This window comes from Mycobacterium hubeiense (assembly GCF_002838065.1).
Taxonomy (GTDB): domain Bacteria; phylum Actinomycetota; class Actinomycetes; order Mycobacteriales; family Mycobacteriaceae; genus Mycobacterium; species Mycobacterium hubeiense.
The window spans coordinates 171990-286005 of record NZ_PIZU01000002.1; the positions used below are offsets into that span (position 1 = coordinate 171990).

Genomic DNA, 114016 nt, shown 5'->3' on the forward strand with positions numbered 1-114016 from the left:
GCTCCTCTTCGGAACGCTCGACGAGGTTGCGGACGAACCGGCCGTTGCCCGCGATGTCGAGGCTGCGCCGCGCCACCCCGTTGGCGTCCGGACTCGTCGATTCGGCGAGGTGGGCGAATAACCTCTCCATTTCGTGGATGGCCGCGGATTCGAAGATGCTGTCCCGTTTCTGGGCCATCAGCGTGGCGATCTCGACGAGCTCGTGTGGCGAGTACGACGGGAAGTCGATGCTGCGGGTGAACCGCGACCGCAGGCCCTCGTTGGTGTCGAGGAACATGTCGAGGTCCTTGCGATAGCCCGCCACGATGACCACCAGGCGATCGCGGTCGTTTTCCATCCGGGCCAGCAGCGTGTCGATGGCCACCAGGCCGAAGTCGTTCTTGGCGCCGGTGGACACCAACGCGTATGCCTCGTCGAGGAACAGCACGCCGTCGAGCGCGCTGTCGATGATCGCGTTGGTCTTGGCTTCGGTTTCGCCGATGTGTTGGCCGATCAGGTCGGCGCGGTGCACTTCGCGCACCGTCTCCTTACGTAAAAGCCCTAGGCCGCAATAGATCTTGGCCACCACGCGGGCGATGGTGGTTTTACCGGTGCCCGGGGGGCCGGCGAACACCAGGTGGTTGGTGCGGTTGGCGACGGTCAGGCCGCGCTCCTGGCGGCGCAATGCCATTGCCACCGAGCTCTTCAGTCGGGCCACCTGATATTTGACCTCTTCGAGCCCGATGAACTCGGCGAGCTCGGCCTCGGCCTCGATCAGCAAGTGCGCCTTGCGTTCTTTGGCGTCCGGGTCGACGAATTCGGCTTCGGTGGGTTCGGTTTCGGGATCCCACGGATCGGTTCGGGCGTCGATGCGGGCGGCCGTCGTGGTGACCAGCCCGTAGGTCGGATCGGTCAGCGCGTGCTCGATGTCGGGGTTCTCCGGATTGGCCGCGTAGAGGTCCTGCAGCACCTCGTTGGCATCTTCGTCCTCCCCCTGAGCCCGCAGCGCCAGCGCCTTGGCCAGCGCGCCGTCGACGGCGGCCACCGCCACCGGACCGGCCGGGTCCTCCAGATACGACAGCGCCGGGGCGAACATCCCGAGCCGGGCCAACGCGATGCCCAATGCAATACGCGCCGCGTGCGAGAACACCTCGTCCAGCGACGTGTCGGTGACGATCGGGGTGAGCAGCCGCACCACGTCGGACCACCGTGCGGTGCGGTAACACATCGCCACCCGAACCCAGCGGGCCTGCAGCCAGCCCGGCCGCCGGTCGATCAGCGCACCGACCAGCCGGTCGGCTTCGGCGTACTCACCTTTGTCGCAAAGCATTGCGGCGTAAGCCAATTGAAAGTCATCGGGTTCAGTCGCCCGGAACTGCAGATACAGGCCGGTGTCATAGGTGAAGCCCAGCGCGCCGGCGTCGAGGTCGATGTGGCGCTGCAGCACTCCGGCGCTGGCCACCGTCTGCCAGATTGCCTCGACGACGCGCGGGGACACGTCGCCCGCGGCGGCCAAACCGGTCCAGGCATCGCATTGGTCGTGCGCGACACGCGTCAGCGCGGTGAAACCGGACCGCGCGGTGGCCAGATCGGCGGGGCGTTTGCGGTCATGGACCGACAGGCCCAAAGCGCGACAGCACGTCGCGAACCGGCTGACGACATCGGGGTCGACGCGGTCTTGCGCAGGAGCCGCGAGGGTGTCACTACCTGTGTCCATGATTCTTCACGGAAGCGTGTCGCCCCCGTCGTCTCCCCTTAACTATGGCTAAGCTAACTTTCGGCTGAAGTTAGCATTGCATAAGCTAAGTGTCGAGACGCACGGTCTACCGCCGGAAGGTGACCCTGGTCACCTCTTCGTCGCGCTGACCAGGCTCATGGAGGCCAACATGGGGCCGGCGTCGGTGTCCATCCCCGCGACCGGGCGGCCGACCCGGCGCAGATAGTCGGGCAGCCGAGTGGCCTCGGCCGTCCAGCCGCGGGTGCTAAACCACTGGTCAGCGGGGGCATGCTGCTCGTTGTAGACCAGAGTGAAGAAGGTGCCTTCCTCACCGGCGGCGCGCTCCTCTTCCCGCTTGGCCTCGAAGACGTCGCGGGGCATCGGTGCCGCCTCCTCCACCGCCGCTCGGCTGCCCCGGCTCGCGAGGGCGTCAATTCCGGTGAACAAGCTCTCCTGGGCGGTTGCGGGCAAATACAGCAGCAGCCCCTCGGCGAGCCACGCCGACGGCTTGGCGGGATCGAAGCCGGCGTCGCGTAGCGCGGCGGGCCAGTCCTCGCGCAGATCCACCGGAACCTCGCGACGCTCGGCGCGGGGCGTGTCTCCGCGGTCCGCCAACACCTCTCGCTTGAAATCGAGCACCCGCGGCTGGTCGAGTTCGAAGACCAGCGTGCCGGCCGGCCACCCGAGCCGGTATGCGCGCGAGTCCAGGCCTGCGGCCAGGATGACGATCTGGCGCACACCGGCATCGGCGGCGTCGGCGAAATAGGCGTCGAAGTATTTGGTCCGCGCGCCTTGGAAATTCACGAAGTGCTCGCCGAACTCCGATTTGAGGTCGTGGTCGGGCGCGGCGCCGTCGAGCAGGGCGGACCACTGGCCCCCGACCGCCCGGCAGAACACCTCCGCGTACGGGTCGACGGCGAGCGGGTCGGGCTTGCACGCCTCCAATGCGCGGGAGGCGGCGACGAACAACGCCGTCGACCCGACGCTGGTCGTGATGTCCCAGGTGTCGTTGTCGGTACGCATGATCGCGAGGCTACAGCAGTCCGACGAGCTGCAGGTTGGTGATGTATTTCACGATGATCTGCGGTGAGACGTGCGGAATGTCTTTGTCCGGGCCGATTTTCGCGTCCTGCACGGCGGTGCGGAACCGGTCGGTGGGCGCGACGGATCCGCGGATCGGACGCTCCGGCCGTTGATAGTTGTGCAGCAGCGGAAGCAGCGTGTACTGCCGCTGACGTTCGGGCAGCGCGCGCATCGCGGTCTCGAAACGCGCCAACCAGTCGGCGTAGTCGTCGACCCGGTGAATCGGGTATCCGGCGTCGATCAGCCAGTCGACGAACTCGTCGAGGCCGATGCCGTCGTCGTACGGGTTCATCACGTGGAACGTCTCGAAGCCGTCCAGCGGGCTCAGCGCCGAGATCGCCTCGGCGATGAATTCCACTGGCAGACCGTCGTAATGGGCGCGCTGGCGGTGGCCGTCGGCGTCGAGCTCGTAGAACGACGCGGGCGCGATGCCGGTGGCCACCAGGCTCAGCATCAACCGCGTGAACATGTCGGGCAGATTGAGCTGGCCGTCATAGGTGACGTCGGCCAGGATCATGTCGCAGCGGAACACCGACACCGGCAGCCCGCACAGATCGTGCGCCTCGCGCAGCAGCACCTCGCCGGCCCACTTGCTGGTGCCGTAGCCGTTGGCGTAGGTGTCGTCGATTGTGCGGGTGGGGCTGATCAGCCGGATGTCGGCGTCCTCGATGAATTCGCCGGGCTTGATGCCCCAGCCGACGCCGATCGTCGAAACATAGCTGTAGGGCTTGAGTTTCGTGGTCAGCGCGATGCGGATCAGTTCAGCGGTGCCCAGCGCGTTGGGCCCGAACAACTCGCTGTAGGGCAGCACATGATTGACTAGGGCGGCCGGGTCGACGATGAGGTCGACGGTGTCGGCGAGCCGCTGCCAGGTCTGCGGCGCCAGGCCGAGGTTGGCTTCGCCCTTGTCTCCTGCGATGACGTCCAGATGCTCGGCGGCCAGTTCGCGATAGTGCTGTAACAGCTTGGGGTCGCCGCTGTCGAACGTCTTGTCCAGGCGGGCTTTTGCGGCGGCGTCGTCCTTGCCGCGCACCAGGCAGATCACCTTCCCACCGACGAGCGACATCCGTTCCAGCCATTCCAGCGCCAGATAGCGGCCGAGGAATCCGGTCGCGCCGGTGAGCAGCACGGTGCGAACCTCCGCGCTGGGACCCGGCAATGATGGTGCGGCAGCCAGTGTTTGGGGATCGATGAACTTGTCCAGTGTCAGGTCCTTGGCGTGCACCGCGGTCGCGTCCCGGCCGTGGACGCTGGCGAATGTGGGCCGCTTGCTGCCTTGTCGCTTGGCCTCGATGTAGCGCGCGATACCGGCCAGGTCGGTGGCCGGGCTGACGATGACGCCGACGGGCACGTCGACGTCGAAAGTCTCGCGAAGCAGGTTGGCGAACGTCAATGCGGACAATGAATCTCCACCCAGATCGGTGAAGTGCGCGTCGGGCTTGACGTCACCTGCGGCCGCGCCAAGGAGTGCGCCGGCGGCCCGGCTGACGGTGTCTGACACCGGCCCGTCCGCGCCTGTCTGACGCAGCGCCCGCAGCTCGTTGGCCTGGCTGTCGGCCAGCTCGGCGTACAGCTGCTCGAGCCGCTCGCCGTAGTGCTCCTTGAGTTTCGGCCGCGCCAGCTTGCGGATGCCGGTCAGCAACCCGTTCTCCAGCGTGAAAGGCGTTGTGTCGATGATGAAGTCGCGGGGGATCTCATAGGACTGCAGGCCGGCAGCCTTCGCGACCTCCTGCAGCGATTCGCTGATCTGCGACTTGGTCGCGCCGTCGACGGGTACCACGACTGCCAGCAGATAGGAGCGAGAGCTGTTGCCGTAGATGTAGATCTGGCGCACCAGCGGGCTGTTGGCGAACACCGCCTCGAGCTTGGAGACCGTGACGAACTCGCCCTGCGACAGCTTGAGCACATTGTTGCGGCGGTCCAGGTACTCCAGTTGATCCGGGCCGATCTCGGCGACGATGTCGCCGGTGCGGTAGTAGCCGTCTTCGTCGAACATCTGCGCGGTGATCGCCGGGCGCTTGTAGTAGCCGGGGAACATCTGCTCGGATTTGACCAGCAGCTCGCCGCGCGGATGCGGCCGGTCGGTGTGGAAGTAGCCGAGCTCGGGGACGTCAACCAGCTTGTAGTCGATCACCGGCGGACGCTGGATGCGCCCGTCGACGAAGACGGAGCCGGCTTCGGTCGAGCCGTACCCCTCCAGCAGGTGCATCTCGAGCAGGCTCTCGACCCACGCTTTCATTTCCGGTGAGATCGGCGCGGATCCAGTCAAAGCGCTGACGAACCGGCCGCCCAGCACGTTGCGCCGGAACTCGGCCAGCACCGCGGCCTCGGAGCCTGGGCCGCGTCGGTCGACCTCGCTCTGATACTCCTGGAAGATTATGTCCCAGATGCGCGGCACGAAGTTCAGCTGCGTGGGCCGCACCAGTGCGAGGTCTTCCAAGAACGTCGACAGGTCGCTGCGCGCTGCGAAATAGGCTGTGCCGCCGGAGCTTATCGACGCGTAGAGGATGCCGCGGCCCATCACGTGGCTCATCGGCATGAAGTTCAACGTGATCGAGGGCAGCGTGGCCTGCCGGTCGTCCCAGCCCATTTTCGCCGCGGCCCGCCAGATGTTGGCGACCTTGCTCTGAAGGTACATGGCGCCTTTCGGTGCGCCGGTGCTGCCGGAGGTGTAGATGAGCAGGGTCAGCGGATCGTCCTGACCGGAGATGTGCGGCGGCGCGTCGGCGAGAGATCGCCCGCGGTCCAGTACGTCGGCCAGCGTTTCGACGATCACGCCGGTGCCGGCGAGTGCGGACCTGGCCGCCTCGAACGCCTCACGCTGATCGTCGACCTGGGGGCGGTAGTCGAACACCACCAACCGGGCGGGGGCGGGCCCGTCTTTGATGAGTTCGACGGCGTCGGAAAGGAAGTCGATGCTCGACGCGATCACGGTCGGCTCGGTCTCGGCGATGATGGGTCGCAGCTGCTCGACCGGCGCGCTGGTCTGCAGGGGCACCGACACGGCGCCGAGCTGGATCAGCGCGATGTCGATGGTCGTGTAGTCGACACTGGTGAAGCCGAGGATCGCGACGCGGTGGCCGGGCTTGACGGGATGGTTGTGCCAGGCGTTGGTCACCGCCTGGATGCGGTCGCCGAGCTGGCGGTAGGTGATGGTGTCGAACTGCGGCAACAGTTCGGCGGAGGTGCGGCCGGTTTGCGGGTCCGTGACGAGATTGACAGCGCGCTGCCCGAGCGCGGGCCGATCGGCATACCCCGCCATCACCTCCCGCACGATCTGCGGTAGCCGGAGGTCGGGCCGGTCGATGACCGCGTTGACGGCCGCACTGGGTTGGGCATTGGAAAATTGCTGGTCGGTGGCGTACAACTCGGCAATCCGGGCATCAGTCGACATCACAAGTCCTCTAGGCAAATCACAGGAAGGGGCGGCGCATCGTCGCGCCTAACAACTAGTATGTTAGGCAAACTAATTTTATTCCTGCAAAGCGCGGCCGTGTGCTGTGAATCTCTTGGGAGTCTGCTTGGGAGCCGCTGGAGCGTCTGCCTGAATCGGTGTCGAGTGTGCGATCACCGCGGCGAGTGTGCATCTACCGTCGTCAACATCGACGAATCCCGCAGCCAGCGCACAGTCAAAGCAGCCAGCGCACACTCGCCCGGGGCGCGACCGGAGCGGCCGCTACACCAGCGGGCGGCCCGTCCTGATCCGCCAGTCCAGATCCTTGAGCAGGACATTGAACGGGAACTGGCGGATGAAGCTCGGCATGATGTGGTTGGCCGTGCGCAACACCGCCATCAGCCGGTCGAACCGGCGCTGGCGCGCGGCGTCCCACGGCAACCGCATCTCATCGCGGAACCGTTGCGGCAGAAAGCCGGTCGTGATCAGAAGCGCGATGCTGTCGTTCATGCGCTGCAGCGGCCCGGGCAGCTTCACTCCCTTGACCCGCGACGCGGCGATCGGATACAGAAACTCGCGGACGGTGTCGTCGATGTGGACCTGCTCCAGCGATTCCTGCCAGTACTTGTCGAACGCCGCGCGATCGGCCGGCCACATCTCCGGTGGCACCTGCAACGTGGTGCCCAAGGTGATGCTCTCGCGGTAGTGCTGATCGGCGGTCTCTTCGTCCATCTCACCGACGAAGATCCGGTACACGTCGACCGCACCCTTGTAGAGGCATGCCGCCACCCACAGCTGCAGGTCCTTGTCGAAGGCGTTGTACCTCACCGGGCTTTCGTCGGTCGAATAGACCTGCGCGTGCGCCTTGTTCACGGCGCGGCGGAACGCCGCCTTCTGCTCGTCGCTGCCCTTGGTGGCCACCGCGAGATAGGTGAAGGTGGTGCGCGCCCGCTTGATCGGGTGCCGGTCGACGCGCCCGCTCTCGACCCGGCTCTCGAGGACGCCGTAGCCGACGCCCGGGCGGGCCAGCTGCATGATGACGTTGGCGGGCCCAGCCAGCAGGGCGACGCCCATCAGGCCGTCTTCGATGCCGGCGCCCCGCCGCGGTCGAGGCTGCGGTACCTGCGCGGATTCACTGACCGGCCGCTCGACGATCGTCATCGACACCCCTATCGGCAATGCGCCCAAATGTGAGAACGCTTGTTTCCTAATATTGCCCGCTGCGCTGACAGGTGTCAAGATGGAGCCCATGACACAAGTCCGGCCCTATCGCGGCGTCGAGGCCGCCGAGCGGGTGGCGCAACGGCGGCGTGCGCTGCTGGAGGCTGGGCTCGACTTGCTGGGTGGCGAAGATGCCCCGGCCGAATTGACCGTGCGCGGTATCTGCGGGCGGGCCGGCGTCTCGGTGCGCTACTTCTACGAGAGCTTCGCCGACAAAGACGAGTTCGTCGCCGCGGTGTTCGACTGGGTCGTCGGCGACATCGCGGCCACCACCCAGGCCGCCGTCGCCGCGGCGCCACGCGACGAGCAGAACCGGGCCGGCATCGCCAACCTCGTACGGGTCATCGCCGGGGATCCGCGGGTGGGGCGGCTGCTGTTCAGTTCCAAGCTGTCCAACGCGGTGTTGGTGCGCAAGCGCGGCGAACTCGGCGGTCTGTTCGCGGCGCTGTCAGGCCAGCACGTCACCAACGCGTATCGGGTCGCCGAGAACGAATGGATCAAGGCCACAACGCATTTCGTGGTCGGCGGCGTCGCGCAGGCTATCAGTGCATGGCTCGCGGGTGAGATTGAGCTCGGTGACGACGAGCTCGTCGACCAGTTGGCCGCGCTGCTGAACCAGCTCGCCGACGCGCGGCTGTACCGGTCCGAATAGTGCGGCCGGGCTGCTGCATGATGGGCGGCATGGACAGCGTCGGAGAGGCAGTAGCAGGAACGGGGCCTCTGGTCGCGGCGATCCGCGCGGAGGAATCGCGGCGTAAGGATCCGCTGTTCACCGATCCGTTCGCAGAGAAGCTGGCCGGCGAGACGGGACGGCGGTTACTCGCCAACGCCGTCGCCGAAACCGGCGAACAAAGCACCGCGCAGATCATCGTCCGCACCCGCTTCTGGGACGAGGCGCTGCTGAAGGCCGTCGACGGGGTCAGGCAGGTCGTCATCCTCGCCGCCGGGATGGACGCCCGGGCATACCGGCTGTCCTGGCCCGACGACACCGCGGTCTACGAGCTGGATCAGCCCGCGGTCATCGAGGCCAAGGCGAAACTGCTGGCCGACGACCAGCCGCGCTGCCGGCGGGTCGCCATCGGCGTCGACCTCGTCGACGACTGGCCGAAAGCGCTACGGGCGCAGGGCTTTGACGCTACGGCGCCGACGGTGTGGTTGATCGAGGGACTGCTGCAATACCTCGAAGAGCGCGCCGTTCGCACACTGTTCGCACGCATCGACACGCTGTCGGCGCCGGGTTCTGTGCTGCTGTACGACGTCGTCGGCAAGACCCTGCTCGAGGCGGCCATGCTCACGCCCGTGCGCCAGTCCATGGCCAAACAGGGCGCTCCATGGTTGTTCGGCACCGACGAGCCTGGGGAATTGGCGGAGCGCCATGGCTGGTCGGCCCGCGTGACCGACGTGGCCGAACCCGGCAACCGGTGGGGCCGGTGGTTCGCGCCAGCGGTGCCACTCGACGTGCCCGACGTGCCGCGGGGCTACTTCGTCGAGGCGACGAAGAACTAGGCCGTCACGGGCCGGCGCCGGTCGGCAGCCGTCTTGGGCGCCACCTGAGCATCCTCAGACGTGAATTCCTTGGTCCAGCAGGCGAATTCGAGGGTGATGCCGTCCGGGTCGAAGAAGTAGAACGACCGCACATATACGCCGGGGTGCACCGTCGGCGAAACCTGGGCTTCACTTTCGTCGTGGTTGAGGATGGGGCCCACCCGCACGCCTTTGGCCTTCAACTTCTGCCGGTACTCGTCGAACTTCTCCGGCGGCACGTGGAAGGCCAGGTGGTTCATCGAGCCGGTGGCGCTGACGATCTCGCCGATTCCCGGGATCGCGGCGGGCGCCGATATGCCCGGCACGCCGTCGGGTGCATCCCGGAACCAGAAGAACGCCACGCAGTCGCCGTTGCCGGCGTCGAAGAAGAAGTGTTGCCCGATGCCGCCCGGCAGATCCAGCGACTTGACCAACGGCATGCCCAGCACGTTGCTGTAGAAGTCGACCGTCTTCTCCATGTCCGAACACACCAGTGCCACGTGGTTGATGCCGCCGAGCTCGAACTCAGGATTCGGATTGTTCGGCTTGATCATGCGCAACTCCTCTGGCGAAATCCAGAAACTGAATCTAACATCAGATTCAGTTTCGATCAATGGCCGAAGGAGTGCGGTGACCGCCAGCCCGCGTGAGCAGTTGCCGACGGTGCGCGGCCGGCAGACGCAGGCGGCCATCGACGCGGCCGCACGCGCGGTGATCGCCCGCAAAGGCATTCTGGCCACGACGATTTCGGATATCGCGGCCGAAGCCGGCAAGTCGACCGCGTCGTTCTACAACTACTACGACTCCAAGGAAGCGATGGTCCGCGAGTGGGCGGTGCGCTTCCGCGACGAGGCCCGCGACCGGTCCCGCGCGGCCGCGAACCCCGGGCTGTCCAACTGGGAACGCTCATACGAGGCAGTCGCAGCGCACTGGTACACCTACCGCCACCGCCTCGCCGAGATCATCGGGATCTCCCAACTCGCGATGATCAACGACGACTTCGCCCAGTACTGGGCCGAGATCTGCGAACTGCCGATCTCCTTGATCACGACGACCGTGAAACAGGCTCAGCGCCAAGGCTTCTGCCCCGACGACGACCCACACCTCATCGCAGTCGCGATGGTGTCGATGCTCAACCAGTTCTGCTACACCAAGCTGGCCGGAGGAAACGATGCCGTCGACGACGAAGCGTGCATCAGCATCTTGGCCAATATCTTCTATCGCACCATCTACCACAAGGAGAGCGGGCTGACATGACCAGAACACCGGGGGCAGCAGCACCAGGCGTCACCCGCGAGTTCGTCGGGCTGGACTCTCCGACCGCACGGCGGGCAGGGTCGGGTGGCCACCCATGCCAGGGCCTTTATCACCGCGGCGTGGGCCGCAAGCCGAAGGTGGCGATGATCGCCGTGCACTACCAAATCGACTTCTCGGAGCACTATCTCGCCGATTACATGGCCACCCGCGGCATCGGCTTCCTCGGCTGGAACACCCGCTACCGCGGCTATGAGAGCAGCTTTCTACTCGACCACGCGCTGGTCGACATCGGCGTCGGCGTGCGATGGCTGCGCGAAGTGCAGGGTGTGGAAACGATTGTGCTGCTGGGCAACTCCGGCGGTGGCTCACTGATGGCGGCCTACCAAGCGCAGGCCGTCAAACCGCATGTGACACCTCTGGAAGGTATGCGGCCCGCGGCCGGGCTCAATGATCTGCCCGCCGCCGACGGCTTTGTCACCAGCGCCGCGCATCCCGGCCGCCCCGACGTGCTGACCGCGTGGATGGATGCGTCCGTCGTCGACGAAGCCGACCCCATCGCCACCAATCCGGACCTCGACCTCTTCGATGAACGCAACGGTCCCCCGTTCTCGCCGGAATTCGTCGAGCGCTACCGGGCCGCGCAGGTTGCGCGCAACAACGCGATCACCGATTGGGTTGAGACGGAATACAAACGGGTGCGCGCGGCCGGCTTCTCCGACCGGCCGTTCACCGTCATGCGTACCTGGGCCGATCCGCGCATGGTGGATCCCACGCTCGAGCCCACAAAGCGCCCCGCGAACATGTGCTACGCGGGCCTCCCAGTGAAGGCCAACCGCTCGGCGCACGGCATTGCGGCGGCGTGCACGCTGCGCAGCTGGCTGGGCATGTGGAGCCTGCGCCACGCGCAGACGCGCGCCGAGCCGCATCTGGCCCGCATCACCTGTCCGGCCCTGGTGATCAACGCCGAGCAGGACACCGGCGTCTACCCTTCTGACGCGCAACGCATTTACGACGCGCTGGCCAGCAGGGACAAGACCCAGGTGGCCATCGACAGCGATCACTACTTCACCACCCCGGGGGCTCGCAGCGAGCAGGCCGATACGATCGCCAAATGGATCGCCAAACGGTGGCGGTAAGAGTCCTCGCCCACTTCACACCCGGCGACAAGGTGCTGGAATTCCTTGCGCCCGAAACCGATTGGCTCGACATTCGGTACTGCGCCGAGGACGACGACGACACCTTCTACCGCGAGCTGCCCGACGCCGAGGTAATTTGGCATGTGCTGCGGCCTCTTTCGGGCCCGGACCTGGAGAAGGCCACGCAGTTGAAGCTCGTGCACAAGATGGGTGCGGGCGTCAACACCATCGACGTCGGCACAGCGACCCGTCGCGGCATCGCGGTGGCGAATATGCCCGGCGCCAACGCCCCGTCGGTCGCCGAGGGCACGGTGCTGCTGATGCTGGCCGCGCTACGCCGGCTGCCCGAACTCGACCGCGCCACCCGCGCCGGCAAGGGCTGGCCGTCGGATCCCAGCCTCGGCGAAACGGTGCGCGACATCGGGGGGTGCACCGTCGGGCTGATCGGCTACGGCAATGTCGCCAAGCGCGTCGAACAGATTGTCGCGGCAATGGGCGCGCAAGTGCTGCACACGAATACCCGCGACGACGGCCTGCCCAGTTGGCGGCCGCTGCCGGAGCTGCTGGCCGCCAGCGACATCGTGTCCCTGCATCTACCGCTCACCGAGCAGACGCACCACCTGCTCGACGCGGACGCGTTGGCGCGGCTGAAACCGGATGCGGTGCTGGTCAACACCTCACGCGGCCCGATCATCGACGAGGACGCGCTGGTCGACGCGCTGCGGGAACGCCGCATCGCCGCGGCGGGGCTCGATGTCTTCGCCGTCGAGCCGATACCCGCCGAGCACCCGCTGCTGAGGCTGGACAACGTCGTCGTCACGCCTCATGTCACCTGGTACACCGTCGACACGATGCGGCGATACCTGACCGAGGCCGTCGACAACTGCCGCAGGCTGCGCGACGGGCAGGACCTAGTTAACGTGGTGAACTCCCACGGGTAGGCTCGGCCCCAACCGACCGATTAATAGGGAAGGCAACGAGGCTATGCCCATCGCAGTCACTTCTGAGCACAACGACCTGGCCGATTCGGTGCGGTCCCTGGTGGCGCGGGTAGCGCCGTCCGAGGTTTTGCACGAAGCGCTGGAAACGCCGATCTCCAATCCGCCGCCGTACTGGAAGGCCGCCGCCGAGCAGGGCCTGCAGGGTGTGCACCTCTCCGAATCCGTTGGCGGACAAGGCTTCGGCATCCTGGAGTTGGCTATCGTCGTCGCCGAGTTCGGCTACGGCGCGGTGCCCGGTCCGTTCGTCCCGTCGGCGATCGCCAGCGCGCTGATCGCCGCGCATGACCCCGAGGCCAAGATCCTCAACGACCTGGCGTCGGGCAACGTCATCGCCGCGTACGCCATCGACTCCGGCCTGACCGCCACCCGCCACGGGGACGGCCTGGTCATCCGCGGCGAGGTCCGCGCGGTGCCCGCCGCGGCGCAGGCCTCGGTGCTGGTGCTGCCGGTCGCGATCGAGAGCGGCGAGGAGTGGGTGGTACTGGAAGCCGACCAGCTCGAGATCGAGCCGGTGTCAAGCGTCGACCCGCTGCGCCCGTTGGCCCACGTGCGCGCCAACGCCGTCGAGATCGGCGACGACCGGGTGCTCTCCAACCTCAGCCGGACGCTGGCGCGCGCGCTGATGTCCACGCTGCTCTCGGCGGAGGCCATCGGCGTTGCGCGGTGGGCCACCGACACCGCGGCGGCCTACGCCAAGATCCGCGAGCAGTTCGGCCGCCCGATCGGCCAGTTCCAGGCCATCAAGCACAAGTGCGCCGAGATGATCGCCGACACCGAACGTGCCACCGCCGCGGTGTGGGACGCCGCCCGCGCCATCGACGAGTACGCCGAAACCCACTCGCAGGACAGCCTTTACGAGTTCGCCGCCGCCGTCGCCGCCACGCTGGCGCCTGCGGCCGCGCAGCGCTGTACGCAGGACTGCATCCAGGTGCACGGCGGTATCGGGTTCACCTGGGAGCACGACTGCAACATCTACTATCGCCGGGCGCTGGTGCTGGCGGCGTGCTTCGGGCGCTCCGCTGACTACCCGCAGCAGGTCGTCGACACCGCGACGAGCACCGGCATGCGCAAGGTCGACATCGACCTCGACCCGGAGACCGAGAAGCTACGGGAGCAGATCCGCGCGGAAGTCGCTGCGCTCAAAGCGATTCCACGCGAAGAGCGCAACGTCGCGATCGCCGAGGGCGGTTGGGTGCAGCCGCATCTGCCCAAGCCGTGGGGTCGCGCGTCGAGCCCTGTCGAGCAGATCATCATCGCGCAGGAGTTCACCGCGGGCCGGGTGAAGCGACCGCAGATGGGCATCGCCGCGTGGATCATCCCGTCGATCGTCGCGTTCGGCACCGAAGAGCAGAAGCAGCGCTTCCTGCCGCCCACATTCCGCGGCGAAATGATTTGGTGCCAGCTGTTTTCCGAGCCCGGTGCCGGGTCGGACCTGGCAAGCCTGACCACCAAGGCCACCAAGGTCGACGGCGGCTGGCGGATCACCGGGCAGAAGATCTGGACGACCGGCGCGCAGTTCTCGCAGTGGGGTGCGCTGCTGGCGCGGACGGATCCAAATGCGCCGAAACACAACGGCATCACGTACTTCCTGCTGGATATGCGCAGCAAGGGTGTCGAGGTGAAGCCGCTGCGTGAGCTGACCGGCAACGCGATGTTCAACACCGTCTTCATCGACGACGTGTTCGTCCCAGACGAATTCGTGCTCGGCGAGGTGAATCGCGGCTGGGAAGTCAGCCGCAACACACTGACCAACGAGCGGGTGTCGATCGGCAGCAGCGAGCCGCCGTTCCTGGCGAACCTCGACCAGTTCGTCGACTTCATCCGCGACGGGCATTTCGACCAGATTCAGCAGAACAAGGCCGGACATCTGATCGCCGAGGGCCACGCCGCCAAGGTGCTCAACATGCGCTCGACGCTGCTGACGCTGGCCGGCGGGGACGCGATGCCCGCGGCGGCGATCTCCAAGCTGCTGTCGATGCGCACCGGCCAGGGTTATGCCGAGTTCGCGGTGTCGTCGTTCGGCACCGACGGCGCGATCGGCGACCCGAAGCGGGAGCCCGGCAAGTGGGCGCAGTACCTGCTGGCCAGCCGCGCCACCACGATTTACGGCGGCACCACCGAGGTGCAGCTGAACATCATCGCCGAGCGGCTGCTGGGCCTGCCCCGCGACCCGTAAACCCCTTGCGTTTCGGCGCTTGGCGGCAGGGGAACCCGTCAGGCATGACCCATGACGTTGAGAAGCGCTTCGACCGGCCCGGCACGTTTCACCAAGCGGCCATCTATGTGGGTGTGGTCGTCGCGGTGGCAGGCGTCGCGTTCGCGATCTATGCGGTCACCGCGCGCGGCTCGGTGATCGTGGCGTCCATCGTCCCCGCGATTCTGTTGATCGGCGGCATCGGCGCGTTCGCCAAGACCTATCGCCTGTGGAGGGCGCAGGGCGCGTGGCCGGCCTGGCAGGGCGCCGGCTGGTTCCTGTTGCTGCTGATGCTCGTGTGCCTGTCGATCCCCGGCGCCGCGATGATGTCGACCTAGTTGAGCCGCGAGCAGCGCTACTCGACTTCTATATTGCGCAGCTCGCGCTTGAGGATCTTGCCTGTCGGGTTGCGCGGCAGCTCGTCGAGGAAGATCACCTCCCGCGGCACCTTGTAGCGGGCCAGGTGCTCGCGCACGTACTGCTTGACGTCGTCCTCGGTGAGGTCAGCGCCCTCCTTTTTGACGACGAACGCCCGCAGCCGCGCGCCCCACTCTTTGTCCTCCACACCGAGCGCCGTCGCCTCGACGACATCGGGATGCCCGCTGATCAAGTCCTCGACCTCGGCGGGGAACACATTCTCGCCGCCGGAGACGATCATCTCGTCATCGCGGCCGCTGACGTAGAGCAGACCGTGCTCGTCGAAATAGCCGACATCACCCGAGGACAGCAACCCGTCGATGATCTGTTTGCCACCGCCGCCGGTGTAGCCCTCGAACGGGAAGAAGTTGCCGACGAAGATCCGGCCGACCTGCCCTTGCGGCACCTCATTCCCGTCGTCGTCGAGGATCTTGACCTTGACGCCCTTGACCACAGGCCCGACCGTCGCAGGGTTGATCGACAGGTCCTGCGGTCGCGCGATCGCCGCGAATGCCACCTCCGTCGACCCGTACAGGTTGTAGACGACGGGACCGAGCTCCTTCATCGCGCGGGTGGCCAGTTCGGCGCCCAGCTGCGAGCCGGACACGAACACGATCCGCAGCGACGACAAATCGGGCTTCGGTGTCGTCTTGTCCAGCTGGTCGAGGATGCGCGACAGCATCACCGGCACCACCACAACCGCCGTGACCTTGTGCTTCTCGATATCCTCGAGCACCGTCGCGGGCTTGAACCGTCGATGCAGCACCAGCGTCGACCCCAGCATCATCGCGATCGTGGCGTGCAGGAAGCCCAGCGCGTGGAACATCGGCGCCGGAAGCGCCGTCACCTCGCCGGCCTTGAACGGCACATGCGACAGCACGCCACCAATCGGCGCGAGCGTCGGCGGCGTACTGCGGTTGGCGCCCTTCGGCGTACCGGTGGTGCCGCTGGTCAGGATGATGATCGACGACTGCTTGGTGGCCTTCGGCGCGGGCTGGGTGCCGGTGCGCGCAATGAGGTCGGCCAGCGTTTCGTCCGTGCTGCCCGACGGCTCCGGCTTGTCCGGATTGTTCGACAGCGCCCGCAGCTTGCCCAGCTCCGGATCGGCCTGCGCGACGGCGGGGGTGTATTCGTCGTCGTAGATGATCAGTTTCGCGCCCTCGCGCTCGGAGACCTCCTTGATCTGCGGGCCCGAGAACTCGCTGTTGAGCAGGATGATGCGGGCGCCGACGCGGGCGGCGGCGTACACCGAGATGAGGAACCAGCGGTGGTTGCGGGCCAGGATCGCCACGCCGTCACCGCCCTTGACACCCATTGCCAGCAGACCGTTGGCGACGGCGTGGGCGGCGTCGTCGAGCTCCTTGAACGTCAGGTCGCCTTCGTCGTCGATGATCGCGAGACGGTGCGGGCTGCGGCGGGCGTTGAGCGACGGGATCATGCCGATCTCACCCCACCGCCGTATGTCGGCGACCAGCGCAGCCATGTTTTGCGGCGGTTCGAGCTTGAGCGCGCCGGCCTCGAACATCTTGCGGGCGTAATGCAGTTCCGCCGCGCCGCGCTCGACGTACTTCCCGACGGACTGCTGGACTTTGGCCGCTGCCTGCAACGGAAGATCAGTTAGCTTCGGCATGCGCTCACAATATGTGACCGGTGTGACGCGCAGACCGGTAATTACGATGACGGTATGGCCGGTCCGCTCACGCTGGAGGTGGGCGGTCGCGAGGTCACCGTGACCAACCCCGACAAAGTCGTCTTCGGAGATTTGGGCGTCACCAAGCTCGACCTCGTCAACTACTACCTCGCTGTCGCCGACGGTGCACTGCGCGGTGTCGCCGAACGGCCGATGATCCTCAAGCGGTTTGTCAAAGGCATCTCCGAAGAGGCGGTATTTCAGAAGCGCGCCCCCGAGAAGCGGCCCGACTACGTCGACGTCGCCGAGCTGAAGTACGCGTCGGGCACCTCGGCGAAAGAAGCGGTGATTCACGACGCCGCCGGGCTGGCCTGGGCGGTCAACCTCGGCTGCGTCGACCTCAATCCGCATCCGGTGCGCGCGGACGACCTGGCCCATCCCGACGAGCTGCGCGTCGACCTGGACCCGATGCCAGGTGTCGACTGGCGTCAGATCGTCGGGGTCGCGCTGGTGGCCCGCGAGGTGCTGGAAGATCACGGGCTGACGGCGTGGCCGAAGACGTCGGGCTCACGAGGCTTCCATATCTATGCCCGCATCCAGCCGCGGTGGCCGTTCAAGTTCGTCCGGCTCGCGGCGCAAGCGGTGGCCCGCGAGGTCGAACGCCGGGCGCCGGAACTGGCGACCGCTCGCTGGTGGAAAGAGGAACGCGAAGGCGTCTTCGTCGACTTCAACCAGAACGCCTTCGACCGGACGGTCGCGTCGGCGTATTCGGTGCGGGCAACGCCCGACGCGCGGGTGTCCACGCCCCTGCGCTGGGACGAGGTGCCCGATTGCCGCCCGGAGGCGTTCACTCTGGCGACGGTGCCGCAGCGCTTCGCCGAGATCGGCGACCCCTGGGAGTCGATGGACACCTCGGCGGGCAGCTTGGACGCATTGCTGGACCTGGCGGATCGGCTGGGCCCCGCGGAGAAGGCGCCGCGCGGCGCGAAAAAGGGCACCGGACGACGACAATCGGTGATGCCGCTCATCGAGATTGCCCGCACCAAGACCCGCGACGAGGCGATGGCCGCGCTGGATCAGTGGCGTGACAAGTATCCTGCGGTCGCCGAAAAGCTCCAGCCCGCAGACGTTTTGGTGGACGGCATGCGTGGACCGAGTTCGATCTGGTACCGCATCCGGATCAACCTGCAGCACGTGCCCGAAGATCAGCGCCCGCCGCAGGAACCGTTGCTCGCCGACTACAACCCGTGGGAGAACTACACCGGCGGCCAATTCCGCCGCAGCTAACGCCCGCGTTACCTCGAAGTAACTGACCAGGCTAAATCCGGTTCTTATCGAAGTATTAGTGGTTGCTCCCGACCGCCTTATTTTGGCGGCCTAGCTTTGGTGACAAGGTTCCAGCGATCGAAGGGAGGCGTTATGTACGGCAATCCGACGTTCGACTGTGATGGTGCCCGACTGCGCGCGCAGTGCCGTCAGCTCGCGACCGTGGTGACGGTGACCGGTGATATCGACGACGACAACGTCGACCGCGTCGAAGCGTATGCGCGCCGATTCGTGCTGCCCGAAAAGCCCGTGATCCTCGACCTCAGCGGTGTGAATTCGCTCTCCGGCCACGGTGTTTCGTTGTTCTATGCCGTCGATGAAGAGTGCTTCGACCGCGGCGTGGAGTGGTCGTTGATCCCGAGCCCGCAGGTGCGCGAACTGCTGCGCGCCTGCGGCGCCCTGGATGACTTCCCGATCGCCGGGTCGGTGCCAGAAGCGCTGTACCACTTCGAAGAAGGCATCGTCGCGCGCCGTCGACTGCTGCCGCTGCTCATCAAAAAGACCGCCTAGACCAGAAAGTCGTAACCATGTTGATCGACGCCCGATGGCTGACAGTTCTCCTCAAACACCGCCACCATTCGCGGCGGTTATCGCCGACGCAACGTCGGGTCGCCGAGCACCAGCGCGGCTAGCGCCACGCCGCCGCGGCCAGATCGTGCGGCCCCGCAGCCGGGTAGCCGTGCTCGTCGCGCACCGCCGTGGAGAACCGTCGCAACAGCGTCACGGCATTCTCGAAGCCGTCCGCGAGGCCGTCGACGATCGGTCGGCAGGCCTCGTCGGTGTTGACCTCGATCTGCTCGCACCGCGCGCCCGTGGTCGGTCAGCCCGCCGTCGGCCACCAGCCCGCGTCGTTCCAGCCGGGCGATTCCCTCGTCGAGTTCGGCCTCGGACCAGCCTCGGCTCCTGATGTAGGTCTTCAGCGGCACACCCCAATACAACTCGGTCAGCAGCCCGATCTCGACGGCGTCGAACCCGGCCGATGTCCAGGCCGCGGTGTGGGCGTCTCCGCGGAACTCCCGCAACCGGTCGGCGAAGCGCCACGCCGAACCGAGTGGGCCCTCCGGCCTTGTCCATTGTCTATTCCTACACCCCTCCGAACTCGGGGCGCAGGATAGTGCTCAGCGCGCTCAGCGGTATGACCGCCTGCACGGTGCCGCCGTCCATCGACCAGTGCATCACTCCCGGTGTGAAGTTGATCGGATGGTCGCGCGCGACGGGGTAATCCGGCATGTACAGGATGAGATCGGTGGGCGTCAGCGCCCAGGCTTTGTAGCCGCCCGAATACACCTTGTCGGGCGTCCACCGGTCGACCGTGAACGGGTAGGTGCCCGGATTGTGCGGTGGTGGCGCTGCATTGAGCGCCTTCTCGATATACGGTCGGCCCAGCATCGGAATCTCGGCCAGGGGATCGACTCCGGGCTTGGTCAGATCGGACAGCTGCAGACGTCGCCCGTCGCCCATGTGGAAGGTGAAGGTGCGGTATGCGTTGTTGAAGTCCGGGCCGTCGGCGTGGTAGGTCTCGCGAAACACCACGCTGAGCGCATCACCGTGCTGGAACACCTGAAAGTTGGCCTCGCCGAAGCTGTCCGCGACCATCGTGCCCACGGTGCGCCAGTTGTCGACCAGGGTACTCAGGTAGTTCCGCAGCACCGGGCCGGTGGTGGGGTTATCCACCAGCTCTTCGGGTATCGCTATCTTTATGTCGCGGACCGCCATGCGTTCAGACTCAACTGAGGTGTGGCAATACGGCCCCGTCCAGTTACCGCCGAGCTCACCGCAGAACTGTTGGGCGGACGCCGACGCGGTGGGTGCGGTGGCAAGTGCCACCGCCGCAGCCGCAATCAACAACGCGATACGCATGGCTAGGGCAGTTCGACTTTGGCTGCGCGCCAACGACCGTCGACGTTTTCCATGGTCATCTTGATCCGGCTCCGGTCGATGCGCGGGTCAGGCACATTGGTGTTGGACACGGATTGGTCGACGAACAGCAGCACGACGACCTTGTCCTTAGTCGCGGATTGGACCGCCGACTCCACCACCACGCCATGTGCCGACGCCTTGTTGTCGATCAGCAGTTGCCGCAACTGCACACTGGACTGCGAGTACATGTCCTTGAACTCACCGGTGGCGCCGTCGAGCACCTGCGCGAAGTTCTCGTCGACCTTGTTGGAGTCGATGCTGGTCAGCACCTGCGCATAGTCGACGGCTGTTTGCCGGGCCTGTTCACCGGCACGGGATACTTGGTGTTGCTGCCACTGTTGCCAGCCGAGAAATCCCGAAGCACCCAGTGCGGCAATGAATATCGCCACCACGGCGCCGACCCGGAATCGACGCGGCCATTGGCGGTCGCGGCTTTCGCTTTCGTCGGGCTCCGAGGCGTCGGGTTCAGTCTGCTTGACGTCGTCGAGGTCAACGTCGTCGGTGTCGGGCTTCTTTTCGATGGTCACGGACATCGTCATCTCCTGGCTTTCGGTTCAGCGTGGCGGCTCGAGCGGCAGCGGCGGGCCGCCGTACAGGGTGGGAATCGTGAACCGCCCCTTCGGGGTTGGATCGGTGGTCCTGCCCAGGTCGGCGCCGGGAGGCGGTCCCGCGGTGTCGTCGTCAGCCGGCCGCGGCGCGTTCTTCGCGCCGCGCACCAGCACTCCGGGGTGATCGTCGCGGCAGTAGGTGTACATGTACGGCTCGGGATAGTCGGCCGACGACGGTGGACGCCGCGGCGTGCCGTAATCACAGGCGTAGCGCGGGTAGATGTCGCCTGTTGCCCATATTCCGTTGTGGTGCATGATGCTTCCGATAGCGTCGAGCACCGAGGTGCGGTGCTTCGGGAACAACGCGTTTAGCGCCGGCACCCGCAGGTAGAGCAGCCGCGAGGTGGTGGTCAGATTGCCCAGTAGCTGCACCATGGTGTCGGAGTTGTCGAGGAAAAGGTTGTCGACGTGCTTGAGCGCACCCGGTGCGTTATCGGTGAGTCGGCGGTAGCCGTCGCGCATCGTGGTGATACCGGCGAAGGTCTTGCTGAGGTCATCGGCGGCCACGTCGATGCCGGCGTTCTTGTCGGCGGCCAACTGCAGCACCACCCGACTGGTGCGCAGCACGCTGGCCGTTTCCGGAAGCACCGAATCGAGCGTCGACAACAAGAACGTGCCGCCGTCGATGATGTCGGCAAGCTTCTGCGGTCCCGCGTCGCTCAGGCTCATCTCCTTTCGGATGAGCTCGAGTTTGGCCGTATCGACCTGGGCCAGCGCTCCGTCTGCGTCGGCGAGCAGCTCGGCCAGGCTCACCGGCACCGTCGCCCGGCCCTGGGCGATTACGCTGCCGTCGCGAAGAAACGGTCCCTCATTCGACTGCGCCACGAAGTCGATGTACTGCTCACCGGCCGGTGACAGGCCCGACACTCGCACGTCACTCGAATCCGGGATCTGCACCGTCGATTTGACGTTGACGATGGCATTGACGCCCGACGGCGTGATGTCGAGTCTTTCCACCCGCCCGATCGGCACACCGCGCAAGGTGACGTCCTGATTGGGGAGCAGGCCGGCGGACTCCGGAAGCTCGATGGTGAGCCGGTAGGTCGACGCGAACGGGTTGGCCCGCAGTGCACCGATGAGAAGATAAGCGGCGCCGACGATCAACGTCAGCACCAGAGCGGCCGCCGACAGCCAGGCCCGGCGCCGGTGGCCTACCTGGACGATGCTGACGACGCGGTTGGCGGCTGTCCGGATCATCGGGGCGCCTCCGCCGGCGGTGGCGGTGGCGCGACGGTCACCACTTGGCCCGGTTCGGTCGGGCTCGGCACAACCGGAACCTGCGGCACACCGGGGCCTTTGCCGACGATCTTCTCTTGCAGACGCCACAGCGTGTATTTGATCGAGCCGACGAGCTGATGCCAGTTGTGCCGCTTGGGACCGTGGAAGCCGGGGTCGCCGGCGAAGCCGATATCCGGGATATGGCCCAGCACCAACCGGTCGACACTGGCGTTTACCGCAATTGCGTTGCTGGTACTCGATTTGACCAGCGGCGGCATCAGCCGGTTCAGCGAGAACAAGGTCGCGTCGGGAGTGAGTGCCACGTCATTCCACGCCCTGGCGATCTCGTTGGTGTCAACGATGACGCTGTGTCCGCTGGTGTCCCGACCACCGATGGACGGGAACTTCTCCAACTTCTCGGAGACGTCGCCGACCTGCACGACGAGATCGGCGATCTGGGTGGTGTGCGCAGCCAACGTGTCGGTGGCCGGCCGGGCTTGAGCCATCACCTCGCTGATGGTTTGGTTCTTGGCCTCGATCGCGTCAACGAGCCGTGCCGTCTCGGTCATCGCGGTCGAAATCTGTTCAGAGCGTGCGTTAAGGGTGCCGAGCGTGTGGTTGGTCTTGCGGATCAGATTGCCGAACGCGTGGCCCTGGTCGCCGGTGGCCTTGCCGAGGCCGTTGATGATGTTGGTGAAGTTGCGTACCGCACCCCCGTTGACCAGGATCGCCGCCGAGCTGAGCACCGACTCGACAGTCGCGGCAGCCCTGGTCGATTCGATGCCGATGGTGTCGCCGTCCTTCAGCAGCGGCGCGCCCGGTTCGGGCGGGTACGGCGGTTTGATGGCCACGAACACGTCGCCAAGCGGTGTCGCGGAACGCAATTCGGCGGTGCTGCCCTGCGGCAGCTGCACGCCGTCCATGATGCGCAACGCGGTCACCGCGGTGTAGTTGCGCGCCACCATGGACTCGAGCTGGCCGACATCGGCACCCGCGAGTTTGACCTTGGCGTTGGCCGGCAGGTTGAGCGCATTTGAGAACACCGCCGTCAAAAGGTAGCCGCCGGAGCCGACATCGGGCGCGGGCAGAGGCAGGCTGGCCAAACCCTCGGTGGCGCAGCCGGAAACGGTCAAGCAGGCAGTCATCGCCACGGCGAGGGCCCGGAGTCGTCGTCGCATCGGGAAGGCCGGCATCACTTCTGCCCCATGGCGGCCATCCCGTCGAGCATGTACGTCAGCCCGAAGTCGGGACCAAAGTCCCGCAACGTGCCGGTGCTGCAACCGAGTTGGCGCAGGCCCATCATGTTGCACATCTCTTTGATCGTCTGGGTCTCGAAGAGCACCCGGTCGGTGAGCACCTTCACCCGCACCGCGCCGTTCTTCTGGTCGATGGCGTTGTAGAGGTTATCCAGGGTCATCGGGGCGAGGTCGAGAAACTCCTTGAGATCACGCTCGTGATCGACCGACGTCTTCAACACGGTGTCGCCGTTGGCGACGATGTGCTTGATGGTGTCCCGATGGGTCTCGAGCACCTCACCCGTCTGCCTGATCACTTCTTCGAGCTTCTTCCCGGTGGTACCGCTGCCGAAGTTCTCATCGGCCAGGATCTGGCTGAGTTGTCGCACAGTCGAGCCGAATTCGCGCAGCTTCGCGTCGTTGGTGGCGGCGGCTTCGAGCAGTGAGCTGAGGTTGCGGATGATGGTGGTCAGCTGATCACGGGTTACTGCGCCGCCGTCGGCGCTGAGCCGCAACGCATTCGACAGCTCGCCCAACGCATCCTTCATCTGCTGGCCGTTCCCGTCGGCGATCTCGGCGCTGGCGTTGACGAGGTCGGCGATCGGCCCGTTGCCGTGACCGTCGCCGCGCAGTGAGGTCGACAGTTTGTCCAGAACGTCGAGCACTCGGGCGAACTCGACCGGTGTCTTGGTGCGGGTGAGTCCGATGGTGTCGTTGTTCTCGAGCGTGGGGCCGCCCCGGTAGGGCGGTGTCAGCTCGATCTGGCGGTCGGTGAGAATCGAATTCGAGATCGTCACCGCCTGGGCGTCAGCGGGAACCTTGACGTCCTTGTCGACGGTGAAGTCGACTTCGACGTATTTGCCCTTCGGCGTGATCTTGGTGACCTGGCCCACCGGCATTCCCAGCACCGCGACCTTGTTGCCCTCGTAAAGGCCTGCAGCGCTGTCGAACTGGGCCGTCACGGTGATCGTGTCAAGCTGGTCCGTGACGTACCTCAACGCCATGGCGGTCAGCACGCCCGACAGCAGCACGGCCACGGCGGCCATAGCGATCACGCGCGTTCTGGTGATTCTCATTCGCAATCCTCGAAGTAGGGAATCATGCCGAACTGTTCGGCCCGCCCGCTGATTGCGCACATCCAGGAGTCGACCAGCAGGCCGTTGGGAGCGTTGAAATCGACCGCATTGCCGGTGCCAGTGGCGTTGGCCAAGCCGCGCAACGCAATCGGGCCCGATTGCAGTATGTTGCGCAGCAGATCGTCGTGCTGGCCCAGCATGTCGGAGAGCGTCCGCAGGTTGCCCAACAGCTCTTCGAGCTCAGCCCGGTCGTCGATGACGAAACCGCTCAACGTCTGGACCAGATTGGTGAGCGCACTCATCATCGCCCGGAAACTGGCGTGTCGCGAGACGAATTCACCCACCAGCGAGTTGCCCTGATCGATCAGGTTGCCGATGGTCGACTGCTGGCGTCGCAGGGTGTTGCTGACCAGCGCAGTGGTCTCGAGCAGTTCTCCTAGCTGATCACGCCGATCGGCGATGATGCTCGACAGCACATGGGTGTTCTCCAGCGCCTGCGGGATCACCGGGGGCAGCGTTTCCATCTGCTTGCCGAGAATCGCAAGCGTCTCGGCGAACTGATCGGAGTCGACCTGCTCGTAGGTGGTGGTGACGTCGGCCAACGCCTCCTGCAGGTCGTAGGGGACGTCGGTGTGGTCGAGGCTGAAGGTGTTGTCCGGCAATGCTCCTGGGCCTTCAGGGGTCAGCGCCAGATAGCGCGACCCGAGGATGGTGGTGACCTTGATGGTGGCCCTGGAATGTTCGCCGAGCACCACGTCGTTGCGGACTTTGAGGTCGGCTTCCACGTGGTCGCCGGCGAGGCGCATGCCGGTGACTTCACCCACCGGGATGCCCGCCACGGTGATCGGGTTGCCGGCCTCCAGCGCAGCAGCTTGCAAGAAGTGTGCTTTGTAGTGGCGGTAGCCCACGTCGGCCATCTTGACAATCAGCATCGCCGCGACGAGAACGGTCACCGCCGCGACGGCCATGATTCCGAGCCAGAATCTGCTGTAGCTTTCCAGCGGACGGCGGCTGCGGCGCCGCTTCGACGATTGCTCAACCATGGTCCGTATTCCTGCATTTGGGCGAGTACGCAGTGCCCTCTCCGGGCGACGCGGCGTCGACGATGATCGGTATCACATCGTTGAGTCCCGGGAAGAAGCCCTGGATGTTCAGGTCGCACGCATAGGCGTTGACGTACGCGCCTTCGTTGGTGATACGCGCAAATCCCTTGAGTAGCAATGGCAAATTGGCACCGGTGAAGGCCAGCTGCGGTTCGATGCCCACCATGTGCGCGGCGAAACCGGGCTCGCGCCGGATGAGTTCCTCGAGCGACGGGTACACCTCGTCGCTGATGGTGGACAGTTGGCGCACCACGCGCGCAATCGATCCCGTCGACGAGACCAGTTCGTCGCGGCGCGCGTCGAACGTCGACACCACCTCACGAGCCTGACCGATGACGTGATCGAGATCGTCGTTGTGCCTGGCGAGGTTGGCGACCACCACATTGAGATCGGTGATGACTTCCCCCAGTTCCTCGTCCTGCCCGGCGAATGAGTCGGTGAGCTGCGAGGTTTGGTCGACGAGGGTGGTGATCGACGCCTCGTCACCTTGCAGCGACTGGATCACGCCCTTGGTGAGATTGTCGGCATCGCGGGGGTTGAGCACGCTGAACAGCGGTTCATATCCGTTGAGCAGCGCGCCCACATCGAACGACGGGTCGGTTTGCTCGACCGGGATGACGCTGCCGGGCGGGAGTGGGCCGGGGTCGCCGAGTTTGCCGATCGACAATCCCAGATAACGCTGACCGACGATGTTCTGGTACGTGACCGAAGCAACCGTGGTGCCCAACACCTGCTGATCGCTTTGTACCGCGAACGAGACCTTGGCGTATTTGCCTTGTAGGTCGATTCTTTCGACTCGGCCGACGCGCACCCCGGCCATGCGGACGTCGTCACCTTCCCGCAGCCCGAAGACGTCGCTGAACATGGCTGCGTACGGCACCGTCTTGCCCGCCACGTCACGGCGCAGCGTGACATACACCAAATATGTCAGCGTCAAGGCTATGACCATGAAGATGGACAGCCCGATCAGCGCACCGCGAACTCTCATTTCGGCGCCCCTTCCGAATGTTGTTCTGCCAGCGACACTGTCATCCCGCGGGCAACCGGACCGAGCAGCAGTTGGGTGGCGATGGTGGCCGGCCGTCCGGTGATCACGCCGAGCGCGGCACGTTCATGACGACTGCCGACGGGGCCCACGTTGCCGCCGAACGATGCCGGTGTGGCCTCGGCGGGCAACGGCGGAGCCTCCGGCGCCGCCTGCGGAGGGGACGCGGGCGGTGGCGCCGGAGGCGGAACCCCGGGCCGTGGCGCCACCGGGGCGGGAGGCGATAGCGGCACGGGGGGCGGAGGGGTGGGCACCAACGCCGGGTTGGCGGTGCCCGGAACCGGCGGTGAAGGCAACATCCCCGGCGGCAGAGGCGGATTCGGGTCGGCCAGGCTGGGATTCGGGTTGATCAGCGGTGGGCCGACCGCGACGAGATTCCCGTTCTCACCGACCACCGTGCCTGGTGGTGGCGCGAGGTCCTTGGGCGGCTGATAGTTCTGCGGCAGCAGCACATCGGGCAGCTCCGGCCGCGTCGGCACCAACGGCGCGGTGTAGCAACTGGGTCCCTTGAGCTCTCCGTATTGCGGGCAGTCGGCGCGCGTGTAGGTGTAGCTGGGAGTGAACGACAAGTTCACCCGCATGTTGCCGATGCCGCGGTCATGCATCCACACCTCGGTGAAGAACTTCTCCGCAAGCTGATTCAGTTTGACGAAGGCCGGCACGAAGTGGTGCGCGGTATCCGCCGTGATCGCCAGCGCCGGGGTGAGTTCGCCGGTGATGGTGACCAGCCGATCGATGTGGTTGTTCAGCGCGGTGTGCGTGGTGCCCATGGTGTGCATGCCACCGTTGACCAGCGCGTCGAGCTGGGCGCGCTGTTCGACCAGAGTTTGCATGGGCTGGACTGCTTGATGGAGCGCGTCGAGCAATTCCGGTGCGGTCGCCTGCAATCCGCGGGTGGCGTCGATGAGCGCCGAGACCGTCGTCGGCCCCGGCTCGGTGGCCACGATGGCGTCGGTTTCGTCGATCAGCCGGTTCAGCTGTGCCCCGGCCTTCAGTAGTTCGGTCCGGCGATTCTCGGTGGCGGCGTTGACGGCGGCCAGGATGCCTATCGTCTTGTCTTCGCGCCCGCGCCCGGTTGCGGCGAGGATGTCGCGCAGCTTGCTGATCGTCGTTTGGAACAACACCGTCGGCAGCTCGGTGTCCTCGGGTATGTGGGCGCCGGCGCGGATCGCCGGCCCGGGTCCGCGGTCGACGAGTTGAACCGAGGACACCGCGAACACGTTGCTCGGCACGACGCGGGCTTTGACCGTGCCCGGGATCGCCTGGGCGTATACGGGTTTGAGATTGATGTGTACGTAGTTGGGCTTACCGTGCGCTGCGGGAACGACGCTTTCTACCGCTCCGACCAGGACGCCGTGGTACTTCACGTCGGATCGTTGGGGCAGTCCGTCGCCTACGTTGACCAGATCGGCGATGACCCGGATGTAGGGCTCGAGCCGGCCTGTCGCCTTGACCAACAGCGTCGTCGTAATGAGCGCTGCCACAAGCACAACCACGATCCCGAAGGCGAGCAGTTGACGATCGGACGGCCCGCGCCCATCCAGCTCAATGGAATTCGCCACTTAGCCACCGAACCTTGCGCCGGCGTCGACAGTCCACAGTGCCATGGTGAGCAGCATGTTGACCATGATCACGACGGTGATGGCGGCCCGCATGGCATGTCCGGCAGCGACTCCGACGCCTTCGGGTCCACCGCTTGCGTAGAAGCCGTAGTAGCACTGCACCGTCGAGGCGATCCACACGAAGATGATGGTCTTGATTAACGAATAGACGATGTCCTGGCCGGTCAGCATCAGCGTGAAGTAGTGCAGATACGATCCGGTCGAACCGCCGCTGATGATCCGAACCACAAGCTGGGTGGTCAGATAACTCACGGCCAGGCAGGCGACGTAGAGCGGGATGGCGGCGACGACCGAGGCCAGCAGTCGCGTCGTCACCAGATACGGGATCGGGCGAATGGCCTGGGCATCTAGGGCGTCGATCTCCTCGGCGATGCGCATGGACCCCAGCTGCGCGGTGAACCGGCAGCCCGCCTGGGTGGCGAACGCGAGTGACGCCGCGATCGGCGCCAGCTCGCGGGTGTTCACCAGCGACGAGATGACGCCGGTCGCAGGCCCCAGACCGAGCAGGTCGAGAAAGTTGTACCCCTCGATGCCGACGAGGGCGCCGACGGTGACGCCGAGAACTATTGCGACACCCGCAGTTCCGCCGCCAACCACCAGGGATCCGTTGCCCCACGCGATATCGGACAGAAGCCGAACGAACTCGGAACGGTAGTGGCGCAACGCAACTGGGACCGCCACCAAAGCTCGGACGAAGAAGGCCAGCATGTGGCCCAGCCGTACCAGCGGTGCGGACGTCCGTTTGTACAGTCGCAGCCACGGAGAAGGGCCGGTCGGTACGTCGAAACCGTCACGTCACAGCCCCACCCGCGGAAACAACATGATGTAGAGCTGGCTGATGGCGACGTTGACAACCATCAGCACCAGAATCGATTCGACAACGGCGGCGTTCACCGAGTTCGCGACGCCGGTCGGTCCGCCCTTGGTGGAAAGCCCCTTCTGACAGGACACCACAGCGACGATGGCACCGAAGATGACCGCCTTGATGAGCGCGACGATCATGTCGCCGGTGGTCGCGAACGAGGCGAAAGTGGCGACAAAGCTGCCGGGTGCGCCGTTTTGGAAGTACACGTTGAACAGGTAGCTCGCGAAGAATCCGACAAAGCACACGACTCCTGTGAGCGCGACGCCGACCATGATCGCGGCGGCGAAGCGCGGGACCACCAGCCGCCGGATCGCCGAGACTCCCATGACCTCCATCGCGTCGATCTCTTCGCGCATGGTGCGCGAACCCAGGTCGGCCGTGATGGCCGATCCAACCGCTGCGGCCATGAGCACCGCGGCGGTCAACGAAGCAGCCTGACGGATCACGGCGAGTCCGCTCGCCGCGCCGGCAAGGGATGTGGCGCCGACCTGTCCGGCCAGCAAGGCGAACTGAATAGACAGCGTGACACCAATCGGCAGTGCCACCAAAACTGTTGGCAGCACGGCGGTTCCGGTCATGAACGCGCCCTGCCGAATGAACTCCCGCCACTGGAAGCGGCCGGTGAACAGATCGATGAACAGGTACTGAACCGTTCGCACCGCCAGGACGAACTGGTCTCCGACAGTGTTGACCGACGCCACCGGGTGCCGCCGGACATAGCCGGTGGTCCAGTCCTGCATGACATCAAGACCGTCGGGCAGGCTGTCGCGTTCTGCGCGCGCAGGTGGCGCGGTCATCGCGTTGAACCCGCTGCGACACGGCGGCGATGCAGTTGGCTACGCGGAGTCAACGCCCCTCCCCCGATGAACGAACCGGCCTCACCTTCGGTCGGCGACTGACGAGTCAGTCACGATCAGTCACCGTATGGCTGGCCACCTGTCGCGTCAAGACTTGGCCGAATATTCATTTACTTATTGCGGTCACAATGGCCGGTCCTCGTCCGGCTCAGCTCAGTTTGTCGGGTCCCCTGGCAGGGGAAGCCACCCAGCTTCCAGCACGACGACGCGAGGTGGATCGTGGACTATATTTGCTGCTCACACCGATATTCTCGACCGGTTCCCGGCAGCGTGGATCGGCGTCCGGCTGGCTGTGCCAGCCGCCATGCCGTCGACGCCGCACGCCACCGGCGTCACCGGCCAAGGATATGTCTGTATCTGTTTAGTCGTTAACTTTTCTGGATTCACCGCAGTACGCCCCTATCGTGAGCGCATGACCCCCGGCCGCGATCCCGGTAGCGGCGAGCAGCGCGACGGCGTCGCCCTGACCAACCTCGACCAACCGCTGAGCCCTGACGCGGGCGCCACGAAGCGCGACCTCGTCGACTACCTGGACGCCGTCGCCGACCTGATGTTGCCCGGGCTGGCCGGCCGGCCGCTGACGGTGCTGCGGGTGCTGCGCGGCCAGGAACCGTTCATGCAGAAGAACGCGCCCAAGTACACCCCGGACTGGGTGCGAACCGTGGCGATCTGGGCCGAGTCATCCCGGCGCGAAATTCATTACCCGGTCTGCGACGACCGCCGCACGCTGATGTGGCTGGCCAACCAGCGCGCCGTCGAGTACCACCCGACACTGGGTTTGGCGGACAACATTTACCGGCCCACCCATCTGGTGCTCGACCTCGACCCACCCAGCGGCGCGGATTTCGCCGCCGTGGCCGCCGTTGCTCAGTTGGTCCGCCGGGCGCTGTCGGATTGTGGGTTGGCAGGAGCCGTCAAGACTAGCGGCGCGAAGGGAATTCACGTCTTCGTCCCGATCGACGATGCCGCCCCGGTCGACGACGTCGCCGGCGCCACCCGGGCGCTGGCCGCGCGGGCCGCAGCGCTCGATCCCGATATTGCGACGACGGCTTTCATCGTCGAGGACCGTGGCGGAAAGGTATTCATCGACTCCACTCGCGCCGGAGGCGCGACGGTTGTCGCCGCATACAGCCCGCGGCTGCGGCCGGGAACGCCGGTGTCGTTTCCGCTGGACTGGTCCGACCTCGATCGCGTCGCGCCGGGTGACTTCACCGTGCATACGGCGATCGGTGCACTCGCCGGACGCGACCCGTGGGCTGCGTCGATGCCCAAGCCGCAACGGCTTCCGGGCGACCTGATCGAACAGGGACGAACCATCCCGGTCGCGCGCGTCGCCGCGATGCACGAGGGCAAGCGCCGTGCCCGCGCACGTCGTGCAAAAGAGGGCTAGTGGGTGAGTCCTGTCTTTGCCGCTGCTTCGACGGCGTCGGTGATGCGCCCGACGATCGGACTGTCCAGCTTCCAGCACTGCCAGAACAGCGGAACGTCCAGATGCGCCTTGCTGATTCGCACGAAGGTACCGGCGGCGAGCTCGGCGGACGCCAGAGTGCCCGGGTACATGCCCCAGCCCAGGCCGGCGTGGACGGCGGCACCGAAGCCTTCGGCCGTCGGCACGAAATGCACGTGCCGGGCGATGTCCCGACGAAACACTTTGCGCACCAACATGTCCTGCAGGGCATCGTCACGGTTCCAGGCGAGTGACGGCGCTTCGACCGCGGCATGGGCGGTGAAGCCGTCGGGCAGATAGCGCTTCGCGTACGCCGGACTCGCCACCGGCAGGTAGCGCATCACACCTAAAGCGTGGACCCGGCAGCCCGCCACCGGGGTGCGTTCAGTGGTCACCGCGCCCATCACCACGCCTTCGCGCAACAGTCGCGCCGAATGGTCCTGATCCTCGATGCGGATATCGAAGAGCACCCCGTCGAGGGTCTGGAACACGCCGGTGAACCACGTGGCCATCGAATCGGCGTTGACGGCCAAAGCGATTCGCGGTGACGATGACTCCCCGCCGCCCATCTCTGCCAACGCTTCGGATTCGAGTAGCGCCGTTTGCGCGGCAAGCCGTAGCAGGGGGACTCCGGCTGGCGTTGCGGTACAGGGCTTTTCGCGTACCACCAGAACCTGACCGACGCGTTGCTCGAGCGCCTTGATGCGCTGGCTGATCGCGCTCGGGGTGACATGCAGCTGCTCGGCCGCGGCGTCGAAGGTGCCGAGCTCGATCACCGCCGCGAAGGCGGCGAGCTGACCGCCGTCAAGCCTCGTCATGAACCAATGCTAATCGGAATTAGAAATCCTTAGCTTGACTGCAGCAGGTTGGTGTCACAGCGACGCCTGGCGACACGCGCGTGTGACCTTACTGTTACCTTATTTTTGCCTTACTTTTCTTAACCTTGGTGTACGGTTGGTCCATCGGTGGGCGCCGCGGCCCACACGCGTTGGCAGTGACAGAAGGAATCCGAAATGCAGCCACACGGACGGATCGCCCTGGTGACCGGTGCATCGCGGGGAATCGGCGCCGAAGTCGCGCGGCAACTCGCACACCCGGACACCCATGTCCTCACCTCCGACGAAGCGGCCGCTGCCGCGACAATCGATGACATCGCTCATCGATTCGGCCGCCTGGACATCCTGGTGCTCAACGCATCCGGCGGAGACCGTGATGCGCAACGGCGGATCGCCCAATTGGCCCTGCCGCTGATGCCGGCCGGCGGACACATTGTGTTCGTCACCAGCCACCAAGCCCATTTCTACCCGCACAAGGCGGTCCCGAAGGGATACGCCACGGTGGCTGCGAGCATGCGCGCCGGCGAAACTGCGCTTCATGCGATGCGCGCTGAATTCGACCGCAAGGGAATCCATTTCACCGTGGTGTCCGGCGAAATGATCGACGGCACCACCATCGTCGACCTGCTCAAGCGACGCAACCCCCTCGCCGCCGCGCCCCGCGGCGGGCACGTCGAGCTGCCCTCGATCAACGACTTCGCGGTGGCGATCGCGAACGTGGCAACGTCCCCCAACCCCACCGGGATCGTGTTCGTCGGCGGGCCCGACCACCTCACCCGGATGTCCGCCTAACGAAGCCGCGAGCGCTTAACTGCGGCCGTCGACGAGCCAGAACACCGCCCTCTCGATCGACGGCAGCACGTCGGTGACGTCGATCGCGTCGATGGCGAGCTGGCCGAGCACACCGTAGACGAGGCTGGTGAGAATCCCCTCGAGGTCGCGGGCGAACTCCGGGTCGGCATGGGCGAGGACCTCCCGTGCCGTCGGCACGACCGCGTCAAAGCCGAGCTGGGTCAAGCGATCACCGCCGGGTCCGGACAGTGCGCGGAAGTATGACTTGAGCAGTTGCGGATGGGATTCCCACGGCTGGAACACCGTTCGGAAGATGCGCATCAGCCCGTCGTAGAGCGTCGTGTCGGCCGATGTGGTCGACGATGCGAGCTCGGCGTAGCGGTTGGCCGTCACCCACCACTCGAGCGCGGCGACGATGAGCTCGTCTCGCGTGCGATAGCGCTTGTAGATCGTGGCCAGTGACATGCGGGCGCGACGCGCGACCTCACGCAGCTGGACCGCCTCGTAGCCCTCGGTGTCGAGCAGGTCCACGACGATGCCGATCAGCGGGTCGGGTGCGGCTTCCTCCAGCCGAGCCCGTGCCGGTGCCTTCTGCATCACGTCTTCCACCACGGTAACGATGTTACTCCGCTCGATGTCGGACGGGAGAATCGATCGCTTGATTAATTCGCGTGGTTGGTGTGATAGTTCGTCGTGTCAAGCAATACCGCCCGGGAAAGAAGGCTCGACGCGATGGCCAGTGCGCTCGAGCCCGGGGGCCGATGAGTAAGGGGCCGGCGACCCGTCAGACGCCCTTCGGTTTCCAAGACCCGCGCGAAATCGGCGCTGCCGTCCTGTATTTCGCCTCCGCCGCTGCGCGCCCTGTCACCAATCAGGTGCTGGCCGTCGACGGCGGCTTCTCGATCAGCTAGTCAGCTTGCGGTAATCGAACATCGCGCCGCGGACAAGCGCCTTCAATGCCCGCAGCGTCGAGTGGTATTCGCTGGCCGAGGCCATCGTGGTGAATTCGTTCATACCGCGGATCAGCGTCAGCACCGCGTTGGATGCACTGTGTACGTCCACGTCCGGGCCGAGCGCGCCGTCGCGCTTACCCTGCCGCATCACCCCGGCGATCAGCGCGCGCAGGTCAGCGAAGCCGGTCTCGGCGCTGTCGCCGAGATGCAACTCGCGTGCGTTCTCAGCGCGGATCGCGCGCTCGAAGGCGGCGGCGTAGGGGTAGTCGCGATTGATGCGTTCGCATTCGTCGAGGATCGCCGTGAGCTTGTCGAGTACTCCGTCGCCAGCGTCGACGGCATCGGTCAACCGCGGCAGCACCATTGCGGACATCTCGGCGACGGCTGCCTTGATCAGCTCGGCCTTGTTCGGAAAGTAGTGGTACAGGGTGGCGCTGGTCACCTGCGCCATCCGGGCGATCTCGCGGATGGTCGCCTGTGAGTAGCCGACGTCCGCGACGCAGCGGCAGGTGGCGTCGATGATGCGTCGGCGCGTCTCCTCGCCACTGGCGCCGACGGGGCGACCCGGCGACGTCGCACGGTTGACAGAACCAATCATGTGATCGATTCTGCACGGTGTGACGCTGCAAATCGACCTGACGGGCCGTCGCGCCCTCATCACCGGCGCCGGCCAGGGCGTCGGTCGCGGATTGGCGCAAGCCTTCGCCAGTGCGGGAGCCGAGGTTCTTGTCAACGACCTGTTCGACGGGCGCGCCGAGGTCGTCGTCGAGGAGCTGCACGCCGCGGGCGGACAGGCCCGCGCAGCGGTGTTTGATGTGACCGACTTCGATGCAGTCACGAAAGCCATTGCGGCCCATAGCGATATCGATATCCTCGTGAACAACGCAGGCAACGCAGGCGCAGAGGGATTCGCCGGCCGCGGACCGTTCGCCGAATCGACACCCGCCGACTGGGAGCCGTACCTGCGCGTGAATCTGTACGGCGCCATGCACTGCACGCGCGCGGTGCTGCCCACGATGATCGAGCAGAAGTGGGGGCGGATCATCACCATCGTCTCCGACGCCGGCCGCGCAGGTGAGGCGAATGGGGCCGCATACGCGGCATCGAAGGCCGGTGCCGCCGGGTTGACCCGCTCCATCGCCCTCGAGAACGGCCGATACGGCATCACCGCGAACAACATTTCGCTCGGCACGATGCGCACACCACTCACCGAGCCGCTGTGGGCCGAGCATGGGGATTCGCCGCAGGCCAAGGCGATTCTGCAGAACTACGCGATCCGTCGGCCCGGCAGCCCTGACGACCCGGCTCACCTGGCGGTGCTGCTCGCCAGCAATCACGGGTCATGGATCACCGGCCAGACCATTCCGGTGAACGGCGGGTACTCCTTCGCGCTCTGACGGCCCAGCCGCTGCTTGTTCCGCACCTATAGTAACCGTGTTACTGTCGAACGGTAACGCCGTTACTTCAAGCCGTCGGAGGGGCGCGCATAGTGACCATGGATAGAACCGAGCGCCGCGATCGCGGACTGCGCACCTTCGCCGAGGTGATGACGGTCGCGCCGCCTTCCGATACCAGCCCGGCCATCGCCGACGGCCTGATCGACGTCGTCTTCGCCGAAGTGTGGAGCCGGCCGGGGCTGAGCCGCCGCGACCGTCGCTTCGTCACTCTGGCCTGCGTGGCGGCCGCCGACGCCGACGCTCCTCTGGAACAGCACGTCTATGCCGCACTCAAGAGCGGCGACATCTCGATCACCGAAATGCGGGAAGCTGTCTTGCATTTCGCGGTCTATGCCGGTTGGCCGAAGGCGTCGCGGTTCAACATCGTCGTCGACCTGCAGTGGCAGCGCATCCACGACGAGCGCGGCGAAACGCCTCCCCCACCGGAACCGCTTCTGCCCCTGCCCACCGCGAGCGATCCCGAGAAACGTCTGCAAGGCGGTGAGCGGACGTTCGTCGACGTCAACTGCATCCCGCTGCCCCCGCCGCGCGACAACCCTTATCAGGGAGCGGGGATTCTCAACTTCGTGTTCGGAGAGATGTGGCAGCGGCCGGGGCTGGGCATGAAGGAACGCCGCCTCATCACGGTCGCGTGCGTGGCGTTCCAGGATGCCGACATCCCGATCCTGTCGCACGTGTACGGGGCGCTGAAGAGCGGCGACATCTCTTTCGACGAAATGGACGAAGTCGCGCTGCAATTCGCCGCGTACTACGGCTGGGCGAAGGGCTTCCGCCTCAACCAGGTCATCGGGGAACAGAAACAACGCGTACTTGCCGAGGCGCAGAACGCATCATGATGTAGTTCTGTTTTTGAAGTTTCTACTTCAGGAATTGACATAGTCGGCCGGATCCACTGGGCGGGATCGGAAACCTCCGGTATCTGCATGGGTTCGATGGACGGCGCCCTGCGAGCCGGCATCCGGGCCGCTGCCGAAACGCTCCAACACCTGCGGACGACGGTCGACGTATGAGGCGGCACACTGCATAAGCATTCCTAATGCAGATTCAGAATATTTAGCTGTACTGATCTATGCCCCGCGCCTAGCTTCGACGCTATGAGTTCGCCGCTGGTGATTGGCTTCCTGGCCACCTTCGCGCTGATCGCCGCGATCGGCGCCCAGAACGCGTTCGTCCTGCGCCAGGGCATCCGCGGCGAGCACGTCATCCCTGTGATCGCGCTCTGCACCGTTTCCGACCTGATCCTCATCGCCGCGGGCATCGCCGGATTCGGCGCGCTGATCACCGCTCATCCTGGCGCGGTCAACGTCGCCAAGTTCGGCGGCGCTCTCTTTCTCGTAGGCTATGGCCTACTCGCCGCCCGCCGCGCGGCCCGGCCGTCCGCGTTGACCGCGTCGGAGAAGGGCCCCGCCCGCCTCGTCGACGTGCTCCTCACCTGTGCCGCGCTGACGTGGCTCAACCCGCATGTCTACCTCGACACCGTGGTGCTGCTCGGCGCGCTGGCCAATGAGCACCGCGACGAACGCTGGCTGTTCGGCGTCGGCGCCGTCACCGCCAGCGCGGTCTGGTTCACCGGCCTCGGCCTGGGCGCTCGACGCCTGGCGGGATTGTTCGCCACTCCGTTGACGTGGCGCATCCTCGACGGCCTCATCGCCGTCACCATGATCGCACTCGGCCTCTGGATGGCGGTCGCCTGACGCGGTTGCAGTTAGGGGGTTTGCGGAACCCCGCATCGGTTCCGGAAATCGACCGAGGGTTGCCGGAGGCGCTGAAGCTCTTCCCGCACTTGCGGATTGGCCTCTAGGTAGCTATCCACCTTTTCTCGGATTTGATCCTTGGGTTGGCCTTTCAGGCTCGTAAAGAAGTCGTTCACGTCGGGATGGGTGGATAGGTAGTTCGAGGTGTCGAACGAGACACCCGACATGACACGTGCGAGCTCAGCCGCCGTGCATGGCGGCGGAACTGGAGGCGGCTGGGCCGCGGCGGTAGTGGTACCAAATAGCAGTGCGGCGGCCAATGCGCCGACGCTGATCGCTCCCTTTGCCGCGGAGCGTGCGGATGGCAACATGATGGCTCCTTCACCTGGTTGACTAACCAATTCTTCAGCGTGGCCCGATGCCACCGCCTCCACCCGGACGGTCTGGACGGCCGGGATCCCAACCGATGTCGAGATCCCATTCGGTGCCGCAATACCAGTCGTACTCGCACGGGTAGGGGACGACCGGAGTCGCGGCCCTTGGCACCCCGTCCGCACCGCGGACCTCGCCTTGGGCACACACGGTGGCTCCTGCGGCGTAGTTGCAGTCCGCCGAAACCGTTGGTGCAGTGATGATTCCGAACGACAAGGCGGTCGTTGCCAATCCGAGTAACAGGTAGCGCTGCCTTGAACGCATGGCTACCCCTATCTGCCGATGGGACAGTATGAGCGCAGCATATGCCTACTCCCGGGGTAATTGTCTATTTCGTCAAAACGATCTTGTGCCGGCGGTAACGTCCATTGGGTTCGACAAAGGAGGCCGCATGGCCACGATCGACCACGACTGGACAACCGGCAGCGAAGGCGATCCCCAAAGAGGGGTACTTCGAGCTCGAGCGGGGTCGATACGGCCCCATCTTTCCCCGAACGCCGGCCTGTTACGGCTTCTCGATAATCGCGAAGGTCAAGGAGGGTCGAGAGGACGCAGTCCGCGCGTATGGCAAGCAGATCGAGGAGGCGGTCGCGGCCAGTCCCGATGTGCTCGCGCCGCTTCGCCTGCACTACCTCCGATGGGTACTCTTTGATGTCGGGTCGGGTCTGCATTTCCAGTATCAGGGCATTTTCGACACCGACTTCGACAAGTACACCGAGGATGCGGTCCAACTGTTCAGCCAGACCGGCATCACCACGGTGTTCACGAATCTCGAAGGTTTCCCCGAGGACTGGAAAGAGAACCCCGAGGCGTTCATCAAGTTTGTTCGCGAGCACCAGTACCCCAGCTTCCTGGAGTACGGCGAATACCCCTACGTGACCGCCGACGAGATCAAAAAGGCGCTTCGCCTGAAGGCCGCCTTCTCGGACATGCTCGACCAGATGCAATAGATGGTCGAAAGATGCTCGAACTCGACGACATTCAGCACATCCTGCTGACTCGAACGCCCGCAATCACAGGACGTTATGAGTTCCTGACGTTCGACACGGCAGCCGGCGGCCGGGCGTGGCTGTCGGAGCTGATCGAACGCGTGCAGTCGGCTGCCGATGCGCACGAAACGATGGATGCCGCCACCCGGTGGATCACGTTGGCGTTCACCTGGAATGGGCTGCGCGCACTGGGCGTGTCCGAGGACTCGCTGGCCACCTTCCCCGCTGAGTTCCGCGAAGGGATGGCCGCACGTGCGGACATCCTCGGCGACACCGGCGCGAATCACCCCGACAACTGGGTCGGCGGCCTGGCCGACGACAATCTGCACGCCATCGCGATCCTTTTCGCGCGCGACGATGAGCAGTGCCGGCGGTCCATCGACGAGCACGACAAGCTGCTCGCGCGGACCGATGGAGTTTGCAGTCTGTCCTATCTGGATCTGAACGCGACGCCTCCGTTCAACTACGCCCACGACCACTTCGGCTTCCGGGATCGGTTGTCGCAGCCAGTGATCAAGTACTCCGGCGAGGAGCCGACACCTGGCTCAGGCGCGCCATTGGAGCCTGGCGAGTTCATCCTGGGCTATCCCGACGAAGACGGGCCGGTGGCCAATCTCCCGCAGCCCGAGATACTTTCGCGCAACGGCAGCTACATGGCCTACCGGCGACTGCAGGAGCACGTCGCACTGTTCCGAGACTATCTGCACCAGCACGCGGCCACGCCCGACGAACAGGAGCTTCTCGCAGCTAAGTTCATGGGCCGCTGGCGTAGCGGTGCCCCGCTGGTCCTGGCACCCGACAACGACGACCCCGAACTGGGCGCCGACCCGATGCGTAACAACGACTTCAACTACAAGGAGATGGACCCGCTGGGCTATGCGTGTCCGCTGGGATCACATGCCCGTCGGCTGAACCCGCGCGACACCGCGCACAACATGAATCGCCGCCGGATGATCCGGCGTGGTGCCACCTACGGCGCCGCCCTCCCGGAAGGCGCGCCCGACGACCGCGTCGACCGCGGTATCGCCGCGTTCATCATCTGCGCCAGCCTGGTGCGCCAGTTCGAGTTCGCGCAGAACGTGTGGATCAACGACAAGACGTTCCATGAGCTGGTCAACGAACGCGACCCGATCTGCGGCACCCAGGACGGCACGCTGGAATACAAGATTCCGAAGCGGCCGATCCGGAAAGTCCTCAAGGGACTACCGGCCTTCACCACCCTGACGGGCGGCGCCTACTTCTTCCTGCCCGGTATCACCGCGCTGCGCTACCTGGCAACGCTCAGCGAGAAACAGGACACACCATGAGCACAGCGCGCACCTATAACCAGAACCACGTTGACAGAACGCACGACGGGCGACGGCGGATCAGCATCTATTGGACCTGGAGTTATCCCTGGGAGGCTCAACGCGATCCCACTGAGATGTACAACCGCTACTCCACGATGACCGAAGTTCGAAATGCGTTGTGGCCGAACTACGAAACGCCAGAGTACGACGCGGCACATTTCCTGCAAGGAATCGCGGGGACACTCGAGCTGTTCCACCGATCAACGCTGGCGTTTCAGGAGCTGGCCGAAGCGGCCACCGGGCATCCGGTCGCGGTCTTCCAGCGCATAGATCAGGCGGGCTAGAACTGCCGATTGACGAAAGGATCCTGGCCGACGCCGACACGCTGATGGTCTTCGGACTCGACCACACTCTGTCCGAGCAAAAAGCCGCACCCGAAGAGATCGCCGCGATCAAAGAGTGGCTGCGCCGGGAAGGCACCTGCCTGCTCCTGGCGCCCCATCACGACGTCGGGTTCACCGACGATTTCGGACAGCGTCAGGTCGAGTACCAGCATCACGGTGACCCGCTGGTGCCCCGCCAGCAACGCTTCGGTCAGTACACCCGCTCGCTGATGAAAGCGCTCGATGTCCCCGTCCACAACAAGTGGGGTCTGCGCCCCGCGATCGTCGACGGCGCCGAGGAAATCGTGCCGCTTACCGCTTTTCGGGAGCTCGACGCACCGCGGCTGCTGGACGACGTCACCACGTTTAACTTCCATCCGCATCTGCCGCACTACGAGCTCACCGTGCCGGAGGGCAACGACCTTCACGTCCTCGGACGCCAGCGGGTCGACCCGAACAGGCCGCACCCCTTCACCGAGGCCGGCAATACCGAGTTCAACGCGCTGATCTGGATGCCACCGACCGGTGCGCGCGCCGGCGACATCGTGCTCGTCGACTCCACCAACTTCACCACGCTGTTCGGCGGCACCGACAGCCTCCAGAATCTTTGGCGCAACCTCGCGACGATGCGCAGCTGAAGCCTACTCCTTCATCTCCAGCACTGGCGTCGGCCGCTTCAGCCAGACGGCCACTTCGAGTTCGGGCTCGCGGTGCCGCTTCGAGGACTCTCGACGACGTGTTAACAGTCTGAAAATTCCACGATTCGGCACCGTGACAGCCCGCCACACGGACCCGGCAAGGGCCGGCAATCGGACGCAAATCCCCAGCTAGACAGCAGAATTGCGACGGCCATCACACCTCTCAGATGACCGCCGTGTTAACGCAAACGCACGGCCCCGCCACAACGTGTGTGCGCTTATTTGGACGCCCGCTTCGGCGCTCTTACATTCGGTTCACCAGCCCAAGCGATTCCAGCCTGAAAGGGGGCGGCGTGGTCGATATGCACACCAACGGTCAGGCGGCCGGCGATGCCCTCCTGCGGCTGGGCAAGTACTTTCACCGCGGCGAGATCTCCGCCGACCAGCGCACGCTGCACAAGGTCGGCGGCCGCTCCGCCGACGACTTCTACCGCGACCGCTGGGCCCACGACAAGGTCGTCCGCTCCACCCACGGCGTCAACTGCACCGGATCGTGCTCCTGGAAGATCTACGTCAAGGACGGCGTGATCACCTGGGAGTCCCAGCAGACCGACTACCCCTCCGTCGGCGCTGACAAGCCCGAGTACGAGCCACGCGGCTGCCCTCGCGGCGCCTCCTTCTCCTGGTACACGTATTCCCCTGCGCGCGTGCGCTATCCGTATGTGCGCGGCGTGCTGCTCGAGTACTACCGCGAAGCCAAGGAACGGCTCAAGGATCCGGTGCTCGCGTGGGCCGACATCGTCGAGGATCCGGTAAAGGCCAAGCGTTACAAGGAGGCTCGCGGCAAGGGCGGCTTCGTGCGCGCCGAATGGTGGGAGGCCGCCGAGATCGCCGCCGCCGCGCACGTGCACACCATCAAGAAGTACGGGCCCGACCGGGTCGCCGGCTTCTCCCCTATCCCGGCCATGTCGATGGTCAGCCATGCCGTCGGCGCCCGGTTCATCTCGCTGATCGGCGGCTCGATGCTGTCGTTCTACGACTGGTACGCCGACCTGCCCGTCGCCTCGCCCCAGGTGTTCGGCGACCAGACCGACGTGCCCGAATCCGCCGACTGGTTCGACGCGGGCTACCTCATCATGTGGGGCTCCAACGTCCCCGTCACTCGCACGCCCGACGCGCACTACATGACCGCGGCCCGCTACCGCGGTCAGAAGGTCGTCGTCGTCTCCCCCGCCTACGCCGACAACACCAAGTTCGCCGACGAGTGGCTGCCCGCGCGGCCGGGAACCGATGCGGCCCTGGCGATGTCGATGGGCCACGTCATCCTGAAAGAGTTCTTCGTCGACCGGCAGACGCCGTATTTCACCGAGTACATCAAGAAGTACACCGACCTGCCATTCCTGGTGACGATCACCGACAAGGGCACGCCCGGAAAGTTCCTCACCGCAGCCGATCTCGGCGACACCTCCGAAGGTGCCGAGTCGAAAACCGTGCTGCTCGACGCCGACGGCAATCCGGTGGTTCCGAACGGCTCACTGGGACACCGGTTCACCGCTTCCGGCGAGGGCCACTGGAACCTCGACCTGCAGGGCGTGGACCCACTGCTCACGCTGTACGGATCGGAAACGGCGACGGTGCAGCTGCCGCGGTTCGACAGTGACAAGCCCGGCATCGTTGAGCGCGGCGTGCCGACGAGGACCATTGCCGGCCATCGTGTTACGACGGTGTTCGATCTTCTGCTCGCCCAGTACGGCGTCGGACGCGACGGTCTGCCCGGCACCTGGCCGGCGGGATACGACGACGCCTCACAGCCCTACGCCCCCGCCTGGCAGGAGGCCATCACCGGCGTGCCCGCGAAGGCCGCCGAGCGGATCGCCCGCGAGTTCGCCGACAACGCCGAGCGGTCGAAAGGCCGGTCGATGATCCTTATGGGCGCCGGCACCAACCACTGGTTCCACTCCGACCAGATCTACCGCTCATTCCTCACGCTGGTCATGCTCACCGGCTGTCAGGGCGTCAACGGCGGCGGCTGGGCCCACTACGTCGGCCAGGAGAAGTGTCGGCCCGTGACAGGCTGGGCCACACTGGCTTTCGGCCTGGACTGGCAGCGCCCACCGCGGCAGATGCAGGGCACCGTGTTCTGGTATCTGGCCACCGACCAGTGGCGCTACGACCCGTTCACCTCCGAGGTGATGGCCTCCCCGCTGGCCGATGGCCGGTTCGCGGGCCGCACCGCCGCGGACAATATCGCGCTGGCCAGCCGGCTGGGCTGGATGCCGAGCTACCCCACGTTCAACCGCAATCCGCTCGATCTGGCCGACGAGGCGCGCCGCCTCGGCAAGGACCCGTCGGAGCACGTGGTCGACGGTTTGAAGTCGGGCCACCTGCAGTTCGCCTGCGAGGATCCCGATGCGCCGGAGAACTTCCCTCGCTGCCTGACGGTGTGGCGGTCGAACCTGCTGGGCTCGTCGGCCAAGGGCAACGAGTACTTCCTCAAGCACCTGCTGGGCACAGACTCCGCCGTGGCCGCCCGCGACGAGGACGGTGTGCGGCCGCAGGAGGTGCGCTGGCGCGACGAGGCCCCGATCGGCAAGCTGGATCTGTTGTTGTCCTTGGACTTCCGCAGCACGTCCACCACACTGTTCTCCGACATCGTGCTGCCCGCGGCCACCTGGTACGAGAAGCACGACCTGTCCAGCACCGACATGCACCCGTTCGTGCACGCGTTCTCGCCGGCGATCTCGCCGCCGTGGGAGACCAAGACCGACTTCGAGGCGTTCCACCGCATCGCCCGCGGGTTCTCCTGGCTGGCCGAGAAGCACCTCGGCAAGCGCAAGGACATCGTGGCCATGCCGCTGCAGCACGACAGCGCCGACGCGTTGGCCCAGCCGCACGGCCGGGTGCTGGACTGGAAAGCCGGTGAGTGCGAACCGATTCCGGGCAAGACCATGCCCCGTCTGGTCGAGGTCGACCGCGACTACCCCGCGGTCGCGGAGAAGATGGCCGCGCTGGGCCCGATGGTGGAAACGGTCGGGCTCACCACGAAGGGTGTGACCACGCACCCCGAGGCCGAGGTCGAGTACCTGCGCGCCACCAACGGCGCGGTGGTCAGCGGGGTGGCCGCCGGACGGCCGGCACTGGCGAAGGACACCCACGCCGCCGAAGCCATCCTGGCGCTGTCGGGCACCACCAACGGGCGGCTGGCCGTGGAAGGCTTCGAGGCGCTGGAGCGACGCACCGGCATCGAACTGGCCGACCTGGCCAAGGAGAGCGAGGGCAAGCGAATCACGTTCGCCGACACCCAATCACGCCCGGTCCCGGTCAACACGTCACCGGAGTGGTCCGGTTCGGAGACCGGCGGACGACGGTATTCGCCGTTCACAATCAACACCGAACGGCTCAAGCCGTGGCACACGCTGACCGGCCGCCAGCACTTCTATCTCGACCATGACTGGATGAGCGAGCTCGGTGAGCAGCTGCCGATCTTCCGCCCGCCCCTGGACATGACCGCGCTGTTCAACGAACCCAAAGTCGGTGATACCGCCGGCGGCATCACCGTGCGCTACCTGACGCCACACTCGAAGTGGTCGATCCACTCCGCCTACCAGGACAACCTGCACATGCTCACGCTTTCCCGTGGCGGACAGTGCATCTGGATGTCGGACGTCGACGCGGCGAAGATCGGCGTCAAGGACAACGACTGGATCGAGTGCACCAACCGCAACGGCGTGGTGAACGCCCGCGCGATCGTCAGCCACCGCATGCCCGAGGGGCTGGTGTTCATGTACCACGCGCAGGACAAGGCCGTCGACGTGCCGCGCACCGAGAAGAACGGCAAACGCGGCGGCATCCACAATGCGCTGACCCGCATCATGATCAAGCCCACCCACCTGATCGGCGGCTACGCGCAGCAGTCGTTCGCGCTGAACTACCACGGCCCCACCGGAAATCAGCGTGACGAGGTCACCACGATTCGCCGGCGGTCCCAGGAGGTCACTTACTGATGCGCGTCATGGCACAACTCGCGATGGTGATGAACCTCGACAAGTGCATCGGCTGCCACACCTGCAGCGTCACCTGCAAGCAGGCATGGACCAACCGCGGCGGCGTCGAGTACGTCTGGTTCAACAACGTGGAAACCCGTCCGGGACAAGGTTATCCGCGGCAGTACCAGGATCAGGAGCGCTGGAAGGGCGGCTGGACGCTGAACAAGCGCGGCAAGCTCACGCTGAAGTCGGGCTCTCGGCTCAAGCGGCTCCTCAATATCTTCGCCAACCCCGACCTGCCCACGGTGTCGGACTATTACGACCCGTGGACCTACGACTACGACAACCTGCTGTCGTCCCCGGCGATGGACACCACCCCCGTCGCCCGACCCAAGTCACTGATCACCGGTAAAGACACCAAGGTGACCTGGGGCGCCAACTGGGACGACGACCTCGGCGGCGGACCCGAGCAGGTGGGCCAGGATCCGTTGCTGGCCAAGGTGTCCGACAAGGTGAAGCTCGAATTCGAGCAGACCTTCATGTTCTACCTGCCACGCATCTGCGAGCACTGCCTCAACCCGTCGTGTGCGGCGTCGTGCCCGTCGGGGGCCATCTACAAGCGCAGCGAGGACGGCATCGTCCTGGTCGACCAGGACAAGTGCCGCGGCTGGCGGCAATGCGTGACCGGCTGCCCGTACAAGAAGATCTACTTCAACCACAAGACCGGCAAGGCCGAGAAGTGCACATTCTGCTACCCGCGCGTCGAGGTCGGCATTCCCACGGTGTGCTCGGAAACCTGCGTGGGCCGGCTGCGCTACATCGGCGTGCTGCTCTACGACGCCGACGCGGTGCTCGAGGCCGCGTCGGTCAAGGACGACAAAGGCCTCTACCCCGCACAGTTGGGTGTCTTCCTGAACCCGCACGACCCGCGGGTGGTGGCCGAAGCTGAGCGGGCCGGCATCTCCTCCGAATGGATTGAGGCCGCGCAGAACTCGCCGGTGTACAGGCTGATCGTCGACTACCAGGTGGCGCTGCCACTGCACCCGGAATACCGCACCATGCCGATGGTGTGGTACGTGCCGCCGCTGTCACCCGTCGTCGACATCCTCAAGGAGACCGGGCACGACGGCGAGAATGCCAACAACCTGTTCGGCGCCATCGACGCGCTGCGCATCCCGGTCGAGTACCTGGCCGAGCTGTTCACCGCCGGCGACGTCGGTCCCGTCCGCGCGTCGCTACAACGCCTCGCGGCGATGCGCTCCTACATGCGGGCCGCCAACTTCGGCGAGGAGTTCGACGAGAGCATCCCAGCGTCGGTGCGGCTCAGCGGTGAAGAGATCGAATCCATGTACCGGCTGCTCGCGGTCGCGAAGTACAACGACCGCTATGTGATTCCCAGCGGTGCAGGCTCCGACGCGCATCGGCTCGACGCGCTGGCCACCGGCTGCAGCCTGGACACCGACGGTGGCCCCGGAATGACCGCATTCGATGCGATGGCCGACAAGTTCCACCTCACTGACACCAATCCCTCTGTCCCGAAGGACAATCCGAATCGGGTGAACCTGTTGAACTGGGACGGCAGGAGTTCCGACGGGCTGGTGCCGACGAAGTGAAGCTGCTTACACTGAGCCGACGACAGACGCCGTCGGCCGAACTGTCCGAACGCGACCAGCGACTGATCTGGCGTATCGCCGCCCTCCTGCTCGACTACCCGACCGCCGAGACCATCGCGATGGCAGAGCAATTGCGGGACGCCACAGAGCAATTGCCGGATTCTGTGCGGACGGCGCTCCTGGACTTCCTGGCCGAGTTCGGCGACGCCGACCCGATGGAGCTGGCCACAGCCTACGTCGAGACGTTCGACATGCGCCGTCGCTCCAGCCTTCACCTGACGTACTACGCCTACGGCGACACCCGCAAGCGCGGCATGGCACTGCTGCGGTTCAAGCACGCGTACCGTCAGGCCGGTATCGAGGTTGGGGATGCCGAGCTGCCCGATTATCTGCCGATGGTGCTGGAATTCGCCGCCACCGTCGACCAGGTGCAGGGTGAACGCCTGCTCGCCGAGCATGTGCCGGTGCTGGAGCTGTTACGACTATCGTTGCAGGACAGCGGATCCCGCTACGCCAATTTGCTCCAAGCCATCCTCGCGACGCTGCCGCCGATCTCCACGGCCGACCGGCGGCGGATCGCCGAGCTGGCCGCCGAAGGCCCGCCGGACGAGGATGTCGGGCTGGAGCCGTTCTCGATGGATCCGATGATGAGTGGAGGCCGTCGATGACAACCACCCTCTGGATGACCGCACCGTACATCGCCTTCACCTCGTTTGTGCTCGGTCATATCTGGCGCTACCGCAACGACCAATTCGGTTGGACCACACGGTCATCGCAGATCTATGAGAGCCGGCTACTGCGGATGGGCAGCCCGCTGTTCCACTTCGGGTTGCTCGGCGTCTTCGGCGGGCACGTCGTCGGCTTGATGATTCCCCAGACCTGGACGGCCGCGGTCGGCATCTCCGAGCACGTCTACCACCTGATGTCGGTCAGCATGGGTTCACTCGCCGGGCTCGCCGTCATCGCCGGCCTGGGCATCCTGCTCTACCGCCGGGTCAAGGTGCCCGCGGTACGCCAGGCCACCACCCGCAACGACAAACTGATGTACCTACTACTGGCCGGGGCGCTGTTGACCGGGATGCTCAACACGCTGACCAACGTGTTCGACACCTACAACTACCGCGAGACGGTGTCGCCGTGGTTCCGCAACCTGTTCACTCTGCATCCGGCGCCGCACTTGATGGCCGAGGCGCCGTTCACCTTCCAGCTGCACGTGCTGGTGGTGCTCGCCCTCTTCGCGATCTGGCCGTACACCCGGCTGGTGCACATGTTCAGCGCGCCCGTCGGCTACCTGTTCCGCCCGTTCGTCGTGTACCGCAGCCGCGACCCGCAACGCGCCGGCAGCCACCGTTACGCCAAGGCGTGGGTAACTCCGGAGGCCCCACCCGCGCGCAGCCGCTGGGTGTAAAGATTTGGGGATGGAAACCAGCAAGTCCGTCTTCATCACCGGCGCTGCCTCCGGTATCGGCCGCAAGACCGCACTGACGTTCGCCGCCAAGGGCTACACCGTCGGCGCCTACGACATCGACGAAGTCGGGCTGAAGACGTTGGCCGACGAGATCGACGAACTCGGCGCCAAGGCCGTCACCGGCCATCTCGATGTCACCGACCCCGACGAAATGGCTTTGCGCGTCGGCGAATTCGCGAAGTCGGCCGGCAACCGGCTGGACGTGATGGTCAACAACGCCGGCATCATGAAGGCCGGGCTCTTCGAAGACACCGACGTCAAAGCGCACCTGATGGAGGTCGACGTCAACGTCAAGGGCGTCGTCAACGGCCTGCATGCCGCATTTCCCTATCTCAAGGCGACCCCGGGTTCCGTCGTCGTCAATCTGGCCTCCGCCTCGGCGATCTACGGCCAGGCCGAACTCGCCAACTACAGCGCGACGAAGTTCTTCGTCCGCGGCATCACCGAAGCTCTTGACCTCGAGTGGAGCCGCCACGGTATCCGCGTGATCGCGATGTGGCCGCTCTATGTGCAGACCGCGATGACCGACGACGTCAAGACGGGCACCACGGAGTCGCTGGGCATCAGGCTCACGGCCGACGACGTCGCCGACGCGATCGTCGCGGCGGTCGACCCGTCGCGGCTGCGCAAGGCGATCCATCAGGTGCATTTCCCGGTCGGCGCCCAGACCAAGGCGCTGGCGCTGGGGTCGCGGTTCTCGCCGGCCTGGCTGACGCGGCTGGTGAACAAGCGGCTGTCGCACTCCTGACCCCGCGGGGCCAATCAGCGGTTACGCTCGCCCCGTGCTGACGAAGTGCACCCGGCGACGTTTCCTGATCGCGACCGCGACCGCGACCGTGGCCGCCGTCGCCGCCTGCGGGTCCGAAACCGGCACCGTCGCCGACGACGGCTCCATCACCGTCGAGCATGCGTTCGGCGAGACCAAGGTGCCCGCACCGCCCACCCGCGTCGTCAGCGCCGGCTTCACCGAACACGACGACCTGCTGGCCGTCGGCGTCGTCCCGATCGCGGTGACGGACTGGTTCGGCGGCGAACCCTTCGGCGTATGGCCTTGGGCCCAGCCGAAACTCGGCGGCGCTCAACCGACCGTGCTCAACCTCGACAACGGCATCCAAATAGATCAGATCGCCGGGCTGAAGCCCGATTTGATCGTCGCCACGAACGCCGGCCTCGACGCCGACACCTATACCAAGCTGTCCGAGATCGCCCCGACCATCGCACAACCCGGCCAGGACGCGTTCTTCGGACCGTGGAAGGAGCAGGCGACGCTCATCGGACAGGCGGTGTTCAAGAACGACGAGATGGCTGCATTGATCGCCACCGTCGACGAAAAGTTCACCGCCGCAGGCGAAAACAACCCGCAGTTCGCCGGCAAGAAGGTGACGCTGCTGCAGGGGCGCCTCGGCAAAGACGGCCCGCAGGCGATGACGCCGGCCTGGCGCAGCGACTTCCTCGCTCAGATGGGCCTCGTCATCGCCGACACCCCCGACGCCGCAGAGGTGTTGATCTGGACCACCGAAAGCCCCGAGGAGGAGGCCGCGCTACTAGCGGATCCGACTGTCCAGCAGTTGAACGCGCGCAACGTCTTCACCGGCAAGGAGCTCGCCGGCGCCATCGCGTTCGCCTCGCCGCTGTCCTATCCGCTGGTGGCCGACCAACTGCCGCCGCGCATCACCGAGGCGCTGGCCTGACGGCCTCTCACGAATGTGCCGTTTCATACGCGACTCGCCGCACGGAGCGTATGGCCTTGCACAGTCGCGGGCCGGGGCGAGGCGCTGAGCTGAGCTGAGCTGAGCTGACAAGATAACCCGGGTGAAAACCACGGAGCTCGAACACCGCGGCACCGCCACGATCGGATCGGCCTACTATCCGACGCTGGTCGCCGTATTCACCGGTCTGGTGCTGATCTCCAATGTGGCCGCCACCAAGGGCGTCGCGTTCGGGCCGCTGCTCACCGACGGCGGCTTCATCGTCTTTCCGCTGACGTACGTCATCGGCGACGTGCTCAGCGAGGTGTACGGCTTCAAGGCCGCCCGCCGCGCCGTCATCATCGGCTTTTCCATGCAGGCGCTGGCCGTCCTCGTGCTGTGGGCCACCGTGCGCCTGCCCGCAGCCCCCGACTACGCGAACCAGGACGCCCTGGCCACCACCGTCGAGTCGATCACCGGGTTGGCGGTGGCCGGGCTGGCCGGGTTCCTGGTCGGCCAGCTGGTGAACGCATGGGTCGTCGTGCGCATTAAACAACGCACCAAGGAACGGCATCTGTGGGCGCGACTGTTGGGCTCGACGGTTGTCGGCCAGTTCAGCGACACCTTGGTGTTCTGCGCCATCGCCGCGCCGATTATCGGCTTCGGCAATATGGGGTCGTTCGCGGTATATGCGGCGCTGGGCTGGATCTACAAGACCGCGGTCGAGGCGGCAGTGCTGCCCGTCACCTACCGGGTAATTGCATTCATCAAGCGCCGCGAACCGACCTATCAGCCCGCCGTATGAGCCTTCGCTGAGGCTTCTCTGGCAAGGCTCATAGAGCTGCGGCGAACAAACTTACTCGGCGGTAGCGTTTCACTATGACGGTCACAGCGGACTTGATGGTTATCGGCACCGTTCACGATTACGGCGACCAGGCACTGCTGCTCGAGTTCGAGAGCACCGCCGAAGTGCTGGCGTGGACCGACGCGATCCGGCAGGCCGATCTGCTCGGCGTGCTCGACATCGTGCCGGCGTCGCGCACGATCCTGATCAAACTTGCAGGCCCGCGATATCAGGCGCCCACCCGGCAGAGGCTGTCCAAGCTGCACCTGACACCGGAAGCCCTCGACGAGCACACCGCCCCGATCGACGGGCGCGTCGACGTGGTGCTCGACGTGGTGTACGACGGCCCCGACCTGCACGAGGTGGCCCGGCTGACGGGACTTGAGCCCGCACAGGTGATCGCGGCGCACACCGCGACGCCGTGGCGGGTCGGATTCGGCGGATTCGCACCGGGATTCGCGTATCTGGTCGGCGGCGACGAGCGTCTGCACGTACCGCGGCGGGCCGAACCCCGCACCAAAGTGCCCGCCGGCGCGGTGGCCCTGGCCGGCGAATTCAGCGGCGTCTACCCGCGGCAATCACCCGGGGGCTGGCAGCTGATCGGGCGCACGGATGCCGTGCTGTGGGACATCAATCGGGAAAAGCCCGCGCTATTGACCCCTGGCATGTGGGTCCAGTTCCGGGCCATCGGATAGGGGCGACCATGACTGTCACACTCGAAATCCTGCGCACCGGACCGCTCGCCCTTGTCGAGGACCTCGGCCGTCCGGGCCTGGCGCATATGGGGGTCACCCGCTCCGGCGCCGCCGACCGACGCTCTCACACGTTGGCCAACCGGCTGGTGGCCAACCCGCACGACCGCGCCACCATCGAGGTGACGTTCGGCGGGCTGTCGGCGCGAGTGCGCGGCGGCGACGTCGCGATCGCGGTGACCGGCGCCGACACCGATCCGGCTGTTAACGGTATTCCGTTCGGCACCAACAGCATTCACTACGCGCACGACGGCGAAGTGATCTCGCTGGGCGCGCCGCACTCCGGGCTACGCAGCTACCTGGCAGTGCGTGGCGGCATCGACGTGACACCGGTGCTCGGCTCACGCAGCTATGACGTGATGTCGGCGATCGGGCCGCTACCGCTGCAGCCCGGCGACGTGCTGCCCATCGGCGAGCACACCGACGAGTTCCCCGAACTGGAACAGGCGCCGGTCGCCGCCATCGAAGAGGATGTCCAGGAGTTGACGGTCGTGCCCGGCCCGCGCGACGACTGGTTCGTCGACCCCGACGTGCTCATCCGCACCAACTGGCTGGTGCACAACCGCAGCGACCGGGTCGGCATGCGGCTGGTCGGCATGCCTCTGGAGTACCGATGGCCGGACCGGCAGCTGCCCAGCGAGGGCGCGACCCGCGGCGCAATTCAGGTGCCGCCGAACGGTTTTCCGGTGATCCTCGGGCCCGACCATCCGGTCACCGGCGGGTATCCGGTGATCGGCGTGGTGACCAACGAGGACATCGACAAGCTCGCCCAGATCCGGCCGGGGCAGACAGTGCGGATGCACTGGTCGCGGCCGCGTAAGCCGTTCGGGGGCTGACTCGACGGGTCCGCGAGACTGTGGTTATCGAGGCCTCTACTCGCACAACGTCTCGATAACAGCAGTCTCGCGAAGCTGTGTGCCAAACCAACGGGTGTAATCGTCACTGCGTCCTGGTAGAACGGCAGTGTGCACACCCAGGTTCACACCGCACGCCTGGTCCACACCGCCGACCTCGATCATGAGACCCGTGAAGGCGCCCGCGCCATGGTCATGGAGGCCTTCGGCGGCGATTTCACCGACGCCGACTGGGAGCATTCGCTCGGCGGCATGCATGCGCTGATCTGCCACCACGGCGACATCATCGCCCACGGCGCCGTCGTGCAGCGGCGGCTGCTATACCGCAACACGGCGCTGCGCTGCGGATACGTCGAAGGCGTTGCCGTGCGCGAAGACTGGCGAGGCCAGGGTCTGGCGACCGCGGTAATGGACGCATGTGAACAGGTGATCCGCGGTGCCTATCAGCTCGGCGCGCTCAGTGCCTCGGAGATCGGCCGGCACATGTACACCTCGCGGGGCTGGCTGCCGTGGCACGGCAAGACGTCGGTGCTGGCGCCCGACGGGCTGACCCACACGCCCGAGGACGACCGGTCGCTGTTCGTGCTGCCCGTCGCGCTGCCGAACAACCTTGCGCTCGACACCACCGCCGAGATCACCTGCGATTGGCGCGACGGCGACGTCTGGTGAGCGGCGTACGTTGGATGAGGTGACGACGGAGGCCTTCGACAAGCTCTACCGCGGCCAACCCATGTTCGAGGGCGCACCGCCACCTGCCGGCATCCCGTGGGACATCCGCCAGGCACAGCCCACGTTGATGGAACTCGAAGCGCTGGGCGGCTTTTCAGGTGACGTGCTCGACATCGGCTGCGGTCTCGGCGATAACGCCATCTACCTGGCGTCACGGGGGCATTCGGTGACCGGACTGGACGGATCGCCCGCCGCCATCGAGCAGGCCCGCGATCGCGCCGCCGCCGCCGGTGTCGAGGTGGCCTTCGGCGTCGCCGATGCCACCAAGCTCACCGGCTACGACAGCCGGTTCGACAGCGTCCTCGACAGTGGCCTGTATCACTGCCTCGATGACGAGGGCCGGCAGGCGTACGCCGCCGCGCTGTACCGCGCGACCCGCAGCGGGGCGCGCTGGCATCTCTATTGTTTCGCCTACGGCACCGTCAACGGCCTGACCGCACCGAGGGACGCGGTGCCCGAGCACAATCTGCGCGACACCCTGACCGCCAACGGTTGGCGCATCGACTTCCTCGGGCCCACCACGTATTTGGGCAACGCCGCCGGGATGAGATTCGGTGAAAACGCGCTTCCGCAGGCGGTGCTCGACCGGCTTCCGCAGGAAGAACTGGAGAAGATGCACGATATGGCCGCGCGGTTGAAGCGGATAGCCGAACTGGTCGAGGACGACCGGGTACACATGCCGATGACCGTCGTGCACGCCCACCGCGTCGACTGACCTCACATACCCGCATTTCGCGGCGTGAGCGGAAGTTCACGGCGGGGACATCAGAGGCAGCTTTTGAGAAATAAACGCTTCCTAGCGTTGGCCACATGTCGCACACGATCACCAACTGGGATCCAGAAGACGTTGTGGCCTGGGAGGCCGGCAACAAGAAGATCGCCCGACGCAACCTGATCTGGTCGGTGATCGCCGAACACGTCGGATTCTCGGTGTGGACGATCTGGTCGGTGATGGTGCTGTTCATGCCGGAATCCGTCTACGGCTTCTCCGCCAGCGACAAGTTCCTGCTCGGCGCCACAGCCACGCTGGTCGGCGCCTGCCTGCGCATCCCGTACACGCTGGCGACCGCGACCTTCGGCGGCCGCAACTGGACGGTGTTCTCGGCGTTCGTGCTGCTGATCCCGACGCTGGGGACGATGTGGCTGCTGGCCAACCCCGGCCTGCCGCTGTGGCCGTATCTGCTGTGCGCGGCGCTGGCCGGGTTCGGCGGCGGCAACTTCGCGTCGTCGATGACGAACATCAACGCGTTCTACCCGCAGCGGCTCAAGGGCTGGGCGCTCGGCCTCAACGCCGGCGGCGGCAACATCGGGGTGCCGATGGTCCAGCTCGTCGGACTGCTGGTGATCGCCACCGCCGGCAACCGGGCGCCGTACTGGGTGTGCGCGGTCTACCTGGTGCTGCTCGCAGTCGCCGGCATCGGCGCGGCGCTGTTCATGAACAACCTCGAGCAGCACAAGATCGACTTCACCGCGATGAAAGACATTCTGCGCGTGCGAGATACGTGGGTCATCGCGCTGCTGTACATCGGGACGTTCGGCTCGTTCATCGGCTACTCGTTCGCATTCGGCCAGGTGCTGCAGATCAATTTTGCCGCCGGCGGTCAGAGCGCGGCGGAGGCGTCGCTGCATGCCGCGCAGATCGCGTTCATCGGCCCGCTGCTCGGTTCGATCACCCGGGTGTACGGCGGCAAGCTCGCCGACCGCATCGGCGGTGGCCGGGTGACGCTGGCCACCTTCGCCGGCATGCTGTTGTCCGCCGGGCTGCTGGTGGGCATCAGCACCCTCGACGACCACACCACCGGCCCTGCGACGGCGCTGATGATGGGCGGCTACGTCATCGGCTTCATCGCGCTGTTCATCCTGTCCGGCATCGGCAACGGCTCGGTGTACAAGATGATCCCGTCGATCTTCGACGCCCGCAGCCGCTCGCTGCCGGTCAGCGAGGCGGAGCGCCAGTACTGGTCGCGGGCCATGTCCGGCGCGCTGATCGGCTTCGCCGGCGCCATCGGCGCACTCGGCGGCGTGGGCATCAACCTAGCGCTGCGGCAGTCCTACCTGACCAGCGGTTCGGCGACGGCGGCGTTCTGCATCTTCGTCGCGTTCTACATCTTCGCGCTGGGTCTGACCTGGGTGAAGTACGTGCGGCGGCCGGAATCGGCCGCACCGGTCGACGTGCCCGCCGTCACCGACATGGCCCGGGCGTGACGCCGGCCGCCAGTGTGATGCTGACCGCATTACGCCGCGGCAATGGTCGGTTAATCGCTTTGAAACACAACGTGCTTTCACTTGGATCATGAGTGAGCCCACGTGGGCACCGCTCACCGGATTTCGGGTGGCGGTGACCTCCGCCCGTCGTGCCGACGAACTGAGTGCGCTGCTGACCCGACGCGGCGCCACGGTGACCAGTGCAGCGGCCATCACGATGGTTCCGCTGCCTGACGACGACGAACTGCGCGCCCACACCGAGGCGTTGATCGACTCGCCGCCCGACATCGTGATCGCCACCACCGGCATCGGCTTTCGCGGGTGGATCGCCGCCGCCGACGGCTGGGGGCTGTCGAACCAGCTGATCACCTCATTGGGCAAGGCGCGCATCGTCTCTCGCGGGCCGAAGGCCACCGGCGCGTTACGCGCGGCCGGCTTCTCCGAAGAGTGGTCGCCGGATTCGGAGTCGTCTCGCGAGGTGCTGGGATACCTGCTCGAGCGCGGCATCGAAGGCGACCGGATCGCGGTGCAGCTGCACGGCGCCACCGATGACTGGGATCCGTTCCCCGAGTTCGTCGACGAGCTGCGCGCGGCAGGCGCCGACGTCGTACCCATCCGGGTGTACCGGTGGCATCCCGCGCCCCGCAACGGCGAATTCGACCAATTGGTGGCAGGTATCGCCAACCAGAAGTTCGACGCGGTCAGCTTCACCTCGGCGCCCGCGGTGGCGTCGGTGTTGATGCGGGCGGCCGAAATGGGCCTCGAGAAGCAGGTGCTCTCCGCACTGCGAACCACCGTGCACGCCATGTGTGTCGGACCGGTGACGGCGCGACCGCTGGTGCGGCTGGGGGTGCCGACGTCGTCGCCCGAGCGGATGCGGCTGGGCGCACTGGCCCGGCATATCACCGACGAGTTGCCGCTGCTGCAGTCACGCCGGATGCGTGTTGCCGGACACCTTTTGGAGATTCGCGGCACCTGCGTGCTGGTCGACGGTGAGGTCAAGGCGCTGTCGCCGACGGAGATGGCGACACTGCACGCTCTGGCGCATCAGCCCGGCGCGGTGGTGTCGCGGGCCGACCTGCTGGGCGTGCTTCCCGGTGGCGGCACCAACACGCATGCGGTGGAAACCGCGGTGCTGCGGCTGCGAACGGCGTTGGGCGACAAGAACATCGTCTCGACGGTGGTCAAACGCGGCTATCGGCTGGCCGTCGACGAGCAATTCGCGCGGGCGCTATGAGTTATCTGCTGGTGGCGCATGGCACCCGCAAGCCGGGCGGTGTCGGGATGATCGGCGATCTCGCCGAGCGGGTCGCCGGTGCCTTGGATCAGCCGGTGCATGTCGCGTTCGTCGACGTGCTGGGGCCGACGCCCGCCGAGGTGCTGCGCGCATTGCCGAACAACCGGCCCGCCGTCGTGGTACCGGCGTTCTTGGCCAGCGGCTATCACGTCCGCGCGGATGTTCCCGCCCACGTCACGGCCAGCGGACATCCCGCGGTGACCGTCACCCGTCCACTGGGACCGTGTCCCGGAACGGTTCGCGTGGTGGCAGAGCGGCTGGTCGAATCCGGTTGGCGGCCAGGCGATTCGGTGATCCTGGCGGCAGCCGGCACGTCGGACGCCCGGGCGCAGTCCGATCTGCGGGTCACCGCGACGCTGCTCTCGGCGCTGATCGGCGACCGGGTGGAGTTGGCGTACGCCGCCACCGGTGAGCCGTGCGTCGCCGACGCGGTCGAGGCTGCCCGCCGGCTATCCCGCCGCCGCGTGGTGGTGGCGTCTTATCTGCTGGCGGACGGCCTCTTTCAGGATCGGCTGCGTGGGTCGGGCGCCGATCTCGTCAGCGAACCCTTGGGCACCCATCCAGGTATGGTGCGCCTGATCGCCGGCCGGTTCCGTCGCGCGCGAGTGCTCGCTTCGTCGTGCCAGTAGGGCGGACAGCCCGATGAACGCGCCGGTGACGGCGACGACGAGGGCGGTCGCGCGTCGTCGATCGATCACCGCGGCGCACTGGGCGCGGTAGTCACTGAGCGCGAAGGCCGGTCCACCCGCCAGGTGCTGGGCACGGTTGAGCCCGTCCAATTCGGTGGCTGTGTCGAAGTCCGGGAGAAAGCCCGTGCCGCAGCCGATCGGCTGACCAACGCGGTCGACGGCGTGTAAACCCACAGGTAGCGCCAGGGCGATGCCCGCGCCGAGCACCGCAGCCGCGGCTACCAAGCCCAGAAACCGCTGCAGGTTCATGGGCTGATCCTAACCACAGTCCAGCGAACAGTTCTAGTTAGCCGAAAAAGTCTGAAAAGTGACAGCCACTGTCGATTTTGGCCGTCGTTCAGCTATTGTTCACATTGCTGTAAGCGCTTGTCGCCAGGTAATAGCGGTTGTATGCTTCGCCGATAAAAGTCGGTCATGGTAGGTTCACGTAACGATCCTTACTGTACTCAGCTATCTTTTGCTAGCTGTTTACCCGACTTTGGCTGACGCGAGAAATGACTGATACCCCAGCGGAGCGGCTACGCCTGCAGTTGCTCGAGGCGCTACAAAAGGCCCGGCGCTCGATGACCACGGCAGAACTGCGTGAGCACATCGGGGACGGCGTGGTCATCGAAGCGGTCTACCGCGGTTTGACGGTGTTGGAGCGCCGCGGGCAGGTGCGTCGTCAGAGGAACTCCGGACGCCACGTGCACTGGACGTTGGCGGCGACGAAATCGCCGAAAGCGAAGAGTTAGGCCGCGGCGGCGTCTTCGATTGCGACGGGCGCGATCTGGACGAAGCCCGCCGGAGTGACCCGCGTCCGGTACACCGGGATCGACACCGCCGGGTCGTCGAGGCAGCTGCCGTCGTCGAATGCGAAGGCCTGCTTCTTGATCGGCGATTGCACGGTGGCCCGTCCGCCGCGGTCGCCCACGATGCCGCGTGAGATCACCGCCGCACCGGAGAACGGGTCGATATTTCCGACCGCACGCAGAGAGCCGTCGTCAAGGCGGAACAGTGCGGCCTGTGAACCGTCGGGCAGCAGCACGGCCACCCCGCGATTCGGGATCAGAAAGTCATACCTGCATGCCGTCGTCCAATCCGAAAGCTGGTGGCGGTAAACGTCTTTGCGATCGTCGAGCAGTGTCATTTCGCCTCCTGAAGCGGTCGTACCTTGGGCATGCCGATCGGCACCGGAACTCTGCGGCCGGCGCGTTCGGTGAACGTCACGGTCGGGTCATCGACATCGGGAGCGTTGACGAACGAGACGAACCGCGCCAGCTTGTTCGGATCGTCGAGCACGCCCTTCCATTCGCACGAGTAACCGGCGACGTGGCGTTCGATGGCCTCTTCGAACTCGGCGGCCAGGCCGAGCGAGTCGTTGCACACCACGTCGCGCAAGTGCTCCAGGCCGCCCTCCATCGCCTCCAGCCACGGCGCGGTGCGCTGCAGGCGGTCGGCGGTGCGGATGTAGAACATCAGGAACCGGTCGATGTAGCGGATCAGCGTCTCGTCGTCGAGGTCGCTGGCCAGCAGCTGGGCGTGCCGCGGCGACATGCCGCCGTTGCCGCACACGTAGAGGTTCCAGCCCTGCTCGGTGGCAATGACGCCGACGTCCTTGCTCTGCGCCTCCGCGCATTCACGGGCACACCCCGAGACCGCCATCTTGATCTTGTGCGGGGCACGCAGGCCGCGGTAGCGCTTCTCGATGGTGACCGCCATGTCGACGGAATCCTGTTGGCCGTAGCGGCACCACGTGCTGCCGACGCAGCTCTTCACCGTGCGCAGCGCCTTACCGTAGGCGTGGCCGGATTCCATGCCGCCCTCGACGAGCCGGCGCCAGATCTCCGGCAGCTGATCGACGCGGGCACCGAACATGTCGATGCGCTGACCGCCGGTGATCTTGGTGTACAGGTTGAAATCCCTTGCGATCTCTCCGATCAGGATCAGCTGCTCGGGGGTGATCTCCCCGCCCGGTGACCGCGGCACCACCGAGTAGCTGCCGTTCTTCTGGATGTTGGCCAGGAAGTGGTCGTTGGAGTCCTGCAGCGACGCCATCTCGCCGTCGAGGATGTGCTCCGAGCTGGTGGACGCCAGGATCGACGCAACCGCGGGTTTGCAGATGTCGCAACCCTTTCCGGTGCCGAAGCGCTCCAGCAGACCCGAGAAGGTCCGGATCGAGGTGGCGCTGATGATCTCGAACAGCTCGGCACGCGACTGGGAGAAGTGCTCGCACAACGCCTTCGACTGTTCGACGCCCTCGGCTTCCAGCAGCTGCTTGAGCAGCGGCACGCAGGACCCGCACGACGTGCCGGCTTTGGTGCAGGACTTCAGCCCGGCCACGTCGGTGCAACCGCCCGCGATGGCGTCGCACAGGTCGCCCTTGGTCACGTTGTTGCACGAGCAGATCTGGGCGGCTGCCGGCAACGCGCCGACACCGAGTTGCGCTGTGCCGGAATCGCTTCCGGCCGGGGCAATGAGCGCCAGCGGGTCGCCGGGCAACTCTTCGCCGACCATCGGCCGCAGCACGCCGTAGCTGGAGGCATCACCGACCAGGATGCCGCCGAGCAGCGTCTTGGCGTCATCGGAGAGCACCAGCTTGGCGTAGGTCTGGTTGACGGCGTCATTGACGACGACCTCGAGGCAGTTCGGGGTGCGGCCCATCGCGTCGCCGAAGCTCGCCACGTCGACACCCAGCAGTTTGAGCTTGGTCGACAGGTCGGCCTCGGGAAACTCGGCGGCACCGCCGAGCAGCCGGTCCGCGACCACCTCGGCGCTGGTGTAGCCGGGACCCACCAAGCCGTAGCAGCGGCCCTCGATGGCGGCCACCTCACCGACCGCGAAGATATTCGGATCGCTTGTGGTGCACGACAAGTCGGTGAGCACACCGCCGCGTTCGGCCACCTCGAGGCCGGCTTCGCGGGCCAGCTCGTCGCGCGGACGCACGCCCGCCGCAAAGATCACCAGCCCGGCCTCAATCGGCGTGCCGTCGCCGAGAATCACGCGCACGGAGGTGCCGCCGTCGGGATGTTCGACGGGCTCGATCGAGTCGGTGCCGACGTCAAGGTGCACCTCGATGCCGAGCTCGCCGATCATCCGGCCCAGCAGTGCGCCACCGGCCTCGTCGACCTGCTGGTTCATCAGGCGGGGGGCGCGTTCCACGATGTGGGCTTGTAAGCCGAACTGGCGCAGGGCATTCGCCGCTTCCAGCCCGAGCAGGCCGCCGCCGATGACCACACCGACCTTCGCCCGGCCCGCATCGAGCGTGCGCTGCACGTCGGCCCGGATGTTGTCGAGGTCGTCCAGCGTGCGGTAGACGTGGCAATTCGGCAGGTCATGGCCGGGCACCGGCGGGACGAATGCATAGGAGCCGGTGGCCAGCACCAGCGCGTCGTACGCGATGCGCTGACCGTCGGCCGTCTTCACCGTCTTTGCCGCCCGGTCGATTTCGGTGACGCGGCTGCCGAGCCGGAGGTCGACCAGGTCGTCGCCGTCGTAGTCGTTGCCCGGCAGTGCCAGCTGGGCGCGGTCCCAATGTTCGGTGTAGCCGGTCAGGCCGACGCGGTCATACGCGGCGTCGGCCTCCTCGGCCAACACCGTCACCCGCCACGCACCATCGGCGTCGCGCGATCGCAACGCTTCGGTGAACCGGTGGCCGACCATGCCGTGCCCGACGACCACGACGTTCCTGACTGATGCCATGCGCCGAGGTTAAGCAGCCGATATTGCCGCAATGTCGCCTCGTGTGAACCCGACATCACGGTGTCCTCACGGCCGCGCCGAGGCAGCTGTGAGCCGCCTTTCACCTCGTAAAAGGCGCCGGGGTAGGGTGCTGCGACGATGCTCACACTCGGGATCGACACCCGGATCACCCTGCTCGCGGCGGGGCTCGTCTTCCTGCTCGCGCTGTGTCTCGGCGTGTGGAAGTACCGCCAGATGGCGACGAGCGAGAACCACCTCGCCCACCCGTATGTGGACATCGCGCACCGCGCGGCGCTGCTGTACTCGTTTGCCACGCTGCTGATCGCGGCGTTTGTCGAACTCAGTGCGTGGCCGACGTGGCTGAACCTGACTGCGGCGATGGTGCTGGTGTTCTTCTTCGTCTTCGCCATCGCCGACTACATCGTGCACGGCATCCGCCGCGACACCACCAATCAATTCGAAAAGACCGATGCCACAACGCATATTGCGATGAGCGCGCTGATCATCGGCGAGATCGGCGGCTTCGCGGTGCTGCTCGCCGGGTTTGTCAAGGGCCAGTTCTTCTAGTCTCGTCTTCTAGTCTCGCGGCGCCCGTCTCACCGAGTGTGCGCTCACCGCGGCGAGTGTGAGCAGGCTGCGCGACTGAGCGAGGATCCGCACAGTGGATACACACTGGACGCGGTGACCGCACACTCGACCGGCCGGCCAGCGCTGATCGTCTAGAAACTCCGCGAGACTGTAGTTGCCGAGACGTTTTTCGAATGGAGGCCTCGGTAACGACAGTCTCGCGTTAAACCCAGCGCGCCAGGATCTCGCGGGCCCGCTCGCCGAGAGCGAACTGCAGAAACGGGCCGAAGCTGATGCGGGCCACGCCCAAGGGCCCGAACGACGCCGGATCGGCGGCTTCGGGCGCCGCGATCGCATTGATCGGCAGCGGCAGTTCAGACGCCAAGCGCCGCAAGGTCTCCGGATCGTGACGGCCCACCGGATACAGCACGTCCGCACCGGCCCGCGCGCATTCGGTCAGCCGTGCGATCGCCCGCTCGACACGGTCGGCGTCATCGCCGTCGCGGCGCAGGAACAGATCCGTGCGCGCGTTGATCACGACGTGCACGCCGGCGACGTCGGCCGCCGCCCGCAACGCGCCCACCAGCTCGGCGTGCTCGGACGACGACCGCAACCGTCCGCCCTCGCCGTGCACGGTGTCCTCGATGTTCATCCCCACCGCGCCCACACCCAGCAGGCCGTCGATGAGCCGCTTCGGCGCCTGCTCGTAACCGGATTCGGTGTCCACCGACACCGGCACGTCCACCGCGGCGGTGATCTGCGCGACGCGGGTGAGCAGCTCGTCGAACGTCATGCCCTCGTTGTCCGGCTTGCCCATCGAATCCGCCACCGGGTGGCTGCCGACGGTCAACGCGGCGAAACCCGCGTCCACGGCCAGCTTTGCTGACCACGCATCCCAGACCGTGGGCAGCACGACAGGGTTGCCGGGCTGGTGTAACGCCAGCAGCGTCGTCGCCCTTTCCTGCAGAACCTGCTTGGACATCGTGCAACCTCCCATTTCGCGGACGTGATCTGTCTCACTGCTATCTCAGTGCTGTGGCTAGCATCGGGTGTCGTACTGTGATCCCAGACACCCTTCAGCCCAAGGAGGTCGAATGTCCACCACAACCGAATTTGCCGAGCTGCACAAGGTTATCGGTGACCTGCGCCGGTGCGTGACGTCGCTGGCATCGCGCTACGGGGACACCTATGCAATGCGCCGGATTGTCAACGACGCCGAGCGCATCCTCAACGACATCGACCGCCTCGATATCGATGCCGAGGAGCTGGAGCTCTCGCGCGGGGTCACCCGTCACCAGACCAGCGGTGAGAAGATCGCGATCCCCGAAACCGAGTATTCCACCGACTTCTGGCAAGACGCCGGCGACGAGGGCCTGGGCGGATTGCGCTAGGGCCAGCCTCGTCTGCGACAACTGAACCGCAAGAAAGGGAACCGTGAGCGCACCCACCGCTGACCGTCCTGCCACCGGCGTCTTCTCGCCGACCCGGGCTCAAATCCCGCAGCGCACACTACGCACCGACCGGTGGTGGATGCCCACTCTATGGACCAACCTCGGCCTGGCCGCCTTCGTCATCTACGCCACCATCCGGGCGTTCTGGGGCAGCGCCTACTGGGTGGCGGACTACCACTACCTGACGCCGTTCTACTCGCCGTGCGTCAGCACCGGCTGCACACCCGAAGCCAGCCACTTCGGCCAGTTCCTGCCCGATGTGTGGTGGCTGCCGTACGCGGCGCTGTCACTGCCGTTCCTATTAGCCTTCCGCCTCACCTGCTACTACTACCGCAAGGCCTACTACCGCTCGGTGTGGCAGTCGCCGCCGGGATGCGCTGTGGCCGAGCCTCATTCGACATACACCGGTGAGACGCGCCTGCCGCTGATCATGCAGAACCTGCACCGCTACTTCTTCTACGCGGCAGTCATCATCTCGGTGATCAACACCTACGATGCGATCCTCGCCTTCCACTCGCCGTCCGGCTTCGGATTCGGTTTGGGCAACGTCATTTTGGTGGCCAACGTGATCCTGCTGTGGATCTACACGGTGTCCTGCCACTCCTGCCGGCACGTGGTGGGCGGCCGGCTCAAGCACTTCTCCAAACACCCGGTGCGCTACTGGATGTGGACCCAGGTCAGCAAGCTCAACACCCGCCACATGCTGTTCGCGTGGATCACGCTGGGCACCCTGGTGCTCACCGACTTCTACATCATGCTTGTCGCGAGTGGCACCATCTCAGACCTGAGATTCATTGGCTAGCAAGCTAATTCATTAGTAGTGAGGTTAATACATGGCTGAACTCGAACGGCACGAATACGACGTTGTCGTCATCGGTGCCGGCGGGGCGGGACTGCGCGCGGTCATCGAGGCCCGGGAACGGGGCCTGCGCGTCGCGGTGGTCTGCAAGTCGCTGTTCGGCAAGGCGCACACCGTGATGGCCGAGGGCGGCTGCGCAGCGTCGATGAAGAACGCCAACCCGAAGGACACCTGGCAGATCCACTTCGCCGACACGATGCGCGGCGGCAAGTTCCTCAACAACTGGCGGATGGCCGAACTGCACGCGCAGGAAGCCCCCGACCGGGTGTGGGAGCTGGAGACCTACGGCGCGCTGTTTGACCGCACCAAGGACGGCAGGATCAGCCAGCGCAACTTCGGCGGGCACACCTATCCGCGGCTGGCCCACGTCGGCGACCGCACCGGCCTGGAGATCATCCGCACCATGCAGCAGAAGATCGTCTCGCTGCAGCAGGAGGACAAGGCCGAACTCGGTGACTACGAGGCCCGCATCAAGGTCTTCCACGAGTGCACGATCACCGAGCTGATCAAAGACGATGACAAGATCGCCGGCGCGTTCGGCTACTGGCGCGAGACCGGCAATTTCATCCTGTTCGACGCGCCCGCGGTGGTCCTCGCGACGGGTGGCATCGGCAAGAGCTTCAAGGTGTCGTCGAACTCCTGGGAGTACACCGGCGACGGGCACGCGCTGGCGCTGCGGGCCGGCTCGACGCTGATCAACATGGAGTTCATTCAGTTCCACCCGACGGGCATGGTCTGGCCGCCCAGCGTCAAGGGCATCCTCGTCACCGAGGGCGTGCGCGGCGACGGCGGCGTGCTGAAGAACTCCGAGGGCAAGCGGTTCATGTTCGACTACATCCCCGAGGTGTTCAAGGGCCAGTACGCCGAAACCGAAGAAGAAGCCGATCAGTGGCTCAAGGACAACGACTCGGCGCGACGCACCCCTGACCTGCTGCCCCGCGACGAGGTCGCGCGCGCCATCAACGCCGAGGTGAAGGCCGGCCGGGGCACCCCGCACGGCGGCGTCTACCTCGACATCGCGTCACGCATGCCCGTCGAGGAGATCAAGCGCCGGCTGCCGTCGATGTACCACCAGTTCATGGAGCTGGCCGAGGTCGACATCACCAAGGACGACATGGAGGTCGGACCGACCTGCCACTACATCATGGGCGGCATCGAGGTCGACCCGGACACCGGCGCGGCGAAGACGCCCGGCCTGTTCGCCGCCGGGGAGTGCGCGGGCGGTATGCACGGCTCGAACCGGCTGGGCGGCAACTCGCTCTCCGACCTGCTGGTGTTCGGCCGACGCGCCGGGCTGGGCGCCGCCGACTACGTGCGGGCGCTTCCGGATCGGCCGAAGGTGCACGAGCATGCGGTCGAGGCGGCCACGCAGATGGCGCTTGCCCCATTCGACGGACCGGGCGACGGCGTCGAGCCGGAGAACCCGTACACGCTGCAGCTCGACCTGCAGGACACGATGAACGACCTGGTCGGCATCATCCGCAAGGAAGAGGAGATCCAAGAGGCGCTCGCCAAGCTCGAGGAGCTGCGCCAGCGCTACAAGAACGTCAAGGTCGAGGGCGGGCGGCACTTCAACCCGGGCTGGCACCTGGCCATCGACATGCGCAACATGCTGCTGGTCAGCGAGTGCGTCGCCAAGGCGGCGCTGACCCGCACCGAGAGCCGTGGCGGGCACACCCGCGACGACTACCCGCAGATGGACGCCAACTGGCGCAACAGCCTGCTGGTGTGCCGCGCCGAAGGCGACGATCCGGTGGTGCCCGACGTCAGCATCACCAGGGAGGAGCAGGTGCCGATGCGACCGGACCTGCTCGAGCTGTTCGACATCGAAGAGCTGAGCAAGTACTACACCGACGCCGAGCTGGCCGACCACCCCGGACGGAGAAAGTAAATGGCAACCTACAACGCGAACATGCGGGTGTGGCGCGGCGACGAGTCCGGCGGCGGCTTGCAGGATTTCACCGTCGAGGTCAACGAGGGCGAGGTGGTGCTCGACATCATCCACCGGCTCCAGCAGACTCAGAGCCCCGATCTGGCCGTGCGGTGGAACTGCAAGGCCGGCAAGTGCGGATCGTGTTCGGCGGAGATCAACGGGCGGCCGCGACTGCTGTGCATGACGCGGATGTCGACCTTCGATCCGGCCGAAACCGTCACTGTGACGCCGCTGCGCACCTTCCCGGTGATTCGCGACCTGGTTACGGATGTGTCGTTCAACTACGAAAAAGCCAGGGAGATCCCGTCGTTCACGCCACCGAAGGATCTGCAGCCCGGCGAGTACCGGATGATGCAGGAAGACGTCAACCGGTCGCAGGAGTTCCGCAAGTGCATCGAGTGCTTCCTGTGCCAGAACGTCTGCCATGTGGTCCGCGACCATGAGGAGAACAAGAAGGCCTTCGCCGGTCCGCGCTTCTTGATGCGCATCGCCGAACTCGACATGCATCCGCTGGACACGCTCGATCGCAAGGACATGGCCCAGGACGAGCACGGCCTGGGCTACTGCAACATCACCAAGTGCTGCACCGAGGTGTGCCCCGAACACATCAAGATCACCGACAATGCGTTGATCCCGATGAAGGAGCGCGTGGCCGACCGCAAATACGACCCGGTGGTGTGGCTGGGGAACAAGTTATTCCGGCGCTGAGCGGGGGTACTCTCAGCAGAGAGCGGCCAATCAACGACGAAAGGCAGCCTAATGCGCATCGGAGAACCCCACAGCGTCAACGACATTCGCACCGCGATCCGGGAGCTGACGGCACGTGCCGAGCTGGCACGCAAAGAAGGACGGCCGGACGACGCGGCGGAGATCGAGCAGCGTATCCAGGGTTATCGCGAAGAGCTCAGCGCGCGTCCGTAACGGCGCACCGGGTTAGGCACCCAGCCGGCGGAATGTGCTGCGATGGAACACAATCGGCGGCACATCGGAGTGCACGGTGATATCGCTGACCCGCAGAATGACGATGGTGTGATCCCCGGCGGGGATCAGCTGTTCGACCGCGCTCTCCAGCCAGACGCTGGTGCCGTCGACGAACACCGCCCCTCGCTGGTTTGACACTGTCTGCAGCCCGGCGAACCGGTCGCCGGTCTTGGCGGCCAATGCGCGGGCGGCCTCGTCGTGCGACTCGCCGAGCACGCTGATCCCGAGGTACGGCAGGTCCTTGAGCTTCGGCCAGGTCGCCGAGGTGTTCTGTACGCAGAACGACACCAGCGGTGGGTCCAGCGACACCGGGACGAAGGTGCTGGCCGCCAGGCCCACCCGTTGGCCGTCCACTTCAGCGGCAATCGCGATCACCCCGGACGGGAAATGTCCGAAGGCCTCCCGCAGCGTCGACGGGCTCAGATTGGTGCGGCTCATCGAGTTCATCTTCGCACCCGTTCGGCGAGCTAGTCAGCCCAGCGTTGCGCCTCGACCTCGGGCGGCAGCGGGGGATGCAGCGGTACGTCCAGACCGTCGTAGATGCCTGGCTTCTGCGTGGCCAACCATTCGATGGCGCCGAGCAGCCGGTTGGCCGCGGTGGTGTTGCCGCCGTCGGCGCGGGTGCCGCCGGGAACGTCGGCGCGGCTGACGATGGTGAGCTGCGGATCGCCGTCGACGATGACGCGATGGTCGCCGACGCCCTCGTCGGGCTGCGGCCAGTCCGGCGCACACGACGGGTGGATACGGGTGATGTGGTCGATGACGATGCGCTCGCGGCCGCCGGCCTTGCCGATGATCTTCAGCCAGAACGCGCCCTGCGTGCCCTTCTCGAAGCGGCCCATCACGGTGTCCACCGCCTGCTCCAGCGCAAGCCGCTGCACGTCTTCGGTGATCTCGTCGATCTCCAGGCCCAGCCCGCGCCCGATCAGCCGGATGTTGCCGCCCCACACCATCGTCGGGATCGACGGCAGCAGCATCATTGGCACCTCGTCCATCGACCCCCCGAATCCGCACAGCACCTTCACCGCGTGCGGCTGGTCGTACGTGGAGTAGTCGAAGATCTCCTGGCAGTGGATGGAGCGGATGCGCGTGCACAGCCCGGCGGCGATTACGGCCAGCGCGTCGTTGGCCCACCCCGGATCGACGCCGCTGACCAACAGCGTGGAATTGCCGGCCTCGGCGGCGGAGGTCAGGCGCTCAACCCAGTCCGGCGGCGCGGACGCCGGGTCGTAGAGGGAGTACAGCGCCGGGGTGACGACGTGGGCGCCCGCGCGCAGGCATCGCTCGATGTCGGCGACGGCGTCATCGGGGCGGGTGTCCCCGGAGGCCATGTAGGCCACCGCGTCGCATGCATAGAGAGCGGCGTCGACGTCCGTCGTCGCCACCACACCCGTCGCCTGGTCCAGCCCGGCGAACGTCGCCGCATCCTCGCCGGCCTTATCCGGTGACGAGGTGATCAACCCTGTCAGCTGCAACCCCGGAAACGCCACCGCGGACCTGATTGCCGCGGACCCCATATTTCCCGTTCCCCACACCGCGACACGCCGCATGCTGAACACCCTATCCGGGCACTCGTGACCATCGTCACACGCCTCTGGAATCGCAGCTCAACGGCTAATTCGAGGCTCCGGCCAACCACTCGGTTGGTTAGCTGGCAGAAATTGCTCACACTAGCTTTGCGTTGAAGTTACCGGACGGTATAGTTAGCCGCAGTTACTGGTGGGTAACTTATTCGTAGGTACCCAACCGCAAGTGGCCAGCTCATCGAGGAGGAAATGTGAGCCACTACAAGAGCAACGTCCGTGACCAGGTATTCAACCTGTTTGAGGTGTTCGGCCTCGACAAGGCGCTTGGCGAGGGCGACTACAGCGATCTGGACATGGACACCGCCCGCGAGATGCTCACGGAGATGAGCCGGCTGGCTGAGGGTCCGGTCGCCGAATCGTTCGCCGAGGGTGACCGCAATCCCCCGACGTTCGACCCCAAGACGCATTCGGTGACGCTGCCCGAGGCGTTCAAGAAGTCGGTGCGGGCCACCATCGAGGCCGGCTGGGACAAAGTCGGCATCGAGGAAGAGCTCGGCGGCATGCCGATGCCCAAGGTGCTGGTGTGGGCGCTGCACGAACACCTGCTCGGCGCCAACCCCGCGGTGTGGATGTACGCCGGCGGCGCCGGGTTCGCCAGCATCTTCTACAAGCAGGCCACCGACGAGCAGAAGAAGTGGGCGCAGATCGCCGCCGAGCGCGGCTGGGGCGCCACCATGGTGCTGACCGAGCCCGACGCGGGTTCCGACGTCGGCGCCGGCCGCACCAAGGCGGTCAAGCAGGAGGACGGCTCCTGGCACATCGAGGGTGTGAAGCGATTCATCACCTCGGCCGACTCCGACGACCTGTTCGAGAACATCTTCCACCTGGTGCTGGCCCGGCCCGAGGGCGCAGGCCCGGGCACCAAGGGGCTGTCGCTGTTCTTCGTGCCGAAGTTCCTGTTCGATTTCGAGACCGGCGAGCTGGGCGAGCGCAACGGTGTGTTCGTCACCAACGTCGAGCACAAGATGGGCCTGAAGGTTTCGGCCACCTGTGAGCTGTCCTTCGGTCAGCACGACGTGCCCGCCAAGGGCTGGCTGGTCGGCGAGGTGCACAACGGCATCGCGCAGATGTTCGACGTCATCGAGCAGGCCCGAATGATGGTCGGCACCAAGGCCATTGCCACGCTGTCGACCGGTTACCTCAACGCGCTCGAGTACGCCAAGGAGCGCGTGCAGGGCGCCGACATGACGCAGATGACCGACAAGACCGCGCCGCGGGTGACCATCACGCATCACCCCGACGTGCGTCGCTCGCTGATGACCCAGAAGGCCTACGCCGAGGGTCTGCGCGCTCTGTACATGTACACCGGCACGTTCCAGGACGCCGCGGTCGCCAAGGCGCTGCACGGTGTCGACGCCGAGCTGGCGGAGCGGGTCAACGACCTGCTGCTGCCGATCGTCAAGGGTGTCGGCTCGGAGCAGGCCTACGCGAAGCTGACCGAAAGCCTGCAGACGCTGGGCGGTTCGGGCTTCCTGCAGGACTACCCGATCGAGCAGTACATCCGCGACGCCAAGATCGACTCGCTCTACGAGGGCACCACCGCCATCCAGGCGCAGGACTTCTTCTTCCGCAAGATCGTCCGCGACAAGGGCCAGGCGCTGGCGCACGTGGCCGGGCAGATCGAGCAGTTCGTGAAGAACGAGTCCGGCAACGGCCGGCTGAAGACCGAGCGTGAGCTGCTGGCCACCGCGCTGACCGACGTGCAGGGGATGGCGGCCACGCTGACCGGCTACCTGATGGCGGCGCAGGAGGATTCGAAGAACCTCTACAAGGTCGGCCTGGGTTCGGTGCGCTTCCTGATGAGCGTCGGCGACCTGGTCATCGGCTGGCTGCTGGCCCAGCAGGCCGCGGTGGCCATCGAGAAGCTGGACGCCGGTGCCAGCGGTGACGACCGCGCCTTCTACGAGGGCAAGGTCGCGGTGGCGTCGTTCTTCGCGAAGAACTTCCTGCCGCTGCTCACCAGCACCCGTCAGGTCATCGAGACCATCGACAACGAGATCATGGAGCTCGACGAGGCGGCCTTCTAAACCGCTTCACGTTCAAGGCCCCTGCGTCTTCGGAGGCAGGGGCCTTGGTCGTGGTTCTTCTGCCCGCGAAGCCCAAGCTCTGGCGACTCTGCTGAGAACGCCGCCCTCGGTGTCGCGGGCGGTGACCCGGATGACGGCGCCGGGGTCGACGAGCGCGATGCTGGCGCGTGCCTGCTTGATCCCTCTACGGCTGCGGTGCTGCTCAGCCGCGACAGCAATGTCGGCCACTTTCAAACGTGCCGCCCTGGCCAGCGCATCGATCGCGGCCAGCGCGTCGTCTTCCGGAAGCTTGCACGCCAGATCTACCGCGGTACGCGTCGGCCCGCGAGCGGACCGGCGATTGCTGTCGATGATGTACGCGGGCACCCTTGAGTCGATCCATCGGGCGCCGTGCAACGCCGAGGCCGAGAATCCCGCAAGGACACCGCGGCGACGTGATCGCAACCAGCAGGCCTTCGCCCGCAGCACCGCCGTGGGCCTGGTGCCTTTGGTGACGTAGACATCGTGGTGCACGGCAACGAAGCGGGTCCGCAGTTCGTGACGCGTCAATACACCGGCTTTGAGCGCTTCGCTGCCGATGAAAGGTTCTTCCATGTGCGAAGTCTGCCCTGCGGATCAGAGGCCTCTGCGCACAAAAAGGCGGGTTCGGGAGGACACTCTGAGTGCGTCTCGTTATTTCTCGCGCGACCGGTATTTCAACTCTTTACCGGTTCTTTGGATCAGTCACTCCCGAACCCGTCGTGCGATCGATCGTACGCCTCGGACTCCCCTCTTGCCAGAGGCAATTACGGCCAATTCGCGGCTATCGAAAGATGCCCCGTGTTGCCGTCGGGTCGGGGGGTCAGACGGCAACACGGAGCTATCCGTGTATCGGCCGACCCCCATCGCCCGTTACAGAGTCCGAAAGATTTTTCGTCAGGCTTCGAGGATCGCCGCGACGCCCTGGCCGCCGGCCGCGCAGATCGAGATCAGACCCCGCACCGGCTGGCCCGTCTCTTTCTTCTTCTCGGCCAGCTGCTTGGCCAGTTGCGCCACGATCCGCCCGCCGGTCGCGGCGAACGGATGCCCCGCGGCCAGCGACGAACCGTTGACGTTGAGCTTGCTTCGGTCGATCGAGCCCAGTGCGGCATCCAGCCCGAGTCGCTCCTTGCAGTACTCCTCGGACTCCCACGCCTGCAGGTGGGCCAGCACCACCGACGCGAACGCCTCGTGGATCTCGTAAAAGTCGAAGTCCTGCAGACTCAAGCCATTTCGGGCCAGCAGCCGCGGCACCGCATACGTCGGCGCCATCAACAGGCCGTCCTTGCCGTTGACGTAGTCGACCGCGGCGGTCTCGCCGTCGACGTAGTAGGCCAATGGTTCGATCGAATGCTGCTTGGCCCACTCCTCGGTGGCCAACAGCGCGACCGAGGCGCCATCGGTCAGTGGCGTGGAATTGCCGGCGGTCATCGTCGCGTCGCCCTGTTTGACGCCGAAGACCGGCTTGAGCGCAGCCAGCTTCTCGGGCGACGAGTCGGCGCGCAGGTTGTTGTCGCGGTACAGGCCGAGGAACGGCGTCACCAGGTCGTCGAAGAAGCCGCGGTCGTAGGCCGCCGCCATGTTGCGGTGGCTGGCCGCGGCGAGCTCGTCCTGGTCGACGCGTTTGATGCCCATCGCCTTGGCGGTGATGGCGGCGTGCTCGCCCATCGACAGGCCGGTGCGCGGCTCGCTGTTCACCGGGATCTCCACGCCCAGCGCGGCCGGCAGCTTGCCGACCAGCTTGAGCCGGTCCAGGTTGGACTTGGACCGGCGCAGCCCGAGCAGCACTCGGCGCAGGTCGTTGCCGAACGCGATGGGCGCGTCCGACGCGGTGTCCACACCGCCGGCGGCGGCCACCTCGTAGCGGCCCGACGCGACGCCATCTGCCGCGGCGATGGTGGCCTGCAGCCCGGTGCCGCAGGCCTGCTGGATGTCGAACGCCGGGGTGTACGGCGACAGCGCGCTGCCCAGCACGCATTCGCGCATCAGGTTGAAATCACGGCTGTGCTTGAGCACCGCGCCGCCGATCACCGCGCCGAGCTTCTCCCCGGACAGGTTGAACCGGTCGATAAGCCCGTCCAGGGCCGCGGTGAACATGTCCTGGTTGGAGGCGTTGGCGTACGCACCGTCCGAACGCGCGAATGGAATTCTGTTGCCGCCGAGAACGGCGACCCTTCGGCGGGTATCACTAGCCATGGCCCCATAGTACCCACCCTTCTTACTCTGGAGTAAGTTCGTCCCCATGGCTACCGACCTGTTCTCCCAAATCGTCAACTCCGCACCAGGGTCGTTCCTCGCCAAACAGCTCGGCGTCCCGCAGCCCGAGACACTGCGCCGCTACCGGCCCGGCGATCCGCCGCTGGCCGGCTCGCTGCTCATCGGTGGTGAGGGCCGCGTCGTCGAACCGCTGCGCAGCGCGCTGGCCGAGGACTACGACGTGGTGTCCAACAATCTCGGCGGGCGCTGGGCCGATTCGTTCGGCGGCCTGGTGTTCGACGCCACCGGCATCACCGAACCCGTTGGGCTCAAAGGCCTCTACGAGTTCTTCACCCCGCTGCTGCGCAACCTCGGCCCGTGCGGGCGCATCGCCGTCGTCGGCACCACCCCGGAGGAGGCGGGCAGCGAACACGAGCGGATCGCGCAACGTGCGCTGGAGGGCTTCACCCGCTCGCTGGGCAAGGAACTGCGCCGCGGGTCGACGGTGGGACTGGTGTACCTGTCCCCCGCGGCGAAGCCGGCCGCGACGGGCCTGGAGTCCACCATGCGGTTCATCCTGTCGGCCAAGTCGGCGTACGTCGACGGTCAGGTATTCCGCGTCGGTGCGGCCGATTCCGCGCCGCCCGCCGACTGGGACCGACCGCTGGACGGCAAGATCGCCGTGGTGACCGGCGCCGCGCGCGGTATCGGCGCGACGATCGCCGAGGTGTTCGCCCGTGACGGCGCGACCGTGGTGGCGATCGACGTCGAGGGCGCCGCCGAGGATTTGACCAAGGTCGCCGAGAAGGTCGGCGGCACCGCGCTGACGCTGGACGTGACCGCCGACGACGCCGTCGATCGCATCACCGCGCATGTCCGCGAGCACCACGGCGGGCGGCTGGACATCCTGGTCAACAACGCGGGCATCACCCGCGACAAGCTGCTGGCGAATATGGATGAGGCCCGTTGGAACGCCGTGATGGCCGTCAATCTGCTTGCGCCCCTTCGGCTTACCGAAGGCCTGGTGGGTAACGGCACCATCGCAGAGGGGGGCCGTGTCATCGGGCTGTCGTCGATGGCCGGCATCGCAGGCAACCGCGGCCAGACCAACTACGCGGCCACCAAGGCGGGCATGATCGGGCTGACCGAGGCGCTGGCACCGAAGCTGGCCGAGAAGAACATCACGATCAACGCCGTGGCGCCCGGATTCATCGAGACCAAGATGACCGAGGCGATCCCGCTGGCCACCCGCGAGGTCGGCCGCCGGCTCAATTCGCTGTACCAGGGCGGCCAGCCCGTCGACGTCGCCGAGACCATCGCGTACTTCGCGAGCCCGGCGTCAAATGCGGTCACCGGCAACACCATTCGGGTGTGCGGCCAGGCCATGCTGGGGGCGTGACGTGTCACAACCGTCTGGAATGCTCAACCTGGTCCGCGCCGCTGCGGGCGCGCTGCCGTTCGTCCCGCGCGGCGACACGCTGCCCGACCGCACCCTGAGCGTCGACGACCTCACCATCGACCCGGCCAACGTGGCAGCGTACGCGCACGTCACCGGTTTGCGGTTCGGCGATGCGGTGCCGCTGACGTATCCGTTCGCGCTGACGTTCCCCACTGTGATGGCATTGGTGACGGGTTTCGACTTTCCGTTCGCCGCAATGGGTTCGGTGCACGTCGAGAACCACATCACCCAGTACCGGCCGATCCTTGTCACCGACACCGTCGGGGTCGCTGTACATGCCGAGAATCTGCGGGAGCACCGGCGCGGGCTGCTGGTCGACATCGTGACCGACGTGAAAGTCGGCAGCGAAAAGGCCTGGCATCAGGTGACGACATTCCTGCACCAGCAGCGGACCAGCCTGTCCGACGAGCCGAAACCGCCGCCGGCCAAGCAGCCGAAGCTGGGCCCGCCGAACGCGGTGCTGCGCATCACGCCCGGGCAGATCCGCCACTACGCCTCGGTCGGCGGGGATCACAACCCGATCCACACCAACCCGCTGGCGGCCAAGCTGTTCGGCTTCCCGACGGTCATCGCGCACGGGATGTACACGGCGGCAGCGGTGTTGGCGAACATCGAGGGCCAGCTGCCGGATGCGGTGAAGTATTCAGTGCGGTTCGCCAAACCCGTGGTGCTACCGGCGCACGCCGGGCTGTACGTCAACCGGGTGGCCGACGGCTGGGAGCTGACGCTGCGGCACCTGACCAAGGGCGACCCGCATCTGATGGGCACGGTGACGGCGCTGTAGTCGGAACCCGTACCGCCTTCACCAGGAGCCACCCGATGAACGAAAGTTCTGCGACCGCGGGAAAAGTCAAGGCGAACGGCGAGATGGTGGCGCCGAAGTCCGGGGCGAGGAAGCGAGCGAACACATCGACGAGGTGGCCGAAGCATCCGATCACCAGCAGCACGCCCAACACCTTGGGGAAATAGCCCGATTTGACCACCAGGTAGCCCAGCGGCAGTAGCCATAGGCCGAAGTACGTCTGGGCGATGAGGTACCCGTCGCGTTGCATATCGGCGAACAGCAGGATCAGCTGGTCGGAATCTGGTGCGCTGAAAGCGTATTGGCCGGTGGCGATCGCCAGCGCCGCCTTTTGGTTGAGCAGGTTCAGGCTTTGGATGGCGACGCTGACCGCGACGAAGGTGACCATCGCGGCGGCGGCCATCTGGTTGACGTGTTTGAGCAACAGGTACAGAACCAAGGCCGTCGACAGAAAGGCCGTAGCCCCTGCCAGTTCGCTGACGAAGCCGATCCGGAACAGGGTCGCCGAGGTTTCAATGTTGTGGGCGGTGGCCGATGCGTTTCCTGACTCGACGATGCGCGTGTTCACCAGCCCGGCGAAGATGGTGAGCACGGCGACGGCTAGATAGAGCAGCCGGCGATCCTCGCGAGTGTCTTTGGGGTGGACACAGATTGGGCGTTCATGCCGGACGACCGGCGTGAGCGAGGGCCGACGGGGTCAACCGGCCGACGATGGCGGGGGCCTCGTGGACGAGGGCGTCGTTCTCCACCGCCTCGACCATGAAACGGGCATAGTCCACGCGGCGGGTCAGGTTGCTCGCGAGGACGGGATCGCCCACGTGCCGGCTCCACACCGGCAGGCCCTGACTGTCGCCCTCCTCCAGATCGCTGCCGCGTACGACCGTCCAGCGCGTATCACTGGCGAAGATCCGCCGGCATGCCTCTACCTGGTCGTCCACGTCGACCACTCGGGCAAGCTTGGCCAGCCGCCCGAACACGGCTGCGTACAGCTTGAACTTGCGTGTATAGACGTCCTTGCCGTCGCGGGTGATGTGCCAGCCACAGGAGAACACCAGACGGGCGCCGGGATCGGCGTGGTCGAGCACCGCCTGGGCGGTACCGGAGGCGTAGTGGTTTACCCCCCACGGCACCAGCACCGTGAGCACGGCATCGCATCCGCGCACCGCCCGCGCGATCACCGCTTTGTCGTCGGTCGCTCCCGGGATCACCGTGATCCGGCCGTCGAACTCGGCGAGTTTGGTCACGCTCTGCTCGCGGCAGACGCCCACGACCTCATACCCGCGGTCCAATGCGTGCTGCACCATGTAGCGCCCGAGCTTCCCGGACGCACCGACGATGCACATCCGCTTCCCTGTGCCCACATTCACTCCTCTGCATTAGCCTTATGGCGTAAGGTACTGCCTTGCAGTGTAAGGTTGTCAAGTGTGAACTCGGAGCCAGCCGGCAAGCCCGCCGCCCGCCGCAACCTGCTCAGCAAAGAGTTGGTGCTCCGGACGGCGGTCGCACTGGCCGACGAGGCCGGCACCGACGTGCCGAGCATGCGCAGGCTCGGCGACCGACTCGGCGTCGAGTCCATGTCGCTCTATCACCATTTCCGCAGCAAGGACATGATCCTCGACGGCATGGTGGACATCGTCTTCGGTGAGATCGAGTTCCCACCGGACGACGTCGACTGGCGGATGGCGATGCGTCGGCGCGCAGTTTCGCTGCGCGATGCGCTGATCCGCCACCCGTGGGCGATCCGCCTGATGGACTCTCGGCAGAACCCGGGTCCCGCGACTCTGCGCCACCACAACGCAGCCATCGGTTGCCTCCGGTCAGGCGGCTTCTCGATTGCTGGTGCGGCACACGCGATCTCGGTGCTCGATAGCTACACCTACGGGTTCACGATCCAGGAGCTCAGCCTGCCCTTCCGATCATCCGCTGAGCTGGAGGACGTAGCGGGCTCGATCGTGAAGCAGCTAACCCCTGACGAGTTCCCGCATCTCACCGAGATGATCGCCGACCGTGCCCTGAAACCGGGCTACGCGTATGACGAAGAATTCGACATCGGACTCGACCTCATCCTCGACGGACTGGAGCGACGGCGCGAAAGCTGGGCACAGAACTGATATGTGGGTCAGTTTGTCAAGGGGCAGGGTGAAGCGGCGGCCGCGACCGTCGTCGGGCCGTCCCTGGCGCGTTGATCATCTGGACAATTGTGGGTGAGGTCAGTCGGGCATCACTGCCAGCGACCAACACCAGCCGGCCAGTTCCCGCGCGATCGCCACATTGGCGATCACCGGACGCTTCTTGCGAGCATCAAAGCCAACCCACCGCGAGTGCAAGCGCCGGTTCGCGGCTTGTCCTCGGGCACGCACCGCTGGGGAAGCCAGATCCCAGCGACGCCGCATTTCGGCTCCGGGTCGATACCGGCCGCGGTGGTGCCAGGCGGCTTCGACCAGCAGGCGGCGAACATGTCCGTTGCCGGTCTTGGTCACTCCACCCTGGGTGCGGCTTTCTCCGGTGGACGACTCGCTGGGCACCAACCCGACATAGGCGCCGATGCTGCGTCCGGTCAACCGGTGCCCAGTCGCCGATCTCGACGGCCAACCCGAACGCGGTCAACGTCGCGATGCCGCGGATGCAGCCCAGCCGGTGCACCATCGGGGTGAACTCACTGTCGGCGGCCATCGAGGTAATCGCGTCGTCGCGACGATTCCGCCGATCCACACACGCCAGCCGCGCGTCGAAGGCCGCCTCGTGCTCAGCTGCAGTGCCGAGTTGTCGAACTTCTGGGCGCGCAGCCACAGCTCGTGCTTGCCGGTCCAAGCTCGTCCGCCGGAATAGACGATTCCCTGGCGCAGCAGCAGTTTCGAGACCCGGTGTCGTGCGGTCATCAAATCCCCGCGGCAGTCCTCGCGGGCCCGGACCAGATCTCGCGCGACCGATCGTGCGTGCACATCCAACCCAACACTCGTACGCTGAACCTTCACTGGGGCTCCCACATCTTGTGGCTCTACCGGCCAGGACCCGTTTCCTGTCGGCAACCCACGTTCACATGTGAGTGAGGCCCCAGCCCCCCATACCGTCTAGCCCGCCGCGGCCTTGTCCGCCGGGGTGGCCGCGCGCAGACCGCGCCAGAACAGGTTGATCATCAGCTCGGCGGCCTCGTTGACGTCGGCGTCGCCGGTACTGACGCGGGTGGCGATGGCCTCACCGGCGCCCACCAGCGCGACCGCCATCATGTCGAAATCGGTGTCCGGCTCGGGGTTTCGGGTGCCGGCCCGCAGTAGCCGGCCGACCAGGTCGATGATCCGCTCGCGACCTTCGCGCACAGTGTGGGCGAAGGCCTGCGAGCTGGTGGCCTGGCTGTACAGCACGATCCACGACGCCCGGTTGCGGTCGATGTAGTTGAGGAACGACAGCACCGCGTTGCGCAGCAGGTCTTTCGGGCTCTGGGTGAAGTCGATGTCGGCCCGCACCGAGTCGACGAACCGCGTCAGCTCCCGATCCAGGCACGCGCCGAACAGTTCCTCCTTCGACCCGTAGTACAGGTAGAGCATCGGCTTGGAGATCTCGGCCTGCGCGGCGATCGCGTCCATCGACGTCTCGTGGTAGCCGTTGACCGAGAACATCTGGACGGCGGCGTCGAGCATCTGCTGCTCGCGGACGGCACGCGGCAGCCGCTTGGTTCCACCTGCCATTACTTCAGGGTAAGCAATGGGTGACGAATCGGCGTCAGCACCGCGGATTCGGGCCCTTGACGGCGGCCATCCGCTGTACCGACGCGTCGACCTGCGACATCGACAATTCCCCGGCGGCCACCGCCTGCTCGAGGCGATCCAGCACCGCAGGCACCTCGTCGGTGGTGATCCACAGCGCGGTGTCGGCGCCGGCCTGCAGCCCCCGCAGCACGGCCTCGGCGACACCGAACCGGTCGGAGATCGCCCGCATGCTCGACAGGTCGTCGGTGAACACCGGCCCGTTGAACGGCGGCCCTCCGTAGTTGCCCGAGCGCAGCAGGCCGTAGGCGGCCGGGCTCAGGCTCGCCGGGTCGGCACCCGTCAGCCCCGGCACCTGCATGTGCCCGACCATCACACCGACCGGCGCTTGCGCGGCCAGCGTCCGGTACGGCACCAGATCGGAATTCTGCAGCTCGTCCAGCGACGGGGTCGCAACGGCACCGGTGTGGGAATCGCCGGAGGCACGGCCGTGGCCGGGGAAGTGTTTGAGCACCGGCAGCAGCCCGGCGTCGCGCAGCCCGCGCGCATAGGCGCCGGCGTAATCGGTGACCGTCGCGGGATCGTCGCCGAACGACCGGTCACCGATCGCGGCGCTGTCGCCGGTGACGTCGACGACGGGCGCGAAGTCAATGGTGATACCGAGGTTGCGCATCTTCTGACCGCGTTCCAGCGCAATGCTGTACACCTCTTCGGGAGTGCGCGTCTGCGCCAGCTGCCGCGGCGACGGCTGCGCGCCGATCAGCCCGGCCAGCCGCGACACCCGGCCGCCTTCCTCGTCGACGCTGACCGCCAGCGGAAGCGGGCCCGCCGAACCGGAGATGTCGGCCAGCGACCCGTCGGTCAGCATCGACAGATCCGTCCAGCTGCCGACCATGATGCCGCCGACGTGATGCGTGGCCACCACCGCACGCGCGTCGGCGGCGCCGGTGACGCCGACCATCAGCAGCTGGGCCAGCTTGTCGCGCGTCGACATCGTGGTGACGTCCCCGCACACCGGGGCGGCGGGTATCGGGATATGGGTGGCGGCGGGCGCAGGTTGTGGCGGCTCGGAGCTCGGCGCAGGGGCGGGGGTCGCGGGCGAGCAGGCGAGCAGCAGCCCGGACAAGGCCGCGAGCGTTCCAAGGACACGAGGCAGGGGCATCGGCCCATGCTGTCATGTGACGGCGAGTCAGCACAGGCTCACCCCGGATTCTGGCGACAGATCGTCCCTCCCGGGCGGTGAGCGCATCTCGTGCTAGTTTTGGCCGCATGGATCGGTTTCTCGTGCCCGCCGCGGCCAGCATCGTGGTCGGGTTGTTGTTGGGCGCGGCCGCCATTTTCGGGGTGACGCTGATGGTGCAGCAGGACACGAAGCCTCCGCTGCAGGCGGGCGATCCGGCGTCTTCGGTGCTCAACCGGGTCGAGTACGGCGACCGTACATAATCCGGCCGCGCCGCTGTCGCGGCGCTGGTTGTGGGTGGTCGCTGCGGCGTCACTGATCCTGACCTTCGCCCAGTCACCTGGACAGATTTCGCCCGACACCAAGCTCGACCTGACCGCCAATCCGCTGCGGTTTCTGGCCCGCGCGGCCAATCTGTGGAACAGCGAGCTGCCATTCGGGCAGGCGCAGAACCAGGCCTACGGCTACCTGTTCCCGCACGGCACCTTCTTCCTCGCCGGCGAGGTGATCGGGCTGCCCGACTGGGTGACGCAGCGGCTGTGGTGGGCGCTGCTGCTCACGGTCGGGTTCTGGGGTGTGCTGCGGGTCGCCGAAGCGCTGGGCATCGGCAGTCCGACGTCGCGCCTCATCGGCGCCTTGGCGTTCGCGCTGTCCCCGCGGGTGCTCACGACGCTGGGGGCGATCTCGTCAGAGACGCTGCCGATGATGCTCGCGCCGTGGGTGCTGTTGCCGGTAATCCTGGCGTTGCGCGGGTCGCATTCGGTGCGGCTGATGGCCGCCCGGTCGGCCGGCGCCATCGCATTGATGGGTGCGGTCAACGCCGTCGCCACCCTGACCGGCTGCCTGGCCGCGGTGATCTGGTGGGCCTGCCACCGGCCGAACCGGCTGTGGTGGCGCTTCACCGCCTGGTGGTTCGGGTGTGCGGTGCTGGCGGTCGCATGGTGGGTGGTCGCGCTGGTGCTGCTGGGTCGGATCAGCCCGCCGTTTTTGGATTTCATCGAATCGTCCGGCGTCACCACACAGTGGATGTCGCTGACCGAGATGCTGCGGGGCACCGGCAGCTGGACACCGTTTGTGGCGCCCAATGCGACGGCGGGCGAGTCCCTGGTCACCGGGTCGCTGGCCGTGTTGGCGACGACGCTGGTCGCCGCGGCTGGAATGGCCGGTCTCGCGCTACGCTCGATGCCGGCCCGCGGCCGGCTGATCACCACGCTGATGATCGGCATTGTGCTGCTGGCCGTTGGCTATTCGGGCGGCCTGGGCTCGCCGATTGCGCTCGAGGTTCAGGCCTTCCTCGACGCCGACGGCACCCCACTACGCAACCTGCACAAACTGGATCCGGTGCTGCGGCTGCCGCTGGCGCTCGGCCTCGCCCATCTGCTGGGCCGGATCCCGTTGCCCGGCACTGCACCTCGGCGTGTCTGGCTGGACGCCTTCGCCCACCCGGAGCGCGACAAGCGGGTAGCCGTCGGCATCGTGGTGTTGGTGGCGCTGGCCGCAGGGACGTCGCTGGCGTGGACGGGACGGCTCACCCCGCCCGGGGCGTTCGATGCGATCCCGCGGTACTGGCACGACGCCGCGTCGTGGCTCGACGAGCACAACACCTCGCGCGGACGGGTTTTGGTGGCCCCGGGTGCGCCATTCGCCACCCAGGTGTGGGGCAGCAGCCACGACGAACCGCTGCAGGTGCTCGGCGAAAGCCCTTGGGGCGTGCGCGATTCGATTCCACTGACGCCACCGGAGACGATCCGGGCGCTGGACTCGGTGCAGCGCCTGTTCGCCGCGGGTAGGCCGTCGGTCGGCCTCGCGGATACGCTTGCCCGGCAGGGGATTTCCTACGTCGTGGTGCGCAACGACCTCGATCCGGAGACGTCGCGGTCGGCGCGCCCGGTGCTGGTGCACCGCGCGATCGAAGGATCGGGCGGGCTGACCAAAGTGGCGCAGTTCGGCGATCCGGTCGGGCCGGGCACATTGGAGGGCTTCGTCACCGACAGCGGCCTGCGGCCGCGTTACCCGGCCGTGGAGATCTACCGCGTCGAGGCCGGCGAGCGAAACCCGAACGCGCCATATGTCGTTGACAGCGACGCGATGGCACGCGTCGATGGTGGCCCCGAGGCGCTGCTGCGTCTCGACGAGCGACGCCGCCTGCTCGGGCAGCCGCCGCTGGGACCGATGCTGCTGACCTCTGACGCGCAGCGCGCCGGTCTGCCCGCACCGGTGGTGACTGTCACCGACACCCCGCTGGCGCGCGAAACCGACTACGGGCGCGTCGACGATCACTCCTCGGCGATCCGCACGCCCGACGATGCCCGGCACACGTTCAACCGGGTGCCCGACTATCCGGCGGGCGGTGCGGAATTGGTGTACGGGAAATGGTCGGGCGGCCGGCTGACGGTGTCGAGCTCGGCGTCGGATTCGACCGCGTTGCCCAATGTGGTTCCCGCGACGGGGCCGCCGGCGGCGATCGACGGTGATTCGTCGACGAGCTGGGTGTCCAACGCATTGCAGTCGGCGATCGGTCAGTGGTTGCAGATCGACTTCGACCACCCCGTCACCAACGCCACCCTGACCATCACCCCCAGCGCCACCGCCGTCGGCGCGCAGGTGCGCCGCATCGAGGTGTCCACCGTAAATGGCACCAGCACACTACGTTTCGACGAACCCGGCAAGCCGCTGTCGGTGGCGCTGCCGTACGGCGAGACGCCATGGGTGCGCATCACGGCGGCGGCGACCGACGACGGCTCCTCGGGTGTGCAGTTCGGCATCACCGACCTGTCCGTCACCCAGTACGACGCATCAGGTTTCGCACATCCGGTCAACCTGCGGCACACCGTGCTGGTGCCGGGGCCGCCACCGGGATCTGCGGTGGCGCAATGGGATCTGGGTTCTGAACTGCTGGGGCGGCCGGGCTGCGTGGACGGCCCGGACGGGATCCACTGCGCCGCGGCGATGGCGCTGGCTCCCGAGGAGCCGGTGAATTTGAGCCGCACGCTGACGGTCCCGGAGAAGACGGCGGTGACGCCGACGGTGTGGGTGCGCGCGCGTCAGGGACCGAAGCTGGCCGACCTGATCAGCCAGCCCGGCACGACGCGTGCGAGCGGTGACTCCGATCCGATCGACGTGCTGGGGTCGGCGTTCGCGGCCACCGACGGCGACCCGCGAAGCTCATGGACCGCACGGCAAAGCCCGGTGCAGCACAAGATTCCGCCCACGCTGACGCTCAAGCTGCCATCCCGTCGCGAGGTGGCGGCGCTGCGGCTGACGCCGAGTATGTCCGAACCGCCGGCGCATCCGACCCTGGTGGCCGTCGACCTGGGCGACGGCCCGCAGGTGCGCCCGCTCTCCGGTGACGGTGACAGCCAGACGCTCCAGCTGAACCCCCGCGTGACCGACACGGTGACGTTGTCGATCCTCGACTGGAACGACATCATCGACCGCACCGCACTGGGTTTCGACCAGTTGAAGCCACCCGGGCTGGCCGAGGTGGCGGTGCTCGACGCCGAGGGCGGCGCACCGATCGGGGCCGCCGACGCCGCGCGCAACCGACAGCGGGCCATCTCGTTGCCGTGCGGCCAGGGGCCGATCATTGGTGTGGCGGGCCAATTCGTGCAGACATCGGTCACGACGACGGTGGGCGCGCTGCTCGATGGGGAACCAGTCTCCGCCGAACCGTGCCGCACCGAACCGATCACGCTGCCCGCCGGTGAGCAGGAGTTGCTGATCAGCCCTGGCGCGGCGTTCTTCGTCGACGGCGTTGCGCTCGAGGGGCCGCTCGCCGGCCAAATACCTACGGCGACAGCTGCTTCGGTCGACATCAGCGAATGGTCCGCAGACCGGCGGGTGGTGCAGGTGCCCGCCGCGCCGACCCAGCGGCTGCTGGTGGTGCCGGAGAGCATCAACCCGGGCTGGGTCGCGCACAGCGCCGACGGCGCCCAGTTGGCGCCGATCACGGTCAACGGCTGGCAGCAGGGCTGGGTGCTGCCCGCCGGCACCAGCGGCACCGTCACGCTGTCGTTCCCGTCCAACACCCCGTACCGCATCGGGCTGTTCGGCGGCCTGGGGCTGCTGCCGATCCTGGCACTGCTTGCGCTGGTGCCGGCGCGACGCGTCCGAGTCGAGGAGCCGGCCAGGCCGTGGCGCCCGGGTACCGTGGTTGCGTCTGGGGCTGCCGTGGCCGCCGGTGCCCTGATCGCCGGCGTCGCCGGCCTCATCGTCGTCGGCGGCTGTCTCGGCGTTCGGTATCTGCTGCGCAACCGCGAATCATGGTGCGACGCAGTGACTGTCGGCACGGCGGCGGGCGGGCTGATCCTGGCCGGCGCGGTGCTGTCGCGGTATCCGTGGCGGTCGGTCGACGGCTACGTCGGGCACTCGTGGGGCGTGCAGCTGCTGGCGCTGCTGTCGGTCGCGATGGTCGCGGCGTCGACGGTTGTGGTGATGCCCAAACGCTATGCCGACGCGGCCAGTACCTTTGCGTCTTCCTCGCCGAAGGCGTCCTCCAGTTGCAGCGGCGAGTAATCCAGGTCGATTTCCTCGACCGGCCTGCCGCGGGCGCTGCNTCGCCGAAGGCGTCCTCCAGTTGCAGCGGCGAGTAATCCAGGTCGATTTCCTCGACCGGCCTGCCGCGGGCGCTGCTGATGGTGCCGAACCGCCGCAGGCCCTTCTCGCTGGAGTACTGCATGAACTCGTCGAGTTCCAGACCGAACGGGATGTCGGGTTCATACAACGCAAACGCGTCGGTGGTGAACTGCAGCGCCAATGGGATTAGTTCATTCATCCGCTCCTCGAACACCGACCAGTTCGCGTCGTCGGCCGCGACGTGACGCCGACAGGTGAAGGTGCCCCACGCCATGTGCCGTCGCTCGTCGTCACCGATGCGGCGGATCAGTTCCTGCATACCCGGCAGAATGCCGCGGCTTATGCAGATCTTGTGCCACGCATAGTATCCCGTCAGCGCGAGCATGCCTTCGACGATGTGGTTGTACACCACCGACGCGCGCACCTGCGCGGCCGGTGAGGCGTCGGTCTCCAGCGCCTCGAGCGCGTTCGGCAGCTCCTCGTAGAACATCTTCCGGTAGGCCGGCAGGGGGTCGAAGTAGCTGTGCAGGTCGTCGGTGATGCCGACGGCGTCCAGCCACAGCCGGAACGCCTGCGTGTGCTTGGCTTCCTCGAAGGCGAACTGCGTCAGGTACATTTCGTCGCCCAGCCGCCCTTCGGCCCGCATCGCGTTCATGAACGGCTGGATATCCTTGGTGACCGCCTCCTCGCCGGCGATGAACTGGGCGCACAGCCGGGTGGCGTAGTCGCGTTCACGTTCGGTGAGCCCCTCCCAGTCCGTGCGGTCGCGGGAGAAGTCGATGTCGGCGGGGTTCCAGAATTTCGCGTTACCGCCGGCGAACAGCTTGAGCGGCAGGCTGTCCCAGTTGAGGCCGCCGGCCTTGATCGAGCCAAATTGGGTGTGTGTCATCGGGTTTTGACCTCCTCGGGTCTAGGGGCTTTTTGGGGCTGGAACGCGGCCGCCAGTACCGCGACGAGCCGGCGCACAGCGAGGGCGGGCTGCTCCGGAGTGGGTTCGTCGAGCCCGAGAACCGGGTCCATGCCACGGACGTACGGCGCCAGCGCGAGGTGCGGAAAGATCAGCAGCAGCAGCGACAGCAAGGCATCGGTATCGGAATCGGCGCGCAGATCGCCGCGGGCGTGGGCATCGCGGACCAGGGGCCGCAGCACCTCGAGGTAGTGGCGGTGGATGACGCTGCGCACGCTGACGCGGGCCTCGGCGTCGACCTCGAAGCTGGCCGCGGCGTGCAGTGACCGCTCCCGTGGGTGCTCGGCGAAGTAGGCGACCCAGTCGTCGAGCAGGTCGGTGAGGAACTCGAAGAACGGCCTGCTCGGGTCGAGCTCGCGGATGCGTGCCTCCATGTAGGTGCGCACGCGTTGGCTTCCGACGTCGGCGATGAAGGCATAGAGATCGCGTTTGTCCGCAAAGTATTGGAAGAGACTGCCTTTGGCGACACCAGCTTTGCGCGCGATGACGTTGAGGCTGCCGCGGGAGAACCCGTGCGCGCCGAACTCGGCTTCGGCGGCTTCGATCACGGCGGCACGACGTGCCGGATCGACGCGAGCCCATGTGACCGTCGGCATCGGTTCCTCCCGGGTCGATGACCACTGGTCATATTACTGTGACGGGCCTCACAGTCAAGGGGTGCGTTGCGCCTCGGCATAGGCGGATCGGCCAACGACGGCGTCAAATCGCCCTAGCATCGGCCGCGTGCCGCAACTCAATACCGCCCGGGGCGCCATAGATACCGCCGACATCGGCGTCACGCTCATGCACGAACACGTATTCGTGCTATCACCGGAAATCCTGAACAACTACCCCGAAGTGTGGGGCGACGAAGCGAAACGCGAGGCCGACGCCATCCGTCGGCTCAACGTGCTGAAGTCCCGCGGGGTGGACACCATCGTCGACCTCACAGTCATCGGGCTCGGCCGCTACATCCCCCGAATCGCCCGCATCGCGGTGGCCACCGAGCTCAACATCGTCGTCGCCACCGGCGTGTACACCTACAACGACGTCCCGATGTTCTTCCACTTCACCGGGCCGGGCACGCCGATGGACGGCCCCGAGGTGATGACGGACCTGTTCGTCCGCGACATCGAGCAGGGCATCGCCGACACTGGCATCAAAGCGGCAATCCTCAAGTGCGCCACCGACGAACCCGGCGTCACACCCGGTGTCGAACGGGTGTTGCGGGCTGTCGCGCAGGCGCATCGCCAGACCGGTGTGCCGATCTCGACGCACACTCACGCGCTCACCCGCCGCGGCCTGGAGCAGCAGCGCATCTTCGCCGAAGAGGGCGTCGACCTCACCCGCGTGGTCATCGGCCATTGCGGCGACACCACCGACATCGACTATCTCGAGGAAGTCATCGGCAACGGCTCCTACATCGGCATGGACCGGTTCGGCGCCGACGCCATCCTCTCGTTCGAGGACCGGGTGCACACCGTCGCGACGATGTGCGAACGCGGCCACGCCGACAAGATGGTGCTCTCCCACGACGCCTCCTGCTTCATCGACTGGCTGCCGGAGGAAATCGTGCCGGTCGTGATGCCCAATTGGCATTACCTGCACATCCACAACGATGTGCTCCCTGCGCTCAAACAGCGCGGCGTCACCGACGAGCAGATCACCACCATGCTGGTGGACAACCCACGCAAGATCTTCGAACGGCAGGGCGCCTATGCCTGACGTCCCTCCGATCGGAACCCAGGCCTCCCGACGCGCCGCACAAGCGCCCGACGCGCCGGCGATCACCTGCGCCGGCCGCACCATCACCCGCCGCGAACTCGATGAGTCCACCAACCGGCTGGCCCGCGCCTACGCCGAACTCGGTGTGCGCCAAGGTGATTACGTGACGATCGTGTTGCCCAACTCGATCGAGTTTCTGCAGGCCGCGATCGCCGCCTGGAAGCTGGGCGCCGTGCCACAGCCGTTGCCCACCAGCCTGCCCGACGCGGAGTTCGAAGCCATCCTGGCACTGCGCCCGCGCGCCCTGCTTGTGGGCCGTGACAATCCGCACGGCGAAATCCCCAGTGTTCCTGCCGACTTCACACCTGATCCGGCACTATCGGATGCCGCGCTGCCCGAGATGGTCTCTCCCGTATGGAAGGCCATGGCGTCCGGCGGCAGCACCGGGCGACCCAAGCTGATCGAATCCGGTGGCGACAGCCGTTATGACACAGCTGCTTTCGGCGCCGGCCTGGGTGTGCAAGAGGGCGACACCACGCTGGTGTCGGAGCCCATGTCGCACAACACCGGGATGATCGGCGCCACCGTCGGGATGCTGCTCGGCCACCTCGTCGTCATGCCGCGGTTCGATCCGCACGAGTTTCTGCGGCTGATCACCGAGCACAAGGTCAACTTCCTCGCCACGGTGCCGACGATCATGCATCGGACGCTGCCCGTCTACCACGCGAACCCCGACGCCTACGACCTGTCCTCGATCAAGCGGTTCTGGCACGTCGGCGCGCCCTGCCCACCCACCGTCAAAGAGGCCTGGATCGAGCTGCTCGGGCCCGACCGACTGTGGGAGTTCTACGGCGGCACCGAACTTCAGGCATTCACGATCATCAGCGGGCGCGAGTGGCTGGACCACCCCGGCTCCGTCGGCCGAGTCGTCTTCGGGGAGATAAAGATCTTCGAGATCGAGGGCGCGCTCTCAGCACACCCAAAGGTGTTGTCCTGCTTGGTGGTCGGAGTTCCGGACGAGGATCTGGGGCAGGTGCCCTACGCGCTGGTGCAAGCCGACGGCCTCGACGAAGCCGACGTCATCGACTTTCTCAAAGACCGCGTCGCGCCCTACAAGGTGCCGCGCACGGTCGAATTCGTCGACACGCCGCTGCGCGACGAAGCCGGCAAGGCCCGTCGCACGAAGGTGCGCGACGAGGTCATCGCGCGACTGGCTCAGGCACGTCCTTGACGGAGCTATCGAGCGGCGGCACCGGACGCTGACGGCGGAATTCCCAGCGCCGCAATGCCACCCGGCACGGCGATTCCACTAGCGCATAGCTGACCGCCGCGATTGCAAAGCCGATCACCACCGTCAGCACCAACACCACCGGCATCTGGCCGTTGAAGGCGAACTCGCCGATCATCGGGAACACCATCGCCAGCGCCGCCAGATGCCAGATGAACAGCCCATACGACCAGCGGCCCAGCGTCACCATCGTGGTGCTGCCCAAGAACCGGTGCGGCGTGTCGGGGCGGTCCAGCACCAGCGGGGCGAGCAGCGCGGCGGCCAACACCGCACCCATCGTCGTCTTCAACATGACCTGCCCGATCGAGCCCGGGTGCAGGCCTTCCCGGCCGGCCAGCGGCGACGCGGCCACCACGAACGCCGCCGCCGCGACGACCGCCATCAGCACCCGGCGCCGCGCCAGCGCGTGGACCCAGCCGACGCGGCTGACCGTCAGCTCGGCGAGCACCATGCCCGCCGCGAACCAGGAGAAGAATGCCGGCGGCCAGTTCCACAGGTTGTGCCCCGAGCCGCCGTCGAACGGTATGCACACCCAGAACAGGCTCGCGACTCCCGCAGCCAGGATCACCGCGATTCGGCCGCGCACGGGCACCCGTCGCACCAGCAGCGCCAGCAGCGGCAACGCAAGGTAGAAGCTGACCTCCACCGACAGGCTCCACATCTGCGTCAGCCCGGCGGTGAGCGTCAACGGCACATAGATCTGGGTCAGCGTGAGATTGGCCAGCCACACCGCCAGATCGGAACTGGCGTCGGGCAGCAGGGTCAGGATCACCACCACCGCGACGAGGTAGCCCGGCATGATGCGGACGATGCGGGAACGCAGGTAGTGCCCGGTGGGCGGGCGCTCGCGCAGTCCGCGCGCCGCGGCGGCGTGACCGCGCCACAGCAAAAAACCCGACAGCGCGAAGAACACCGCCACCGCGAGGTCGAATCGGCCGAACAGCCGCCCGGTGATGCCTTCGGTGTGCCCGGTTTGGAAGGCTACGTGCGTCACCACCACCCCGATGGCCGCGCAGGCGCGCATGCCCTCGACCGCGGGCAGGAAGGAGCGCGTCCCACCGACGTTGGGGCCGTCCGGGCCTGGTTCGGTCACGACGACCAGTGTGCCGCGCCGATCCAAAATCGCGGAAAATGGGTAGCGAAGCAGCCACGGACGGGATGCGCTCGTAGTAAGTAACCGCCTTAACTTGTGCTGTTAGGGTCAGACGGGTTTGCCTCCGCTGCTCCCGAAAGGGCACCGGGGGCGCTGGTTGGGGTCTTCTCAAACCGAAGGAGGCACGGTTTGAACCGCGCAGTGACGCTGCGTATCGCCGCGTGCGGAATCATGGGGCTGGGCGCGGCTCTCTTGATCGCCGCGCTGTTGCTGTCCACCTATACCAAGGGCAAGATCGCCAAGATCCCGCTCGACATCGACGCGACGCTCGTCAGCGACGGCACGGGCACAGCATTCGACCCGGCATCGCTGAACGCCGAGAAGTTCGTCGTCAACCGCAACGTGCCGCTGACGATGCAGCAGCAGATGAGCGTCGAGGCGCCGTCGAACGCCGATGTGGTGACGCTCCAGGTCGGCAGCACCCTGCGCCGCACCGACAAGCAGCAGGACACCGGCCTGCTGCTGGCGATGGTGGACACCGTCACGGTCAACCGTTCCACGGCAATGGCGGTCTCCAGCGAGAGCAATCCGGGCGGCGCATTGCAGAAGCCGCGGGGCATCGAGGATGAAAAGCCGCCGACCAATATCGCGTTGCCGCACGAGGGGCTGACGTATCGCTTCCCGTTCGACACCGAGAAGAAGACGTATCCGTTCTTCGACCCGATCGCGCAGAAGCCCTACGACGCCAACTATGACGGGGAAGAAGACGTCAACGGGCTGACCACCTACCGGTTCACCCAGAACGTCGGCTACGACTCCGAAGGCAAGCTCGTCGAGCCGGTCAAGTACGCGTCGCTGTACGAGGACGACGCCGACGCGCAGGTCACCGCGCGGGCGTCGATGTGGGGTGTGCCGGGTGAACCCGACGAAAACATCACGATGAGCCGTTTCTATGCGGCGCAGCGCACGTTCTGGGTGGACCCGGTGTCGGGGACCATCGTCAAGGCCGAGGAGCACGGCAACCACTACTACGCACGCGACCCGGTCAAACCCGAGGTCACCTTCGTCGACTACCGGGTCACCTCCAACGAGGAGACGGTGGAATCGCAGGTCGCCGCGGCGCGCTCGGAGCGCGACAAGCTGGCGCTGTGGGGCCGCATCCTGCCGATCACCTTCACCGCGCTGGGCCTGGTGGCCCTGGTCGGCGGCGCGCTGCTCGGCTCATTCAGCCTGCGCGCCGAGTCCACGCTGATCGATCCAGGTCTGGACGAAGCGGACCACGGCTTCTTCGACACCCAGGGCATCCAGGTGCCCGGCGCGGAGGCCAAGACCGAGAAATTGCCAGCGCAGCGGCCCACGGATTTGCCGCCCGATCGACCGGTCTGATCGCCCGTCATCTGACCCGCCTCTGGGTGCCGGCGTACGCGCTGGCACTTGCCGCGCTGGTGACGGCCCCGCTGTTGGGGCCCGGCTATCTGCTGCTGCGCGACGCGGTGTCCACGCCGCGTTCGTACTTATCCGATGCGGCCCTCGGCTTGTCCGAGTCTGCGCCGCGCGCGCTGCCGCAGGACTTCCTCGTGGCCGTGGCGTCGACGGTGCTCGACGGCGGAGTCGTGGTCAAGGCGCTGTTGGTCGCCGGCTTGTGGCTGGCGGGGTGGGGCGCGGCCCGGCTGGTGGCGTTCGTCGTGCCCGAGGCCGGTATGCCGGGGCAGTTCGTCGCGGTCACGCTCGCGATCTGGAATCCCTATGTGGCAGAACGCTTGTTGCAGGGCCACTGGAGCCTGCTGGTCGGTTACGGCTGCCTGCCGTGGGTGGCTTTGGCGGTGTTGCGGCTGCGTTCGGGTTCCGACTCTTGGGCGGCGGTGTGGCCGCTGGTGTTCTGGATGGCGTTGGCCGGGTTGACGCCGACAGGCCTGATGCTGGCGGCGACGGTCGCGGTGGTGTGCGTTTTCGCCGCTGGCTCTCGTCCCCGATGGCTGGTTGCCATTGTGAGCCTGGGGATCTCGGTGTTTGCGGCCCTGCCGTGGCTGGTGGCCGCCCTGTTGGCGGGCACGTTGTCGTCGTCGCAAGCTGCGGGTGTGCGTGCCTTCGCGGCGCGCGCCGAGCCAGGGCTCGGCACGTTGGGCAGCCTGGCGAGCCTCGGGGGGATCTGGAACGGCGAGGCTGTACCCGCCTCGCGGACAACGCTTTTCGCAGTGGTCGGTGCTTTCGTGCTGCTAGCGGTGGTGGCGGTGGGATTGCCGGTGGTGCTACGGCGTCGTGCCGCGGTGCCGCTGTTGGTACTGGCCGCGGTCGCGGTGGTGGTACCCGCGCTCATGGCGACCGGGCCGGGCCTGGCGATGGTCGAATCGGTGGTGCGGACGCTGCCCGGGCTGGGGGTACTCCGCGACGCGCAGAAGTGGGTGGCGTTGGCGATGTCCGGCTATGCGTTGGCCGGGGCGGCGGCCGTGGTGACGATGCGACGGTGGCTGCCGACCGCGGCCACGGCTCTGGTGTGTTGCGCCGCGTTGCGGGCGGTGCTGCCCGATCTCGCTTGGGGGGTGGGCGGGAAAGTCGTTGCGGTGCACTATCCGTCGAGCTGGTACACCGCGGCGGCGACGATCAACGCCGACCCTCGGCCCGTCGCGGTGTTGCCACCGGACAACATGCGGCACTTCCCGTGGGCGGGCGACGCGCCGGTGCTCGACCCGCTGCCGCGGTGGGTGCGCGCCGACGTGCTGAGCACCGGCGACCTGACGGTCGGCGGGACCACGGTGCCGGGTGAAGGCGACCGCGCCCGCGCGGTGCAGGCGATGCTGCTGTCGGGCGCCTCATCCGAGGACTTGGCGCGTGCGGGCGTCGGCTGGGTGGTGGTCGAATCGGGCGACGACGTGACCGTGCGCCGAATCGGCGGCGATCAGCCGGCGGCGTCGGGACGGGGCGTGATGATCGCCGCGCATCTGGTGTGGCTGGCGATGCTCGTATGCGGCGCCGTGGCGATGGCGGTCGGCCGCCTGCGCCGAAGCGACATCCGATTTTCTCGCGTCAACACACGCTGACGCAGCGTTACATGTATTTTGACAGCAATGCTGCTAAACTGCATGCATGGTGGCAATCACGATTCGTGACATTCCCGACGACGTGCGTGACGAGCTGGCCTCGCGTGCGGCACGGAGTGGAAAGTCGTTGCAGGAATACCTGCGTGGAATGCTTATCGACACCGCCGCCAGACCCACGGTCAGTGAGGTCCTGCGGCGTGCGAGGGCACGTGTCGAGGCGACGGGAAGCCGCCTCGACGTGGCGACGATCCTCACCGCCAAAGATGCCGACAAGCGATGACAGTGCCCCTTGTCTGCGACGCTTCCGCCATCGTCGCCGCACTTCTCGACTCGGGACGCGATGGCCGTTGGGCGACGGAGCGGATCACCGATACCGGCGTCTGTGCCCCAACACTTCTGCCGTTTGAATGCGCAAACGTCATCCGCCGGCTCGAACAGACCGGAACTGTCGCCGCGGATCAGGCCGTGCAGGCACACGCGGATCTCGTTGACCTTGCCATCGAATATTGGCCCTACGACGTACTTGCCATGCGAATTTGGGAACTCCGGGCGAACCTGACTAGCTACGACGCCACATATGTCGCGCTCGCCGAACTGCTGCAGACACCTCTCATCACGCTCGACCGTCGCATTCAACGCGCGCCAGGGCTCCGATGCGACGTCGTCTGCCCGTAATCAGACCACGCCGCTGACAAACACCCCGGCCCGCACCGACTCCAACACCGAGCGCATCGCGTCAGCGCTTTGCCGCCAAGAGAATTCGGCGCTGCGCACCTGCGCTTTGGCGCCGAGCTGATCGCGCAGCACGTGATCGGTCAGCAGCTGCTCAAGGCCGTCGACCAGGTCGTCGCGGTCGTCGACAAGCAACCCGGTGACTCCGTCGACGATCGAGTCGGTCAATCCGCCTGAGGACCGGTAGCCGATTGTGGGCACCGCGTGCTGGGCCGCCTCGGTGACCGCCAGCCCCCAGCCCTCTTTGCGGGACGGCAGCACATGCACCCACGACCGTTGCAGCACAAGGTGTTTGGTGTCGTCGTCGACGTGGCCGTGGAACGTCACCGCATCGGAGATCCCGAGCAGTGCGGCGTGATCGACCAGCCGCTGCTGCCACCACCCGCCGCCGAGGATATCCAGATGCAATCCCGGGATGCGCGTCCGCAACGCCGCGACGGCTTCCAGCGCATCCTCGATCTGCTTGTGCGGCACCAGCCGTGACAGCACGACCACCCGCGGCGTGACCGACCGCGGCGACTCCAGCGTCTGTATCGGCGCCTCGTCAAGGCCGTTGCGCACCACGGCGATACGTGCCGGATCGACACCGAGACTCGTCAGATCGCGCGCCGAAGGCAGCGACACGGTGATGTACTGGTTGCGGCGGTGCACTCGTGGCGAAAGCTTCGATTCGACGAACCAGCCGACTCTGCCCATCACCGGGCCGGCCAGCGGCCACTGCTCGCGGTGGCAGTGATGCACCAGCACCGCCACCCGCCGACCGAACGCCCACCGGGCCATGAACGGCAGTCCGTTCTGGGTGTCGACCACGACGTCGGGGCGCACTCCGCGCAGCGGCCCCAGCCCAATGCGGGCCGCCACCATCGCCAGCCCCGCCCACACGTAGACCGAGTAGCGGCCGCCGCCCCGGCTGACGCGTACACCGTCGACGACGTCGCGGCGAGGCGCGCCGGGATAACGGGCGGTGCGCAGGGTTACGTCGATGCCCGACTCGACGAGCTGCGCGCCGATGCGCTGAAGATAGGTTTCGCTGCCGCCGCCCTGCGGATGGCCGGTGTCGCGCCAACACAGCAGCAAGACGCGGCGAACCGGGCGGACAGACATCCGCTACAGGGTAGCCGCTGCGTACGCTCGTCCGGTGCCAGCCACTGACCTGTTCGCCCGGCGGGCCACGCTGCCGCGTGCCATCAGGCTGCTCAGTGAGTTCCGCTACGAGCAACGCGATCCCGCCCGCTTCTACGGGGCGTTGGCCGACGACACCGCGGCGATGGTGACCGATCTGTGGCGGGCGACCACCGGCGCAGAGCCCGTCGGCCGGACCGTTCTCGACGTCGGCGGCGGGCCCGGCTACTTCTCGACGGCGTTCGAGCGAGCTGGCCTGCACTACATAGGTGTCGAGCCCGACCCGGATGAGATGCACGCGGGCCCGGCGGCCACCGCCGATACCGGCGTCTACGTGCGGGCATCCGGGATGGCATTGCCGTTCGCCGACGCCAGCGTCGACATCTGCCTGTCGTCCAACGTCGCCGAACATGTGCCGCAGCCGTGGCGGCTGGGCCGGGAGATGCTGCGGGTCACCAGGCCCGGAGGCCTGGTGGTGTTGTCGTACACCGTGTGGCTCGGCCCGTTCGGCGGGCACGAGACGGGACTGTGGCACTACCTCGGCGGCACGCGCGCCGCGGCGCGATACACCCGCAAACACGGCCACCCGCCGAAAAACAACTACGGATCGTCACTGTTCGCGGTGTCGGCTGCCGATGGCCTGCAGTGGGCGGCGAGCACCGGCGCATTGGTCGCTGCATTTCCTCGCTACCACCCGCGATGGGCGTGGTGGCTGACGCAGGTGCCAGTGCTCCGGGAGTTCCTGGTGAGCAATCTGGTGCTGGTCTTGCGGCCGGGCCAAGCTTCTGACTGAAACATGTTCTCGTTTTTGCGCTCGCTAGGTAGGGTGGCGCCATGACGCAGAGCACGGCTTACAAGACCGAATACGACAAGCTCTTCATCGGCGGTAAATGGGTCGAGCCGGCGACCTCAGAGGTCATCGAGGTGCACTCCCCCGCGACGGGCGAGCTCGTCGGCAAGGTGCCGCTGGCCGCGGAGGCCGACGTCAACGCCGCGTGTGCCGCGGCCCGCAAGGCCTTCGATGAAGGCCCGTGGCCGTCGATGCCGCCGGCGGACCGCGCCGCGGTGATCGGCCGCGCGGTCAAGCTGATCGAGGATCGCGCGGATCTGTTCAAGCATCTGCTGAAGCTCGAGACCGGTCAGCCGCAGACCATCGTCGACATGATGCAGTACGGCGCCGCGCTGTCGACGCTTCAGTACTACGCCGGCGCCGCAGACAAGTTCGTGTGGAACGAGATTCGCGATGGCATCTACGGCCAGACCTTGGTGACCAAGGAGCCCGTCGGCGTCGTGGGCGCGGTGGTGGCGTGGAATGTGCCGCTGTTTCTGGCCGCCAACAAACTCGGCCCCGCACTGCTGGCCGGCTGCACCGTCGTTCTCAAGCCCGCGGCCGAGACGCCGCTGTCGACCAACGCGCTCGCCGAGGTGTTCGTCGAGGCCGGCCTGCCCGAGGGTGTGCTGTCGGTGGTGCCCGGAGGGCCGGAGACGGGCCGTGCGCTGACCGCCAACCCCGAGTTGGACAAGTTCACGTTCACCGGCAGCTCGGCGGTCGGCAAGGAGATCGGCAAGCTGGCCGCCGAGCAGCTCAAGCCGTGCACGCTGGAGCTCGGCGGCAAGTCCGCGGCGATCATTCTCGAGGACGCCGACCTGGATTCGACGCTGCCGATGCTGGTCTTCTCCGGCCTGATGAACTGCGGGCAGGCGTGCGTCGGGCAGACCCGCATCCTCGCGCCGCGGTCGCGTTACGACGAGGTCGTGGAGAAGGTGTCGGCGGCGGTGGCGGCCATGCCGGTCGGTCTGCCCGACGATCCGGCCGCCGCGATCGGCCCGCTGATCAGCGAGAAGCAGCGCGAGCGGGTGGAGGGCTACATCCGCAAGGGCATCGAGGAGGGCGCGCGGCTGGTCACTGGCGGCGGCCGCCCGGAGGGCCTGGACAGCGGCTGGTTCGTGCAGCCGACGGTGTTCGCCGACGTCGACAATTCGATGACCATCGCCCAGGAGGAGATCTTCGGGCCGGTGCTGGCGATCATCCCCTACGACACCGAAGAGGACGCGATCCGCATCGCGAACGACTCGCCCTACGGCCTGGCCGGCAGCGTGTACACGACCGACTTCCCGAAGGCCGTCGAGATCGCGAAGAAGATCCGCACCGGAACGTATGCGGTGAACATGTACGCGTTCGATCCCGGTGCGCCGTTCGGCGGGTACAAGAACTCGGGCATCGGCCGCGAGAACGGGCCCGAAGGCATCGAGCAGTACTGCGAGGCCAAGAGCATCCTGCTGCCGTTCGGCTACACGCCGGAGGTCTAGCGCGCTAGGCACAGGATGAGAGGTTGCTCATCCACGGCTCCCGGAGAACTCATCTGAGCGGGACAGCATCGCCTTGTCGGGAATAACAACGACAGGGAGAACATCATGCAACGTCTCGCCATTTGGAAGGTGCTGACGATCGGGGCGGCTTTCACCGGGCTCGGAATCGCCGGCGCAGGCGCCGCGGCCGCAGACACCGGACTGGCTGCTCACCCCACCGCGACCGGTATCAGCACCGACTGGCCGTTCGACGACGTGCTGGACGACCTTGACGAGGTGGTCCGGTTGCCGTCCGTCATACCCGGGGGCTTCGTCGGCCTCGGTGACGACTGGGACGACGACTGGGACGACTGGTACGACGACTGATCCGGCCGGGGAGAGCCCGCCACCGCGTCCACGGTGGCGGGGCTTCCCGTCAGGGAACCTCTTCGAGCCGATAGCCCATCCCACGCAAGGTGACGAACCGGTCGGCGCCGAGTTTGCGGCGCAGGTAGCGCACATAGACGTCGACGACGTTGGAGCCGGGGTCGAAGTCGTAGCCCCAAACCTGGCTCAGTAGCTGTTCGCGGGACAGCACCTGTCCGGGGTGCCGCAGGAACGTCTCCACGAGCGCGAACTCCCGCGCCGACAGGTCCACCGTCTGGTCGCCGACCCGGGCGCGCCGAGTCCGCAGATCCAGGCGCAGGCCGCCGAACGACAGCACGGTGAGTTCGGTGGGCCGCGCAGGCGTCAGACGTAGCCGCACGCGGGCGAGCAGCTCCTCGAAGCGAAATGGCTTGGGCATGTAGTCGTCGGCGCCGCCCTCAAGCCCGGCGACGGTGTCTTGCACGCTGTCCCGCGCGGTCAGCACGATGACCGGCATCGGGTTGTGGTCGTGGCGCAATTTGCTCAACACCGCAAACCCGTCCATCCCGGGCAGGCCGATGTCGAGGATCATCAGGTCGAACCCGCCCGTCATCGCGTAGTCGTAGGCCGATGGCCCGTCAGCGACCGTCGTCACCGCAAATCCGTTGGCGGACAACCCCTTTTCGATGAACGAGGAGATCCGCGGCTCGTCCTCGGCGATCAGGATGCGGGCCATTGGCCCTCCATGACGGCTGGGATCACCACCGTAAACGTCGCACCGCGGCCGGGGGCGCTGTCCAGCAGGACGTCGCCGCCGTGCGCATTGGCGATCGCCCGCACGATCGCAAGCCCCAGTCCAGCACCGTCCGAGCGTTCTTCACCCGCACTGCCGCGCGCGAACCGCTCGAATATGCGGGCCCGGTCGGCCTCGTCGACTCCCGGACCGGAATCAGACACCCAGAACCGCAAGCATCCGTCCGCGAGAGCCGATCCGAGTCCGATCCGGTCTCCTGCCTTGGTGTGGCGGCACGCGTTGTCGGCGAGCGCGACCAACGCCTGGGTGATCCGCTGCGGGTCCAAAACTGCGACCACGCCGGCGGTCGCGTCGAGGGTGAATTCGCGGTCGGCGAGCTTGGCGAGTTTCTCGAACACTTCGGTGGTGAGCGCACCGACATCGACGCAGGTGGGCTGCAGGAACGCCGGATGCTCGGCGCGGGCGAGCAGCAACAGGTCGGCCACCATGCGGTTCATCCGGTCCAGTTCGTCGTCGACGAGCGCGACCGTCGACTCGACGTCGGCTGGGTCGAACGGATCGAGCACCTCGAGATGACCCCGCACGATCGTGATGGGGGTCCGCAACTCGTGGCCGACGTCGTCGATGAATCTTCGTTGCGCCGTGACGCCCGTCTCGACGCGGTCGAGCATTCCGTTGATGGTGTCGACGAGTGCGTCCAATTCGTCGCCTTCTCCGCTCGACGGGATGCGTCTCGACAGATCGGTGTCGGTGATGGTGCGCGCGGTGTCCACCACATCGCGGAGCGGACGCAGGATGCGCCCGGCCACCAACCATGCGGCACCGGCGGCACCCAGCATGGTGACGGCCCCGACCAGCAGCATGAGCCGTGCGGCGGTGTTGGCGCTGGCGCGCTCGGCGTCGCCCAGGTAGGCGGCAACGATGACCCCGCGCGCCGGGTCACCCTGCAGGCTCACCGGGATGGCCAGATAGCGCACCTCGCCGACGTCACGGTGCTGGTAGCGCCCCTCGACCGGCGCATCGATCGAGCCGACGCGCTCGGTGAACCGCGCGTCGCGGGCAAGCACCTCGGGAAAGCCTGGCTCCTGGCGGCTTTGGGCGCGATAGCGGCCGTCGATGTAACCCAGAAACTTTTCGTTCGGCCGGGCGATGTTGTATGCGATCGCCTCGCGGATCACCTCGTCGACTGTCGTGAATGGCTCGCCGGTACGCGGGTTGATACCCGGTGCCGTCAATTCGGTGAACTCCTCGACTTCGAACCGCAGCGCCTCGTCCATCCGCGCGTTGGTGGCCGAAACCAGCAATCGCCAGGTCACGAATGTGACGACGCCCAGCGCGGCCAGCACGAGCAGCAGCATCCACGCGATGATGCGAGTCCTGGCGGTGGACGGCAGCAGCCGTCGCCATCTCGACCGTGGCCGTGCGGGCGCATCGTGGGGAATCATCGACGTCCTGTGGATAGCGGCAGTTCGCGCCCCATCTTCCCCCGTCGCAACCCGCGTGGACCCGGTGTTCGCGCCGACGTCAGTCGTCGCCGCCGCCGTCATCGAAATCATCGTCACCCCAATCGTCACCGTCGTCGTCACCGATGACGGGCGGCGGGGCGGGAACGCGTCTTGTGATTTGGGGCGGTAAGTCGGGCACGCTGGCGATCACCGCGGGCGGCGGGGCGGGAACGCCGTCGCGGTCAATGGGTGGCGGGACCGGCGGCGCGCTCGCTGGCGCGCGTACAACGATCGGTGTGAGGGGAGCGTCGTCGGAGTTCGAGCCGATCGTCGCGCCTGCCACTCCGATAACGCCAGCCACCGCCAACGCGGCGATCGGGACTATCAGCGTTGCCCGCATGCCGTCCATGGTCTAGGCCAGCGATGTCTCTCAAATGAGACCGAGATGAGAACCCTCTCATGTGGGTCGTTCCCGCGGGCCTCGAGCGCCACTATGCAAAAGAGCATAGTTTCTGCGGAGCTCGTCGGGCGGAGGTCTTCGGTAGGCACCCTGTTCACCTGCCGTTCACTAGAAAATTCTGTGATCCGGAATACAGCAATTGTGGACGCGTGTTGTCCGTTCTATGCTTGAGAGCATAGAAAGTGAGGCGCACGATGTGGATCATTGAGGTCAACTTCGCCGGCCGCCAGTTCACACATCGTGTGCGGGGTCGCCGTCGGCCGTGGCGGCTGCCGCAGCAGCTGCGCTATCCGCGCGCGGCCTGACCGCTCAAACCATGACTCGCACCATGACCAGGACGGCAACCAAGCGCGGTTCGACGCGCACCAGAATGCTGATCAGTGCCGCCGAGGTGCTGCGCGAACGCGGTGCCGCTGGCCTCACCATCGACGAGGTGCTGACCCGCAGCGGCGCCCCCCGCGGTTCGGTGTACTACCACTTCCCCGAGGGCCGCAACCAGATTCTGATCGAGGCGCTGCAGTACGCCGGCGAGAACATCACCGCCGTGATCGACGAGGCCGCCGCGAAGGGCGGCATCTACCTGGTGCGGCAGTTCGTCGAATTCTGGGAAGAACTGCTCGCCGAAAGCGATTTCAGCGCCGGCTGCCCGGTGGTCGCGGCAGCGATCGGTTCGGCGGACGACGAACCGCGACTGACCTCCGTTGCCGGCGGCATCTTCAAGCACTGGCGCGACGCGCTGACGCGCGCGTTCATCGCCGACGGATTCCAGGACGCGGACGCGGCGTCGCTGGCCGTCATGTGTATCGCCTCGCTGGAGGGCGCCGTGGTGCTGTGCCGCTCGACGCGCAGCGCCGACCCCCTGCGCGACGTCGCCCACCAGCTCGAATTCCTGATCAAGTCAAGGGAATTCGTGCGACGCTTCGGGGTCCCGACGGTCGAGCGGTCGTAGCTAGGCCCTCCTACACCTTGCGCCACCGCGCGCACACGAAATCGTCGTTGGCTTCGGCCTCGATCAGCTTCCATTGCGAGGATGTCGGCAACAGCCGGCCCCCGGCGCCCAGCGAGCACGGCGCATACGTGACAATGAGCTCGTCGATCAATCCCGCTTGCGCGAACTGTGCCGCGGTCTGGCCCCCACCGACCACCCAGACATCGCGATAGCGCGCCTCCTGCAACAGCTTTGGGTGCAGCTCGGTGACGTCACCGCTGAACACGTGAACGGGCAGCACCGGCGAGACGATCTGCGGGCGATGCGTCAACACCCACGTCGGCTGGCTGTAGCGCCAGCGTTCGGGCTGGTTGGACACGATCCACTCGTACGTCGTCGCACCCATCACCAGGGCGCCGACCGACTGCGCGAACCTGGTGATGCCGAAGGGCCCGTCCGAATCGATGGTGCGGGCATCCAACCAGTCCCGGCTGTCCTTCGAGTCGACGATGTATCCGTCGAGGCTGGCGGCGGTGAAATAGATGGTGGCCATCCCCGCCAAGGGTAGCCGCGCTAAGCCTTTCGCCAGCGCACACACGCGAACTCGCCGTTGACCGCCGTCTCCACCACCGCCCACTCCGAACGCACGGGCAACACCCGTGCGCCGACGCCTAGTGAGCACGGCGCATATGTGACGATCATTTCGTCGATCAGCCCTGCGGCCACGAACTGCGCGGCCACCTCGCCGCCACCGACCACCCAGACATCTTTGCCCGCAGCCGCGGACACCAGTTTCGGATGCAGATCGGCGACCTCACCGGCGAAAGTCTGCACGGGATGTCCCTTAACGACGATTTCCGGCCGGTGCGTCAGCACCCAACTCGGCTGTTGGTACATCCACTCGCCGGGTTCGTTTCGCACCACCCACTCATAGGTGGTCGAGCCCATCACCAGTGCGCCAACGCTTTTGATGAACTCGTCGTAGTGGAACGGTCCATCTTTGTCGATGTCCCGCGACATCAGCCAGTCCAGGCTGCCGTTCTCGTCGACGATAAAGCCGTCCATGCTGGACGCGGTGTAGTAGACGGTCGCCATACCTACTTCCCTCTTATCCATTCCAACGGATCGCCGCGACCGGTGGTGATGCCGTGCCGGGCCAACATGGTGCGCGCCAGTTGCCGGCGATGCGCCGAGTACGTCAGCACGTGCGCGACAATGCCGTGCAGCTGAAACGACTCCGGCGGATCACACAGCGCGTCGATCACGGTGTCGGCCAGCCGGCCTTCGGCGGCATAGTCGGCGACCATTGCCGCCCAACGTTTTCCGATGCCGTCGTGGTGCTCGGCCAGCTGCGCCGCCGTGGTCTGCTGGGTAACAGCACGCGACGGGAAGTCACGGCCCTCGATGGTGGCCAGCCACACTTCCTTCGTCCACACGATCGCGCCCAGCACCGCTGCCACGCTGGGTTCCGGTCCGTCCCAGTCGAGAACCACCTGATCGGGTGAAATCTCCTCGGCCCATTGCTCATTCGACAACTCGCCGGCCCGGTCGATGAGGTAGGCGGTGTCAGCGATGTCGTGGGCCACCATCAACTGCGAGATGTCCGGTTGTTTGGTGTCGCCGTCGCTGTCCAGCCACAGCAGGTGCGGCGGGTGAAAGTGCATGCCGTTGGGCGCCGGCAACCGGAAATCGACACCGGCGGCCTGCGACGGCGGAACACCGAACGTGCGGCGGAACGCGCGGGAGAACACCTCGGCCGATGACCATCCCTCGTCGGCCGCGACCGCTCCGACGCCCTCCCCCTGCCGCAGTCGCCATGCCGCGCGCTCAAGCATGATGCGGCGACGCATCGCCGCCGGTGACTCACCCGTCAGTCGGCGCACCTCGCGGGAAAAGTGAAATTCCGACGCGTAACTGCTGCGTGCCATATCGCCGACGTCGGCGTTGTCGGCGTCCACGACGGCGTCGAGCAGTTCGCGCAGGCGATCGCGGCGTGATCCTTCGCTCACGTCACGAGTATCGTCGCCAGCCGCCGTCAGCGACATGACAATTCCTGCTCACTAGACTCTGCTGGACAGTGACCGAATTTGAGGCGCTGTGCGCCAACGACGCGGACCTGGCGCGGCTGCGCGCATCGATCCGCGCGTTTCTGACCGCCGACCGCGCCGAGTTCGGTTGGCAACCGGCCGTCGATTGCTGGCTGGCCAGCTGGGATCCGGACTTCAGCGCCCGCCTCGCCGCCGCCGGATTCGTCGGCCTGACCATCCCCGCCGAGTACGGCGGGCGCGGACTGGGGCATCTGCACCGCTACGTCGTTACCGAGGAACTACTGGCGCACGGCGCTCCGGTGGCCGCGCACTGGATCGCCGACCGGCAGGTGGCGCCCGCGCTGCTGTCGTACAGCACCGAAGAGCAGCGCCGACGACTGCTGCCGCGGATCGCGGCGGGCCGGTTGTACTCGGCCATCGGCATGAGCGAGCACGGCGCGGGTTCGGACCTCGCGGCGGTGCAGACCAAAGCGACGCAGACCGACGGCGGCTGGGTGCTCAACGGGACGAAGGTGTGGACCAGCGGCGCGCACGTCGCGCATCAGATCGTCGTGCTGGCCCGCACCAGCCCCGTCGACCCGCAACACCGGCACGCCGGCTTCAGCCAGTTCATCGTGGCGACCGATTCCCCCGGCATCACCATCAGCCCGATCGTGTTGATGAACGGCGAACACCACTTCAACGAGGTGATCTTCGAAGACGTGTTCATTCCCGACGCCGACGTGCTCGGCGCGATCGGCGACGGCTGGCATCAGGTCACCGCTGAACTGGGCTACGAGCGCAGCGGTCCGGAACGCATACTGTCCACCGCCACACTGCTTTTCGACGTCGTGCGCGCGCTGGCCGGCCAAGACGTAGACGACCGGACCGCCGCGGACGTCGGCGACCTGATGGCGCGGGTGATCTCGCTGCGCCAGCTGTCCATCTCGGTGGCCCGCGCGTTGACCGCCGGCGAGGACGCCGCCACGCGCGCGGCGCTGGTGAAGGACCTCGGCACCCGCTTCGAGCAGGACAGCGTCGAGTTGGTCGCGGACCTGCTCGACTGCGTGCCGGATGCGGCCGCGTTGCGCGAGCTGCTGGCCACCGCGCGATTGCATTCGCCGCTGTTCACGTTGCGCGGCGGCACCAACGAAGTGCTGCGGGGCGTGGTGGCCAAGGGCATGGGGGTGCGGTGAATTCGGAGCTGCAGCAGCTTGTCGACGACATCGGTCGCCGTTCGTTCGACGCCCGGCTCGGTCAGCGCGGCCTACCCGAGGTGTTCGACGACGCGCTGTGGCGCACGCTCGACGAAACCGGGCTGAGCCGGTTGACCACGTCCGAGGATGCGGGGCCCGCGGAGGCGGCGATCGTGCTGTCCGGGCTGGCCCGCTACGCCGGCGCGGTGCCGATCGCCGAGACGGATCTGCTCGCGGCCTGGCTGGCGAAAACCGCTGGGCTGACGCTGCCCGATGCGCCGCTCACCGTCGCGATCACCGACGCAGTGGTGTCAGACGGCCGGCTCACCGCAACGGCGCGCGACGTGCCCTGGCCACGCGATGCCGTCGTCGTCCTGGCCGCCCGCACCGACGACGCGCTGCACGTCACGGTGCTCGACGACCCGCAGATCAGCGACGGCCACAACCTCGCCGGCGAGCCGCGCGGCGCGATCTCCTTCGACCTGCCGGCCGCGGATTTCCGGACGCTCGAGCTTGCGGTCGGAGATGAGTTGATCCGCCGCGGCGCCTGGGCTCGCTGCGTGCAGATCGTGGGTGCGCTCGATGCCGCCGCCGACTCCACCGTCGCTCACACCCGCGAACGGGTGCAGTTCGGCCGTCCGCTGGCTGCCTTCCAGGCAGTGCAGCATGCGCTGGCCGCGATGGCCGGGGAAATCGAACGGGCCCGTGCGATAACAACTTTGGCGGTCGCCGCCGCCACGGACTACGGTTTCGACCACCCGACCACCGACTACGCGGTGACGGTGGCCAAGGTGACGCTGGGCCGCGTCGTCCCGGCGGTGACCACCATCGCCCACCAGCTGCACGGAGCGATCGGCACGACGATCGAACACCGGTTGTGGCTGGCCACCATGCGGGCCCGCAGCTGGGTCGACGAGTTCGGCAGCACCGGCCACTACGCGCGACGGCTGGGCCGGATGGCGCTGGACGCCGGCGATCCGTGGGACGTCGTCGTCAGCTGTCCAGCACCTCGTTGACCCGCTTTTCGACGTCGACTCGGTCACCGAGGTCGTCCAGGTCGATGCCGAAGCGGTCGGTCAACGCGTCCAACACCTGCGCCGCGGTGTCGAAGCGGATGCGCTCGGTTTCGCCGCCACTGTGGATAGCCAGGTTGCGGCCTCGCAGATTCCACCGCGCGTCATCGGTGACCAGCGCCGCCGTCAGCCCGACCACAAAGATCGAGTCCGGATGCGTTGAGACATACCAGCTTCCGACTTCCAGGTCGATTTGCGGCTGGGGCTGGGTGGTGAACATGTACAGCGGCTGCCATTCGCCGCGAATCTGCGCCTCCAGCAGGTAGCCCTCGCCGTGCTCGCGCAGCCGATACGGCTCGTGGCGGGTTTCCTGCACCGGGCCCGCCTCCAGCCGGATGGGCGAGGACAGGGTCTGGCCGCCGAAGCCGACGTCGACCAGGAAGCGCCCGTCGACACCAGGCACCGTCACGGCCAGCGTTTCATGCGTCTGCGCCGGCAACCCTGGATCGGAATTCATCCAGACCACCCGGCCCGCGAGGCGCTCCACACCAAAGCCCAACTGTGCCAACGCGTATCCCATCAAACCGTTCTGCTCGTAGCAGTAGCCGCCGCGGCGCCGCGACACCAGCTTGTCGGCGAGTGCGGCCTCGCTCAGATCGGCGACGGGGATGCCGAGCAGCGGGTCGAGATTCTCGAAGGGGATGGACCGGTTGTGACCGGCCACCAGCGCATGCAGGGTATCGAGGGTCGGCTCGGCGGGACCGTCGTAGCCGATGCGTCGGGAGTATGCGGTCAGGTCCATGACGATGATCTTGCGACCTCAACGGCGGTTAAGGTCAAGCCGGTCGTGGAACACTTGAGCCATGGCGGCGCATCTGACCGAAGCCCTGCGGGAGGACTTGCTGGCCCGCTGGTCCGAATCGCACCGGCGGTTCCACACTGTCGCGCACCTGCACGAGGTGCTCGACGCGATCGGGACACTCGCCGACGATGGTCTGCAGTTCGATCGGGAGGCGGTCGAGTTGGCGGCGTGGTTCCACGATGCCGTCTATGAGATCGGCCGCGACGACAACGAGGAGCGCTCGGCGGAGCTGGCCCGCGAACTGCTGGATTCGTCGCCGATGCGGGACGAGGTCGCGCGTCTGGTACTGGCCACCAAGACGCATAAGGTGGCCGACGACGACGTCAACGGCGCGGTGCTCTCCGACGCCGACCTGTCGGGCCTGGGCGCCGAACCGCTGCGGTACCAAGCCTGCACGCAGGCGATCCGCGAGGAGTACGCGCAGATTCCCGATAACGTGTTCAAACCGGCCCGGGCGAAAGTGCTGACGGCGCTGCTCGACGGCCCGCTCTTCCACACCGAGCCGGGCCGCAAGCGGTGGGAAGAGGCAGCGCGGCGCAATCTGGCCGACGAGCTCCGCGACCTCACCGGGTAGCTGCTGTTGACTCTGGCGCTATGGCGGCCCCTTCTCGCACTTCTGCGCCATAGATGCAGAGTGAATGCGATTCTGAACGTCGGCGCCGAGCCGGTACCATCAAAACTAGAACACGTTTCAATTCTGCCCAGGGGGACCCGTGACCGACATCGAACCATCCGAGATCACCAAGTGGGATCCGGGCCTCACCGAGAAGGTCATGGGCCTGATCCGGCCCCTGATCAAGGGCTATCACCGCGCCGAGGTGCGCGGACTAGACACCTTCCCGCCGGGCGGCGCGCTGGTGGTGTCCAACCACTCCGGCGGACTGTTCCCGATGGACGTGCCGGTGTTTGCGACGGGCTTCTACGAGAAGTTCGGCTATGACCGCCCGGTGTACACGCTGTCGCATGACGTGATCTTCACCGGGCCGACGGCCGACTTCTTCCGCAAGACCGGCTTCATCCCCGCCAATCACGAGAACGCCGACGAGGCCCTGCGCTCCGGCGGCGTGGTGGTGGTCTTCCCCGGCGGCGACTACGACGTGTACCGGCCAACCATTTCCGAGAACACGATCGACTTCGGCGGCCGCACCGGCTATGTGCGGGCGGCGCTGAACGCGGGGGTGCCGATCGTGCCCGCGGTGGCGATCGGCGGGCAGGAGACGCAGCTGTACCTGTCGCGCGGGGAGTGGATGGCCAAGGCGTTGCGGCTGGACAAGCTGATGCGCGTGAAGATCCTGCCGATCTCGTTCGGGTTCCCGTTCGGGCTGTCGGCGGTGCTGCCGGTCAACGTGCCGTTGCCATCGAAGATCGTCATGCAGGTGCTCGATCCCATCGATATCGTCGCCGAGTTCGGCGAGGACCCCGACATCGACGAGGTGGACGCGCACGTTCGCCACGTCATGCAGCGGGCGCTCGACGAACTGGCGTCCGAACGCCGGCTTCCTATAGTCGGATAACCATGGCACCCCTGGACCGACTGACCGACGGGCTCGGCCTGCTCGACTCCATGCGGCGCTCTCGCATGATCGCCCCGATGCGGCCGGACAAATACCTACGCATCGCCGCGGCCATGCGACGCGAAAACATGTCGGCCACATCGGGTTTCGCCACCGCGGCGCAGCGGTGTCCGGACCGGCCTGGGCTCATCGACGAGCTTGGCACCCTGACGTGGCGGGAGATCGACCAGCGCTGCGACGCGTTCGCGGCGGCGTTGCAGGCACTTCCGGGAGGAACCCCGAAGGCGATCGGCGTGATGTGCCGCAACCACCGCGGCTTCGTCGAGGCGGTGGTGGCGGCGAATCGCATCGGCGTGGACCTGCTGCTGCTGAACACGTCGTTCGCCGGGCCCGCGCTGGCCGAAGTGATCGCCCGTGAAGGCGTCGACACCGTCGTCTACGACGAGGAATTCACCGAAACCGTCGACCGCGCGCTGACCGAGGTTCCGGGTGCGACGCGCATCGTCGGGTGGACCGACACCCCTGCGGCGCTGGGTGATTCACCGACCGTCGAGAAGCTGATCCAGGCGCACACCGGCGAAGAGCCCAAGCGTGCCCGCGAGAAGGCCAGGACGATCCTGCTGACGTCCGGCACCACCGGGACACCCAAGGGCGCCAAGCTGGGCGGCGGTGACCCGACTGCGCTCAAGGCGATTCTCGACCGGACCCCTTGGCGGGCAGAGGAACCGATAGTGATCGCGGCGCCGATGTTTCACGCGTGGGGCTTTTCGCAGTTGATCTTCGCCGCGACGATGGCATGCACGATCGTCACCCGGCGCAAGTTCGATCCCGAGGCGACGCTGGCGCTCATCGACCGCCACCGCGCCACCGGCCTGGCGGTGGTGCCGGTGATGTTCGACCGGATCATGGATCTGCCGGAGGAGGTGCTGGCTCGCTATAGCGGCCGGTCGCTGCGGTTCGCCGCCGCGTCCGGTTCGCGGATGCGGCCCGACGTCGTCATCAAGTTCATGGACCGGTTCGGCGACGTCATCTACAACAACTACAACGCCACCGAAGCCGGCCTGATCGCCTCCGCCACGCCCGCGGATCTGCGCGCGGCGCCTGACACCGCGGGCAAGCCGGCGCCGGGCACCGAGATTCGCATCCTGGACAAGGATTTTCGCGAGGTCGCCACGGGTGAGGTGGGCCAGATCTACTGCCGCAGTGGCACCTTGTTCGACGGCTACACGTCGGGGCAGACGAAGGATTTCCACGAGGGGTTCATGGCCTCCGGCGATATGGGCTACCTCGACCAGCAGGGCCGGCTGTTCGTGGTGGGCCGCGACGACGAGATGATCGTGTCCGGCGGCGAGAATGTCTACCCCATCGAGGTGGAGAAGATCCTCGCAGCGCATCCCGACGTCGCCGAGGCGGCCGTCCTCGGGGTAGACGACGAGCAGTACGGACAGCGATTGGCCGCATTCGTTGTGCTCACCGGCGGCGCGTCGGCCACCGAAGACACGCTGAAGCAGCACGTGCGGGACAACCTGGCGAATTACAAAGTCCCACGCAGCATTACGATCCTGGACGAGTTGCCGCGCAGCAGCACCGGCAAGATCGCGCGGAAAGAGTTGCAGGCCCTGGCGGATGGGTAGAAAGCGCAGGCCACTGCTGCGCGCGGCGGTGGAACTGGTGAACGCGGCCAACGGCGTACGACCGCTGGGCCGGCAGGGGTACCTCACTATCCCGGCGTTCGCGTTCGGTTGGCCCACGTCGGAGATGGCACCACTGTACCTGGCGGGGTCGGTGCTGGATGCGGTACGACGCGGGTGGCGGGGTGATTTCGCCGGTCGCCCGGGCCGAATCGCATTGCTATTCAATGTCATTACCTGGGCGCTGCTGATGCTCATCCATCGCCGCAACGTGGCGTCCAAGCCGTACTTCGAATCTGCGCTGCGCGACGGCCTCGGCGAGGACTACGCGCCGGTGGCCGCGGCGTCACAACCTGCGCGACGGCGCGCCGGGGTCATCGGCACATCGTGGTCGCGGCGACGCTACGTCGAGAAGGCCAACACCGTGCGCTACGGCCCGCACCGGGCCAACACCGCCGACATCTGGCGGCGCCACGACCTGTCGCGTGACGGCCGCGCACCGGTGCTTCTGCAGGTGCCCGGCGGGGCATGGGCGATCGGAATGCGCCGACCGCAGGCGTATCCGCTGCTGAGTCATCTCGCCGAGCGCGGCTGGGTGTGCGTGTCCATCGGCTACCGCGTCAGTCCCCGGCACAGTTGGCCCGCGCACATCGTCGATGTCAAGCGGGCGCTGGCGTGGATCAAGGAGAACATCGCCGACTACGGCGGGGATCCCGACTTCGTCTGCATCACAGGCGGTTCGGCGGGCGGGCATCTGACGGCGCTGGCCGCGCTGACGCAAAACGACCGGCAGTATCAACCCGACTTCGAAGACGCCGACACGTCGGTGGTGGCCGCGGTGCCGGTGTACGGCCGCTACGACTGGTTCAGCACCGAAGGCGCGGGCCGGCCCGAGTTCATCGCATTCCTGCAGCGGCTCGTCGTCAAGAAGCGCTACGCCGATCACCCGCAGGTGTATCGGGACGCGTCGCCGATCACACAGCTAACACCCGATGCCCCACCGTTTTTCGTGCTGCACGGCGTCGACGACTCGATCATCCCGGTACCCGAGGCCCGAGCATTCGTCGAGGCGTTGCGCGAGGTGTCCGAGTCGCCGGTGGCCTACGCCGAGATCCCGCACGCGCAGCACGCGTTCGACTTCTTCGGCTCACCGCGCGGGCATTACACCGCCGAGGCGATCGAGCGGTTCTTGTCGTGGGTACACGCCACCCGCACGTCGAGTGTGGGCTTCACGCACGCTAAATCGACTGAGGCGTGACACAACCGCTCGCGGCTTAGATTTTCAGCGTCGGGGTGAGGGCCGCCTGCTGTATGCGGCTGTCGCTGGTTGCGATGGTGAGATTGCGCCGCGCGGCTTGCGCCACGATCACACGATCGAAGGGATCCCGGTGATCCCAGGAAAGTCGGCCGGCGAGGATCGTGTCGCCAGAGTCGATCGGAAGTTCGGTAGCGGTCATGTCGCCGATGACGTCAGACCACGCCGACAGGAATGGCTCACCGTCGAGTCGCCCAAGCTGGGTCTTGATTGCGATCTCCCACGCCGAAGCTGCCGAGACAAACAGTTCGGTCGTCGGCTCCCTCAAAATTTCCTGCGCGACGTCAGCGACTCGTCCGGGCGCAGACACCAACCACAACAACGCATTCGTATCCAGCAGAATTGCGGTCGGCGTCGGTGTCGGCCGCCGTGGCGTCACGAATTCCCTTCCCATGCAACAAGTTCTGTGTCGGGAAGCGGTTCATCGAAGTTGTCTGGGACGACGAGCGTCGGCAGCTGGCCGAACCGTCGCGGCCGGTGGCGAACAGGCGCCAACACAGCCACCGGCCGGCCGTGGTTGGTGATGGTTACCGACACGCCGGTGCCCTCCACTTCAGCCAACAGGGCGTTCAGTTTCGCCTTGGCCTCTGTACTCGTCACCGTCTTCATACAGCCAGCGTACCCGGAATTGACCATTCGGACTAGTCCGAATGGTCAAAATTGGTGCAGGTAGGCGCCCTACTGAGCCATCGCCGTCTCGACGACCGTCAGCTTCTCGGAAAGCCCTGCCGCGCAGCGGATCTCCCGGAATTCCTCCAGCATCGCGTCGGTGACCTCGTGGGGGTCGTCGACCGTCGCCCCGTCGGTCAGCACCGAGATGTTGAGCTGATCGACGTAACTCCACACCGTGATGTTCAGCCCGCTGCCCGCCGTCAACGGCCCCACCGAATAGAGCTCGGTGACCGTCGCGCCACCGACCTTGCCGCGCTCCCGCGGCCCCGGCACATTCGAGATGTTCAGGTTGAGCACCTTGTTCTGGCCGTCCTTGTTGGACAGCCAGCGGAACAGCGCCTCCACCGGGGCCGGCGGCATGTACGCCGCCCAGCGGGCGATCAGCTCCGGGCCGATCAGCTGATGGCTCTCCTTGGCCAGCGTGGCGGCCTCCTGCGCCCGGCGCACCCGATCCAGGATGTCCTCGACGTCGACGGGAAGCGCCACCAGCACACCGCTGAACCGGTTGCCCCAGATCCGGTCCGGTGAGAAATCGAAGCTCATCGGCACCGACGCCAGTAGCGGGTGATCTGCCTTTCCGTCGTAGTGCAGCAACAGCTTTCGCAATGCGCCCGACGACGTCGCCAACACCAGATCGTTGATCGTCACCCCCAGCTTCTTGCTGGTCTCCTTGACGTCGGCCAGCGCCAGTGTGGCCGTCGCGAAGCGGCGCTCCGGGGTGAGCACGTGGTTCATGAAGCTCGGCGGCGGCGTGAACGGTCGCGTCAGCTGCGGATTCAGCTTGCGGCTGGAACGTCGCACCCGGCCCACGCCCTGCGCGGTGTAGCGCACCACGCCGGGAAACCGGCCGATCTGGCGCAGATGGTCGACGAATGCCGATCGCACCAGTTCACCACGCGACGGCGCCGGGTCCGTCGCATAGGAGTCGCGGTCGCGCTGCGGACTCTCCTGCAGATCCATGCCGCGGGCCAGCAGGTTGGCCGAAGCGATCCCGTCGGCCAGCGCGTGGTGGATCTTGCCGACGACGGCGATCCGCCCTCCTGCGAGGCCCTCGACAAAGTACATCTCCCACAACGGGCGGCTGCGGTCCAGCGGTGTGCTGGCGATCTCGCCGATCGCCTCGTCCAGCTCCCGACGGCCGCCGGGGCTTTTCACCCGCCACGGCCGCACGTGATAGTCGAGGTCGACCTCGCAGTTCTCCCGCCACATCGGATGGTGGAACTTGAACGGAATGTCGACGAGCTGAAAGCGGAACGGGTCGAGTTTGTACAGCCGACCGTGCAGCACCTCGCGAAACTCGTCGATGCCGAACGTGCGGTCGCCGAGATCGGCCAACTCGATGATCGCGATCTTCAGCGTGTGCATGTGCACGTTGGGCGTTTCCGTGTAGAGCAGAAACGCGTCCCACCCGCTGAGCCTTTTCACTGTGCGCCTCCCCTGTGGAGGCGTCTATATAACCTCTTTGGCCCCGGCAAGCGTCCGGTTTCGGTGAATTTGGTTGAGGAACAACCCGATTGCGGTGGCCATCGAGCCGGTGCGGGCGCCGTCGACCATGTCGAACGCATGCCCGGCACCGGGCAGCTCGACGTAGCTGACCACCGACCGCGATACCTCCCGCAGCCGCTCGACGAAGCTGCGGGCCTGCGCCACCGGAATCACCGTGTCACCGGTGCCGTGGATGACCAGGAACGGCGGCGCATCGCGATGGACACGGGCGATCGGCGAGGCCTGACGGAAGATCTCCGGATGACGGGAGATCTTGCGGCCCACCACCACTCGTTCCAGGAAATCGACGAACCGCGCGCGCTCCACCGTCGAGCGGTCCTCCCAGTCGTAGCGCCCGTAGATGCCGACCACCGCGTCCACCGACGTGTCGGAACCCTCCGGCAGCTCGGCCTCGAACTCGGGGTCATCGGCGGTGAGCCCGGCCAGCGCGGCCAGGTGACCGCCGGCCGAGCAGCCCGCCACCGCGACGAAGCGCCGGTCGCCGCCGAACTTGTCGACGTTGGCGCGTGCCCACGCGATGGCGGTCTTGACGTCGGTGATGTGGCGCGGCCAGCGGTGGTGCGGGGCCACGCGATAGTCTATCGACAAGCACACCCAGCCCATCTCAACCAGATGCGCCATCAGCGCATAGCCCTGCAGCATCCGGCTGCCGTGCACCCAGGCGCCGCCGGGAACGAACAGCAGCACCGGCGCCGGCTCAGCGGGCAGATCCTTGCGCCGCCACACATCCAGCAACTGCGACGGGTGGCTGCCGTAGCGCACCGACGTCCGGAAGATGCTGCGACGATGCTCGATCGTGCGCCACAGCGGCGGCGTGCGCTCGGGCGCGGGCCAGTCCACCTCGAGGTCCTTGGCGGGCACGATGCCACGCAGGGCGGCCGCCGAGACAGCGTGCGTCCTATCGCGTTCCTGCCTGCGGATTTCCCCTATGCCGGGGGTGAGCCAGGACTTTGCGGTCGCGGCGAGGAAGTCCGGCATGTGCCGGTAGCCCCACACGCCCATCGCGGTGGCGGCGCCCAGTGGCTCCAGCTGTTTTCCGATGACCGGGATGGACGCCGACGCCACAGTCATCGCCAGGAGGTAGTCGGCCGGGCGCGCTTTCAGCAACCAGCGCATGCGAGTGGCCATTGTCGGTCCGGGGTACCGGGTTTCCGGTCGTGCCGTCATTTCGCGACCATACCCCGGGGCATGGCCGTCAAACGACACCATCCGCGGGTTGTCTGGTGATTGCACGGTCGGCTTCCGCTGTGACCTGCATCACGGTGTACGTCGGGCCAGGTCAGCGGTTAGCTTCGGTTGACAGCCGTCAACGAAGAGGGTGCATCGTGAGCAAGTCAGCGCTAGCCATCACCGACGAACACCGAGATCTCGCCGACGCGGCGATCGGGCAATTGCAGCGGCTGAACAGCCTTGCCGCCGCGCGGGCGACCCTCGACGGCGGTTCGGCCCATCCCGCCGAGATCTGGTCGGCGGGTGCGGAGCTCGGCTGGAACGGCTTGGCGATCGCCGAAGAGCACGGCGGGTCGGGCTTCGGCCTGGCCGAGTTGGCCGTCGTGCTGGAGGTGCAGGGACGCGAACTGACGCCCGGGCCGTTCTTGCCCACCGTGGCGGCCGCGGTGGTGATCGATCGCTGCGCGCCGGATTCCGTTCGGGCGCAACTGCTTGCGGGCCTCGCCGACGGCAGCACCGTGGCCGCGCTGGGATTGTCGGGCAGCGTGACGGTCGACGGGGACGGTGTCGTCGGCGGCGAAAGTCCCGCCGTGCTGGGCGCTCCCGACGCCGACGTGCTGGTGATCGCGGCGGGCGACGACGTCGTCGTCCTCGACGCAAACGCCGACGGGGTGACCGTCACCGCCCTGGAGTCGCTGGACCCCACCCGCAGCGTCGGCACGGTGACACTGCGCGCGGTGGCCGTGCCCGCCGAGCGCGTGCTGCGCGGTGCAGCGCGCCGGGCCCGCACCGTGTTCCGGATCCTGGCGTCGGCCGAGGCGGCCGGTGTGGCGTGGGCGTCGCTGGAGATGGCGGTCGAGTATGCCAAGGTCCGCGAACAGTTCGGCCGCACCATTGGCACGTTCCAGGCAGTCAAGCACCACGCCGCCAACATGCTCGTCGACGTCGAGCAGACCACGGCGGCCACCTGGGACGCGGCCCGCGCCGATGACTTGGACAGCGTGTGGTTCGCCGCTGCGGTGGCCGCCTCGCATGCGATCCGGGCGCAGGTGTTCAACGCGGAGACCAACATTCAGCTGCACGGCGGCATCGGCTTCACCTGGGAGCACGACGCCCACCTGTATCTGCGGCGGGCGCGGACGCTGGCCGCGGTGGTGGGTGACGGCGGTGATCCGTTGCTCGACGTGGTCGAGGGCCAGCGCAGCGGGCAGGCGCACGGTGCGTCGTTCACGTTGCCTGCCGAGGCCGAGGTATACCGCAAGCAGGCCCGTGAGGCCGTCGCCACGCTGAAATCCCTTCCCGCGGACAAACAACGCGACTTCCTCGTCGACTCCGGATACCTTGTGCCACACTGGCCAAAGCCGTGGGGCCGCGGCGCCGACGTGCTCGAGCAGTTGGTCATCGAAGAAGAGTTCCGCGACGTCGAGATCCCCGATTTGGGC

The 114016-nt window shown here is 66.5% G+C and carries 108 protein-coding genes and 4 pseudogenes (2 of these 112 only partly in view); 63 read left to right on the forward strand and 49 right to left on the reverse strand.

Translation table 11 applies throughout. From position 1 onward, the window contains the following. The 4 genes from eccA to CWS39_RS02490 form a co-directional block, all read right to left on the reverse strand. On the reverse strand, positions 1 to 1696 hold the 5' portion of the coding sequence (eccA, locus tag CWS39_RS02475; protein ID WP_102141323.1) for a type VII secretion AAA-ATPase EccA. 131 nt of this gene lie to the left of the window's left edge; 1696 of the gene's 1827 nt are visible here — the first part of the coding sequence; its start codon is at positions 1694 to 1696; the stop codon falls past the left edge of the window. Between the two features lie 129 nt (positions 1697 to 1825). Next, complete coding sequence (locus CWS39_RS02480) at positions 1826 to 2719, reverse strand: SAM-dependent methyltransferase (protein WP_102141324.1); 894 nt, start codon at positions 2717 to 2719, stop codon at positions 1826 to 1828. Between the two features lie 10 nt (positions 2720 to 2729). Then, positions 2730 to 6173, reverse strand: coding sequence for a carboxylic acid reductase (gene car / locus CWS39_RS02485; protein WP_102141325.1), 3444 nt, complete (start codon positions 6171 to 6173; stop codon positions 2730 to 2732). 282 nt (positions 6174 to 6455) lie between these two features. Further along, on the reverse strand, positions 6456 to 7334 hold the full coding sequence (locus CWS39_RS02490; RefSeq protein ID WP_102141326.1) for an oxygenase MpaB family protein: 879 nt from the start codon (positions 7332 to 7334) through the stop codon (positions 6456 to 6458). A 79-nt stretch (positions 7335 to 7413) separates the two neighbouring features. Between CWS39_RS02490 and CWS39_RS02495 the strand changes: the two genes are divergently transcribed. Together CWS39_RS02495 and CWS39_RS02500 are read left to right on the forward strand one after the other, a co-directional pair. Next, positions 7414 to 8046 carry a TetR/AcrR family transcriptional regulator gene (locus CWS39_RS02495; protein WP_431306073.1) on the forward strand — a complete coding sequence of 211 codons (633 nt, stop codon included), beginning with the start codon at positions 7414 to 7416 and terminating at the stop codon, positions 8044 to 8046. 29 nt (positions 8047 to 8075) lie between these two features. Continuing rightward, a complete protein-coding gene (locus tag CWS39_RS02500; RefSeq protein WP_199177923.1) occupies positions 8076 to 8900 on the forward strand; it encodes an SAM-dependent methyltransferase in 825 nt (274 codons plus the stop codon). Here the strand turns inward: CWS39_RS02500 and CWS39_RS02505 are convergent. Beyond that, entirely contained in the window at positions 8897 to 9472 is a 576-nt protein-coding gene (locus tag CWS39_RS02505; protein ID WP_102141328.1) for a VOC family protein, read from the reverse strand. The genes CWS39_RS02500 and CWS39_RS02505 overlap by 4 nt on opposite strands. Positions 9473 to 9548: 76 nt before the next feature. On the opposite strand from CWS39_RS02505, the gene CWS39_RS02510 reads away from it, so the two are divergent. From CWS39_RS02510 to CWS39_RS02530, 5 genes are read left to right on the forward strand one after another with little or no spacing between them, the layout of a single operon-like run. Beyond that, positions 9549 to 10175: a TetR/AcrR family transcriptional regulator gene (locus tag CWS39_RS02510; RefSeq protein WP_102141329.1), complete on the forward strand. Its 627-nt coding sequence runs from the start codon at positions 9549 to 9551 to the stop codon at positions 10173 to 10175. After that, positions 10172 to 11311: an alpha/beta hydrolase gene (locus tag CWS39_RS02515; RefSeq protein WP_102141330.1), complete on the forward strand. Its 1140-nt coding sequence runs from the start codon at positions 10172 to 10174 to the stop codon at positions 11309 to 11311. The genes CWS39_RS02510 and CWS39_RS02515 overlap by 4 nt, the downstream gene beginning before the upstream one ends. Continuing rightward, complete coding sequence (locus CWS39_RS02520; protein ID WP_102141331.1) at positions 11287 to 12252, forward strand: 2-hydroxyacid dehydrogenase; 966 nt, start codon at positions 11287 to 11289, stop codon at positions 12250 to 12252. The genes CWS39_RS02515 and CWS39_RS02520 overlap by 25 nt, the downstream gene beginning before the upstream one ends. 43 nt (positions 12253 to 12295) lie before the next feature. After that, positions 12296 to 14488 (forward strand): acyl-CoA dehydrogenase family protein, encoded by a 2193-nt coding sequence (locus CWS39_RS02525; protein ID WP_102141332.1) that lies wholly within the window; start codon positions 12296 to 12298, stop codon positions 14486 to 14488. 44 nt (positions 14489 to 14532) lie between these two features. After that, a complete protein-coding gene (locus CWS39_RS02530) occupies positions 14533 to 14844 on the forward strand; it encodes a hypothetical protein (protein ID WP_102141333.1) in 312 nt (103 codons plus the stop codon). A gap of 17 nt (positions 14845 to 14861) precedes the next feature. Here CWS39_RS02530 and fadD2 read toward each other — a convergent pair whose 3' ends face one another. Next, positions 14862 to 16553: a long-chain-fatty-acid--CoA ligase FadD2 gene (gene fadD2 / locus CWS39_RS02535; RefSeq protein WP_102141334.1), complete on the reverse strand. Its 1692-nt coding sequence runs from the start codon at positions 16551 to 16553 to the stop codon at positions 14862 to 14864. A gap of 54 nt (positions 16554 to 16607) precedes the next feature. On the opposite strand from fadD2, the gene CWS39_RS02540 reads away from it, so the two are divergent. Beyond that, the gene (locus tag CWS39_RS02540; protein ID WP_102141335.1) at positions 16608 to 17840 is read left to right on the forward strand and encodes a DNA polymerase domain-containing protein; all 1233 of its coding nucleotides are present in this window, start codon (positions 16608 to 16610) and stop codon (positions 17838 to 17840) included. A 132-nt stretch (positions 17841 to 17972) separates the two neighbouring features. Further along, positions 17973 to 18389: an STAS domain-containing protein gene (locus CWS39_RS02545; RefSeq protein ID WP_102141336.1), complete on the forward strand. Its 417-nt coding sequence runs from the start codon at positions 17973 to 17975 to the stop codon at positions 18387 to 18389. A gap of 77 nt (positions 18390 to 18466) precedes the next feature. Here the strand turns inward: CWS39_RS02545 and CWS39_RS02550 are convergent, their stop codons facing one another. From CWS39_RS02550 to CWS39_RS02600, 11 genes are all read right to left on the reverse strand, one after another. Further along, positions 18467 to 18901, reverse strand: a complete 435-nt coding sequence (locus CWS39_RS02550; RefSeq protein WP_199177924.1) for a helix-turn-helix domain-containing protein — start codon at positions 18899 to 18901, stop codon at positions 18467 to 18469. 61 nt (positions 18902 to 18962) lie between these two features. Continuing rightward, positions 18963 to 19739, reverse strand: a complete 777-nt coding sequence (locus CWS39_RS02555; RefSeq protein WP_102141337.1) for a mannan-binding lectin — start codon at positions 19737 to 19739, stop codon at positions 18963 to 18965. A 2-nt stretch (positions 19740 to 19741) separates the two neighbouring features. Further along, positions 19742 to 20338, reverse strand: a complete 597-nt coding sequence (locus CWS39_RS02560) for a tetratricopeptide repeat protein (protein ID WP_102141338.1) — start codon at positions 20336 to 20338, stop codon at positions 19742 to 19744. Positions 20339 to 20353: 15 nt separating this feature from the next. Beyond that, positions 20354 to 21604 (reverse strand): MlaD family protein, encoded by a 1251-nt coding sequence (locus tag CWS39_RS02565; protein WP_102141339.1) that lies wholly within the window; start codon positions 21602 to 21604, stop codon positions 20354 to 20356. Further along, the gene (locus CWS39_RS02570; protein ID WP_102141340.1) at positions 21601 to 22818 is read right to left on the reverse strand and encodes an MCE family protein; all 1218 of its coding nucleotides are present in this window, start codon (positions 22816 to 22818) and stop codon (positions 21601 to 21603) included. Before CWS39_RS02570 ends, CWS39_RS02565 begins: the two co-directional genes overlap by 4 nt. After that, positions 22818 to 23936: an MCE family protein gene (locus tag CWS39_RS02575; RefSeq protein ID WP_102141341.1), complete on the reverse strand. Its 1119-nt coding sequence runs from the start codon at positions 23934 to 23936 to the stop codon at positions 22818 to 22820. Before CWS39_RS02575 ends, CWS39_RS02570 begins: the two co-directional genes overlap by 1 nt. Next, entirely contained in the window at positions 23933 to 24979 is a 1047-nt protein-coding gene (locus CWS39_RS02580; protein WP_102141342.1) for an MCE family protein, read from the reverse strand. Before CWS39_RS02580 ends, CWS39_RS02575 begins: the two co-directional genes overlap by 4 nt. Further along, complete coding sequence (locus CWS39_RS02585) at positions 24972 to 26027, reverse strand: MCE family protein (protein WP_102141343.1); 1056 nt, start codon at positions 26025 to 26027, stop codon at positions 24972 to 24974. The genes CWS39_RS02580 and CWS39_RS02585 overlap by 8 nt, the downstream gene beginning before the upstream one ends. Next, entirely contained in the window at positions 26024 to 27646 is a 1623-nt protein-coding gene (locus tag CWS39_RS30135) for an MlaD family protein (RefSeq protein ID WP_102141344.1), read from the reverse strand. Before CWS39_RS30135 ends, CWS39_RS02585 begins: the two co-directional genes overlap by 4 nt. Further along, positions 27647 to 28462: an MlaE family ABC transporter permease gene (locus tag CWS39_RS02595; protein WP_102141345.1), complete on the reverse strand. Its 816-nt coding sequence runs from the start codon at positions 28460 to 28462 to the stop codon at positions 27647 to 27649. A 39-nt stretch (positions 28463 to 28501) separates the two neighbouring features. Beyond that, positions 28502 to 29368 carry an MlaE family ABC transporter permease gene (locus tag CWS39_RS02600; RefSeq protein WP_102141346.1) on the reverse strand — a complete coding sequence of 289 codons (867 nt, stop codon included), beginning with the start codon at positions 29366 to 29368 and terminating at the stop codon, positions 28502 to 28504. A 472-nt stretch (positions 29369 to 29840) separates the two neighbouring features. Between CWS39_RS02600 and ligD the strand changes: the two genes are divergently transcribed. Continuing rightward, positions 29841 to 30818, forward strand: coding sequence for a non-homologous end-joining DNA ligase (gene ligD, locus CWS39_RS02605; RefSeq protein ID WP_102141347.1), 978 nt, complete (start codon positions 29841 to 29843; stop codon positions 30816 to 30818). Here ligD and CWS39_RS02610 read toward each other — a convergent pair. Beyond that, positions 30815 to 31693, reverse strand: a complete 879-nt coding sequence (locus CWS39_RS02610; RefSeq protein ID WP_102141348.1) for a LysR family transcriptional regulator ArgP — start codon at positions 31691 to 31693, stop codon at positions 30815 to 30817. The two genes, ligD and CWS39_RS02610, sit on opposite strands and share 4 nt — an antisense overlap. Positions 31694 to 31888: 195 nt before the next feature. Between CWS39_RS02610 and CWS39_RS02615 the strand changes: the two genes are divergently transcribed. Next, positions 31889 to 32503 (forward strand): SDR family oxidoreductase, encoded by a 615-nt coding sequence (locus tag CWS39_RS02615; RefSeq protein WP_102141349.1) that lies wholly within the window; start codon positions 31889 to 31891, stop codon positions 32501 to 32503. Positions 32504 to 32518: 15 nt separating this feature from the next. Here the strand turns inward: CWS39_RS02615 and CWS39_RS02620 are convergent, their stop codons facing one another. Continuing rightward, the gene (locus CWS39_RS02620) at positions 32519 to 33100 is read right to left on the reverse strand and encodes a TetR/AcrR family transcriptional regulator (protein ID WP_102141465.1); all 582 of its coding nucleotides are present in this window, start codon (positions 33098 to 33100) and stop codon (positions 32519 to 32521) included. Between the two features lie 164 nt (positions 33101 to 33264). Between CWS39_RS02620 and CWS39_RS02625 the strand changes: the two genes are divergently transcribed. Continuing rightward, positions 33265 to 33414, forward strand: a complete 150-nt coding sequence (locus tag CWS39_RS02625) for an SDR family oxidoreductase (RefSeq protein ID WP_199177926.1) — start codon at positions 33265 to 33267, stop codon at positions 33412 to 33414. Here the strand turns inward: CWS39_RS02625 and CWS39_RS02630 are convergent. After that, positions 33407 to 34054, reverse strand: a complete 648-nt coding sequence (locus tag CWS39_RS02630) for a TetR/AcrR family transcriptional regulator (RefSeq protein WP_102141350.1) — start codon at positions 34052 to 34054, stop codon at positions 33407 to 33409. The two genes, CWS39_RS02625 and CWS39_RS02630, sit on opposite strands and share 8 nt — an antisense overlap. Before the next feature lie 19 nt (positions 34055 to 34073). On the opposite strand from CWS39_RS02630, the gene CWS39_RS02635 reads away from it, so the two are divergent. The 4 genes from CWS39_RS02635 to lysE all read left to right on the forward strand — a co-directional run bounded on the left by CWS39_RS02635 (position 34074) and on the right by lysE (position 36607). Beyond that, positions 34074 to 34853 (forward strand): SDR family NAD(P)-dependent oxidoreductase, encoded by a 780-nt coding sequence (locus CWS39_RS02635; RefSeq protein WP_102141351.1) that lies wholly within the window; start codon positions 34074 to 34076, stop codon positions 34851 to 34853. 98 nt (positions 34854 to 34951) lie between these two features. After that, positions 34952 to 35749, forward strand: a complete 798-nt coding sequence (locus CWS39_RS02640; RefSeq protein ID WP_102141352.1) for a carboxymuconolactone decarboxylase family protein — start codon at positions 34952 to 34954, stop codon at positions 35747 to 35749. 51 nt (positions 35750 to 35800) lie between these two features. Beyond that, entirely contained in the window at positions 35801 to 35923 is a 123-nt protein-coding gene (locus CWS39_RS30210; RefSeq protein ID WP_348535332.1) for a hypothetical protein, read from the forward strand. A gap of 84 nt (positions 35924 to 36007) precedes the next feature. Continuing rightward, the gene (gene lysE / locus CWS39_RS02645) at positions 36008 to 36607 is read left to right on the forward strand and encodes an L-lysine exporter (protein WP_102141353.1); all 600 of its coding nucleotides are present in this window, start codon (positions 36008 to 36010) and stop codon (positions 36605 to 36607) included. Positions 36608 to 36618: 11 nt separating this feature from the next. Here lysE and CWS39_RS02650 read toward each other — a convergent pair whose 3' ends face one another. Further along, entirely contained in the window at positions 36619 to 36978 is a 360-nt protein-coding gene (locus tag CWS39_RS02650; RefSeq protein WP_102141354.1) for a heme-binding protein, read from the reverse strand. Between the two features lie 34 nt (positions 36979 to 37012). After that, positions 37013 to 37303, reverse strand: a complete 291-nt coding sequence (locus tag CWS39_RS02655; RefSeq protein ID WP_102141355.1) for a hypothetical protein — start codon at positions 37301 to 37303, stop codon at positions 37013 to 37015. 104 nt (positions 37304 to 37407) lie between these two features. Here CWS39_RS02655 and CWS39_RS02660 point away from each other — a divergent pair, with 104 nt between their 5' ends. The 18 genes and pseudogenes from CWS39_RS02660 (at position 37408) to CWS39_RS02745 (ending at position 57197) form a co-directional block, all read left to right on the forward strand. Next, positions 37408 to 37989 (forward strand): hypothetical protein, encoded by a 582-nt coding sequence (locus CWS39_RS02660; protein ID WP_199177927.1) that lies wholly within the window; start codon positions 37408 to 37410, stop codon positions 37987 to 37989. A gap of 11 nt (positions 37990 to 38000) precedes the next feature. Beyond that, a complete protein-coding gene (locus CWS39_RS02665; RefSeq protein ID WP_102141356.1) occupies positions 38001 to 39335 on the forward strand; it encodes a Dyp-type peroxidase in 1335 nt (444 codons plus the stop codon). Continuing rightward, positions 39332 to 40338: pseudogene (locus tag CWS39_RS02670) on the forward strand (hypothetical protein). The gene CWS39_RS02665 and the pseudogene CWS39_RS02670 overlap by 4 nt, the downstream one beginning before the upstream one ends. A gap of 362 nt (positions 40339 to 40700) precedes the next feature. Continuing rightward, positions 40701 to 44342, forward strand: a complete 3642-nt coding sequence (locus tag CWS39_RS02675; protein ID WP_102141357.1) for a nitrate reductase subunit alpha — start codon at positions 40701 to 40703, stop codon at positions 44340 to 44342. Then, positions 44342 to 45937, forward strand: coding sequence for a nitrate reductase subunit beta (gene narH, locus CWS39_RS02680; RefSeq protein ID WP_199177928.1), 1596 nt, complete (start codon positions 44342 to 44344; stop codon positions 45935 to 45937). Before CWS39_RS02675 ends, narH begins: the two co-directional genes overlap by 1 nt. Further along, entirely contained in the window at positions 45934 to 46605 is a 672-nt protein-coding gene (narJ, locus tag CWS39_RS02685; protein WP_102141358.1) for a nitrate reductase molybdenum cofactor assembly chaperone, read from the forward strand. The genes narH and narJ overlap by 4 nt, the downstream gene beginning before the upstream one ends. Then, positions 46602 to 47345, forward strand: a complete 744-nt coding sequence (narI, locus tag CWS39_RS02690; protein WP_102141359.1) for a respiratory nitrate reductase subunit gamma — start codon at positions 46602 to 46604, stop codon at positions 47343 to 47345. The genes narJ and narI overlap by 4 nt, the downstream gene beginning before the upstream one ends. 10 nt (positions 47346 to 47355) lie before the next feature. After that, positions 47356 to 48153, forward strand: a complete 798-nt coding sequence (locus CWS39_RS02695; RefSeq protein WP_102141360.1) for an SDR family oxidoreductase — start codon at positions 47356 to 47358, stop codon at positions 48151 to 48153. 34 nt (positions 48154 to 48187) lie between these two features. Continuing rightward, positions 48188 to 49096: an ABC transporter substrate-binding protein gene (locus CWS39_RS02700; protein ID WP_102141361.1), complete on the forward strand. Its 909-nt coding sequence runs from the start codon at positions 48188 to 48190 to the stop codon at positions 49094 to 49096. A 121-nt stretch (positions 49097 to 49217) separates the two neighbouring features. Next, positions 49218 to 49898 (forward strand): queuosine precursor transporter, encoded by a 681-nt coding sequence (locus tag CWS39_RS02705; RefSeq protein WP_102141362.1) that lies wholly within the window; start codon positions 49218 to 49220, stop codon positions 49896 to 49898. Positions 49899 to 49972: 74 nt separating this feature from the next. Next, positions 49973 to 50632 (forward strand): 5-oxoprolinase subunit B family protein, encoded by a 660-nt coding sequence (locus CWS39_RS02710; RefSeq protein ID WP_199177929.1) that lies wholly within the window; start codon positions 49973 to 49975, stop codon positions 50630 to 50632. A gap of 8 nt (positions 50633 to 50640) precedes the next feature. After that, positions 50641 to 51525: a 5-oxoprolinase/urea amidolyase family protein gene (locus tag CWS39_RS02715; protein ID WP_102141363.1), complete on the forward strand. Its 885-nt coding sequence runs from the start codon at positions 50641 to 50643 to the stop codon at positions 51523 to 51525. 129 nt (positions 51526 to 51654) lie between these two features. After that, a complete protein-coding gene (locus CWS39_RS02720; RefSeq protein WP_102141364.1) occupies positions 51655 to 52212 on the forward strand; it encodes a GNAT family N-acetyltransferase in 558 nt (185 codons plus the stop codon). Positions 52213 to 52231: 19 nt separating this feature from the next. Further along, entirely contained in the window at positions 52232 to 52987 is a 756-nt protein-coding gene (locus tag CWS39_RS02725) for a class I SAM-dependent methyltransferase (protein WP_233213330.1), read from the forward strand. Between the two features lie 95 nt (positions 52988 to 53082). Beyond that, positions 53083 to 54477, forward strand: a complete 1395-nt coding sequence (locus CWS39_RS02730; RefSeq protein ID WP_102141365.1) for a nitrate/nitrite transporter — start codon at positions 53083 to 53085, stop codon at positions 54475 to 54477. Between the two features lie 88 nt (positions 54478 to 54565). Further along, on the forward strand, positions 54566 to 55714 hold the full coding sequence (locus CWS39_RS02735) for a uroporphyrinogen-III synthase (RefSeq protein ID WP_102141366.1): 1149 nt from the start codon (positions 54566 to 54568) through the stop codon (positions 55712 to 55714). After that, positions 55711 to 56403 carry a sirohydrochlorin chelatase gene (locus tag CWS39_RS02740; RefSeq protein ID WP_102141367.1) on the forward strand — a complete coding sequence of 231 codons (693 nt, stop codon included), beginning with the start codon at positions 55711 to 55713 and terminating at the stop codon, positions 56401 to 56403. The genes CWS39_RS02735 and CWS39_RS02740 overlap by 4 nt, the downstream gene beginning before the upstream one ends. Positions 56404 to 56957: 554 nt before the next feature. After that, positions 56958 to 57197, forward strand: a complete 240-nt coding sequence (locus tag CWS39_RS02745) for a Fur family transcriptional regulator (protein WP_102141368.1) — start codon at positions 56958 to 56960, stop codon at positions 57195 to 57197. On the opposite strand, the gene nirD is transcribed toward CWS39_RS02745, so the two are convergent. Both nirD and nirB read right to left on the reverse strand, forming a co-directional pair. Then, on the reverse strand, positions 57194 to 57592 hold the full coding sequence (gene nirD, locus CWS39_RS02750; RefSeq protein WP_102141369.1) for a nitrite reductase small subunit NirD: 399 nt from the start codon (positions 57590 to 57592) through the stop codon (positions 57194 to 57196). The genes CWS39_RS02745 and nirD overlap by 4 nt on opposite strands. Then, the gene (gene nirB / locus CWS39_RS02755) at positions 57589 to 60144 is read right to left on the reverse strand and encodes a nitrite reductase large subunit NirB (RefSeq protein ID WP_102141370.1); all 2556 of its coding nucleotides are present in this window, start codon (positions 60142 to 60144) and stop codon (positions 57589 to 57591) included. Before nirB ends, nirD begins: the two co-directional genes overlap by 4 nt. Before the next feature lie 138 nt (positions 60145 to 60282). On the opposite strand from nirB, the gene CWS39_RS02760 reads away from it, so the two are divergent. Next, positions 60283 to 60711, forward strand: a complete 429-nt coding sequence (locus CWS39_RS02760; RefSeq protein ID WP_102141371.1) for a hypothetical protein — start codon at positions 60283 to 60285, stop codon at positions 60709 to 60711. 223 nt (positions 60712 to 60934) lie between these two features. On the opposite strand, the gene CWS39_RS02765 is transcribed toward CWS39_RS02760, so the two are convergent. Next, on the reverse strand, positions 60935 to 61693 hold the full coding sequence (locus CWS39_RS02765) for an isocitrate lyase/PEP mutase family protein (RefSeq protein WP_102141372.1): 759 nt from the start codon (positions 61691 to 61693) through the stop codon (positions 60935 to 60937). Positions 61694 to 61805: 112 nt separating this feature from the next. On the opposite strand from CWS39_RS02765, the gene CWS39_RS02770 reads away from it, so the two are divergent. From CWS39_RS02770 to CWS39_RS29110, 5 genes are read left to right on the forward strand one after another with little or no spacing between them, the layout of a single operon-like run. After that, entirely contained in the window at positions 61806 to 62102 is a 297-nt protein-coding gene (locus CWS39_RS02770) for a hypothetical protein (RefSeq protein ID WP_102141373.1), read from the forward strand. 43 nt (positions 62103 to 62145) lie between these two features. Continuing rightward, positions 62146 to 62964 (forward strand): hypothetical protein, encoded by an 819-nt coding sequence (locus CWS39_RS02775; RefSeq protein ID WP_102141374.1) that lies wholly within the window; start codon positions 62146 to 62148, stop codon positions 62962 to 62964. A gap of 31 nt (positions 62965 to 62995) precedes the next feature. Further along, positions 62996 to 64912, forward strand: a complete 1917-nt coding sequence (locus CWS39_RS02780) for a fumarate reductase/succinate dehydrogenase flavoprotein subunit (protein WP_102141375.1) — start codon at positions 62996 to 62998, stop codon at positions 64910 to 64912. Further along, a complete protein-coding gene (locus tag CWS39_RS02785) occupies positions 64913 to 65662 on the forward strand; it encodes a succinate dehydrogenase/fumarate reductase iron-sulfur subunit (RefSeq protein ID WP_102141376.1) in 750 nt (249 codons plus the stop codon). It begins immediately after the preceding gene. A gap of 51 nt (positions 65663 to 65713) precedes the next feature. After that, positions 65714 to 65875: a hypothetical protein gene (locus tag CWS39_RS29110; RefSeq protein ID WP_199177930.1), complete on the forward strand. Its 162-nt coding sequence runs from the start codon at positions 65714 to 65716 to the stop codon at positions 65873 to 65875. Positions 65876 to 65887: 12 nt separating this feature from the next. On the opposite strand, the gene CWS39_RS02790 is transcribed toward CWS39_RS29110, so the two are convergent. Next, the gene (locus CWS39_RS02790; RefSeq protein ID WP_102141470.1) at positions 65888 to 66373 is read right to left on the reverse strand and encodes a flavin reductase family protein; all 486 of its coding nucleotides are present in this window, start codon (positions 66371 to 66373) and stop codon (positions 65888 to 65890) included. Between the two features lie 29 nt (positions 66374 to 66402). Beyond that, entirely contained in the window at positions 66403 to 67485 is a 1083-nt protein-coding gene (locus tag CWS39_RS02795; protein WP_102141471.1) for an NAD(P)H-dependent amine dehydrogenase family protein, read from the reverse strand. Positions 67486 to 67712: 227 nt separating this feature from the next. Here CWS39_RS02795 and CWS39_RS02800 point away from each other — a divergent pair, with 227 nt between their 5' ends. Continuing rightward, complete coding sequence (locus CWS39_RS02800) at positions 67713 to 69548, forward strand: acyl-CoA dehydrogenase (protein WP_102141377.1); 1836 nt, start codon at positions 67713 to 67715, stop codon at positions 69546 to 69548. Between the two features lie 135 nt (positions 69549 to 69683). On the opposite strand, the pseudogene CWS39_RS02805 reads toward CWS39_RS02800, so the two are convergent. Together CWS39_RS02805 and CWS39_RS02810 are read right to left on the reverse strand one after the other, a co-directional pair. Further along, positions 69684 to 70142 (reverse strand): annotated as a pseudogene (locus tag CWS39_RS02805) (hypothetical protein); the annotation flags it as partial. A 321-nt stretch (positions 70143 to 70463) separates the two neighbouring features. After that, positions 70464 to 71762: an acetyl-CoA C-acetyltransferase gene (locus CWS39_RS02810; RefSeq protein WP_102141379.1), complete on the reverse strand. Its 1299-nt coding sequence runs from the start codon at positions 71760 to 71762 to the stop codon at positions 70464 to 70466. Between the two features lie 46 nt (positions 71763 to 71808). Here CWS39_RS02810 and CWS39_RS02815 point away from each other — a divergent pair, with 46 nt between their 5' ends. Both CWS39_RS02815 and CWS39_RS02820 read left to right on the forward strand, forming a co-directional pair. Continuing rightward, positions 71809 to 73161, forward strand: a complete 1353-nt coding sequence (locus tag CWS39_RS02815; RefSeq protein ID WP_102141380.1) for a 3-oxoacyl-ACP reductase — start codon at positions 71809 to 71811, stop codon at positions 73159 to 73161. Between the two features lies 1 nt (position 73162). Further along, complete coding sequence (locus CWS39_RS02820) at positions 73163 to 74005, forward strand: MaoC/PaaZ C-terminal domain-containing protein (protein WP_199177932.1); 843 nt, start codon at positions 73163 to 73165, stop codon at positions 74003 to 74005. Here CWS39_RS02820 and CWS39_RS02825 read toward each other — a convergent pair. Further along, positions 73917 to 74675, reverse strand: a complete 759-nt coding sequence (locus CWS39_RS02825; RefSeq protein ID WP_306768703.1) for a DUF4386 domain-containing protein — start codon at positions 74673 to 74675, stop codon at positions 73917 to 73919. The two genes, CWS39_RS02820 and CWS39_RS02825, sit on opposite strands and share 89 nt — an antisense overlap. Positions 74676 to 74682: 7 nt before the next feature. Continuing rightward, positions 74683 to 75384 (reverse strand): NAD(P)-dependent oxidoreductase, encoded by a 702-nt coding sequence (locus CWS39_RS02830; RefSeq protein WP_233213331.1) that lies wholly within the window; start codon positions 75382 to 75384, stop codon positions 74683 to 74685. Positions 75385 to 75447: 63 nt separating this feature from the next. On the opposite strand from CWS39_RS02830, the gene CWS39_RS02835 reads away from it, so the two are divergent. Further along, on the forward strand, positions 75448 to 76134 hold the full coding sequence (locus CWS39_RS02835; protein ID WP_102141384.1) for a TetR/AcrR family transcriptional regulator: 687 nt from the start codon (positions 75448 to 75450) through the stop codon (positions 76132 to 76134). A gap of 99 nt (positions 76135 to 76233) precedes the next feature. Here CWS39_RS02835 and CWS39_RS02840 read toward each other — a convergent pair. From CWS39_RS02840 to CWS39_RS02850, 3 genes and pseudogenes are all read right to left on the reverse strand, one after another. Further along, positions 76234 to 76950: pseudogene (locus tag CWS39_RS02840) on the reverse strand (transposase); the annotation flags it as partial. A gap of 144 nt (positions 76951 to 77094) precedes the next feature. After that, positions 77095 to 77709, reverse strand: coding sequence for a TetR/AcrR family transcriptional regulator (locus CWS39_RS02845; protein ID WP_102141385.1), 615 nt, complete (start codon positions 77707 to 77709; stop codon positions 77095 to 77097). A 34-nt stretch (positions 77710 to 77743) separates the two neighbouring features. Further along, positions 77744 to 78889 carry a glycoside hydrolase family 3 N-terminal domain-containing protein gene (locus CWS39_RS02850; protein WP_102141386.1) on the reverse strand — a complete coding sequence of 382 codons (1146 nt, stop codon included), beginning with the start codon at positions 78887 to 78889 and terminating at the stop codon, positions 77744 to 77746. A gap of 107 nt (positions 78890 to 78996) precedes the next feature. Here CWS39_RS02850 and CWS39_RS02855 point away from each other — a divergent pair, with 107 nt between their 5' ends. Together CWS39_RS02855 and CWS39_RS02860 are read left to right on the forward strand one after the other, a co-directional pair. Beyond that, positions 78997 to 79170 carry a DUF2613 domain-containing protein gene (locus CWS39_RS02855; RefSeq protein WP_102141387.1) on the forward strand — a complete coding sequence of 58 codons (174 nt, stop codon included), beginning with the start codon at positions 78997 to 78999 and terminating at the stop codon, positions 79168 to 79170. Positions 79171 to 79198: 28 nt separating this feature from the next. Continuing rightward, entirely contained in the window at positions 79199 to 83422 is a 4224-nt protein-coding gene (locus tag CWS39_RS02860; RefSeq protein WP_431306074.1) for an alpha-(1->3)-arabinofuranosyltransferase, read from the forward strand. 46 nt (positions 83423 to 83468) lie between these two features. Here CWS39_RS02860 and CWS39_RS02865 read toward each other — a convergent pair. Together CWS39_RS02865 and CWS39_RS02870 are read right to left on the reverse strand one after the other, a co-directional pair. Beyond that, positions 83469 to 84371: pseudogene (locus tag CWS39_RS02865) on the reverse strand (R2-like ligand-binding oxidase); the annotation flags it as partial. Then, on the reverse strand, positions 84368 to 85045 hold the full coding sequence (locus CWS39_RS02870) for a TetR/AcrR family transcriptional regulator (RefSeq protein ID WP_102141389.1): 678 nt from the start codon (positions 85043 to 85045) through the stop codon (positions 84368 to 84370). The gene CWS39_RS02870 and the pseudogene CWS39_RS02865, both read right to left, overlap by 4 nt. A gap of 127 nt (positions 85046 to 85172) precedes the next feature. Between CWS39_RS02870 and CWS39_RS02875 the strand changes: the two genes are divergently transcribed. Both CWS39_RS02875 and CWS39_RS02880 read left to right on the forward strand, forming a co-directional pair. After that, complete coding sequence (locus tag CWS39_RS02875; protein ID WP_102141390.1) at positions 85173 to 86153, forward strand: phosphotriesterase family protein; 981 nt, start codon at positions 85173 to 85175, stop codon at positions 86151 to 86153. Continuing rightward, entirely contained in the window at positions 86146 to 87384 is a 1239-nt protein-coding gene (locus CWS39_RS02880; protein ID WP_102141391.1) for an AMP-binding protein, read from the forward strand. Before CWS39_RS02875 ends, CWS39_RS02880 begins: the two co-directional genes overlap by 8 nt. On the opposite strand, the gene CWS39_RS02885 is transcribed toward CWS39_RS02880, so the two are convergent. Then, on the reverse strand, positions 87353 to 88465 hold the full coding sequence (locus tag CWS39_RS02885; protein ID WP_102141472.1) for an acyltransferase family protein: 1113 nt from the start codon (positions 88463 to 88465) through the stop codon (positions 87353 to 87355). The two genes, CWS39_RS02880 and CWS39_RS02885, sit on opposite strands and share 32 nt — an antisense overlap. A 258-nt stretch (positions 88466 to 88723) precedes the next feature. Between CWS39_RS02885 and pgfA the strand changes: the two genes are divergently transcribed. From pgfA to CWS39_RS02905, 4 genes are read left to right on the forward strand one after another with little or no spacing between them, the layout of a single operon-like run. Beyond that, positions 88724 to 89920: a cell envelope lipid trafficking protein PgfA gene (gene pgfA / locus CWS39_RS02890; protein ID WP_102141392.1), complete on the forward strand. Its 1197-nt coding sequence runs from the start codon at positions 88724 to 88726 to the stop codon at positions 89918 to 89920. 26 nt (positions 89921 to 89946) lie between these two features. Continuing rightward, positions 89947 to 91572, forward strand: a complete 1626-nt coding sequence (locus tag CWS39_RS02895; RefSeq protein ID WP_102141393.1) for an MmpA family trehalose lipid delivery protein — start codon at positions 89947 to 89949, stop codon at positions 91570 to 91572. Between the two features lie 46 nt (positions 91573 to 91618). Next, positions 91619 to 91852, forward strand: a complete 234-nt coding sequence (locus CWS39_RS02900) for a FitA-like ribbon-helix-helix domain-containing protein (RefSeq protein ID WP_102141394.1) — start codon at positions 91619 to 91621, stop codon at positions 91850 to 91852. After that, positions 91849 to 92247: a type II toxin-antitoxin system VapC family toxin gene (locus CWS39_RS02905; RefSeq protein WP_102141395.1), complete on the forward strand. Its 399-nt coding sequence runs from the start codon at positions 91849 to 91851 to the stop codon at positions 92245 to 92247. Before CWS39_RS02900 ends, CWS39_RS02905 begins: the two co-directional genes overlap by 4 nt. Here CWS39_RS02905 and CWS39_RS02910 read toward each other — a convergent pair whose 3' ends face one another. After that, positions 92248 to 93408 (reverse strand): glycosyltransferase family 4 protein, encoded by a 1161-nt coding sequence (locus tag CWS39_RS02910; protein ID WP_102141396.1) that lies wholly within the window; start codon positions 93406 to 93408, stop codon positions 92248 to 92250. It lies immediately after the preceding gene. Positions 93409 to 93442: 34 nt separating this feature from the next. Between CWS39_RS02910 and CWS39_RS02915 the strand changes: the two genes are divergently transcribed. From CWS39_RS02915 to CWS39_RS02925, 3 genes are all read left to right on the forward strand, one after another. Then, on the forward strand, positions 93443 to 94219 hold the full coding sequence (locus CWS39_RS02915; protein ID WP_102141397.1) for a class I SAM-dependent methyltransferase: 777 nt from the start codon (positions 93443 to 93445) through the stop codon (positions 94217 to 94219). Between the two features lie 41 nt (positions 94220 to 94260). Beyond that, positions 94261 to 95736, forward strand: coding sequence for an aldehyde dehydrogenase (locus CWS39_RS02920; protein ID WP_102141398.1), 1476 nt, complete (start codon positions 94261 to 94263; stop codon positions 95734 to 95736). 105 nt (positions 95737 to 95841) lie between these two features. Then, positions 95842 to 96102, forward strand: a complete 261-nt coding sequence (locus CWS39_RS02925; protein WP_102141399.1) for a hypothetical protein — start codon at positions 95842 to 95844, stop codon at positions 96100 to 96102. Between the two features lie 49 nt (positions 96103 to 96151). On the opposite strand, the gene CWS39_RS02930 is transcribed toward CWS39_RS02925, so the two are convergent. From CWS39_RS02930 to CWS39_RS02940, 3 genes are all read right to left on the reverse strand, one after another. Beyond that, entirely contained in the window at positions 96152 to 96817 is a 666-nt protein-coding gene (locus CWS39_RS02930) for a response regulator transcription factor (protein ID WP_102141400.1), read from the reverse strand. Then, the gene (locus CWS39_RS02935; protein ID WP_233213332.1) at positions 96802 to 98193 is read right to left on the reverse strand and encodes a sensor histidine kinase; all 1392 of its coding nucleotides are present in this window, start codon (positions 98191 to 98193) and stop codon (positions 96802 to 96804) included. The genes CWS39_RS02930 and CWS39_RS02935 overlap by 16 nt, the downstream gene beginning before the upstream one ends. Positions 98194 to 98359: 166 nt before the next feature. Then, on the reverse strand, positions 98360 to 98680 hold the full coding sequence (locus CWS39_RS02940) for a hypothetical protein (protein ID WP_142386798.1): 321 nt from the start codon (positions 98678 to 98680) through the stop codon (positions 98360 to 98362). Between the two features lie 388 nt (positions 98681 to 99068). Here CWS39_RS02940 and CWS39_RS02945 point away from each other — a divergent pair, with 388 nt between their 5' ends. Then, positions 99069 to 99689 (forward strand): TetR/AcrR family transcriptional regulator, encoded by a 621-nt coding sequence (locus tag CWS39_RS02945; RefSeq protein WP_233213333.1) that lies wholly within the window; start codon positions 99069 to 99071, stop codon positions 99687 to 99689. A 10-nt stretch (positions 99690 to 99699) separates the two neighbouring features. Here the strand turns inward: CWS39_RS02945 and CWS39_RS02950 are convergent, their stop codons facing one another. The 3 genes from CWS39_RS02950 to CWS39_RS02960 are packed head-to-tail and all read right to left on the reverse strand — an operon-like array spanning position 99700 to position 101713. Next, positions 99700 to 100221 carry a dihydrofolate reductase family protein gene (locus CWS39_RS02950; RefSeq protein WP_102141404.1) on the reverse strand — a complete coding sequence of 174 codons (522 nt, stop codon included), beginning with the start codon at positions 100219 to 100221 and terminating at the stop codon, positions 99700 to 99702. A gap of 20 nt (positions 100222 to 100241) precedes the next feature. Continuing rightward, on the reverse strand, positions 100242 to 100763 hold the full coding sequence (locus CWS39_RS02955) for a dihydrofolate reductase family protein (RefSeq protein WP_102141405.1): 522 nt from the start codon (positions 100761 to 100763) through the stop codon (positions 100242 to 100244). A 2-nt stretch (positions 100764 to 100765) separates the two neighbouring features. Further along, a complete protein-coding gene (locus CWS39_RS02960; RefSeq protein ID WP_102141406.1) occupies positions 100766 to 101713 on the reverse strand; it encodes a helix-turn-helix domain-containing protein in 948 nt (315 codons plus the stop codon). A gap of 32 nt (positions 101714 to 101745) precedes the next feature. Between CWS39_RS02960 and CWS39_RS02965 the strand changes: the two genes are divergently transcribed. Together CWS39_RS02965 and CWS39_RS02970 are read left to right on the forward strand one after the other, a co-directional pair. Further along, on the forward strand, positions 101746 to 102891 hold the full coding sequence (locus tag CWS39_RS02965; protein WP_102141407.1) for an acyl-CoA dehydrogenase family protein: 1146 nt from the start codon (positions 101746 to 101748) through the stop codon (positions 102889 to 102891). After that, entirely contained in the window at positions 102888 to 103907 is a 1020-nt protein-coding gene (locus CWS39_RS02970; RefSeq protein ID WP_102141408.1) for an acyl-CoA dehydrogenase family protein, read from the forward strand. The genes CWS39_RS02965 and CWS39_RS02970 overlap by 4 nt, the downstream gene beginning before the upstream one ends. Here the strand turns inward: CWS39_RS02970 and CWS39_RS02975 are convergent. Beyond that, positions 103885 to 104706: an arylamine N-acetyltransferase family protein gene (locus tag CWS39_RS02975; protein WP_102141409.1), complete on the reverse strand. Its 822-nt coding sequence runs from the start codon at positions 104704 to 104706 to the stop codon at positions 103885 to 103887. The two genes, CWS39_RS02970 and CWS39_RS02975, sit on opposite strands and share 23 nt — an antisense overlap. Before the next feature lie 61 nt (positions 104707 to 104767). Here CWS39_RS02975 and CWS39_RS02980 point away from each other — a divergent pair, with 61 nt between their 5' ends. The 4 genes from CWS39_RS02980 to CWS39_RS02995 all read left to right on the forward strand — a co-directional run bounded on the left by CWS39_RS02980 (position 104768) and on the right by CWS39_RS02995 (position 109169). After that, positions 104768 to 105340 (forward strand): HD domain-containing protein, encoded by a 573-nt coding sequence (locus CWS39_RS02980; protein ID WP_102141410.1) that lies wholly within the window; start codon positions 104768 to 104770, stop codon positions 105338 to 105340. 199 nt (positions 105341 to 105539) lie between these two features. Then, the gene (locus CWS39_RS02985; RefSeq protein WP_102141473.1) at positions 105540 to 106280 is read left to right on the forward strand and encodes a 1-acyl-sn-glycerol-3-phosphate acyltransferase; all 741 of its coding nucleotides are present in this window, start codon (positions 105540 to 105542) and stop codon (positions 106278 to 106280) included. 2 nt (positions 106281 to 106282) lie between these two features. Next, positions 106283 to 107914 (forward strand): acyl-CoA ligase FadD12, encoded by a 1632-nt coding sequence (gene fadD12, locus CWS39_RS02990; protein ID WP_102141411.1) that lies wholly within the window; start codon positions 106283 to 106285, stop codon positions 107912 to 107914. Continuing rightward, positions 107907 to 109169 carry an alpha/beta hydrolase gene (locus CWS39_RS02995; RefSeq protein WP_102141412.1) on the forward strand — a complete coding sequence of 421 codons (1263 nt, stop codon included), beginning with the start codon at positions 107907 to 107909 and terminating at the stop codon, positions 109167 to 109169. Before fadD12 ends, CWS39_RS02995 begins: the two co-directional genes overlap by 8 nt. Positions 109170 to 109185: 16 nt before the next feature. Here CWS39_RS02995 and CWS39_RS03000 read toward each other — a convergent pair whose 3' ends face one another. The 4 genes from CWS39_RS03000 to CWS39_RS03015 form a co-directional block, all read right to left on the reverse strand. After that, positions 109186 to 109620 (reverse strand): type II toxin-antitoxin system VapC family toxin, encoded by a 435-nt coding sequence (locus tag CWS39_RS03000; protein WP_102141413.1) that lies wholly within the window; start codon positions 109618 to 109620, stop codon positions 109186 to 109188. Then, a complete protein-coding gene (locus CWS39_RS03005; protein ID WP_102141414.1) occupies positions 109602 to 109835 on the reverse strand; it encodes a type II toxin-antitoxin system Phd/YefM family antitoxin in 234 nt (77 codons plus the stop codon). Before CWS39_RS03005 ends, CWS39_RS03000 begins: the two co-directional genes overlap by 19 nt. 69 nt (positions 109836 to 109904) lie before the next feature. Then, positions 109905 to 111323, reverse strand: a complete 1419-nt coding sequence (locus tag CWS39_RS03010) for a WS/DGAT/MGAT family O-acyltransferase (RefSeq protein ID WP_102141415.1) — start codon at positions 111321 to 111323, stop codon at positions 109905 to 109907. Positions 111324 to 111347: 24 nt separating this feature from the next. Continuing rightward, the gene (locus CWS39_RS03015; RefSeq protein ID WP_102141416.1) at positions 111348 to 112571 is read right to left on the reverse strand and encodes an alpha/beta hydrolase; all 1224 of its coding nucleotides are present in this window, start codon (positions 112569 to 112571) and stop codon (positions 111348 to 111350) included. Between the two features lie 158 nt (positions 112572 to 112729). Here CWS39_RS03015 and CWS39_RS03020 point away from each other — a divergent pair, with 158 nt between their 5' ends. Beyond that, positions 112730 to 114016, forward strand: the 5' portion of a protein-coding gene (locus tag CWS39_RS03020) for an acyl-CoA dehydrogenase family protein (RefSeq protein ID WP_102141417.1). It continues 882 nt past the right edge of the window; 1287 of the gene's 2169 nt are visible here — the first part of the coding sequence; its start codon is at positions 112730 to 112732; its stop codon lies off the right edge, out of view.

Excerpts from the sequence above, each read along its gene's own strand:
- CWS39_RS02480 (WP_102141324.1), bottom strand. The coding sequence starts at position 2,719 with ATGCGTACCGACAACGACACCTGGGACATCACGACCAGCGTCGGGTCG.
- car (WP_102141325.1), bottom strand. The coding sequence starts at position 6,173 with ATGTCGACTGATGCCCGGATTGCCGAGTTGTACGCCACCGACCAGCAA.
- CWS39_RS02490 (WP_102141326.1), bottom strand. The coding sequence starts at position 7,334 with ATGACGATCGTCGAGCGGCCGGTCAGTGAATCCGCGCAGGTACCGCAG.
- CWS39_RS02495 (WP_431306073.1), top strand. The coding sequence starts at position 7,414 with ATGGAGCCCATGACACAAGTCCGGCCCTATCGCGGCGTCGAGGCCGCC.
- CWS39_RS02500 (WP_199177923.1), top strand. The coding sequence starts at position 8,076 with ATGGACAGCGTCGGAGAGGCAGTAGCAGGAACGGGGCCTCTGGTCGCG.
- CWS39_RS02505 (WP_102141328.1), bottom strand. The coding sequence starts at position 9,472 with ATGATCAAGCCGAACAATCCGAATCCTGAGTTCGAGCTCGGCGGCATC.
- CWS39_RS02515 (WP_102141330.1), top strand. The coding sequence starts at position 10,172 with ATGACCAGAACACCGGGGGCAGCAGCACCAGGCGTCACCCGCGAGTTC.
- CWS39_RS02520 (WP_102141331.1), top strand. The coding sequence starts at position 11,287 with ATGGATCGCCAAACGGTGGCGGTAAGAGTCCTCGCCCACTTCACACCC.
- CWS39_RS02525 (WP_102141332.1), top strand. The coding sequence starts at position 12,296 with ATGCCCATCGCAGTCACTTCTGAGCACAACGACCTGGCCGATTCGGTG.
- CWS39_RS02530 (WP_102141333.1), top strand. The coding sequence starts at position 14,533 with ATGACCCATGACGTTGAGAAGCGCTTCGACCGGCCCGGCACGTTTCAC.
- fadD2 (WP_102141334.1), bottom strand. The coding sequence starts at position 16,553 with ATGCCGAAGCTAACTGATCTTCCGTTGCAGGCAGCGGCCAAAGTCCAG.
- CWS39_RS02540 (WP_102141335.1), top strand. The coding sequence starts at position 16,608 with ATGGCCGGTCCGCTCACGCTGGAGGTGGGCGGTCGCGAGGTCACCGTG.
- CWS39_RS02545 (WP_102141336.1), top strand. The coding sequence starts at position 17,973 with ATGTACGGCAATCCGACGTTCGACTGTGATGGTGCCCGACTGCGCGCG.
- CWS39_RS02555 (WP_102141337.1), bottom strand. The coding sequence starts at position 19,739 with ATGCGTATCGCGTTGTTGATTGCGGCTGCGGCGGTGGCACTTGCCACC.
- CWS39_RS02560 (WP_102141338.1), bottom strand. The coding sequence starts at position 20,338 with ATGACGATGTCCGTGACCATCGAAAAGAAGCCCGACACCGACGACGTT.
- CWS39_RS02565 (WP_102141339.1), bottom strand. The coding sequence starts at position 21,604 with ATGATCCGGACAGCCGCCAACCGCGTCGTCAGCATCGTCCAGGTAGGC.
- CWS39_RS02570 (WP_102141340.1), bottom strand. The coding sequence starts at position 22,818 with ATGCCGGCCTTCCCGATGCGACGACGACTCCGGGCCCTCGCCGTGGCG.
- CWS39_RS02575 (WP_102141341.1), bottom strand. The coding sequence starts at position 23,936 with ATGAGAATCACCAGAACGCGCGTGATCGCTATGGCCGCCGTGGCCGTG.
- CWS39_RS02580 (WP_102141342.1), bottom strand. The coding sequence starts at position 24,979 with ATGGTTGAGCAATCGTCGAAGCGGCGCCGCAGCCGCCGTCCGCTGGAA.
- CWS39_RS02585 (WP_102141343.1), bottom strand. The coding sequence starts at position 26,027 with ATGAGAGTTCGCGGTGCGCTGATCGGGCTGTCCATCTTCATGGTCATA.
- CWS39_RS02600 (WP_102141346.1), bottom strand. The coding sequence starts at position 29,368 with ATGACCGCGCCACCTGCGCGCGCAGAACGCGACAGCCTGCCCGACGGT.
- ligD (WP_102141347.1), top strand. The coding sequence starts at position 29,841 with ATGACCCCCGGCCGCGATCCCGGTAGCGGCGAGCAGCGCGACGGCGTC.
- CWS39_RS02610 (WP_102141348.1), bottom strand. The coding sequence starts at position 31,693 with ATGACGAGGCTTGACGGCGGTCAGCTCGCCGCCTTCGCGGCGGTGATC.
- CWS39_RS02615 (WP_102141349.1), top strand. The coding sequence starts at position 31,889 with ATGCAGCCACACGGACGGATCGCCCTGGTGACCGGTGCATCGCGGGGA.
- CWS39_RS02620 (WP_102141465.1), bottom strand. The coding sequence starts at position 33,100 with ATGCAGAAGGCACCGGCACGGGCTCGGCTGGAGGAAGCCGCACCCGAC.
- CWS39_RS02625 (WP_199177926.1), top strand. The coding sequence starts at position 33,265 with ATGAGTAAGGGGCCGGCGACCCGTCAGACGCCCTTCGGTTTCCAAGAC.
- CWS39_RS02630 (WP_102141350.1), bottom strand. The coding sequence starts at position 34,054 with ATGATTGGTTCTGTCAACCGTGCGACGTCGCCGGGTCGCCCCGTCGGC.
- CWS39_RS02640 (WP_102141352.1), top strand. The coding sequence starts at position 34,952 with ATGGATAGAACCGAGCGCCGCGATCGCGGACTGCGCACCTTCGCCGAG.
- lysE (WP_102141353.1), top strand. The coding sequence starts at position 36,008 with ATGAGTTCGCCGCTGGTGATTGGCTTCCTGGCCACCTTCGCGCTGATC.
- CWS39_RS02650 (WP_102141354.1), bottom strand. The coding sequence starts at position 36,978 with ATGTTGCCATCCGCACGCTCCGCGGCAAAGGGAGCGATCAGCGTCGGC.
- CWS39_RS02655 (WP_102141355.1), bottom strand. The coding sequence starts at position 37,303 with ATGCGTTCAAGGCAGCGCTACCTGTTACTCGGATTGGCAACGACCGCC.
- CWS39_RS02665 (WP_102141356.1), top strand. The coding sequence starts at position 38,001 with ATGCTCGAACTCGACGACATTCAGCACATCCTGCTGACTCGAACGCCC.
- CWS39_RS02675 (WP_102141357.1), top strand. The coding sequence starts at position 40,701 with ATGCACACCAACGGTCAGGCGGCCGGCGATGCCCTCCTGCGGCTGGGC.
- narH (WP_199177928.1), top strand. The coding sequence starts at position 44,342 with ATGCGCGTCATGGCACAACTCGCGATGGTGATGAACCTCGACAAGTGC.
- narI (WP_102141359.1), top strand. The coding sequence starts at position 46,602 with ATGACAACCACCCTCTGGATGACCGCACCGTACATCGCCTTCACCTCG.
- CWS39_RS02695 (WP_102141360.1), top strand. The coding sequence starts at position 47,356 with ATGGAAACCAGCAAGTCCGTCTTCATCACCGGCGCTGCCTCCGGTATC.
- CWS39_RS02710 (WP_199177929.1), top strand. The coding sequence starts at position 49,973 with ATGACGGTCACAGCGGACTTGATGGTTATCGGCACCGTTCACGATTAC.
- CWS39_RS02715 (WP_102141363.1), top strand. The coding sequence starts at position 50,641 with ATGACTGTCACACTCGAAATCCTGCGCACCGGACCGCTCGCCCTTGTC.
- CWS39_RS02730 (WP_102141365.1), top strand. The coding sequence starts at position 53,083 with ATGTCGCACACGATCACCAACTGGGATCCAGAAGACGTTGTGGCCTGG.
- CWS39_RS02735 (WP_102141366.1), top strand. The coding sequence starts at position 54,566 with ATGAGTGAGCCCACGTGGGCACCGCTCACCGGATTTCGGGTGGCGGTG.
- CWS39_RS02740 (WP_102141367.1), top strand. The coding sequence starts at position 55,711 with ATGAGTTATCTGCTGGTGGCGCATGGCACCCGCAAGCCGGGCGGTGTC.
- CWS39_RS02745 (WP_102141368.1), top strand. The coding sequence starts at position 56,958 with ATGACTGATACCCCAGCGGAGCGGCTACGCCTGCAGTTGCTCGAGGCG.
- nirD (WP_102141369.1), bottom strand. The coding sequence starts at position 57,592 with ATGACACTGCTCGACGATCGCAAAGACGTTTACCGCCACCAGCTTTCG.
- nirB (WP_102141370.1), bottom strand. The coding sequence starts at position 60,144 with ATGGCATCAGTCAGGAACGTCGTGGTCGTCGGGCACGGCATGGTCGGC.
- CWS39_RS02760 (WP_102141371.1), top strand. The coding sequence starts at position 60,283 with ATGCTCACACTCGGGATCGACACCCGGATCACCCTGCTCGCGGCGGGG.
- CWS39_RS02765 (WP_102141372.1), bottom strand. The coding sequence starts at position 61,693 with ATGTCCAAGCAGGTTCTGCAGGAAAGGGCGACGACGCTGCTGGCGTTA.
- CWS39_RS02770 (WP_102141373.1), top strand. The coding sequence starts at position 61,806 with ATGTCCACCACAACCGAATTTGCCGAGCTGCACAAGGTTATCGGTGAC.
- CWS39_RS02780 (WP_102141375.1), top strand. The coding sequence starts at position 62,996 with ATGGCTGAACTCGAACGGCACGAATACGACGTTGTCGTCATCGGTGCC.
- CWS39_RS02785 (WP_102141376.1), top strand. The coding sequence starts at position 64,913 with ATGGCAACCTACAACGCGAACATGCGGGTGTGGCGCGGCGACGAGTCC.
- CWS39_RS29110 (WP_199177930.1), top strand. The coding sequence starts at position 65,714 with ATGCGCATCGGAGAACCCCACAGCGTCAACGACATTCGCACCGCGATC.
- CWS39_RS02790 (WP_102141470.1), bottom strand. The coding sequence starts at position 66,373 with ATGAGCCGCACCAATCTGAGCCCGTCGACGCTGCGGGAGGCCTTCGGA.
- CWS39_RS02795 (WP_102141471.1), bottom strand. The coding sequence starts at position 67,485 with ATGCGGCGTGTCGCGGTGTGGGGAACGGGAAATATGGGGTCCGCGGCA.
- CWS39_RS02810 (WP_102141379.1), bottom strand. The coding sequence starts at position 71,762 with ATGGCTAGTGATACCCGCCGAAGGGTCGCCGTTCTCGGCGGCAACAGA.
- CWS39_RS02815 (WP_102141380.1), top strand. The coding sequence starts at position 71,809 with ATGGCTACCGACCTGTTCTCCCAAATCGTCAACTCCGCACCAGGGTCG.
- CWS39_RS02845 (WP_102141385.1), bottom strand. The coding sequence starts at position 77,709 with ATGGCAGGTGGAACCAAGCGGCTGCCGCGTGCCGTCCGCGAGCAGCAG.
- CWS39_RS02850 (WP_102141386.1), bottom strand. The coding sequence starts at position 78,889 with ATGCCCCTGCCTCGTGTCCTTGGAACGCTCGCGGCCTTGTCCGGGCTG.
- CWS39_RS02855 (WP_102141387.1), top strand. The coding sequence starts at position 78,997 with ATGGATCGGTTTCTCGTGCCCGCCGCGGCCAGCATCGTGGTCGGGTTG.
- CWS39_RS02870 (WP_102141389.1), bottom strand. The coding sequence starts at position 85,045 with ATGCCGACGGTCACATGGGCTCGCGTCGATCCGGCACGTCGTGCCGCC.
- CWS39_RS02880 (WP_102141391.1), top strand. The coding sequence starts at position 86,146 with ATGCCTGACGTCCCTCCGATCGGAACCCAGGCCTCCCGACGCGCCGCA.
- CWS39_RS02885 (WP_102141472.1), bottom strand. The coding sequence starts at position 88,465 with ATGCGCGCCTGCGCGGCCATCGGGGTGGTGGTGACGCACGTAGCCTTC.
- CWS39_RS02900 (WP_102141394.1), top strand. The coding sequence starts at position 91,619 with ATGGTGGCAATCACGATTCGTGACATTCCCGACGACGTGCGTGACGAG.
- CWS39_RS02905 (WP_102141395.1), top strand. The coding sequence starts at position 91,849 with ATGACAGTGCCCCTTGTCTGCGACGCTTCCGCCATCGTCGCCGCACTT.
- CWS39_RS02910 (WP_102141396.1), bottom strand. The coding sequence starts at position 93,408 with ATGTCTGTCCGCCCGGTTCGCCGCGTCTTGCTGCTGTGTTGGCGCGAC.
- CWS39_RS02920 (WP_102141398.1), top strand. The coding sequence starts at position 94,261 with ATGACGCAGAGCACGGCTTACAAGACCGAATACGACAAGCTCTTCATC.
- CWS39_RS02925 (WP_102141399.1), top strand. The coding sequence starts at position 95,842 with ATGCAACGTCTCGCCATTTGGAAGGTGCTGACGATCGGGGCGGCTTTC.
- CWS39_RS02930 (WP_102141400.1), bottom strand. The coding sequence starts at position 96,817 with ATGGCCCGCATCCTGATCGCCGAGGACGAGCCGCGGATCTCCTCGTTC.
- CWS39_RS02935 (WP_233213332.1), bottom strand. The coding sequence starts at position 98,193 with ATGCTGCTGCTCGTGCTGGCCGCGCTGGGCGTCGTCACATTCGTGACC.
- CWS39_RS02940 (WP_142386798.1), bottom strand. The coding sequence starts at position 98,680 with ATGCGGGCAACGCTGATAGTCCCGATCGCCGCGTTGGCGGTGGCTGGC.
- CWS39_RS02945 (WP_233213333.1), top strand. The coding sequence starts at position 99,069 with ATGACCAGGACGGCAACCAAGCGCGGTTCGACGCGCACCAGAATGCTG.
- CWS39_RS02950 (WP_102141404.1), bottom strand. The coding sequence starts at position 100,221 with ATGGCCACCATCTATTTCACCGCCGCCAGCCTCGACGGATACATCGTC.
- CWS39_RS02955 (WP_102141405.1), bottom strand. The coding sequence starts at position 100,763 with ATGGCGACCGTCTACTACACCGCGTCCAGCATGGACGGCTTTATCGTC.
- CWS39_RS02960 (WP_102141406.1), bottom strand. The coding sequence starts at position 101,713 with ATGTCGCTGACGGCGGCTGGCGACGATACTCGTGACGTGAGCGAAGGA.
- CWS39_RS02975 (WP_102141409.1), bottom strand. The coding sequence starts at position 104,706 with ATGGACCTGACCGCATACTCCCGACGCATCGGCTACGACGGTCCCGCC.
- CWS39_RS02980 (WP_102141410.1), top strand. The coding sequence starts at position 104,768 with ATGGCGGCGCATCTGACCGAAGCCCTGCGGGAGGACTTGCTGGCCCGC.
- CWS39_RS02985 (WP_102141473.1), top strand. The coding sequence starts at position 105,540 with ATGGGCCTGATCCGGCCCCTGATCAAGGGCTATCACCGCGCCGAGGTG.
- fadD12 (WP_102141411.1), top strand. The coding sequence starts at position 106,283 with ATGGCACCCCTGGACCGACTGACCGACGGGCTCGGCCTGCTCGACTCC.
- CWS39_RS02995 (WP_102141412.1), top strand. The coding sequence starts at position 107,907 with ATGGGTAGAAAGCGCAGGCCACTGCTGCGCGCGGCGGTGGAACTGGTG.
- CWS39_RS03000 (WP_102141413.1), bottom strand. The coding sequence starts at position 109,620 with ATGGGAAGGGAATTCGTGACGCCACGGCGGCCGACACCGACGCCGACC.
- CWS39_RS03005 (WP_102141414.1), bottom strand. The coding sequence starts at position 109,835 with ATGAAGACGGTGACGAGTACAGAGGCCAAGGCGAAACTGAACGCCCTG.
- CWS39_RS03015 (WP_102141416.1), bottom strand. The coding sequence starts at position 112,571 with ATGACGGCACGACCGGAAACCCGGTACCCCGGACCGACAATGGCCACT.